General features: G+C 66.4%; 114 protein-coding genes and 2 tRNA genes (2 of these 116 cut by a window edge). 53 read left to right on the forward strand and 63 right to left on the reverse strand.

The genetic code is table 11. The annotated features are described in order from the left end of the window. Together IEV64_RS04685 and IEV64_RS04690 are read right to left on the reverse strand one after the other, a co-directional pair. Window positions 1-184 carry the beginning of an A24 family peptidase gene (locus IEV64_RS04685; protein ID WP_007274677.1) on the reverse strand. The gene continues 869 nt to the left of window position 1, outside the view, so 184 of the gene's 1053 nt are visible here — the first part of the coding sequence; its start codon is at window positions 182-184; its stop codon lies beyond the left edge, outside the window. A 72-nt stretch (window positions 185-256) separates the two neighbouring features. Further along, window positions 257-1198: a hypothetical protein gene (locus IEV64_RS04690; protein WP_188423296.1), complete on the reverse strand. Its 942-nt coding sequence runs from the start codon at window positions 1196-1198 to the stop codon at window positions 257-259. Between the two features lie 192 nt (window positions 1199-1390). Here IEV64_RS04690 and IEV64_RS04695 point away from each other — a divergent pair, with 192 nt between their 5' ends. From IEV64_RS04695 to IEV64_RS04730, 8 genes are read left to right on the forward strand one after another with little or no spacing between them, the layout of a single operon-like run. Then, window positions 1391-1945, forward strand: a complete 555-nt coding sequence (locus IEV64_RS04695; protein ID WP_188423297.1) for a hypothetical protein — start codon at window positions 1391-1393, stop codon at window positions 1943-1945. Between the two features lie 41 nt (window positions 1946-1986). Further along, window positions 1987-3045 carry a tyrosine-type recombinase/integrase gene (locus IEV64_RS04700; protein WP_229722504.1) on the forward strand — a complete coding sequence of 353 codons (1059 nt, stop codon included), beginning with the start codon at window positions 1987-1989 and terminating at the stop codon, window positions 3043-3045. A gap of 54 nt (window positions 3046-3099) precedes the next feature. Next, on the forward strand, window positions 3100-3324 hold the full coding sequence (locus IEV64_RS04705) for a hypothetical protein (protein ID WP_188423299.1): 225 nt from the start codon (window positions 3100-3102) through the stop codon (window positions 3322-3324). Next, window positions 3324-3638: a hypothetical protein gene (locus tag IEV64_RS04710; RefSeq protein WP_188423300.1), complete on the forward strand. Its 315-nt coding sequence runs from the start codon at window positions 3324-3326 to the stop codon at window positions 3636-3638. The genes IEV64_RS04705 and IEV64_RS04710 overlap by 1 nt, the downstream gene beginning before the upstream one ends. Beyond that, entirely contained in the window at window positions 3638-3832 is a 195-nt protein-coding gene (locus tag IEV64_RS04715; RefSeq protein ID WP_188423301.1) for a hypothetical protein, read from the forward strand. The genes IEV64_RS04710 and IEV64_RS04715 overlap by 1 nt, the downstream gene beginning before the upstream one ends. Beyond that, window positions 3829-4398 (forward strand): hypothetical protein, encoded by a 570-nt coding sequence (locus tag IEV64_RS04720; RefSeq protein ID WP_188423302.1) that lies wholly within the window; start codon window positions 3829-3831, stop codon window positions 4396-4398. Before IEV64_RS04715 ends, IEV64_RS04720 begins: the two co-directional genes overlap by 4 nt. Next, on the forward strand, window positions 4395-4763 hold the full coding sequence (locus tag IEV64_RS04725; RefSeq protein WP_188423303.1) for a hypothetical protein: 369 nt from the start codon (window positions 4395-4397) through the stop codon (window positions 4761-4763). Before IEV64_RS04720 ends, IEV64_RS04725 begins: the two co-directional genes overlap by 4 nt. Next, on the forward strand, window positions 4756-5073 hold the full coding sequence (locus IEV64_RS04730) for a hypothetical protein (RefSeq protein WP_188423304.1): 318 nt from the start codon (window positions 4756-4758) through the stop codon (window positions 5071-5073). The genes IEV64_RS04725 and IEV64_RS04730 overlap by 8 nt, the downstream gene beginning before the upstream one ends. 83 nt (window positions 5074-5156) lie before the next feature. Here IEV64_RS04730 and IEV64_RS04735 read toward each other — a convergent pair whose 3' ends face one another. Next, entirely contained in the window at window positions 5157-5591 is a 435-nt protein-coding gene (locus IEV64_RS04735; protein WP_188423305.1) for a hypothetical protein, read from the reverse strand. A 125-nt stretch (window positions 5592-5716) separates the two neighbouring features. Here IEV64_RS04735 and IEV64_RS04740 point away from each other — a divergent pair, with 125 nt between their 5' ends. The 7 genes from IEV64_RS04740 to IEV64_RS04770 all read left to right on the forward strand — a co-directional run bounded on the left by IEV64_RS04740 (window position 5717) and on the right by IEV64_RS04770 (window position 12949). Next, the gene (locus tag IEV64_RS04740; protein WP_188423306.1) at window positions 5717-6157 is read left to right on the forward strand and encodes a hypothetical protein; all 441 of its coding nucleotides are present in this window, start codon (window positions 5717-5719) and stop codon (window positions 6155-6157) included. Between the two features lie 32 nt (window positions 6158-6189). Further along, window positions 6190-6708 (forward strand): hypothetical protein, encoded by a 519-nt coding sequence (locus tag IEV64_RS04745; RefSeq protein ID WP_188423307.1) that lies wholly within the window; start codon window positions 6190-6192, stop codon window positions 6706-6708. Then, a complete protein-coding gene (locus tag IEV64_RS04750; RefSeq protein WP_188423308.1) occupies window positions 6708-8960 on the forward strand; it encodes a right-handed parallel beta-helix repeat-containing protein in 2253 nt (750 codons plus the stop codon). The genes IEV64_RS04745 and IEV64_RS04750 overlap by 1 nt, the downstream gene beginning before the upstream one ends. Window positions 8961-9028: 68 nt before the next feature. Further along, complete coding sequence (locus IEV64_RS04755) at window positions 9029-9841, forward strand: DUF8063 family protein (RefSeq protein WP_188423309.1); 813 nt, start codon at window positions 9029-9031, stop codon at window positions 9839-9841. After that, window positions 9838-10593 carry a hypothetical protein gene (locus IEV64_RS04760; RefSeq protein WP_188423310.1) on the forward strand — a complete coding sequence of 252 codons (756 nt, stop codon included), beginning with the start codon at window positions 9838-9840 and terminating at the stop codon, window positions 10591-10593. The genes IEV64_RS04755 and IEV64_RS04760 overlap by 4 nt, the downstream gene beginning before the upstream one ends. Continuing rightward, window positions 10586-11692: a hypothetical protein gene (locus tag IEV64_RS04765; protein ID WP_188423311.1), complete on the forward strand. Its 1107-nt coding sequence runs from the start codon at window positions 10586-10588 to the stop codon at window positions 11690-11692. Before IEV64_RS04760 ends, IEV64_RS04765 begins: the two co-directional genes overlap by 8 nt. A gap of 264 nt (window positions 11693-11956) precedes the next feature. After that, window positions 11957-12949 (forward strand): BsuBI/PstI family type II restriction endonuclease, encoded by a 993-nt coding sequence (locus tag IEV64_RS04770; protein WP_188423312.1) that lies wholly within the window; start codon window positions 11957-11959, stop codon window positions 12947-12949. On the opposite strand, the gene IEV64_RS04775 is transcribed toward IEV64_RS04770, so the two are convergent. Then, window positions 12946-14628: an HsdM family class I SAM-dependent methyltransferase gene (locus IEV64_RS04775; RefSeq protein WP_188423313.1), complete on the reverse strand. Its 1683-nt coding sequence runs from the start codon at window positions 14626-14628 to the stop codon at window positions 12946-12948. The genes IEV64_RS04770 and IEV64_RS04775 overlap by 4 nt on opposite strands. Window positions 14629-14997: 369 nt before the next feature. Between IEV64_RS04775 and IEV64_RS04780 the strand changes: the two genes are divergently transcribed. Next, window positions 14998-15240, forward strand: a complete 243-nt coding sequence (locus IEV64_RS04780; protein ID WP_188423314.1) for a hypothetical protein — start codon at window positions 14998-15000, stop codon at window positions 15238-15240. A gap of 59 nt (window positions 15241-15299) precedes the next feature. On the opposite strand, the gene IEV64_RS04785 is transcribed toward IEV64_RS04780, so the two are convergent. Then, entirely contained in the window at window positions 15300-16019 is a 720-nt protein-coding gene (locus IEV64_RS04785) for a hypothetical protein (RefSeq protein WP_188423315.1), read from the reverse strand. 295 nt (window positions 16020-16314) lie between these two features. Here IEV64_RS04785 and IEV64_RS04790 point away from each other — a divergent pair, with 295 nt between their 5' ends. From IEV64_RS04790 to IEV64_RS04800, 3 genes are all read left to right on the forward strand, one after another. Next, complete coding sequence (locus tag IEV64_RS04790) at window positions 16315-16578, forward strand: hypothetical protein (RefSeq protein ID WP_188423316.1); 264 nt, start codon at window positions 16315-16317, stop codon at window positions 16576-16578. A 66-nt stretch (window positions 16579-16644) separates the two neighbouring features. Beyond that, a complete protein-coding gene (locus IEV64_RS04795; RefSeq protein WP_188423317.1) occupies window positions 16645-16983 on the forward strand; it encodes a hypothetical protein in 339 nt (112 codons plus the stop codon). Between the two features lie 196 nt (window positions 16984-17179). Beyond that, the gene (locus tag IEV64_RS04800) at window positions 17180-17437 is read left to right on the forward strand and encodes a hypothetical protein (protein ID WP_188423318.1); all 258 of its coding nucleotides are present in this window, start codon (window positions 17180-17182) and stop codon (window positions 17435-17437) included. Between the two features lie 22 nt (window positions 17438-17459). Here IEV64_RS04800 and IEV64_RS04805 read toward each other — a convergent pair whose 3' ends face one another. Then, on the reverse strand, window positions 17460-17846 hold the full coding sequence (locus tag IEV64_RS04805) for a hypothetical protein (RefSeq protein WP_188423319.1): 387 nt from the start codon (window positions 17844-17846) through the stop codon (window positions 17460-17462). 269 nt (window positions 17847-18115) lie between these two features. Here IEV64_RS04805 and IEV64_RS04810 point away from each other — a divergent pair. From IEV64_RS04810 to IEV64_RS04835, 6 genes are all read left to right on the forward strand, one after another. After that, a tRNA-Val gene (locus tag IEV64_RS04810) sits at window positions 18116-18250 on the forward strand. Between the two features lie 141 nt (window positions 18251-18391). Then, window positions 18392-18544: a hypothetical protein gene (locus IEV64_RS04815; RefSeq protein WP_188423320.1), complete on the forward strand. Its 153-nt coding sequence runs from the start codon at window positions 18392-18394 to the stop codon at window positions 18542-18544. Further along, entirely contained in the window at window positions 18544-19158 is a 615-nt protein-coding gene (locus IEV64_RS04820) for a site-specific integrase (protein WP_188423321.1), read from the forward strand. Before IEV64_RS04815 ends, IEV64_RS04820 begins: the two co-directional genes overlap by 1 nt. Before the next feature lie 57 nt (window positions 19159-19215). Further along, window positions 19216-19578, forward strand: a complete 363-nt coding sequence (locus tag IEV64_RS04825; RefSeq protein WP_188423322.1) for a hypothetical protein — start codon at window positions 19216-19218, stop codon at window positions 19576-19578. 311 nt (window positions 19579-19889) lie between these two features. Then, complete coding sequence (locus IEV64_RS04830) at window positions 19890-20027, forward strand: hypothetical protein (RefSeq protein WP_188423323.1); 138 nt, start codon at window positions 19890-19892, stop codon at window positions 20025-20027. 470 nt (window positions 20028-20497) lie between these two features. Further along, entirely contained in the window at window positions 20498-21601 is a 1104-nt protein-coding gene (locus IEV64_RS04835) for a hypothetical protein (RefSeq protein WP_188423324.1), read from the forward strand. A 47-nt stretch (window positions 21602-21648) separates the two neighbouring features. On the opposite strand, the gene IEV64_RS04840 is transcribed toward IEV64_RS04835, so the two are convergent. The 7 genes from IEV64_RS04840 to IEV64_RS04870 all read right to left on the reverse strand — a co-directional run bounded on the left by IEV64_RS04840 (window position 21649) and on the right by IEV64_RS04870 (window position 28711). Next, window positions 21649-21855 (reverse strand): hypothetical protein, encoded by a 207-nt coding sequence (locus IEV64_RS04840; protein ID WP_188423325.1) that lies wholly within the window; start codon window positions 21853-21855, stop codon window positions 21649-21651. 40 nt (window positions 21856-21895) lie between these two features. Next, the gene (locus tag IEV64_RS04845; protein ID WP_188423326.1) at window positions 21896-22450 is read right to left on the reverse strand and encodes a helix-turn-helix domain-containing protein; all 555 of its coding nucleotides are present in this window, start codon (window positions 22448-22450) and stop codon (window positions 21896-21898) included. A gap of 440 nt (window positions 22451-22890) precedes the next feature. Next, entirely contained in the window at window positions 22891-23280 is a 390-nt protein-coding gene (fer, locus tag IEV64_RS04850) for a ferredoxin Fer (protein ID WP_004968720.1), read from the reverse strand. A gap of 140 nt (window positions 23281-23420) precedes the next feature. Next, window positions 23421-24542, reverse strand: coding sequence for an inorganic phosphate transporter (locus IEV64_RS04855; protein ID WP_188423619.1), 1122 nt, complete (start codon window positions 24540-24542; stop codon window positions 23421-23423). Window positions 24543-24731: 189 nt separating this feature from the next. Further along, window positions 24732-26027 carry an O-acetylhomoserine aminocarboxypropyltransferase/cysteine synthase family protein gene (locus IEV64_RS04860; protein ID WP_089777103.1) on the reverse strand — a complete coding sequence of 432 codons (1296 nt, stop codon included), beginning with the start codon at window positions 26025-26027 and terminating at the stop codon, window positions 24732-24734. A 126-nt stretch (window positions 26028-26153) separates the two neighbouring features. After that, entirely contained in the window at window positions 26154-27401 is a 1248-nt protein-coding gene (gene metX, locus IEV64_RS04865) for a homoserine O-acetyltransferase MetX (protein ID WP_188423327.1), read from the reverse strand. Next, window positions 27398-28711 carry an O-acetylhomoserine aminocarboxypropyltransferase/cysteine synthase family protein gene (locus IEV64_RS04870; protein ID WP_188423328.1) on the reverse strand — a complete coding sequence of 438 codons (1314 nt, stop codon included), beginning with the start codon at window positions 28709-28711 and terminating at the stop codon, window positions 27398-27400. The genes metX and IEV64_RS04870 overlap by 4 nt, the downstream gene beginning before the upstream one ends. A 193-nt stretch (window positions 28712-28904) precedes the next feature. Here IEV64_RS04870 and IEV64_RS04875 point away from each other — a divergent pair, with 193 nt between their 5' ends. The 4 genes from IEV64_RS04875 (at window position 28905) to ligA (ending at window position 33507) form a co-directional block, all read left to right on the forward strand. Continuing rightward, on the forward strand, window positions 28905-29552 hold the full coding sequence (locus IEV64_RS04875) for a helix-turn-helix domain-containing protein (RefSeq protein WP_188423329.1): 648 nt from the start codon (window positions 28905-28907) through the stop codon (window positions 29550-29552). 96 nt (window positions 29553-29648) lie between these two features. Continuing rightward, window positions 29649-31001, forward strand: a complete 1353-nt coding sequence (locus IEV64_RS04880; RefSeq protein WP_188423330.1) for a cytochrome P450 — start codon at window positions 29649-29651, stop codon at window positions 30999-31001. Window positions 31002-31095: 94 nt separating this feature from the next. Then, on the forward strand, window positions 31096-31314 hold the full coding sequence (locus IEV64_RS04885) for a DUF6199 family natural product biosynthesis protein (protein ID WP_007274669.1): 219 nt from the start codon (window positions 31096-31098) through the stop codon (window positions 31312-31314). Between the two features lie 93 nt (window positions 31315-31407). Continuing rightward, on the forward strand, window positions 31408-33507 hold the full coding sequence (gene ligA, locus IEV64_RS04890; RefSeq protein ID WP_188423331.1) for an NAD-dependent DNA ligase LigA: 2100 nt from the start codon (window positions 31408-31410) through the stop codon (window positions 33505-33507). Window positions 33508-33574: 67 nt separating this feature from the next. Here ligA and IEV64_RS04895 read toward each other — a convergent pair whose 3' ends face one another. From IEV64_RS04895 to IEV64_RS04905, 3 genes are all read right to left on the reverse strand, one after another. Continuing rightward, window positions 33575-34498 (reverse strand): ABC transporter permease, encoded by a 924-nt coding sequence (locus IEV64_RS04895; protein WP_007274667.1) that lies wholly within the window; start codon window positions 34496-34498, stop codon window positions 33575-33577. Next, window positions 34495-35475, reverse strand: coding sequence for an ABC transporter ATP-binding protein (locus tag IEV64_RS04900; RefSeq protein WP_188423332.1), 981 nt, complete (start codon window positions 35473-35475; stop codon window positions 34495-34497). Before IEV64_RS04900 ends, IEV64_RS04895 begins: the two co-directional genes overlap by 4 nt. Before the next feature lie 132 nt (window positions 35476-35607). Then, window positions 35608-35883 carry a DUF7967 family protein gene (locus IEV64_RS04905; RefSeq protein ID WP_007274665.1) on the reverse strand — a complete coding sequence of 92 codons (276 nt, stop codon included), beginning with the start codon at window positions 35881-35883 and terminating at the stop codon, window positions 35608-35610. Between the two features lie 105 nt (window positions 35884-35988). On the opposite strand from IEV64_RS04905, the gene IEV64_RS04910 reads away from it, so the two are divergent. After that, window positions 35989-36525, forward strand: a complete 537-nt coding sequence (locus tag IEV64_RS04910) for a VIT1/CCC1 transporter family protein (protein WP_007274664.1) — start codon at window positions 35989-35991, stop codon at window positions 36523-36525. A gap of 17 nt (window positions 36526-36542) precedes the next feature. Here the strand turns inward: IEV64_RS04910 and IEV64_RS04915 are convergent, their stop codons facing one another. Then, window positions 36543-38066, reverse strand: coding sequence for a methyl-accepting chemotaxis protein (locus IEV64_RS04915; RefSeq protein ID WP_188423333.1), 1524 nt, complete (start codon window positions 38064-38066; stop codon window positions 36543-36545). A gap of 132 nt (window positions 38067-38198) precedes the next feature. On the opposite strand from IEV64_RS04915, the gene IEV64_RS04920 reads away from it, so the two are divergent. Continuing rightward, complete coding sequence (locus IEV64_RS04920) at window positions 38199-39938, forward strand: excinuclease ABC subunit C (RefSeq protein WP_188423334.1); 1740 nt, start codon at window positions 38199-38201, stop codon at window positions 39936-39938. Window positions 39939-39958: 20 nt separating this feature from the next. On the opposite strand, the gene IEV64_RS04925 is transcribed toward IEV64_RS04920, so the two are convergent. Both IEV64_RS04925 and mdh read right to left on the reverse strand, forming a co-directional pair. Further along, window positions 39959-40885: a CPBP family intramembrane glutamic endopeptidase gene (locus tag IEV64_RS04925; RefSeq protein WP_007274661.1), complete on the reverse strand. Its 927-nt coding sequence runs from the start codon at window positions 40883-40885 to the stop codon at window positions 39959-39961. Between the two features lie 130 nt (window positions 40886-41015). Continuing rightward, window positions 41016-41930, reverse strand: a complete 915-nt coding sequence (gene mdh, locus IEV64_RS04930) for a malate dehydrogenase (protein WP_049917861.1) — start codon at window positions 41928-41930, stop codon at window positions 41016-41018. Between the two features lie 206 nt (window positions 41931-42136). On the opposite strand from mdh, the gene IEV64_RS04935 reads away from it, so the two are divergent. Both IEV64_RS04935 and IEV64_RS04940 read left to right on the forward strand, forming a co-directional pair. Next, window positions 42137-42826 (forward strand): Sjogren's syndrome/scleroderma autoantigen 1 family protein, encoded by a 690-nt coding sequence (locus IEV64_RS04935; RefSeq protein WP_188423335.1) that lies wholly within the window; start codon window positions 42137-42139, stop codon window positions 42824-42826. An 82-nt stretch (window positions 42827-42908) separates the two neighbouring features. Next, entirely contained in the window at window positions 42909-43298 is a 390-nt protein-coding gene (locus tag IEV64_RS04940; RefSeq protein WP_004968735.1) for a universal stress protein, read from the forward strand. A gap of 24 nt (window positions 43299-43322) precedes the next feature. Here the strand turns inward: IEV64_RS04940 and IEV64_RS04945 are convergent, their stop codons facing one another. The 4 genes from IEV64_RS04945 to IEV64_RS04960 form a co-directional block, all read right to left on the reverse strand. Beyond that, complete coding sequence (locus IEV64_RS04945) at window positions 43323-45887, reverse strand: DEAD/DEAH box helicase (RefSeq protein WP_188423336.1); 2565 nt, start codon at window positions 45885-45887, stop codon at window positions 43323-43325. 346 nt (window positions 45888-46233) lie between these two features. Continuing rightward, window positions 46234-47247, reverse strand: coding sequence for an OapC/ArvC family zinc-ribbon domain-containing protein (locus IEV64_RS04950; protein WP_188423337.1), 1014 nt, complete (start codon window positions 47245-47247; stop codon window positions 46234-46236). A 48-nt stretch (window positions 47248-47295) separates the two neighbouring features. Next, window positions 47296-47688 (reverse strand): DUF2073 domain-containing protein, encoded by a 393-nt coding sequence (locus IEV64_RS04955; RefSeq protein WP_049917862.1) that lies wholly within the window; start codon window positions 47686-47688, stop codon window positions 47296-47298. A 6-nt stretch (window positions 47689-47694) separates the two neighbouring features. Continuing rightward, window positions 47695-48336 carry an Era-like GTP-binding protein gene (locus IEV64_RS04960; protein WP_004968740.1) on the reverse strand — a complete coding sequence of 214 codons (642 nt, stop codon included), beginning with the start codon at window positions 48334-48336 and terminating at the stop codon, window positions 47695-47697. 1481 nt (window positions 48337-49817) lie between these two features. Here IEV64_RS04960 and IEV64_RS04965 point away from each other — a divergent pair. Next, window positions 49818-51524: a Cdc6/Cdc18 family protein gene (locus tag IEV64_RS04965; protein WP_188423338.1), complete on the forward strand. Its 1707-nt coding sequence runs from the start codon at window positions 49818-49820 to the stop codon at window positions 51522-51524. Window positions 51525-51578: 54 nt separating this feature from the next. On the opposite strand, the gene IEV64_RS04970 is transcribed toward IEV64_RS04965, so the two are convergent. Next, window positions 51579-52379, reverse strand: a complete 801-nt coding sequence (locus tag IEV64_RS04970) for a S26 family signal peptidase (RefSeq protein ID WP_188423620.1) — start codon at window positions 52377-52379, stop codon at window positions 51579-51581. A 144-nt stretch (window positions 52380-52523) separates the two neighbouring features. Between IEV64_RS04970 and IEV64_RS04975 the strand changes: the two genes are divergently transcribed. Together IEV64_RS04975 and IEV64_RS04980 are read left to right on the forward strand one after the other, a co-directional pair. Continuing rightward, window positions 52524-54122: a DNA-directed DNA polymerase II small subunit gene (locus IEV64_RS04975; RefSeq protein WP_007274654.1), complete on the forward strand. Its 1599-nt coding sequence runs from the start codon at window positions 52524-52526 to the stop codon at window positions 54120-54122. 108 nt (window positions 54123-54230) lie between these two features. Then, window positions 54231-55358 carry an oxidoreductase gene (locus tag IEV64_RS04980; protein WP_188423339.1) on the forward strand — a complete coding sequence of 376 codons (1128 nt, stop codon included), beginning with the start codon at window positions 54231-54233 and terminating at the stop codon, window positions 55356-55358. A gap of 121 nt (window positions 55359-55479) precedes the next feature. Here IEV64_RS04980 and IEV64_RS04985 read toward each other — a convergent pair whose 3' ends face one another. Both IEV64_RS04985 and IEV64_RS04990 read right to left on the reverse strand, forming a co-directional pair. After that, window positions 55480-56289: a ZIP family metal transporter gene (locus IEV64_RS04985; protein WP_007275788.1), complete on the reverse strand. Its 810-nt coding sequence runs from the start codon at window positions 56287-56289 to the stop codon at window positions 55480-55482. A gap of 108 nt (window positions 56290-56397) precedes the next feature. Next, window positions 56398-56826, reverse strand: coding sequence for a hypothetical protein (locus tag IEV64_RS04990; RefSeq protein WP_004968746.1), 429 nt, complete (start codon window positions 56824-56826; stop codon window positions 56398-56400). 187 nt (window positions 56827-57013) lie between these two features. On the opposite strand from IEV64_RS04990, the gene IEV64_RS04995 reads away from it, so the two are divergent. Then, on the forward strand, window positions 57014-58192 hold the full coding sequence (locus IEV64_RS04995) for an aspartate kinase (RefSeq protein WP_004968747.1): 1179 nt from the start codon (window positions 57014-57016) through the stop codon (window positions 58190-58192). A 235-nt stretch (window positions 58193-58427) separates the two neighbouring features. After that, on the forward strand, window positions 58428-59774 hold the full coding sequence (locus tag IEV64_RS05000) for a tryptophanase (RefSeq protein WP_188423340.1): 1347 nt from the start codon (window positions 58428-58430) through the stop codon (window positions 59772-59774). Window positions 59775-59804: 30 nt separating this feature from the next. On the opposite strand, the gene IEV64_RS05005 is transcribed toward IEV64_RS05000, so the two are convergent. Beyond that, on the reverse strand, window positions 59805-60464 hold the full coding sequence (locus IEV64_RS05005; RefSeq protein ID WP_007275791.1) for a metallophosphoesterase family protein: 660 nt from the start codon (window positions 60462-60464) through the stop codon (window positions 59805-59807). Window positions 60465-60512: 48 nt separating this feature from the next. Next, complete coding sequence (locus tag IEV64_RS05010; protein WP_188423341.1) at window positions 60513-61085, reverse strand: IMP cyclohydrolase; 573 nt, start codon at window positions 61083-61085, stop codon at window positions 60513-60515. Window positions 61086-61217: 132 nt separating this feature from the next. Here IEV64_RS05010 and IEV64_RS05015 point away from each other — a divergent pair. Then, window positions 61218-61290, forward strand: a tRNA-Gln gene (locus IEV64_RS05015). 161 nt (window positions 61291-61451) lie between these two features. Here the strand turns inward: IEV64_RS05015 and cgi121 are convergent. Both cgi121 and IEV64_RS05025 read right to left on the reverse strand, forming a co-directional pair. After that, window positions 61452-61946: a KEOPS complex subunit Cgi121 gene (gene cgi121, locus IEV64_RS05020; protein WP_188423342.1), complete on the reverse strand. Its 495-nt coding sequence runs from the start codon at window positions 61944-61946 to the stop codon at window positions 61452-61454. Beyond that, window positions 61943-64432 (reverse strand): ATP-dependent DNA helicase, encoded by a 2490-nt coding sequence (locus tag IEV64_RS05025; protein WP_188423343.1) that lies wholly within the window; start codon window positions 64430-64432, stop codon window positions 61943-61945. The genes cgi121 and IEV64_RS05025 overlap by 4 nt, the downstream gene beginning before the upstream one ends. 167 nt (window positions 64433-64599) lie before the next feature. Here IEV64_RS05025 and IEV64_RS05030 point away from each other — a divergent pair, with 167 nt between their 5' ends. From IEV64_RS05030 to IEV64_RS05035, 3 genes are all read left to right on the forward strand, one after another. After that, window positions 64600-64845 (forward strand): ferredoxin, encoded by a 246-nt coding sequence (locus IEV64_RS05030; protein ID WP_004968753.1) that lies wholly within the window; start codon window positions 64600-64602, stop codon window positions 64843-64845. A gap of 160 nt (window positions 64846-65005) precedes the next feature. Further along, window positions 65006-65092, forward strand: a complete 87-nt coding sequence (locus IEV64_RS20095) for a hypothetical protein (RefSeq protein ID WP_424008935.1) — start codon at window positions 65006-65008, stop codon at window positions 65090-65092. A 4-nt stretch (window positions 65093-65096) separates the two neighbouring features. Next, window positions 65097-65945 carry a DUF7089 family protein gene (locus tag IEV64_RS05035; protein ID WP_188423344.1) on the forward strand — a complete coding sequence of 283 codons (849 nt, stop codon included), beginning with the start codon at window positions 65097-65099 and terminating at the stop codon, window positions 65943-65945. Between the two features lie 21 nt (window positions 65946-65966). Here the strand turns inward: IEV64_RS05035 and IEV64_RS05040 are convergent, their stop codons facing one another. Together IEV64_RS05040 and IEV64_RS05045 are read right to left on the reverse strand one after the other, a co-directional pair. Beyond that, the gene (locus IEV64_RS05040; RefSeq protein ID WP_188423345.1) at window positions 65967-66545 is read right to left on the reverse strand and encodes a DUF7090 family protein; all 579 of its coding nucleotides are present in this window, start codon (window positions 66543-66545) and stop codon (window positions 65967-65969) included. A 93-nt stretch (window positions 66546-66638) separates the two neighbouring features. Further along, window positions 66639-67097 carry a DUF2391 family protein gene (locus IEV64_RS05045; protein WP_007275797.1) on the reverse strand — a complete coding sequence of 153 codons (459 nt, stop codon included), beginning with the start codon at window positions 67095-67097 and terminating at the stop codon, window positions 66639-66641. A 126-nt stretch (window positions 67098-67223) separates the two neighbouring features. On the opposite strand from IEV64_RS05045, the gene IEV64_RS05050 reads away from it, so the two are divergent. Then, window positions 67224-67904, forward strand: coding sequence for a class I SAM-dependent methyltransferase (locus IEV64_RS05050; RefSeq protein WP_188423346.1), 681 nt, complete (start codon window positions 67224-67226; stop codon window positions 67902-67904). Between the two features lie 30 nt (window positions 67905-67934). Here IEV64_RS05050 and IEV64_RS05055 read toward each other — a convergent pair whose 3' ends face one another. The 3 genes from IEV64_RS05055 to IEV64_RS05065 all read right to left on the reverse strand — a co-directional run bounded on the left by IEV64_RS05055 (window position 67935) and on the right by IEV64_RS05065 (window position 72060). After that, complete coding sequence (locus IEV64_RS05055; protein WP_188423347.1) at window positions 67935-69071, reverse strand: ABC transporter ATP-binding protein; 1137 nt, start codon at window positions 69069-69071, stop codon at window positions 67935-67937. Between the two features lie 115 nt (window positions 69072-69186). Next, window positions 69187-70908 carry an ABC transporter permease gene (locus tag IEV64_RS05060; protein WP_188423348.1) on the reverse strand — a complete coding sequence of 574 codons (1722 nt, stop codon included), beginning with the start codon at window positions 70906-70908 and terminating at the stop codon, window positions 69187-69189. Between the two features lie 9 nt (window positions 70909-70917). Further along, on the reverse strand, window positions 70918-72060 hold the full coding sequence (locus IEV64_RS05065; protein ID WP_188423349.1) for a thiamine ABC transporter substrate-binding protein: 1143 nt from the start codon (window positions 72058-72060) through the stop codon (window positions 70918-70920). Window positions 72061-72188: 128 nt separating this feature from the next. Between IEV64_RS05065 and IEV64_RS05070 the strand changes: the two genes are divergently transcribed. Further along, entirely contained in the window at window positions 72189-73271 is a 1083-nt protein-coding gene (locus tag IEV64_RS05070; RefSeq protein ID WP_229722506.1) for an AI-2E family transporter, read from the forward strand. A 9-nt stretch (window positions 73272-73280) separates the two neighbouring features. On the opposite strand, the gene IEV64_RS05075 is transcribed toward IEV64_RS05070, so the two are convergent. Next, a complete protein-coding gene (locus IEV64_RS05075; protein WP_188423350.1) occupies window positions 73281-74057 on the reverse strand; it encodes a sulfurtransferase in 777 nt (258 codons plus the stop codon). Window positions 74058-74308: 251 nt separating this feature from the next. On the opposite strand from IEV64_RS05075, the gene IEV64_RS05080 reads away from it, so the two are divergent. Then, entirely contained in the window at window positions 74309-75169 is an 861-nt protein-coding gene (locus tag IEV64_RS05080; RefSeq protein ID WP_004968763.1) for a sulfurtransferase, read from the forward strand. A 50-nt stretch (window positions 75170-75219) separates the two neighbouring features. On the opposite strand, the gene IEV64_RS05085 is transcribed toward IEV64_RS05080, so the two are convergent. Then, window positions 75220-76662, reverse strand: a complete 1443-nt coding sequence (locus IEV64_RS05085; protein ID WP_007275804.1) for a short-chain fatty acid transporter — start codon at window positions 76660-76662, stop codon at window positions 75220-75222. 186 nt (window positions 76663-76848) lie between these two features. On the opposite strand from IEV64_RS05085, the gene IEV64_RS05090 reads away from it, so the two are divergent. Further along, entirely contained in the window at window positions 76849-77448 is a 600-nt protein-coding gene (locus tag IEV64_RS05090) for a transcription antitermination protein (protein WP_188423351.1), read from the forward strand. 137 nt (window positions 77449-77585) lie between these two features. On the opposite strand, the gene IEV64_RS05095 is transcribed toward IEV64_RS05090, so the two are convergent. Beyond that, window positions 77586-77855: a DUF7553 family protein gene (locus IEV64_RS05095; protein WP_007275806.1), complete on the reverse strand. Its 270-nt coding sequence runs from the start codon at window positions 77853-77855 to the stop codon at window positions 77586-77588. An 88-nt stretch (window positions 77856-77943) separates the two neighbouring features. Between IEV64_RS05095 and uvrB the strand changes: the two genes are divergently transcribed. The 4 genes from uvrB to IEV64_RS05115 all read left to right on the forward strand — a co-directional run bounded on the left by uvrB (window position 77944) and on the right by IEV64_RS05115 (window position 82472). Beyond that, window positions 77944-80046, forward strand: a complete 2103-nt coding sequence (uvrB, locus tag IEV64_RS05100) for an excinuclease ABC subunit UvrB (protein WP_007275807.1) — start codon at window positions 77944-77946, stop codon at window positions 80044-80046. 6 nt (window positions 80047-80052) lie between these two features. Further along, window positions 80053-80472, forward strand: coding sequence for an NUDIX hydrolase (locus tag IEV64_RS05105; protein WP_188423352.1), 420 nt, complete (start codon window positions 80053-80055; stop codon window positions 80470-80472). 408 nt (window positions 80473-80880) lie between these two features. After that, on the forward strand, window positions 80881-81963 hold the full coding sequence (locus IEV64_RS05110; protein ID WP_188423353.1) for a sulfite exporter TauE/SafE family protein: 1083 nt from the start codon (window positions 80881-80883) through the stop codon (window positions 81961-81963). Window positions 81964-82031: 68 nt separating this feature from the next. Next, window positions 82032-82472, forward strand: coding sequence for a universal stress protein (locus tag IEV64_RS05115; RefSeq protein ID WP_188423354.1), 441 nt, complete (start codon window positions 82032-82034; stop codon window positions 82470-82472). Between the two features lie 19 nt (window positions 82473-82491). Here the strand turns inward: IEV64_RS05115 and IEV64_RS05120 are convergent, their stop codons facing one another. Beyond that, window positions 82492-82986 carry an acyl-CoA thioesterase gene (locus tag IEV64_RS05120; RefSeq protein WP_004968772.1) on the reverse strand — a complete coding sequence of 165 codons (495 nt, stop codon included), beginning with the start codon at window positions 82984-82986 and terminating at the stop codon, window positions 82492-82494. A gap of 446 nt (window positions 82987-83432) precedes the next feature. Then, the gene (locus tag IEV64_RS05125) at window positions 83433-84635 is read right to left on the reverse strand and encodes an SPFH domain-containing protein (protein WP_007275812.1); all 1203 of its coding nucleotides are present in this window, start codon (window positions 84633-84635) and stop codon (window positions 83433-83435) included. Between the two features lie 92 nt (window positions 84636-84727). On the opposite strand from IEV64_RS05125, the gene IEV64_RS05130 reads away from it, so the two are divergent. Then, window positions 84728-84922: a DUF7554 family protein gene (locus IEV64_RS05130; RefSeq protein ID WP_004045037.1), complete on the forward strand. Its 195-nt coding sequence runs from the start codon at window positions 84728-84730 to the stop codon at window positions 84920-84922. A gap of 55 nt (window positions 84923-84977) precedes the next feature. After that, complete coding sequence (locus IEV64_RS05135) at window positions 84978-85475, forward strand: 2'-5' RNA ligase family protein (protein ID WP_188423355.1); 498 nt, start codon at window positions 84978-84980, stop codon at window positions 85473-85475. 51 nt (window positions 85476-85526) lie between these two features. Here IEV64_RS05135 and IEV64_RS05140 read toward each other — a convergent pair whose 3' ends face one another. Continuing rightward, complete coding sequence (locus IEV64_RS05140) at window positions 85527-86903, reverse strand: cytochrome P450 (RefSeq protein WP_188423356.1); 1377 nt, start codon at window positions 86901-86903, stop codon at window positions 85527-85529. 78 nt (window positions 86904-86981) lie between these two features. Continuing rightward, complete coding sequence (locus IEV64_RS05145) at window positions 86982-89186, reverse strand: ATP-dependent DNA helicase (protein WP_188423357.1); 2205 nt, start codon at window positions 89184-89186, stop codon at window positions 86982-86984. A 150-nt stretch (window positions 89187-89336) separates the two neighbouring features. On the opposite strand from IEV64_RS05145, the gene IEV64_RS05150 reads away from it, so the two are divergent. Beyond that, window positions 89337-89801, forward strand: a complete 465-nt coding sequence (locus IEV64_RS05150; protein WP_049920623.1) for an ester cyclase — start codon at window positions 89337-89339, stop codon at window positions 89799-89801. Window positions 89802-89814: 13 nt separating this feature from the next. Here the strand turns inward: IEV64_RS05150 and argF are convergent, their stop codons facing one another. From argF to IEV64_RS05255, 21 genes are all read right to left on the reverse strand, one after another. Then, complete coding sequence (argF, locus tag IEV64_RS05155; protein WP_188423358.1) at window positions 89815-90714, reverse strand: ornithine carbamoyltransferase; 900 nt, start codon at window positions 90712-90714, stop codon at window positions 89815-89817. Window positions 90715-90807: 93 nt separating this feature from the next. Next, complete coding sequence (locus IEV64_RS05160; protein ID WP_188423359.1) at window positions 90808-91950, reverse strand: [LysW]-lysine hydrolase; 1143 nt, start codon at window positions 91948-91950, stop codon at window positions 90808-90810. Continuing rightward, the gene (locus IEV64_RS05165) at window positions 91947-93083 is read right to left on the reverse strand and encodes an aspartate aminotransferase family protein (protein WP_188423360.1); all 1137 of its coding nucleotides are present in this window, start codon (window positions 93081-93083) and stop codon (window positions 91947-91949) included. Before IEV64_RS05165 ends, IEV64_RS05160 begins: the two co-directional genes overlap by 4 nt. Then, the gene (locus tag IEV64_RS05170; RefSeq protein ID WP_188423361.1) at window positions 93080-94012 is read right to left on the reverse strand and encodes an acetylglutamate/acetylaminoadipate kinase; all 933 of its coding nucleotides are present in this window, start codon (window positions 94010-94012) and stop codon (window positions 93080-93082) included. The genes IEV64_RS05165 and IEV64_RS05170 overlap by 4 nt, the downstream gene beginning before the upstream one ends. Before the next feature lie 57 nt (window positions 94013-94069). Beyond that, window positions 94070-95113 carry an N-acetyl-gamma-glutamyl-phosphate reductase gene (gene argC, locus IEV64_RS05175; protein ID WP_007275820.1) on the reverse strand — a complete coding sequence of 348 codons (1044 nt, stop codon included), beginning with the start codon at window positions 95111-95113 and terminating at the stop codon, window positions 94070-94072. Continuing rightward, entirely contained in the window at window positions 95110-96033 is a 924-nt protein-coding gene (gene lysX, locus IEV64_RS05180; protein WP_188423362.1) for a lysine biosynthesis protein LysX, read from the reverse strand. The genes argC and lysX overlap by 4 nt, the downstream gene beginning before the upstream one ends. Window position 96034: 1 nt before the next feature. Further along, window positions 96035-96214 (reverse strand): lysine biosynthesis protein LysW, encoded by a 180-nt coding sequence (gene lysW, locus IEV64_RS05185; RefSeq protein ID WP_004968787.1) that lies wholly within the window; start codon window positions 96212-96214, stop codon window positions 96035-96037. Window positions 96215-96495: 281 nt separating this feature from the next. Next, window positions 96496-97962, reverse strand: coding sequence for an argininosuccinate lyase (gene argH / locus IEV64_RS05190; RefSeq protein WP_007275822.1), 1467 nt, complete (start codon window positions 97960-97962; stop codon window positions 96496-96498). A 1-nt stretch (window position 97963) separates the two neighbouring features. After that, window positions 97964-99181 (reverse strand): argininosuccinate synthase, encoded by a 1218-nt coding sequence (locus IEV64_RS05195; RefSeq protein ID WP_188423363.1) that lies wholly within the window; start codon window positions 99179-99181, stop codon window positions 97964-97966. A 522-nt stretch (window positions 99182-99703) separates the two neighbouring features. Further along, window positions 99704-100918: a cation:proton antiporter gene (locus IEV64_RS05200; RefSeq protein ID WP_188423364.1), complete on the reverse strand. Its 1215-nt coding sequence runs from the start codon at window positions 100916-100918 to the stop codon at window positions 99704-99706. Continuing rightward, window positions 100918-101403: a cation:proton antiporter regulatory subunit gene (locus IEV64_RS05205; protein ID WP_007275825.1), complete on the reverse strand. Its 486-nt coding sequence runs from the start codon at window positions 101401-101403 to the stop codon at window positions 100918-100920. The genes IEV64_RS05200 and IEV64_RS05205 overlap by 1 nt, the downstream gene beginning before the upstream one ends. A gap of 43 nt (window positions 101404-101446) precedes the next feature. Continuing rightward, window positions 101447-102049, reverse strand: a complete 603-nt coding sequence (locus IEV64_RS05210; RefSeq protein WP_188423365.1) for a diacylglycerol/polyprenol kinase family protein — start codon at window positions 102047-102049, stop codon at window positions 101447-101449. Window positions 102050-102055: 6 nt separating this feature from the next. Continuing rightward, window positions 102056-103840, reverse strand: a complete 1785-nt coding sequence (gene glyS / locus IEV64_RS05215) for a glycine--tRNA ligase (RefSeq protein WP_188423366.1) — start codon at window positions 103838-103840, stop codon at window positions 102056-102058. Next, complete coding sequence (locus IEV64_RS05220; RefSeq protein ID WP_188423367.1) at window positions 103833-104687, reverse strand: CBS domain-containing protein; 855 nt, start codon at window positions 104685-104687, stop codon at window positions 103833-103835. Before IEV64_RS05220 ends, glyS begins: the two co-directional genes overlap by 8 nt. 132 nt (window positions 104688-104819) lie before the next feature. Next, window positions 104820-105410 carry a DUF7529 family protein gene (locus IEV64_RS05225; protein ID WP_188423368.1) on the reverse strand — a complete coding sequence of 197 codons (591 nt, stop codon included), beginning with the start codon at window positions 105408-105410 and terminating at the stop codon, window positions 104820-104822. A 60-nt stretch (window positions 105411-105470) separates the two neighbouring features. Then, window positions 105471-105917 (reverse strand): DUF7555 family protein, encoded by a 447-nt coding sequence (locus tag IEV64_RS05230; protein WP_007275830.1) that lies wholly within the window; start codon window positions 105915-105917, stop codon window positions 105471-105473. 2 nt (window positions 105918-105919) lie between these two features. Then, window positions 105920-107254, reverse strand: coding sequence for an ABC transporter ATP-binding protein (locus IEV64_RS05235; protein ID WP_007275831.1), 1335 nt, complete (start codon window positions 107252-107254; stop codon window positions 105920-105922). Beyond that, complete coding sequence (locus tag IEV64_RS05240) at window positions 107251-108330, reverse strand: ABC transporter ATP-binding protein (RefSeq protein ID WP_007275832.1); 1080 nt, start codon at window positions 108328-108330, stop codon at window positions 107251-107253. Before IEV64_RS05240 ends, IEV64_RS05235 begins: the two co-directional genes overlap by 4 nt. Beyond that, window positions 108327-109766, reverse strand: a complete 1440-nt coding sequence (locus IEV64_RS05245) for an ABC transporter permease (RefSeq protein WP_007275833.1) — start codon at window positions 109764-109766, stop codon at window positions 108327-108329. Before IEV64_RS05245 ends, IEV64_RS05240 begins: the two co-directional genes overlap by 4 nt. 6 nt (window positions 109767-109772) lie before the next feature. Beyond that, entirely contained in the window at window positions 109773-110822 is a 1050-nt protein-coding gene (locus IEV64_RS05250; RefSeq protein ID WP_004968800.1) for an ABC transporter permease, read from the reverse strand. Between the two features lie 211 nt (window positions 110823-111033). Continuing rightward, window positions 111034-112739, reverse strand: partial view of an ABC transporter substrate-binding protein gene (locus IEV64_RS05255; protein ID WP_007275834.1) — the 3' portion only. 121 nt of this gene lie beyond the right edge of the window; the window shows 1706 of its 1827 coding nt (coding positions 122-1827); its start codon lies beyond the right edge, outside the window — the gene reads right to left on this strand; its stop codon occupies window positions 111034-111036.

Here is a 112739-nt window from a genome sequence, read left to right on the forward strand (position 1 = left end):
AGACGGTCTCGGGCGGGAGGTGGCCGACCAGTTCCCACGCGAGCAGGACGAGGCCCAGCGCGGCCAGCGGATACCAGACGACGTTGGGGACGCGGCGCGTGCGAACGTCGCGTACCGCGGTCCACGCGAGGACGGGGAGCACCGCCAACCGCAGGAGGTCGGGGAGCGTGCCGATACCGAACATACCCGCAGACTGGGGGCAGGGGAGTTAGGTGTTCGGGACGGGTATCAATCCTGAAACCGACCCCGACGACGGTCAGAACGCCGCGAGTTCGACGAACGCGACGAGTCGAATCGAAAGCGAGAACAGCGCCATCGCGGCCGCGGGAACCCACACCGACGCCGAGCGGTGGTAGCCGAGGGCGGCGATCCCGAACGCGAGCGCCCGCAAGGCGTGTTCGACGCCGCCGGGAACGTCGGCGAAGGCGGTTCCGAGCGCGACCACGCCGAGCAGTCCGAAGGCGAACACGGGAGCGAGCGCCGGCCGCGAGAGCGGGCGAAGCGACCGCTCGACCGCGCTTCGGTACGTCACGCCGGCGGCGACGCAACCGCAGACGGCGGCGACGAGGAGGAGGGAAACGATGGTGACCCGCCACGGCTTCGGGAAGACGACGAGCGTGAAGGCGGCGTCGCGAAGCACCGAGCGAAAGAGCGTCGCGAGCGCGGCCGTCGCGGCGACCGCGCGAGCGGGCGAGAGGCCGACCCGCGACGAGACGAGGTCGAACACGACCGCGACGAGGAGTCCGAACCCGAGCCCCGCGAGCGCCACGTCTTCGGCGGCCTGAACTGCCGCCGTTACGACCGACGCCTCGGGGTGGTACGTCCACCCGACGAGCGCGGCGAACGAGGCGTCGAAGCCGACCGCGAAGAGGGCGCTCGCCGCGACGACGGCGAGTCCCGGCGCGAGGGCCGTCGCCAGCGCGTCGGCGATTCGGGAGCGCTCGGGAAGACCGAACGGGAGCGAAACGCCGCGATAGTGCGCGTAGACGAGCGTCGGAACCGCGAGTCCGGCGACGTTCGGCGACGAGAGCGTGCCGGCCACCGGGACGCCGAGGAGCCTGAGTGCCACCCAGTAGCTGACCGCGCTCGCCACCGTGAGACAGGCGAGAAACAGTCCGATTCGGCCGAGTTCAGTCGCTTCGGTCGGGAGGGGTAGGTCGGCGCGGAGCTCGCGGGCGGCGGTCGTGAACCTCGACACGAGAAAAGCGACTGCATCGCGGGACAAATCGCTGTCGGCCTCGCGGTTCGCGGGGCGGACAAACGGCGTACCCGCGGGTCACGGGTCGGCGCGTCGAAAGAAATGTGCGGGTGGGCGCCTCAGATGACGCGGTTCTGACCCGTAAGGTTATACGAACGTTTAACACTATGTGCCTCATCTGAGCCGGTATCGATGGCAAGGGACGACATGATAGGCGTCAGGGTGTCTGAGGCTGAGAAAAAGAAGTTCGAGAAGCATATCGAGGACACGAGCGAGTACGACTCGGTGCCGCGCATGATGCGGTCCTTGACGCGGGACCACATCAACGGGTATGGGGAGGAGGCGACGACTGCGGTTGACGCCGAGGAACTGGTGAATGCCGTTGAGATTGGGCTATCCTCCGTACACGAGCGTCTCGAAGAGCTTGAGGATATGGTGGCAGAGGTGAACGCGGCCACCGTTTCTTCGGACGAACACTCTGCTCTTGCTCACGACATCGTAGCCGAACTGCCAGTCTACCCGGACGGCCCCGAGTTCCCCCATCCTGCCGACCTTGACAGCGGCTCGCCGGACAACATCCAGACGGCCCGCGCGCTCTCGACGGCGGGAGCGTGGGCGAACTACTTCGAGGTCGATGACGATGACGCGCGGTCCGCTCTTGCCCGGGCACTACGGTTCCCTGACGTGAAGTTCGTCGAGGGGGAGTCCGGTTACCGGCGCTACTACAAGACCACGGAGGACATCTGATGCCGCCTCGGTACAAGGGTGTAGAAGAGTGTAGGCCAGAGGTGCAGGACTACATCGATGAACTCGATGTCGGTACAGATGACGACGACGAGGATATGCGGGACAGTGTGAGCACGAGGCGATACAAGCAAGACCTCCGGTGGTTCGACCACTGGTTGGATGACAACGACATCGAGTCGGTTCACGACGTTAGCGTAAAACACACGAACCGTCTGGGACGAGACCTCTCTAACCTGTTCAACGGAACGACAAGCCTCTACCGCTGGGACCGTATCCACGCGTTCTACGAGTACCTCGTAGCCATCGAAGACATCGAGTCGAACCCGCTGGCCCGCTGGAACGACAATAAGGACAAGAAATGGGGGATGACGAAGCGGTCTCAGCAGTCCAAGGAGTTGGGAGAAGACGAGGCGTATGCGGTAATGCTGAAAGACGTGCGGGCGATGGAGGAGAACGTGGGTCGGAACCGAATTCGTGACCAAGCGTGCATCCGCGCCTTATGGCAGACCGGGATGCGCAGAGGGGAGTTGTCAGGGCTTCTTACCACTGACATCAACCGTGACGCTCGTGAGATACACATCCGAAAGGAGAACGCTAAGAACGACGAGGGGCGGTACGTGGCGTATCAGGAGTCGCTGGAGGTGTTGCTGGAGCGATGGATAGACGGAGGCCTCCGGCGTGAGATGCTGGGTATCACGAAGGAAGAGCAGGAAGAGGGGAAGGAGCCGCACAAACACCTCCTCGTTGGGGAACGCGGTGCGCCACTCTCGGCGGAACGAATCAACGAAATTGTCATCGACGCCGCCGACCGTGCCGGGATAAATCGCAAGATGTACGCGGATGCCAACGCCCCGGTGGACCCCGAGACGAAGAAGCCGAAGAAGAACCGATGGAAAATCACGGCACACAACGTCCGACACGGTTACGGAAACTATATGATAAACATCGCACCAAAGCAGGATGGCGAGGACGGGCAAGCGCGCTTGTGGGAGGTTTCTAAGCAGATGGGGCACTCCGACCCGTCGATTACAGATGACATTTACTCGGAAGATGACCCTCGGGCGGGAATCGGCTACGCCCACAACTACGGCCCAGAGTAACCCTCACCACCCCTTGGGGATACACCTTTGTGCGATATGTGCGTCATCTGATATATGTCACAAGAACGATGTGACTCAATCGGTGGTGTACCGACCGACGAAACCCCTGAGGAGCGTATCGTCCGCCTCGAAGCGATGCTCTTGGAGATGTACGAACACCAGCAAGTAACGCTGGCGCTCGGCCTCTACGAAGAAGCCGAGGAGACCCGCTGGAACATCGACGACACGATGTTCGCCCTTGCCCGGGCGAAAACGGAGGTGACCTCCGGTGGTCGCTGATGGCAGACGTACACGCTCTGGCCCACCGAGACTGCGGCGGGAACCTCGTCTACCGTGAAGAGGAGTTCATCCCGTTCTCTCCGGGTAGCACCTTCGGTCACGTCCGAAAAGCGCGTTCCGTGTGCGCTGAGTGCGGTGAGGAGTTCCTCGTCCTTGAGGACTACTTCGACGCCGCGTACACGGACGCAGACGATATGGAGTGGCTGGTCGTCCGACTGTACCGGGGCGACGAGACCCTCACTCTCGTCAACGAAGACCCCGACGTGTGGGCGCGCAAGACGGACGAGAACCAGATTCGTCTGGGTGATTTCTGATGCCCGCGCTCGACCTCTCGACGTGGGACAAGGCCGACCGTCTCGACTCGATTCGGGCCGCCGCCCGACGCGCGGACGTTGACTGCACGTCGTTCGTTGACGGCGGCGCTCTGAAGCTGATTATCGGTGACGAGTCGCTCCCGAACTCGTGGCTTGCGTCGGACACGTGGGTTGACGCCCGTGATTCCCGATGACCGGCGTTCGCTGGACTCCATCGGTCGAGTCGCTCGTTATCGCCCACGACCACGCGGTTGGCGGCGATTACCCCGACCACTTCGACGGTGGGCGCTCGACCCGGGCGAAGCAGAGGCGAGACAACTTCGCCGGGAAGCTGGGCGAGGCCGTCGTCTCGGAGTGGCTGGACTCGATGTGCGTGCCGCACGACTGGGACGCGTTCGAGGATGCTCCGTGGGCCGCCGACATCTCGCTTTACGGCCTCACCATCGACGTGAAGGCGCGTTACCCGTGGACGGCCCCGAACGGTCTGCCCGACCTTCCGATTACGTCGTCCCGATGTGCGCCCGACCTCTACGTCCTCGTGGAGACCTCGCCGGGCGCGGACGGCTGGACGACGACCATCGTCGGCTGGATTAGCTACGACGAGGCGCGCCGCGTCTGGCGGGACGTAGACTACTACCACACCGCCAACAAGGAGGTGCGCCGGAGTGCCCTCCACACTCCCTCGTCACTCCTCGACGGGCTCGTATCGCTCTCGAACACCGCGCAGGACGGTCAGACTGCACCCCGCGCAGAAGCATGAGTACCACGACTCCCTCCAATACCGACGAATCGCTCGATGTTCTCCCCCAGCCCATCCGCCACCGGCTATCGGAGCTACCCGACGACGTGTGGGCGGGCGAGCTTGCCGACGTGGTATGCGTCCACTGCGGTCACAACTCGTGGGCTGAGACCGATGATGAACTCGGCTACGAACGCCACTGGGCGCACCACGTGGACGCCTACGAGTGCCTCTATTGCGGGGCGACTGGTGGCCGCGTCGTCGATGGCCGCAACGATACGCCGGTCACGTCCCGCCACGTCGGGTGTATGGAGTCCACCCGGGCACCGAGCATCCCTGAAATCGACCCCGAGAACCCGCCGTGGGCGGATGATTCCGATGAGTAACGGCCTCGCCCAGTGGCTCCCGTACAAGCAGAACTGGGAGCGCGTGTTGGGCAAGCTCCCCGCCGCCGGACAGACGTGGCGAGTGCGGCAGACCAACCTCGACCGGCACGTTCCGACCATCCTCGAAGGATACGGCGTCATCGAAATCGTCGAACGGGATACTCGGAACGGCCACGTGTGGCGGACGACGCACTCCGGGGCCGAGCAGGTCGAGGCGTCCCTCCGCAAGCACACGGACGCCGACGAGATACTCGTCACGGTCCAGACGGACGAGGAGGGCGAGAATTACCAGTTACAGGCGTTCGCCTGAACAACGCGTATCAGACACCCTGTTTTTCGACTTCGCTTCAGAAAGGGCAATTACGGACGTATTTGGAGAACCGACGCCGAGGTTTACAAGTCGAGCTTGAACTTCTCGGGAACCGGCTCTGGGGACGATTTGAACGCGGTGTTGTCGCTCCACTCCTTGATGTCCTGTATCACGAAGTCCGACAGGGTTCGGATGTCCACCGCGCCCTCGGCCCGCCGCTCGTCGATTTCCTCGTTGGGCACCCGAATCGTGTCGGAGTGTTCGACCATCCTGCCACCGGGCGCGTCCATCAGGATGTCGCCCATAGCGAACATCCCGCCGTTGCAGTTGTCGATGGCAGTTATCTCTATGACGACATCGCCATCGTCGTCAGTATCGACGATGTTGGCGCGGACGTACCGGCTGAACGTGAACTGGCCTTGACCGTGGTCTTCACCCCGGTCCATGTAGCTCATCACGATGTCTGCCTCGTCGGTGTGCTTGTTCGCAATCGGGTCGTCAGCGAAGTAGTAATCCATACGTGCTGATGACTTTCGTCCCTCTTGGTTCCTTGGGGTAGCGTGCTTCTCTGCGGTAGTGCTTCGGTGAGTTATGTCAATATTGTGACTTCACTTAAGGGGTCTGTTATCATCGGATATATTATATGGCAAGTAACAAGCATATGCTGGCCAAGAAGACCGAATCGTACTCAGACTACCTCCTGTTCCTCATCGGGGCTCTCGGCTTCTCCGGGCTCGTCGGGGCTATCGTCGTCACGATTTTCCCCGCTTACTCCGCTAACGGACTCATCGACCTCCAGTCGGTGCTGTTCTCGGCGTTTGGGAAGGATGTCCTCCTCGGTGCTGGACTCGCCTCCGGCGCGGGCGCTCTCGCATACGGCTCGAACCAGACCGTGGACGCCATCACCAACGTGCAGGATAGCTGGAAGGAGACCGAGGGTGCGGCGGCTCTCGTCGCTACCGGCTTCCCGCTCGCCTACACGTTCCTGCAGGGTCTGCAGGATGCGGCGGCTGGAAGCTTCGAGATGCAGGCTCTGTTCGTCGCTATCTACGTCGTGGCGTTCACCCACCTCGTAGACCTGTAAAGTGCGGTAACCACCCTCTCAACCCTCCAATCATGGAACGCAACATCCAGAAGATGACGAGCGCCCTCCTCGTGGCCACCCTGCTCGTGGCCGCGCTCACCGGAGTGGTCGGTCTGGTCGCCGCGCAGGAGACCACGACTACGACCACCACCGAGTCCACGGACACGACGGACTCGTACACGGTGAACGCCACGGCCAACACGACCGGGAACGCCAGTGCGCTGAACGTGCTGGTCAACGGCACGGACCAGAACCACGACCTCATCGCCAACGGCTCGTTCGGTACCACGCTGGCGAACGGGACTACAGTCACGTTCGAGTACGTGGACTCCGGCGGGAACGTCACGGCGACCGCCGACTACACCGTCGGCTCTGGCCTCACGACGCTCGACATCAACGACGCAAGTATCGACATCAGCGAGTCGCTCGCTGACACCAGCGGTAGCGGTTCGGTCACCCTCGACGAGAACAAGATAGCGAACTCTGTCGTCGCCGGGCTCATCCTCGCCGCCATCCTCGTCCTCTTCGGCTGGAGAGGTGGTAAGCGATGATGCGGCGTGACCAAGTGCTGTCACTCGTTCTCACCGCGCTCGTCCTCTCGGGGACGGTCGTCGGCTCAGTGGCTCTCTTCACGGAGAACGCCCGGGCCGACATCGACCTCGACGGCTTCCACGAGTGTGCGGACGACATAGCTGTCGGCGGCGGATTCCTCATCCCGTACACCATCTACGATAACGTCGTCAACGAAGCCTGCTGGGACAAGGACACCTCCCTCTCCAGCGACGAACTGCAGGACCTGACGGACAACGGAACGTACGAGACTGTCGTCACCCTCGTGGACACCCGCTCCAACGAGGACCGCCTCATCGACTCGCTCCTCAACACCGAGGAGTTCTCGAAGCGCCCCGTCTGGCACGAATCCGAGCTTCAGGCCGCCGACGTGTACCTGAACAACGGCACGGAGTCCGACTTCGTGAACGCCGGTACGACGACCATCGATGACGCGTACGACCAGCGAAAGGCAAGCCTCGCCGGGAAGTACAACCGGGACGTTCGCAACGCGGAGAACACCTACAACAAGCTCGTTGAGGTCAACCAGTCGTCTCTCGTCCACTTCTACGTGAACGGGAGCGAGGTGGACACCAGCGGCGGCATCACGTTCTCGGTCCCGACCGGAGCGAACGACACAGCCAACGGTACGGCCTACTCCATCGGGGAGACGAGCGTCCAAATCGCCACCGTCACCGTGAACGGCACGACCTACGACTTCCGTGACAACGTTGCGATTACGATGGAAGACCCGGCAGGCGAGTTCCAAGAGGTGCCCATTCTCGGACGCACCATCTACAACGAGGCGGAGCAGGTCACCAACTGGGGCACCTTCAACGAGTCCACGGCCACTCGCATCGTTGATGATGACGGCACGACTGGATTCGCTAACCTATCCGCCGGGCTCAACGGCACCGGCACAGGCGATGTGGTCTACGTGAAGGGTGGTGACTACACCGTCTCTGGTTCAGTCACCGTCCCGGCAGGTGTGACTCTCATCACCGATGAACAGGCAGTCATCAACGACGATGGTGGTGCTGTCTTCCAGATGTACGACAACTCCGTCCTCAAGGGATTCGTCGTCATAGGGAACGGCACCGACTCCGGCTACGTCGGGGCGAACATGATGGGTAACGGTGTTGTGGTCACCAACAACGAGTTCAGGAACCTCCACGCCCCCCTCACGGCGATGGGTGACACGGGCATCACGTTCGACGACAACTACGTCCACAACGTGCAATACGGGATGCAGTTCAACGACTATGCGTCCTTCACCACCATCGATGGGAACTACTTCGTGGACTACACGGAGCTTCACTACGACAACAACAATCCGGGTGCAGATACGTCCAGCTACGTGACCAGTGCCTCTGGCACGAACCACTACAGCAAGTTCTACTCCTTCACCAAGCGAATGGTTTCCGAGCAGGAGGCTGACCGGCAGGAACTCCTCAACGAGTGGGGCGACATTAACTCCGGCTACGCTCACGAGGTCTGGAATCAGCTTCAGGTGGATGCCATTAGCATCACGGACATCGTGACGTTCGAGCAGATGTTCACTCAGTCGTTCGACGCTGAGGACACCGGCTCGATTGCGTTCTTCGACGCGCAGTACCTCCAAGCGGGGATGACGGGCCACGAACTGCGCTCGACGGCGGTCGTCGAGGTGCAGACGGGCTCCAGCGTCCTTGCGAACGCACAGACCTCCAACGAGGTTGTCCTCCCGCAGGACAAGACCTACAGCGGCCACATCTGGACGATGAACCCGCCCGCTGGTGGTGAGTGGCAGACGAACACCACGTACAACACGACCGAACTGGGCGGCCCGGTGTACGTCGTGTACTACCAGCAGGTCGAGAAGATGACCTCCGACGGCATCGTCGTTGAGACCGAGCCCGCCACCATCGCCGTGAAGGGTGAATTCCGGTTCAACGACATCATCGACGGGAACGGCACATCCGTAGACCGCATCGGCCACGGTGGGACGCCGCGCGTTGACCCGTACAACGCCTCTACGTACACCGAAACTGTGGAGCGCGTGAACGAGCGCAACGTCGAGATTGTCAAGACATTCGAGTCTGACAACGGTGGCGGCGGTGCGGGGTCGTCCTGCACGGACGGCTACCCCATCATCGGGTGTGTTGACGGCGTGTTCGCTTCGTTCGCCGGTCTCCTCGTCGTCCTCGTATTCGCCTACGCGTTCGCCTCCCGGGGCATCGGCTCTGTCATCGACGCCCTCCTCGGCGGGCGATAGGCAGTCAATCACCCTCTGGCGGTCGTGAGACCGCTTAAAGGGTCCCGAAGCATCTTATTATTTACACTATGACGACAGTAGTACGAGCCGTTGCAGTCGCTCTGCTCCTGTCGCTCGTGGTCTCCGCGTCCGTCCCGGTCGGCGCGCAGGAGGGGACGACCACTCCTACGACGCCGCCGAACGAGACGACGACCTCCACCCCGACGGCGACTCCCACGGAGACGCCGACACCGGACAACGGAGGTGAGACGCAGACCCCGGGCGGCGGGCAGGCCGACGGATTGAACGTGACCGCCGAAGACCTGTGGAAGGTCTTCAAAGAGAGCGAGGACGCCGAGAAGCCGTCCGAGAACAGGATTCTCAAGCAAATCGGACCGAACCTCTACGTCACCGACGCCGAGTGGGACAACGACGCCGGACTCGTCGAGGTCACTATTCGTGCCCGGGTGACGACGCGCGTCACCATCACGGACGCCACAGGGGTATTTAACGGAGACAACGTTGGAGACAAACAGTCTGTGACCGTCCCGCGCGGGACCTACACGCTCGTCCTTCCAGCCACGCCATCTGACCAAGACCCTACCTATCAGGCAATCTCATTCGACCCGGGCGATGGCCACGTCTATGGATTGGAAAGCAAGGATTCGCCCGATGGTGGTCAGACGTTCTTCGACAGTAATCGCCCTATGTGGGTCTGGTTCCTGTACTTCGCTGGTGGGTTCCTCGCCCTCGGCGCACTCTCGTTCGTCTACCGTCTCCGCAAAATGGACACGGGGACGCCGTACACGAGCGACGGCATCAAGCTCCCGAAGAGATTCCGATTCGGCATCGAGGCGGTCGAGGATGACGATGAGCACGAGAAGGACGGTGAGAGTGCATGACGCCACAGAACAACGTCAAGGGCATCGTAGACGGGCGTCGGAGTCGGCTGGAGGTCATCCTCCGGTTCATCACCGATTGGCGTTACATCCTCGTCCTCGGCGGTCTCGTAGCGTGGGCTGGGGCCGCGTTCGGGTACTGGACGCTTCCCGAGTTCACCGACGTACACAAAATCACCCTGCTCGGGGGCGTCGGCGGTTGGTTCGGTATCAAGTACGGCATCTGGCCCATCGCCAAGGGCCGTATCCGCTCGACGGACGTGGAGGTCGAGCTAATCGGGCTCGACAACAACGTCCTTGACACCATCTTCATCCCCGAAGACGAGTGGATTGAGTACACCATCGTCGGCGGGTCGATGCGGGACAAGCACAAGCTCTCCGGGCGCACGAAGTTCGCCGCTCGTGGCATCGACACCGAGGAGAAGCTCATCGTGCCGGACGGGGACCGTCCCGAAGACCCGGACATCCCCGACCACCTCCAAATTCTGGGTGCCGGTGCGAAGGAACTGTACAACAAGCTCAAGGGTCCTGCTCTGGACGAGTTCCGTCAGAAGAGGCGGCAGGTTCGAGAGCGCACCGTCATCAAGGAGGAGGCGAAGTTCGAGGAGCAAATCGAGCAGGCCGAGACGATGGAGAACATCGGACGCGGCGACATCGAGGTTACCGATACAACCGAGGTGGACGCCGACCGCAAGGCTGGTGAAATCGTCCTTGATGCCGTGAAGCGGGGCAACCCGGGTGACGACGATGAGTAGTGACGCGGCGGACTGGGCCGTCCAAGAACTCCGGCGCGCGCTCCGCAAGAAGGCCGCCGAGGACGAACCCGGGGCAATCCCCGAGACACTCAGCGCACCCACGAAGGAGACGCTGGCGTTCCTCGTGGACTTCCTCACGGCGTACCGGCTGTACGGCAAGCAGTCCAACGTGCTCCCCGACGACTACCGAGAGTCAGTCAAGTACCGCTGGCTGATGGACCGCCTCGAATCGCAACTCGCACACGATGCGAACATGCACGGGAAGTCATCTGTGATGCGCGGCATCTCCGGGCGGCAGGACGAGCGCATCGACGCGTCGTCGTTCCCGTTCCTGAAGACGGTCGAGGAGTTGTTCAAGCCCGACGACAGAGACCATATGCTCAATCTGGTCATCTACGCTCCGCCGCCTCCGGTCGGACCGACGGGTGTTGGCAAAACCGACTTCGGCTACTCGGTCATCGACGCGGCGCGGATGATTCACCCGGGAGGCCTGACGGTGGCCTCGAACAACACGTCCGACCCGTTCGAGGATGTCGAGTCGTGGACGGAGCTAGAAGCGTGGCTGGAGGCCACGGACGGAACGAAGCTGTTCCTCTGGGACGAGGCCGCCCAAGTCCTCCAGTTCGACGACATCGACTCGGGTCGAGAACTCTCCCGACTCATCAAGCTCCTCCGCAAGTACGACTGCCATCTCATCGTCATCGGGCACACCGGGAAGGACATCCCCAAGGACATCCGCCGGATGGTGCTGTTCGCACTCAAGGAGTCCAAGAAGAAGGCTGTCATCGGCGCGGGCCTCAAGGAAGACAACGTGGGCTGGATGCAGATTAAGAACGTCCTCTACCGCCTCAACAACATCCGCGCAACCACCATCGAGTACGATAGCATCGGGGACAAGGGCCGATTCGTGTTCGACCGAGAGGACGCGGTGGACGCGCGGGCCGACCCGGGTGACGACGTGGACGACACGTACCACCAGTGCCAAGCGACCACGAAGAAGGGTGACCAGTGCGGGAAGGAAGCTCGGTATCCCCGAGGAGAGCCCATCTACTGTGGAACCCATCGGAGCAAGCTCAACGACGACGAAAACGACGATTGAGCCGAATCCGCACGCACGCGTGGGCGCGTAGGGCAGTTCGGACATACACACACCTGTCCCCTGCACCGGGGGCACTCGTCGTCGTTGAACACGCGTTGAACTACTACATTCGCTCACACAGGCATGGATAACCAAATCTGACGCGCTGAATCAGGGGTAATTGCGTGCAGAGGATACTCAAAACCACGTTTGTTCGTCAGATGTGGCCACATCGAACATGAATAGTCCGGCAGGTTCATGCACTGCCACTGAAATGTGGTCCGTATGTCTGGCGAGTCTGCGGACGGCATCGACTACGACCTATCTGAGGCCCAAATTCGGCGGGCTCTACGAGAGTACGGCGTCCAGAAGAGCGAGATGAACAGTATGATGCTGGCGGTAATGCGTCTCATCACCTCTCGGGAGTTCTACGAAGACTACGATACTCGATACAATCTCCCCGATTATGCGTTCCAGCCGACGACCATCATCGAGGCAGGTGGCTACAGGGAAAACACGCGGGAGAGCGTACGGAAAGACGCGCTGAAGCCTCTCCGAGAGAAGGGTGTCCTCGGATACGACGAGCCGGTTCCGAACAGTCCGAAGACGCACTACTTCCTCGCACAAGAGTTCCGTGAGTACCTGAACAACGCGGAACTGGAGGAGGTCATCAGCGAACCCGACCCCGTGGAAGACGGCGGTCGAACGGTCTCGCTCCCGTACCACGACGAAGAACTACACCGCGCGGCGGGCGAACACGCCGAACTGATTGCCGACGGCCTGCGAGACCTCGTTCCGCGACTGGCCGAGTCGCCGGTCCTCGTTCACGAGGGGCTGGACAAGTCCGAGCGAGAGGACATCGAGGCAAAGGAACTACCCATCAGCTTCGATGGGCTCTCGTTCCGGCTCTCGGTGTACCCGGACGCTATCGCCTACGACGAGGCGAATCAAGTTCTGTACCTGTTGGAGTCGGTAACGAGCCGTGGGCCGTTCACCGACCGCCGCATCCAAACGCTCCTTGACGACCTGAACGAGCGGAGACAGGGAATCGATGGTTGGAGCGACGGGTCGGACGGCCCCGCCAGCTTCCGCGTGGTGTTCATCACGATGTTCCCCGACGTGGGACGCTTCCGAACCCACTTGATGAAGATTGGCGGCGGCTCGTACATCTGGCTCTCTGACCACCCGGGAGACCTCCGAGCGTTCGGGAAACACGATACCAGCGGTGACGAGCCCGCCGGAGACGAACTCGTGTACCAACACGAGGTCGAACTCTAACTGCCCTTACTCAGCGATTCGTCGATGGCGAGGTCGAGCGCCTCCCGAATCTCCTCTCGCTCCACGTCGCTGAACCCAAGGACGGAGTACACGGCCTCGTCGAGGACACTCCGGTCTTCGGACTCGACGAACTCGTCGAACGCATCGACCAGCGTCTCCAACTCGTCGTCGGTGCGGGCGGCGAGGTCGAGCGTCTGGATGGTCTTCGATGACGAGACGTTCAGGTCACACACGCCGCCACCGTACACCTGCCCGGCGAGGCGGAGACAGAGTTCCCCGAGGTGGGAATTCAGGTAGGCGAGAAGTGGCTTGAGATACCGCTCATCCTTGACTGTCGTGGCGAGGAAGTTCTCGTTCGGCACCACGGCGTCGGCGTTCCAGACGGCGGTGTAGTTCTGGTACACGCGCCGAGGGAGTAGAATTTCCGAGGGGAGCCGACTCACGGCCTCATCGGTGAGGTCGTACCACGGGTCACGACTGGCGTTGCGGATGCGAGTCTTGTTGTGGAGGCCGTCGTACGTCTCGTCGCTATACCGCTTCTCCACCGTCCGGTTCTCCGCCGCCTCGATGTACTCCAGCGCGGCGGTCCCCGCCAGTTCCTCCTTCGAGGTTGGGCACCAGAAGACGCGGTACGAGCAATCTTCCGCTCGAACGACGGGCGACTGGTGGTCACGGGACGAGTACGCAATCGGACGGAGGTACTCATCCTCGATGTCGTCCCGCGCGGCGTCGTTTTCTTCGATGATGTAGAAGTCCTTTGCAAGCGTCTGAACGCCAATCATCGGGGTTGCGAACTCCGAGAGCGGAACGAAATCTTCGCTCCCCTTGATGGCCTCAAACACGTCCGGCGCGCGGAGCCAGATGTCCCAGTAGTCCTCCGGTCCGAGCGCGCGCTGGGGAACCCGGGCGGCCTGCACCGCCGTATCGGTCAGGTCGTCGAGCGACTTCGACCCGCTTCCGTCGAAGATGTCGGTACTGTCGGCCTGCACGAACCGAACGTCGTTCGTAGCGGGCATCCGAATCGTGTTCTCCCGCTTCTCTGCGAGGATGCAGACGGCGTTCGCAAGGTCATCAAAAACGCGCTCTTGGAACCCGATGAGGCCGTGGACGTAGAATTCGTTCAGGAGGAACCGCTTGAACTCCTCGCCGTACTTCCGCTTCATCCACGAGTTCGACACAATCATCGCCATCTTCCCACCGGGAGCGAGGAACTCCGTCGCCTGAAGTAGGAAGTAGACGTAGAGGTCGCTCTGGTCAGAGAAATTGTACTCGTTGGAGAACTGTTCGATGACGTTCTCAGCGTTCTCGAAGCGATGGCGGATGACGTACGGCGGGTTCCCGACGAGGGCATCCACCTCGGGAAAGTCCGCTTCGAATATGTTCTCAACGCCGACGTGCGGGAACTCCGCGCCGGTCTGTTCCCGCGCCGATTCTTGGAGCGTCTCAACGGCCTCCTCGTCGATGTCCGCCCCGTAAATCTGCCCTCGGGCGGCGTCCTCGGACGCACCGAGGTCGAGGAGGCGGTCGTACGCATCGAACACGAAGCGTCCCTCCCCGACGGAGGGCTCCAATACCGTATCACTCGAATCACGGACAGCCCACTCCACGAGGAAAGATGAGACGGATTCGGGAGTGTAGGTCTGTCCGCGCTGTTTCTGTTCCGAGGCCACGTTACTCATACCGAGAATCTGGTCCTACAAATACCCGGGGCATCGGACGCGGTACTGGATGTCGGTATCCTAGAGATTATTATTCGTGTCGCTTCCACACCGTCTATGCCGAACTGTCCGTGGTGTGCGGCACACTTCCCAAAAGGAGGGACCATTTCAACTCATATCCGTGGTTGTCAGGAAAAACCCGATTTCGATAACCTATTCGAGAGGGTAGCACGGATAGAAGACAGACTGACGCGGATTGAAGAAGAGTTGGATATGGACCACGAGTGACGGTAAATCCGGGCCCGTACGTAGTTATTGCCACCGAAAATCGTCTACGAGGAACTGACTGCGCGCGGAACAGTTTTATCGCCTAACACACTCGGTTCGAGTATGAGTGGCGACCGTCTTTTCCAGTACGTCGTCGGCGCGGTCGGGACGACCATCATGGTGCTGGTCGTCATCGTCTTCTTCGATACGCTCCTCGCCTCGCCCGCCGCCCTCCAACCGGGCGACCCGTTCTATCCTGTCCAGCAGAACCTCGTTGAGACTGTGGCCACAATCCTCCCTTGGCTCGTGCCCGGTGCAATTGGGGCCGCCATCGTGGTCGTCGCTACTCTCCGTGACGGGTTCTGACCACGATGGGGCTTTCTCTTACTGATACGTATCCGACGTGCAGGGATGACCGAACCCAGTCAGATTCCGAGGAAACGCTTGACAACGCGTCTGAAAATGTGTGCTTCTGGTGCGTCCTCCCCGATGTGGTCGTACACGAGTTCGTCGAAAGCCTCTTCTAATTCCATCTCACCTGTCAATACCTTCTCGATGAGTTCCTCTCCGAGTTCGTATCCGAACACGAACTCGCCTTTGAGGTAGCTCACGAGTATGATTTTGTGGATGACGGCTTCGTTCGTTAGTAGCATCCGGTTCCACCCCTGCTGAAACCCCAGCGTGGCGGTGGGCCAGTTGTACAAATACAAGATTTCCTCCTCATCCTCGTCTACCAATTCGCCGGAGTAGGCAAGCGTATCGACGACGACCGAGCGTAGGAACATCGAAATCGGGAACACCAGCAGATATACAGATAATAGGATGGCGAGCCCACCGAGGATGGTAAACGAGCCAACGAAGAGAGCGAGTGCGCTACCGCTGACACCAATCAGAATCTCCCCGATGGTATGTCTCCGTCGGATTTCGGTCCTCGTGCGCTTAATATCCGAGAGCAACTCCGCCTTCTTCGGTGCCTCTTCAGACACTTCGATTCCACGAACGTACTTCAAACGCATGTCTCGCCTGAATCCCACCATCTCGTCACCGACACTACTGTGGAAGACCCTTCGAATACGGGAGAGGCCGAAGCCGCGTGTGAGTACATAATCTCCAACACGCGGGGCAAAGGTTGAGATGACAATCATACCAGAAACGAGCTTGCTCTGCATATCGATTTTCAACAGGGCAAATACCGGCTTTAGAAGCCGTCCGGCGAACAGCAGTACTCCGAGTACGGACCCTACAACGAGGACTAACGCCTGTTCATACAACCGATACCGAGGGGCAGGGAGACAGCTTAGAAAAACCACGAACAACAAAATGCCTAGTATGTGGTCAATCACTATCGTTAATAGATGCGATGAGCCTACATGAAGTCTACTCCGCGTGCTAGACTTTTAGCGACGGTGCTCTCTTACTGACCTCTCTCGAACACGTAGTATGGCCATCATCCGACGCGGCGAGAAGCGCACTTGGGCGTCCCCCGGCGAGAGCGCGGCCTACGTCTTCGTAGGAGTTGACGGAGATACCCACTTCGGGGACGAGGACTCTGAGGACGAAACGGAGATGGTCGCCATCTCGCCGGACGACACGACCGAGGTGGTCTGCCTCCTGCTCGACCGCGCGGGGTTCGATGATGTTGCAGGTGCCCGTGATGCGCTCGTCGAGTGGCAGGCGGAGTTCGAGCGCCCGGGGTCGGATTAGTTCCACATATCGGACATCGTTTCGACCCGTGACGCCACTTATAATCCTATCAGATAGTGTATATGTATGGATTCACAGGACGAGAAGCGACTGGAGCAGGTTCGAGAGTTGGAGGAGGCGGTCCTCCGTGTGAACCCGGGCTGGGTCCCGAACGAAGACCCGCTCGTTGAGGTCGTCGAAGACCCCGACTACGAAGGGCGGGTAGTGGCCGCCTGCCACGCCTACCGAATGGTCGGTACCGGGGAGAACCGAGACGACGCACTGGTCGAGCTACACAAGAAGCTGGGGCAACTGCAGGTCGTGGCAGGTGGATTTCCGTGCCCTGAACCGCTCAACTCGGCCATCGTAGCGACGAACCGCCTCGTATGTGACGACAACCTCGACAGCGTGGACTACGAACGATGATGGGGAAATCGAACATCAAGCGAGTGCATATCGAGGGACTATCCGAGGCTGACGAGGTTCGAATTATCGTAGACGACGAGATTGAGCCGAAAAGCATAGAATGGGAGATATTGGACCCTCCAGAAGCTCGTCAAGATGAAGAAGAACCATTCTCAGTAATCACCCTGTCTCTGATTCCGTGGTCGGGGGAATCTCGATGAAGCACGCGTTCTACATCGTCGTCGAATCCGTTCGGATGGTGCTGGTGACGATTACGCTGGCTATCGTCATCCTGCTCCACATCCTCGACATCGGTGACGAAGTTGAACCGACGTGGGAGCCGACGCCGCCAAAGCACGCGTTCGTCGGGCCGACGTGGACGGACGCAGACGGGTTCACGTACTACTTCATCTCTGAACCAGTTGAGGGCTCGTGGTCTGGTCGCCCTCGGGTCGTCGTTCGCCCGTGCGGGTAGCCCGGGTTGCGTGGCTTGCCGGTTAGTCCAGAGCGCCCTCGTTCAATCGGTAGTATATCCTATCATCAAAAACGGCTTCGTCACCCATCTTTTCGGCCACTTGCTCATATTCCGCTTCGTTTCGGGTTATCTCGGCAATTGTGTCTACCCTAAATCTGCGCTTATCAAGTATCCCTTCCTCAACCAGTGACTCCATAACGGATGTGATTAGCGCAGTTTTCTGATTAATTATCTGGGCGTGCATAATATATTCCACATCTATCGAGCTACCCGTAGGGAATTCCAACTCGGGAAACAGTTCTCCCCTCATCTCTGCCGGTGTCCAGATAGCACCCTCGTTTTCCTCCAACACCTGAATAACCCTCTCTCTCAGCGAAGGTACGGGTTCACCACGGGACCAATCTACCATACCAGATGATTTTCCCCGGCGAATGAAAAGATATTCGCACTGTGCCGTGCCGTTCCACTTGTTCTACATCGACATCGGTTCGAAGAAGAACCTAAGCACTCCAACAGCTTACACTATGTTGACGTACTCCGACCGCGCGCGTATCTGACCTGCGGCGTCACAGCCAGAAAATGCGCTGTAGTGCGGTTGGAGACTGTGGCGGCGGTGAACGACAAGGTGACGTGGCACTCCTAAATGCGCGTCAGGTAATCCTCAGTGCCGTTGCCGCACGAGCAGAAGTTGAATTCGGAGCAACCCCGGGCGAACGTGTACACTGCGCCCACGGCTCGGTTGGACTCTCGAACGGGACTGTAGGCCGAACCACGGCAACACCGGGAACGCGGGTTCGAATCCCGCCTGCTCGATACGTCTGATTATGACCCATTTTCCGACGCTGACCGTTCACACAGCCCCGTTTTTCGCTCGTTGACGCACCAAACCCCTACTCTCACGAACTCGTGGGAGCACCTATAGTCCCATTTCCCGAATATTCTGGTAGATACGACATGGCTGAACCAAGCTACGATTGGGACGAGAATGGTGGTGAAATCAAACTGGAGTACGATGACCTCCGAGACCTGTTTACCGACGGAGGAGTGCAAGTGGTCCTCGTTGGAGAGCACCGGAACTACTACCCGACCATCACGGTGAAGCGATAATGCAGATTGAACCGATGCCCAACAGCGAGGGCGAGTACCGTTGCTGGCTCAGCGAGAGCGAACAGAGCCGCCTCGCCTCGTACTACGCGGAAGACCTCCAGCGAGAGGTGGCCGTCCGACTCATGCTCTCCGGGCTCCGCTCCGACGAGGTGACGCGCGTGGCGAAGCAGGACGTGCGGAAACTCGACGCTGACGACGAAGCGTACAAACTCCGCATCTGGGCGTCGAAGACCGGCTACCGAGAGTGCCCCATCAGCGAGCGCCTGAAGACACTCGTCTACGCGCTGTCGTCCGCGCAGGGAACGCGCGGCGGTCGGGCCGACAAGCCCGTGTGCGACGTGACCACGAAGACCCTCTCCCGATGGGTGGACGAGGCAGTCGAAGCGATTGCCGACGAGACTGGCAACGACGACTGGCGCAAGGTGTCGTGCCATGACCTCAGACGTAGCTGGGCAACATCGACGTACTACAAGCTCTTCGCCAGCCCTGTTGCCCTCGACCTCGTGCGACGCTGGGGCGGATGGTCCGACGCCGAGACGTTCCGAGCGAATTATTTGGGCCGTGAGCCCGACGACCTCGCCGCCCGGTTGATGACCGACGCCGGACTCGCATGAAAATCGAACGACCATATAGACAAATTGATATATCGGGGCCGTCCGTTGGTGGGGTCGATGTCCGACGATACAGAAGACGAGCGGCCCGATTTCATCCGAACAAATCACGAAGACCAGTACCCTGACGATGCCCGGGACGCGCTCGACGACGAGGACGAACCGGACGAACCCGGCAACGAACTCGGTACTGAAGGTGACGAAGGATGGGAGGAAGATATGGACACCAGCTACGACGTTCCCGACCGTTCAACAATCAGTCCCGAGGAGTTAATCGAGGCGAGACCGGGAACTCTCGTCTGTCACGAGTGCGAGGAAGAAATGCACATCAAGACAGGTTCGTCATCACACGACTGCGAGTGCGGCCACTCATGGAGGGTTATCTGCGTCCCGGCGGGAGTGATGGACGAGACCAGACCGTGACGCCACTTAAGAGGTCAACGAGACTACATTAGAACGCGGCGAGAGCCGCCTTGACAGCACCGTCTAACGACCAAATCTGTCGAAGAACATCACCGAGCGCGGTCACATCGTTCACCTCTTCCCGCAGACGCGCGCTCGACCTCGCCCGGGCTCCCTCCGGCCCGGGCACCATTCATGTGCTACCACCGCGTCCGCTGTGCGGAAGCACCGGGGGACTCGCTTTCTACCGCAGTACCACACCAATTCACAGATTTACTGAGTTGGTGACTCAGACAAGCAATATTTAAGCACTCATAAAATAATTGATATGTATGAACGTACCAGAGAACGTCCGACTGGCCGTCCGAGCAGAGAGCGTGGAGAGCATCACGACGTGGGAGACCGGCGAGGATGACGATGACGAGCCGGACCACCCCGACGACCAGCGTAACGACGAGTGGGGTTGGTAGGGACGCCCCCTGCAACTCGGATTTTCTTTTTCTCGCCCTGTTCTGACGAAGCCGTCCGAACCCCATCCGTGCCGATTCCCCCAAACCACCGTTTTCAGCCGTCCCAGCGGTTCGGGGCGTGGCTGTTACATTCCTTGTCTACTCCAGCTACTACTACTACAATATCTAATTAACACTTAACTAACTACTTACTACTACTAACTCACATTCTTACTGTGAGTGGTGTTCTGGCGAGTATCGACCGGCTGACTCTGCCAGTCCTGTGCGACCCTCCCTCGGATTCGGCGGCTCACCCCGAGAAAAAGAAAATCGGGTTGACCTGCTCCAACCCCTCCATGAATTGAGTTACAACCACCAAAACCCTCGAATCTGGGCGTTTTAGGCGTGTGAGTTATCGCTCCAAGATTGTCCTAACTCACTTTCCAAACGGGAGAACACCTATATGGTATCTTTCCTGATATGTATGTACTATGATAGACTCAACCATCTATCTGAACGAGGAATCGGAGCGTAAGCAGGTCTCTATGCCCGTCTGGGCGTATGAGGCTCTGAAGCGAGCGGCGAACGGCACGGCGATGACCAAGGGTCTCGTTGCGTATGAGGCTCTCCTCCTTGAGAACGACAAGTACGAGGACGCTTTCACTGCGATTGAGTCCGAGGTCGATGACCAGTTCGTCGATGTGGTCGGCACGGATTCGCTGGCGTTCCTCCAAAAAAAGAAATTCGCCGCGCGGTCTGAGGGCATCGACGAACTCGTCCGGCGCGTCGCTGATGGCGACCCTCACGAGACTGCCGAGCGAGTCAACTTGCATCTGCCCGTGAGTTTGACCGCTCAGATGGAGGGACGCGGACTCGGCTCGGAGATAGCTCACGCTCTGGCGGGAGTCCAAATCGCCCCGTGGTCGTCTCGCATCGAACGGTGCGACATCAAGCGGCAACTCATCACCCACGCCCGGGGCGACCACGTTGCCGACCCGCACCCGTTCGTGGAGGCCGTGATGGCCGAGGACCCGTCGCACTGGGACATCGACCCGATGCTCCCCGACTTTGAGTTCGACAACTGGTGGGAGTCCCCCAACGTCACATTCGACCTCATCCACCAGCGCGGCACGGAAATCCCGAACACGCACACGTGGCGAGTCCCTGCACTCCAAGCGGCTGTCAACAACGCAGAGGGAGCGGTCACTCGGTCTGATGTTGTCGATGCCGCTATGGACGGGATGCATGTCTCCACGCCTGAGACTGCGCGCAAGTACGCCGACCGGATTGACTTCAGCGAGTCCGGCGGCGTCGAAGTGGACTTCGTGGCTGACGGCCTCACTCAGCTTGCGGAGATGGCCCGTGACAAGATGCCGGACGGTCATCCGAAGGAGAACCTCCCCGCACACGAGCTTCTCCTAATTGACGAGGAAGTCTATGACGTGGATGGTGCATATCCATCGGAAGAGGATGCCCGGGATGCGCTGGAGTCCGTTCGTTATATGACTGATGCGGGGTCTGCGTCTGCACCGTTCCAGACGAAGGCGAACGCGGCGTTCTTCCAGTGGCTGGACCGTGAAATCGAAGCCCTCTAACGCACTTCTCGGATTTCGTAATTGGGTTTTGTGCCAGTAAAAATCAGCTACTCCTCCTTCTCGCCCTCTGCAAACTCGATGTAGTCCCGCATCGCTCCTGCTGGCCACAGATAATCGTGACCATCCCGCCGGAGCCAACCCTGCTCGACCAGTTCGTCGATGGTGTCGTCGTCGGGAGCTTCGCCCGGGATGAGATAGCCTCGGGTCAGAAGTGTTTGCCATGCAACGTCCCAGCGGTCTGTGTTCGGGAACATACTGAAAACAACGCGTAGCGACCTCAAAGGGGGTCTCTCGCTACTCGGCGTCCACGTCCTCGAAGTGGTCGGCCAGACTGTCCACACCGGGGACGTACCGTTCGATGACGGAGCGAATCCCTCGCAGGTACGTCTCCGCCGCCTCGTGCCACTCGTACACGTACGAGCGGAAGTCCTCGAATTCGTCTCGCTCCACCACATCCTTCCCCCGGGCGTCGTAGGCGGCGGCCTTCTGGGACTCCCGAAGCCGCCGGAGTTCCTCCTGCATCTCTCTGAACTCCTGTGCGCTCACCTCGTGGGAGTCCGGTTCCTCGTGGATGATGAACTTTGCCGCCGCGCCGAGCCCGCGTTCGAGTTCCCGACGCGCACCCCCGGTGAGAGACCACTCGTACTGCTCCCCAAGGTGGGTGTCTCGCTTCACGAGGTCCACGAGCCCGAGGTCGTTGAGCTTGTTCCGGCGATACTGCACCTCTGACGGGTTGAGGCCAGTCCGTTGGCGAATCTCGTTCGTGGATGCTTCTCCGAGTTCTTGGATAGCGAGCAGGATTTCCGCGCTCTTGGGGTCTACTTGCCCCCGGATGTCTCGACGATTCATATGTGAGTTGATATGATTCCGAACCCCAAAGGTGCTTACATAATCACCAATAGAACGCCAATAATCGCTGGGTAGGTAGTATGGTGGATTATACGTGTGACCGAGCACTCACGACCCCTCTCTATGAGCCTCCCCCGTTAGCGACCTATCAGGCGAGCGTTCTGAATGAGGGGGGCGGTCTGAATGAGGTGTGTCCCTCCGACCTCGAACGACTTGTCAGGCGAGCGTTCTGAATGAGGGGTGGGTGGCCGCGCCCGGCGAGGGGCAATCCGGGGTTCCCCGTTGGGCCCGGCGCGTCGCCAGTGCGCTGGATGTATCTGGAGGTCAGTTGTTCTACAGGAACTCGGATTTCAGCTTCAGAGCGCCGTTCTCCCCCAAATAGTGTCGAAACGCGGGTGGGAGCGTACCGCGCCTGTTAAACGATTGTTTAACGTTCTGGGTTAGATGACGCGGTTCTGGAGGTAGTCGAGGTGCTTCGCGTTGTAGACGATCTTGACCTCGTCCTCGATGGGCGAACCGATGCAGGTGAGACGGACGTTCTTGTCGTTGACCTCCTCGTCGGAGAGGATCTGCTGCATGTCCATGTCGATTTCGCCCTCTTTCAGAATGGCCGCGCAGTTCGCACAGGCACCTGCGCGACAGCTGAAGGGCCAGTCGTAGCCCTGAGCCTCGGCGGCTTCCAGGATGTACTCGCCCTGGTTGACTTCCATCTCACCGTAGTCTTCAGCGTCGAGACCGGCGTCGGCCGCCTCTTCGAAGAGGTCGTCGTCGTCGAGGTCCCAGCCGTTGTCGTCGAGAACTTCGTAGTTGAGGTAGGTTACCGTGGGCATCGACAGAGGATTCGAAGGCCACCCCATTAGACTTTGCTGTTCCGTGCGCCGAATTCGATTCGCACCGCGGCGATGGCCGCCCGTTTGTTTCATTGTTGACCGTGATAGTTTCGAATCGGCCGACGCGGCGGGCGAGCGCGTCAGATAATGTCAGCCGAGAACAACGCGTACGACGCGATGGCCGAAAGCGAGGGCGTGAGCATCCAAAAGAAGATGACGCGACCGGTCGTGCCGGGGTCGAACAGGTCCTGTGCGGAGAGTTCGTCCGGCGCTTCCTCGCCCATCTTCGGGACCTCGTCCTCTCGCTCGGCGGCGAGCGCGTTGACAGACACTTTCGGGGCCTCGCCGCCGCTCAGGGCCTCGCCGATGGTGACGGTGCGGGTCGCCCGGCCCCAGCCGAGGCCGACGATGCACATCGTCGCGCTCACGGCGAGGCTGGCGGGGATGCCGATGGCCGACAGGAAGGAGATGAGCGACGCGCTCACCGTCTCGACGATGAGCGCCGCGAGGATGGGCAGTTGCGTGAGGTCGTTGCCGACGGTGTCGAGCGTCCGGCGGGCGATGGTGAACGCGCCGAGGCCGATTGCGCCGCCGGCGATGAGGATGCCCGTGTTCATTTCGAGCGCCCCGTTGCCGACGAGCGGGGCGACCGCGTTGGCGACGTTCGACGCGCCCGCCGAAAACGCCATGTAACAGGCCACGACGACGACGAGGACGGTGCTCCCGAACTCGCGGTAGGTCGTGTTCGGCCCGAGTCGCGGCCGCGGAACGCCGCCGTTTCGGTCGAGCGCGACCAGCGCGCCGGGACTCCGGTCGAGTTTGAGCCACGCGTCGAGATAGGGGTAGACGTACCGCCCGATGACCGCGCAGACCCAGAAGGCGATGACGGGCGCGACGATCCACCACGAGATGATTTCGAGCATCACGCCGGCGTCGAGCGACCCGTGGGCGAGGCCGAGACCCGCGATGGCCCCGACCGCCGTCATCGACGTGGAGGCGGGGACGCCGAAGGTGTTGGAGACCAACAGCGCGAGGCCGACGAAAAAGAGGACGGCGACGCTCGCCGCGAGCGTGAACTCGTTTTGCGGGACGATTTCGCCGCCCATCTTGGCGACGACCTCCCTCCCGAGGGTCCACCCGCCGAGGAGCGCGAACCCGGTCATCAGGGCCGCGGCGGCGAGTTTCCCGAGCACGTCGCTCCCGACCGCGGGGCCGAAGGCGACCCCCGTGGACGAGCCGCCGATGTTGAACCCGACGAACACTGCCACCAGGAGACCGACGAAGAGGAGTGCTTCTACCACGCAGTCACCTACTGGCGCGGGAATAAAAGGAACGGCGGTCGGTCGCCGGTCAGTTCGCCGCCACCGCCGACGCCGCCGCCGATGCCAATGTCGATGCCGACGACGACGCCGATGCGGCGACCGGGAACGACTCGCCCGCGTCGGGCGCGCTCAGTTCGACGCGGCGCGAATCGCCTGGTCGAGGTCGTCGATGATGTCGTCGACGTCCTCGATACCGACCGACAGGCGGACCATGTCGGGCGTGACGCCCGCGGCGGCCTGCTCGTCTTCGGTGAGTTGCTGGTGGGTCGTCGACGACGGGTGGATGACGAGCGTCTTCGCGTCGCCGACGTTGGCGAGGAGCGACGCGAGTTCGACGTTGTTGACGGTGCCCTTGGCGGCCTCGTAGCCGTCGGTGAGGCCGAAGGTAATCATGCCGCCGTAGCCCCCGTCGAGGTACTTCGAGGCCTCCTCGTGGGTCTCGTGGGATTCGAGGCCCGGGTAGTTCACCCACGACACCTTCTCGTGGTCGTCTAAGAACTCCGCGACGGCCTGGGCGTTCTCGCAGTGCGCGCGCATCCGAAGCGGGAGCGATTCGAGCTTTTCGAGCGTCTGCCACGCGTCGAACGGCGACTGGGCGTTGCCGAGGTCGCGCAGGCCGCGGGCGATGGCGGCGTAGGTGAAGCCGGCGGGACCGAACGTCTCGTCGAAGTTGACGCCGTGGTACGCCGGGTTCGGCTTGGCGATTTCGGGGTAGTCGTCGGCGTACTCGTCCCACGGGAAGGTGCCGCCGTCGACGAGGATGCCGCCGATGGTCGTGCCGGCCCCGTGAATCCACTTCGTCGTGGACTGCCAGACGAGGTCCGCGCCGTGTTCGATGGGGTTGCAGAGGTAGGGCGTCGCGAACGTGTTGTCCACGAAAAGCGGGGTTCCGTGGTCGTGGGCGACCTCGGCGATGGCCTCGATGTCGGGCGTCACGAGCGCCGGATTGCCGATGGTTTCGAGGTGGACGAACGCGGTGTCGTCGTCGATGGCCTCCTCGTAGGCGTCCACGTCGAGGGTGTCGACGAACCGGGTCGTGACGCCGCGGCGCTCGACGGTGTGGGTGAGGTAGGTGTAGGTCCCGCCGTACAGCGACGACGCGGAGACGATGTTGTCGCCGGCCGAGGCGAGCAGGAAGGTGGCGAGGTCGAACGCGGCCATCCCGGACGACGTGGCGACCGCGCCCACGCCGCCTTCGAGCGAGGCGAGGCGCTCCTGCAACATCCCGACGGTCGGGTTCATCAGCCGCGAGTAGATGTGGCCCGGCTTTTCGAGGGCGAACTGCGCGGCCGCGTCGGCGGCGTCCTCGAAGACGTACGAGGTGGTCTGGTACAGCGGCGGGGCGCGCGCGCCCGTCGCGTCGTCGGGGCTCTGTCCGGCGTGGAGGCTCCGCGTGTGGAAGCCCGGGCTGTCGTCGTCGCTCATACCTCGACCGTCGAATCGAACGGGGGTAAAGCGGGGTGTCGGTCGCAATTCCCGCCGGCTTCTGCGACGCGGGACCGACGCGCAAGCCGAAGAGCGCCGGGCAGAAGCCGGGACGACACCCGCGCCTCAGCGCGAAAACAGCGAGGAGTGGACCGGCGCGAAGTCCTTCTCGTCGTCGGGTTCGCCGCCGTCGGGTGCGGTGTCGGTCACCGCGCGGCCCGCGACGCCCTCGTCGACGAAGTCGCCGAGCGGCGGCCCGACTTTCTCGGGTTCGACGAGGAAGGCGTCGTGGCCGTGGTCGGACTCGACGACGTGGTGGGCGACCGGCGCGTCGACGCGGCGGAACGCGCCCGCGAGCGACTCCGACTGCTCGGTCGTGAAGTGCCAGTCGCCGGTGAAAGAGATGAGAAGCGCCTCGCCCTCGAAGGCGGCGAGCGCGGCCGCGTCGGACTCGTAGCCCTCCGAGAGGTCGAAGTCGTCCATGGCGCGCGTGAGGTACAGGTACGCGTTGGCGTCGAAGCGCTCGGCGAACTTCTCGGCCTGATAGTCGAGGTAGGACTCGACCTCGCGGTACGGGAAAAACGAGGCCGCGGGGTCCGAGGGGAAGGCGTCGCCGCGGTCGCCGCGGCCCGCGGAGCGCCGGCCGAACTTGCGCTCCATCGAGTCCTTCGAGAGATACATCAGGTGGCCGAGTTGGCGGGCGAGGCCGAGGCCCGCGTCGGGCGAGGGGCGCTCTTCGCCGTAGTAGTCGCCGCCGTTCCAGTTCGGGTCCGAGGTGATGGCGCGGCGGGCGACGGCGTCGATGCCGAGACACTGCGAGTCGAGGCGGGCCGCCGAGGCGACGACCGCGAGGCGCTCCACGTCGTCGGGGAACTGCACGGCCCAGTCGAGGGCGTTCATGCCGCCGACGGAGCCGCCGACGACGGCGTGTAAGCGACCGACGCCGAGGTGGTCGAGCAGGCGGCGCTGGGCGCGGGTCCAGTCGTGGACCGTGACCGGCGGGAAGTCGGTTCCCCACGGCTCGCCGTCCGGGCCCTCGCTCGCCGGGCCGCTCGTGCCGTAACACGACCCCGGGACGTTCACGCAGATGACGTAGTAGTCGTTCGTGTCGAGCGCCTTGCCCGGCCCGACGATGTCGCCCCACCACGCGCGGGCCTGTCCGGAGACGCCCGAGTCGGTGCCGTGGCCGGCGACGTGCTGGCTCCCGGTGAGGCCGTGACAGACGAGGACCGCGTTCTGCCCGTCGAACTCGCCGTAGGCCTCGTAGGCGACTTTCAGGTCCGGCAGTATCTCGCCCGACTCGAACTCGTGTTCGCCGATGTCGACGACGTCGGATTCAACCCGGCGACCGGGCGTGGTTCGCGTTCGGCTCATTTCTCCTCCGAGTCCCCGTTGGCCTGCTGACCCAAGGCGCGTTCGATTGCCTGGTCGAGGTCGGCGATGATGTCGTCGGCGTCCTCGATGCCGACAGACAGCCGGAGCATGTCGGGTGCGACGCCCGCGGCGCGCTGTTCGTCCATCGAGAGCTGGGCGTGCGTGGTCGACGCGGGGTGGATGAGAAGCGACTTCGCGTCGCCGATGTTGGCGAGGAAGCTCACGAGGTCGACCGACTCGCAGACGGTTTTTGCGGCCCCGTAGGCCGCCTCGTCGTCCTCGCCGTCGAGGCCGAAGGTGACCATGCCGGCGTAGCCGCCCTGCAGGTACTCCGAGGCGAGGTCGTGGGTCTCGTGGTCCTCGAAGCCGGGGTAGGTGACCCACGCGACGCCGTCGCGGTCGCGGAGGAACTCGGCGACTCGGCGGGCGTTGTCGCAGTGGGCGCGCATCCGGAGCGCGAGCGTCTCGACGCCCTGAAGCGTCTGCCACGCGTCGAACGGCGACTGGCAACTACCGGTGCTCCTGACGGCGCGCTGGCGGACGGCCTCCGCGAAGGCGCGCTCGCCGAACCGCTCGACGAAGTCGACGCCGAACGCGGGGTTCTCGCCGGAGAGTTCGTCGTAGTCGGCCGCGTCCCACGGGAAGGTGCCGCCGTCGACGACGACGCCGCCGACGGTCGTGCCGGAGCCGTGGAGCCACTTCGTCGTCGACTCCCAGACGATGTCCGCGCCGTGTTCGATGGGCCGACAGAGCGCGGGCGTGGCGAACGTGTTGTCGACGACGAGCGGGACGCGGTGCTCGTGAGCGACCTCCGCGATGGCCTCGAAGTCGGGCGTCTTCAGCGAGGGGTTCGCCACCGTCTCGACGTGGACGAAGGCGGTGTCCTCGTCGATGGCCGCCTCGTAGGCGTCGACGTCGAGGGTGTCGACGGTCCGGGATTCGATGCCGCGCCTGACGGCAGTCTTCGAGAAGTACGAGGCTGTGCCGCCGTACATGTCCTCCGAGAGCACGACGTTGTCGCCGACGGACGCGAGGACGGTCGTGAGCGCGTCGAGCGCGCCCATGCCCGAGGCGGTGGCGACCGCGTCGACGCCCGCTTCGAGGGCGGCGAGGCGGCGTTCGAGGATGCGAGTCGTCGGGTTGGAGATGCGGGAGTAGACGTCGCCGTCGGCTTCGAGGGCGTACAGGTCCGCGGCGTGGTCCGCGTCGTCGAAGACGTACGACGTGGTCTGATAGAGCGGCGGGGCCCCTGTCGCCGGGTCCGGGTCCTGTCCGGCGTGGAGGCCGAGCGTGCGGAAGCCTCGATTCATGTATCAGGTGCATAATCTTCGACGAACGAATAACCGTCAGTTACGGCAAGCGTTGCCCGTGGTTGGCGGCGGGGAGCGGTGCGGAGCGGCAGGGACCGACAGCCAACGACCGACGACCGACGGAGAGGGACAAACGGGGACCGCGTCGGAGAGTAACTTGCATACCTCGGCGGCGCGAGAGGGGAACTAACGCATGAAGTGTCTCCGGGCCCACTTCGACGCCGAGGAAAACCCGTTCGGGAGCCCGTACGACGTGTTCGCGGTCGACGGCCGCCACCCGTGCGGAGAGCTTCGTGACCTCCGGCTCCGGCCCGACGGAACCGTGGTCGAACTCTGCGTCCTCGAAGACGCGCCGCCGGACATCGAGGCCCGGCTGGCCGACCACCCCGATATCGTCGACTTCGACGCCGACGAGACGGCCGACGGCGGCGTCGTCTGTCACGTCCACCTCGTCCCCGACGACGCCGTGCGACGGTTGCTCGAACTCGTCGACGAACACGACCTGCTTTTGGACATGCCGATTCGGCTCACCCGCGAGGGCGTCGTCGTCAACGTCCTCGGGAGCCACGCGCAACTCACGGGCGCGGTCACATCGCTCCCCGATTCGCTCACAGACGCGTTCTGCGTGGGCGGCCTCTCGGACTACGAGCCGGTCCGCGGCGGCGTCCGTCTCACCGCCCGCCAGCGCGAAGTGCTCGACACAGCCGTCGAGCGCGGCTACTACGACATCCCGCGTCGGGTGTCGGTCGAGGAACTCGCCGCGGAACTCGACTGCTCGCAGAGCACCGCCTCCGAACACCTTCGGAAGGTCGAATCGCGCGTGATGAACCGCCTCGGGTGACCACCGCCGTCTCGTCGCCGACTTGGTGGGCCACTATATAAAGGACCGGTCGGCATCGGCAGTAGCACCATCTCGGTGCCGGTCGTCTCTCTATCCATGTCAGAAGCGACGCAAGGCAGTCGAGAACGGCCGCCGAGTCCGCCGTCGAAGCCCGTGGTTCACCACACCCTCCGGTACGCGGACGACCCGCTGACGTTCGTCACCGAGGTCGCCCGCGAGTACGGCCCGGTCGCGGAGTACGACATCGGGGGCATCTCGTTTTACCAGCTGAGCGACCCCGAACTCGTCGAGCACGTCCTCGTGCAGGAGAACCAGCGGTACGTCAAGGGCGAGCTGTTTCAGGAATCGCTCGGGACGGTCCTCGGCGACGGCCTGCTCACGAGCGAAGGCGAGTTCTGGCGACAGCAACGCCACCTGATGCAACCGGCGTTCCTCCCGCAGATGCTCCGGCGATACAGCGAGGTGATGGTCGAGTACACGGAGCGCATGCTGTCGTCGTGGGAGGACGGCGAGACGCGCGACATCCACGCGGACATGATGAGCCTCACCGTCGAAATCGCCGCGAAGACGCTGTTCGACGTGGACATCCGCGAGGAGGAGTCCGCCGTCGGCGACGCTCTCGAAACCGTCATGGACTACTCGTCCACCTCGATGAAGCGCCCGGTTGACGTGCCGCGGTGGCTCCCCACCCCGCGTAACCGCCGGTATCAGCGGGCGCTGGACGACCTCACCGAGGTCGTCGGCCGCATCGTGACGGAACACCGCGACGGGGACCCCGACCCCGAGGCCAACGACGTCGTCTCGCTCCTGTTGACGTTCCGCGACGACGACGGCGAGCCCCTGTCGGACGAGGAGATACGCGACGAACTCGTGACCGTCCTCCTCGCCGGCCACGAGACGACCGCGCTGGCGCTCACCTACACGCTCCACCTCCTCGGGACGAACTCCGAACAGGCGGCGACGCTCCGCGGGGAACTCGACGCCGCCCTCGACGGCGAGCGCCCCGGCTTCGGCGACCTCGACGACCTGAGCTACACCGAGCAGGTCGTCAAGGAGGGGATGCGCGTCTACCCGCCGGTGTGGGAACTCATCCGCGAGGCCGCCGAACCCGACACGGTCGGCGGCTACCGCGTCGAACCCGGACAGACCGTCGCGGTCCAGCAGTGGGTCCTCCACCGTGACCCGCGGTTCTACGACGACCCCCTCGACTTCCGGCCGAGTCGGTGGACGAAGGACTTCGAACGCGACCTCCCGAAGTACGCCTACTTCCCGTTCGGCGGCGGCCCGCGGCGGTGTATCGGCGACCGCTTCGCCATGCTGGAAGCGCGCCTCGCGTTGGCGACGATTGCTCAGTCGTGGACGGTCGATCCGACCCACGACCTCTCGTTCGACCCCTCGATTACCCTCCGGCCCGAGGGGTCGGTCGAGATGGTCGTGAACCGGCGGTAAGCGTCGGCGGGGCCGCGTCGGTCTGTTCCCCGCAGTCTCAACGCGCTTCGACCGTCGCCAACACCCTTATTCTCCGAGGCCGTGGACCGGTTCCATGGCCGGAGACTTCCTCCTCGTCGCCGCCCTCTTCCTCGCCGTCGGCCTCCCCGCGGCGGCGTTCCCCTACCGCGTGTCGAAACTCGGCGAGCGGGTCGATGCCATCGGGAGCAAGACCCCGAAAGACGAGGTCGAACCCGCCGAGTGGAACGTGACGCTCACGCGGTTCGTCGGCGTCTTCATGTCCGCGCTCGGGGTCGCCTACCTGTTCGCGTGACGCGGGTCGGCACGAGCCGTCGCCGCCGGCCGCACCGGCCGACCCGCCACCACCCCAGAGCGTTTACCCGCCGTCCGGCCGACACCCGAACCAATGAGCGACGCCGATGTCGACGCCGAGTCGAACCCCTATCTCCGCGACCCGCCGACCGAGTTCGAGCCCGCCGAGTCGCTCTCGCGCGAGGCGGCCGAGGAGCAGGCCGCGCTCCTCCGCGAGGCCGTCAGCGAGCACGACCACCGCTACTACGTCGCGGCCGACCCGCTCGTCTCCGACGCGGCCTACGACGCGCTGTTCTCCCGGCTGGTCGCGCTCGAAGGCGCGTTCGACCTCGACACGACCAACAGCCCGACGAACCGCGTCGGCGGCGAACCCATCGACGCGCTGGAGACGGTCGAGCACGTCGCGCCCATGCTCTCTATCGACCAGAGCACCGAGGCCGCCGACCTCCGGGAGTTCGACGAGCGCGTCCGCCGCGAGGTCGGCGACGTCGACTACGTCTGCGAACCCAAGTTCGACGGCCTCTCGGTCGAAGTCGTCTACGAGGACGGCGAGTTCGTCCGCGCGGCCACCCGCGGTGACGGCCGACGCGGCGACGACGTGAGCGCGCAGGTGAAGACGATTCCGACCGTGCCGCTGTCGCTCCGCGGCGACCACCCCGACCGACTCGCCGTCCGCGGCGAGGTGTACATGCCGAAGTCCGACTTCAGCGACCTCAACGCCCGGCGCGTCGAGGCCGGCGAGGACGCCTTCGCCAACCCCCGGAACGCGGCCGCCGGGACGCTCCGCAACCTCGACCCCTCGGTCGTCGCCGACCGCCCGCTCGCGGTGTTCTTCTACGACATCCTCGACGCGAGCGCGCGCCCCGACAGCCAGTGGGCGGCGCTCGACCGCCTGCGCGAGTGGGGCCTCCGCGTCGCCGACCGGGTCGAGCGCGCCGCGGACGTAGAGGGAGCCATCGACTACCGAAACCGGATGCAGGCCGCCCGCGACGACCTCGACTACGAAATCGACGGGACGGTCATCAAGGTGGACTCGCGGGAGGCCCGCGAGCAGTTGGGCGAAAAGAGCCGCTCGGTCCGCTGGGCGTTCGCCTACAAGTTCCCCGCGCGCCACGAGGTGACGACCGTCCGCGACATCGTCGTGCAGGTCGGACGAACGGGCCGACTCACGCCGGTCGCCATCCTCGACCCCGTCGACGTGGGCGGCGTGACGGTCTCGCGGGCGACGCTCCACAACCCCGACGAGATAGCCGCCCTCGGCGTCGCGGTCGGCGACCGCGTCCGCGTCAAGCGCGCCGGCGACGTGATTCCGCAGGTGGTCGAGGTCACCGAAGACGGCGGCGGGAGCTACGAGTTCCCCGACGAGTGTCCCGTCTGCGGGAGCGCGGTCGACCGCGACGGCCCGCTGGCGTTCTGCTCGGGCGGGCTGTCGTGTCCGGCCCAACGGGAGGCCTCCATCGGCCACTTCGCGGTCAAGGGCGCGATGGACATCGACGGCCTCGGCGAGGAGCGCGTCGCCCAACTCGTCGACGCGGGCCTCGTCGAGACGGTCGCCGACCTCTACGACCTGACGGCCGACGACCTCGCCGAGTTGGAGGGGTGGGGCGAGACGAGCGCCGAGAACCTCGTGGCCGCCGTCGAGAACGCCAAGCATCCCTCTCTCGACGCGTTTCTCGTCGGCCTGAGCATCCCCGAAGTGGGCGAGGCGACCGCCCGCGGCCTCGCCCGCGAGTTCGGGGCAATCGAGGCGTTCCCCATCGATGCCGACGCCGAGGACGGCGAGTTCGACGCGTTCGAAGAACGCCTGACGACGGTCCCCGACGTGGGCGAGACGGTGGCGCGTCGCGTCCGCGACTTCTTCGAGAACGAGGACAACCGCGCCGTGATTCGCGCGCTCCTCGACCGCGGGGTCGACCCCGAACCCGTCGAGTCCGGCGGCGACGAACTCGACGGCCTGACGTTCGTCGTGACCGGAACGCTCGCCGCCAGCAGAGGTGACGTGAAGGAACTCGTCGAATCGCACGGCGGCAACGTCACCGGCTCGGTCTCGGGCAACACCGACTACCTCGTCGTCGGCGACAAGCCCGGCCAGTCGAAGCGCGACGACGCCGAGGCGAACGACGTGCCGACGCTCGCGGAAGCCGAGTTCGAAGAACTGCTCGCGGAGCGCGGCGTGGCGTATCCGCCGGAATAGAACAGTCGGAAGTCGGCGTCACCGAGACGGGCGCTGGCGCGACCGCCTCGGGGGCAGTACGTCGGCCTCAGAGGTCAGCCTTCTCGAACGCCCAGTAGCCGAGGAGCGGCGGGACGACGACCCACGCGAGGAGGATGGCGAGGATGAACGGCCCGGTGAAGTAGAACGGAAGCGACTCCGAGAACGCCGACTGAACGGTGAGTCGCTCGGCGAGACCGGCCTTGAACAGGCGGGCGGCGACCGCAGGGCCGTACAGTTCCGCGACCAGCGTCTCGTAGGCCCGAAGCGGGTTCAGATACTTGATGAACAGTCTCATCTGGACGATTTGCGGCGCGGTCAGCGCGGTGAGACCGAGCTGTTCGACGACCCAGTTGACGAGCCGCGGGACGCCCGTGGCGACCGTCGACCAGAGGACGGCGAAGATGAAGTACAGCCCGACGGTGCCGAACAGCGCCTGCCGCTGGGAGGCCGAGGTCGCCGAGAGCCAGACGCCGATGGAGACGAACGCCGTGGCGAGGAGTCCCGAGAGGGCCACCTGTCCCGCGTAGGAGACGAACATGACCTGCCCGCCGGTGAACAGCATCGCAAAGAGGGCGACGACGAAGCCGACGAGCATCGAGATGATGACGACGAGCGTGCGGCCGACGAGCTTTCCGAACACCACGTCGCGCCGGGAGTTCGGAAGCGACAGCAGGAGCTTGATGGTGCCCGACTCGCGCTCGTCGATGAGCGATCCGTGGGCCGTCACGAGCGCGATGAGCGCGAGGACGAACCCGAGCATACCCGCGTACGAGAAGTTGAACAGCCCGCCCGGCGCGGTGGTGAGGCCGAACAGCGTCTCGGAGTTCGCGCCCGCGCCGGAGAGCAGGACGCCGTAGAACAGCGCCGTCGACCCGCCGATGAGGAGGGCGAAAAACAGCGTCAGGCCGAGGAGCCACCGCGACCGGAGGGCGTCGCGGAAGTCCTTGCGCGCGACGGATTCGAGCGTCACGCCGCCACCTCCGGTTCGTCGGCCGAGTCGTCGCCCTCGGTGTACGCGAGGAAGATGTCTTCGAGCGACGCCGAGTCGGTCTCGAAGTCGGTGACGGTCGCGCCGCCGGCCTCGACGGCCTCGATGACGCGGGTCTTGGCGTCGTCGGTACAGCCGACGACGAGGCGGTCGCCGTCGGTCTCGACCGACGAGACGCCGTCGAGCGCGCGGACCGCGTCGAGGTCGGCGTCGCCGTCGACGTCGATGCGGAGAATCGCCTCGGCGTCGACGCGGTCGCGGAGGCCCTCGATGGTGTCCTCGGCGATGAGTTCGCCGTCGCGCATGATGCCGACGCGGTCGCAGACGGCTTCGACCTGTCCGAGCACGTGGCTGGAGAAGAACACCGTCGCGCCGCGGTCGGCCTCGGCGCGGACGATGTCGCGCATCTCGCGCGCGCCGGCGGGGTCGAGCCCGGAGGAGGGCTCGTCGAGGACGAGGAGGTCGGGACTGCCGGCGAGCGCCATCGCGAGCGCGAGGCGCTGGGACATCCCCTTGGAGTAGCCGCCGGCGCGGCGGTCCGCCTCGTCGGCGTCTAAGCCGACGCGGGAGAGCAGTTCGTCGGGGTCGTCGTCGGCTTCCTTGGACTCGATGGCGAACTCGACGTGTTCGCGCCCGGTGAGTCGGTCGTACACCTCGTAGCCCTCGGGGAGCACGCCGGTCCGACGCCGGACGGCCACGCTCTCGGCCTGCGCGTCGTGTCCGAGCACGCGGACGGACCCGCTCGTCGGGCGGGCGAAGTCGAGAAGCATGTTGATCGTCGTCGATTTTCCGGCACCGTTGGGACCGAGGAACCCGAAGACCTCCCCCTCAGCGACGGAAAACGAGAGGTCGTCGACGGCGGTGACGGCGTCGGTATCGGACGACGGGAGGAGGGAATCGAACAGTCCCTCGTCGTCTTCGAACCGTTTCGTCACCCCGTTCAGTTCGATGGCGGCCATGGGCGGGCCTGCGTCGCACTGCCTTAAAGTGTTTTAGGTGCGAAAATCACGGGCGATAACATTCCGGGTCGAAATCGGCGGTCGCCGGACGCTCACCTCGCCGCCGTCGGGCGGCTCGGACCCCTCGTCGGCTCAGACCTCGTCGTCGGGCTCGTGGGAGTCGGCCATCTTCGTCGCCTCCGTCGCGTACCGCTCGCGCAGGTCGTCGTCGGCCACGGGTTCGAGGTTCTCGGTCGGCGCGTCGATGGCGGCGGTCACGGTCATCCGGCGCTGGTGCATCACGGCCGCGGCGAGCTCCTTCCGGAGTTCGTACTCGCCGTCGGGCGTCGCGTAGATGAGGATGATGAGGTCCCGGTCGTCGTAGGACCGCTCGACCAACCAGAGCCGCGTCGTGTCGTCGTCGCTCATGGGCCGTGGTTCGGCCGGGGTTCCCTTACGCGTGCCGGCATCGAACCACGGAGCGTGCCGCGACGCCCCCGCCGTTTATTCACTCCGCAAGCGTAGGGTTCCGCCATGTTGGAGACGTTGCTCGGCGACGACGTGGAGTCGTCGGGCCGATACTTGCCCGAACTCATCTACGGCGCGAACGACGGCATCGTCACGACGTTCGCCGTCGTCGCCGGCGTCGCGGGCGCGTCTTTGAGCCCGGGCATCGTCATCGTCCTCGGGTTCGCCAACCTGTTCGCCGACGGCTTCTCGATGGGGATGAGCAACTACCTCGCCGAGCGCTCGGAGGAGGACTACCACGACGCTCGCGGCGACGGCCACGCCCGGACCGACGGGAAGACGCCCGTCAGGACCGCCGCCACGACGTTCGCCGCCTTCATCGTCGCCGGGTGGGCGCCGCTTTTTCCGTACGTGTTCCGGGTCGAGCCGCTGTTTCCCGTCTCTATCGCCGTCACCGCCGCGGCGTTCTTCGCCGTCGGCGCGAGTCGGAGCCTCGTGACGAACCGCTCGTGGCTCGCTAACGGCGTCGAGATGTTCGTCGTCGGAATGGCGGCCGCCACGGTCGCCTACGTGGTCGGGAACCTCCTCGCCGGCGTCGCCTGAGCGGACCCCCGTCCACGTCAGGCAGACCGGCTCCCGGTCAGTTCCTCGACCTCGGTTGCGAGCGACGACAGCGCCCGCGTGCTCTCGTCGGTCGCGGTGACGATGCTGTCGACCGCGCCCTCGGTCTCGACGGTCCGGTCGCGCACGTCCTCGATGGTCGCGGTCAGTTCCTCGACGGCCTCGGCCTGCTCGTCGGTCGCGCGGGAGACCTCCGCGACGCCGTCCGCGGCGGTGTCGATGGAGGAGGCGATCTCCTCGAAGGCCGCCAACATCTCGGAGATGCGGTCGTCCGCGTGCTCGATGCGGTCGTTGGACTCCGTCGCCGCGTGGACCGCCTCGTCGGTCTGCGACTGGATGTCCTCTATCTGCGTGGTGATGTCCTCGGTGTGCTGGCGCGTCTCGTCGGCGAGCGACTTGACCTCCTCCGCGACGACGGCGAACCCGTCGCCGTCCTCGCCGGCGCGGGCGGCCTCGATGTTCGCGTTGAGCGCGAGCAGGTTCGTCTGTTCGGCCACCTCGGAGATGACCTCCACGACCGCCTCGATGTCGTCCATGCGGCCGCCGAGTTCGGTCACGCGCTCGACGAGTTCGTCGCCCATCGTGACGACGCTCTCGGTCGCCTCTCGCGCCTCGCTGTTGGCCTCGCGGCCCGCGGCGGTCGCTTCCCGCGCCTCCGAGGCCGCCGTGTCGACCTCGTCTGCGGTCGCGGCGACTTCCTCCATCGTCGCGCTGAACTGTTGCATCTGGGTCGCGCCCTCGTCGAGGAGGTCGCGCTGTTCCTCGACGTTCTCGACGATGGCGTCGGCCGCCGACGCCGCCCGCGTGACCGCCGCGGTCGCCGTCTCCGTCTCGTCTTCGACGTTCGACGCCAGCGTCGAGAGGTTCCGCGCCGTCTCGTTGACCGCGTCGACGACGAGATACAGTTGGTCGTCGACCGTGCCGCGCTCCGCTATCGTCGCCCGCGCGTCGAGGTTGCCCCGGCTCAGTTGGGTCAGCGTCGACTCGACCTCGGAGACGAGCGCGGCGACCTCGCGGTGGCGCTCGACCTCCGCCGTCCGGTTGCGGACGGTCTGGAGGACGCCGACGAGCTCGTCGCCCTCGTAGAGCGGCATCGCGGTGTGCCGGGCGTGACAGTCGTCGCCGCTCGCGTCCGTGAACGTCTCTTCTGCGGCGTAGAGCAGGCGGTCCGGGTCGTCGAGTTCCACGCCGTCGAGCGACGCGGCGTCGCGGGGGCTGTCGAGGACCTGCCCCGCGAGCACGCGGGCCGCGGCGTTGCCGTAGAAGGTCTCACCGAGGTCGCGGCGGCCGAGCGCGGCGTCCGCGGACGTGCCGGTCAGCGACTCGACGCCCGAGTTCCACGCCGCGATGCGGCCCTGTTCGTCGAGGACGAACGCCGGAAGCCCGACGCCGTCGAGGAGCACGTCGTCGTCGACGTTCAGGTCGGGCGCGTCGGCGGCGGAGCCGGCGACGATTCCGCCGTCCGGTACCGGAGCCTGCCCGCCGAACCACGAGCGGACGCGAGAGAGTATACCAAGTGACATTAGAGGCCACGTTTCAGAGCATCACAGGAGTATCTTTCGAGCATTTTATCAAAACAGATAATCAGAAGACACCAAGGCGGCGACGCGCCCGACGCGTCAGCCTCAAGCCTCTCGCGCGGTAAGCCACCCCAGATGGACCCTGCCGCGGTCAGCGAACGAGCCAGCGCACTTCCGGCAGACCCCGGCGTGTACCAGTTCGTCGCCGGCGACGCGGTGCTCTACGTCGGGAAGGCGGTCGACATCCGCGCGCGGGTTCGCTCGTACGCGGACCCCCGCTCGGAACGCATCTCCCGGATGGTCGCCCGCGCGGAGCACATCGACTTCGCCGTTACCGACACTGAGACGCAGGCGCTCCTCCTCGAAGCCAACCTCATCAAGCGCCACCAGCCGCGCTACAACGTCCGCCTGAAAGACGACAAGTCCTACCCGCTGGTCCAGCTGACGGCCCACGCGGTCCCGCGCATCGAGGTCACGCGCGACCCCGAGGACTCGGCGACCGTCTTCGGGCCGTACACCGACAAGGGCCGCGTCGAGACGGTCGTGAAGGCGGTTCGAGAGACCTACGGTCTCCGCGGCTGTTCGGACCACAAGTACGCGAACCGCTCGCGGCCGTGTCTCGACTACGAGATGGACCTGTGTACGGCCCCCTGTACCGGCGAAATCGCGGAGCGCGACTACCGCGGGGACGTCGAGTCGGCGGTCCGCTTCTTCGAGGGCGAGACGGGCGTCCTCGCCGACCCGCTCCGCCGGGAGATGGAAGCCGCCGCGCAGGACGCGGAGTTCGAGCGCGCCGCCAATCTCCGCGACCGACTGGAGGCCGTCGAGTCGTTCCACGGCGCGGGCGAAGACGCCGTCTCGTCGCAGTCCGACGAGCGCGCCATCGACGTGCTCGGCGTCTCGCTCCGCGGCGACTCGGCGACCGTCGCCCGACTCCACGCCGAACGCGGCCAGTTAGTCGACCGGACCCGTCACCACCTCGACGCGCCCGAGGGCGAAGACCGCACGGCGGCCGTCCTCTCGGCGTTCCTCGCGCAGTTCTACGCCGAGCGCGACCTCCCCGACGCGGTCGTCCTCTCGGAGCGCCCCGACGACGAGGACGTGGTGGCGTGGCTCGAAGCCGAGGGCGTGGGCGTCCGCGTCCCCGGCGCGGGCCGCGAGGCGAAACTGGTCGAACTCGCGCTGAAGAACGCCCGCCGGCGCGCCGGCCGCGACGACGGCCTCGCCACGCTCGCCCACGAACTCGACCTCGACGTGCGCCGCGTCGCCCGCATCGAGGGCTTCGACGTGAGCCACGCGCAGGGCAAGGCCGTCGTCGGAAGCGACGTCTGCTTCGTCGAGGGGAGCGCCGAGACCGCGGACTACCGCCGGCGGCGACTCCCCGAGCGCAACGACGACTACGCGAACATGCGCGAACTCGTCCGCTGGCGGGCGACCCGCGCGCTGGAGGGCCGCGACGACCGCCCGGACCCCGATTTGCTCCTCATCGACGGCGGCAAAGGGCAGTTGAACGCCGCGCTCGACGCCCTCGAGGAGACCGGCTGGGACGTGCCCGCCGTCGGCATCGCCAAGGACCGCGAACTGGTCGTCACGCCCGACCGGACGTTCGACTGGCCGGACGACGCGCCGCACCTGCACGTCCTCCAGCGCGTCCGCGACGAGGCCCACCGCTTCGCCGTCCAGTACCACCAGACGCTCCGCGACGAGGTGAAGACCGTCCTCGACGACGTGCCCGGGGTAGGTCCGAAGACGCGACGGGCGCTCCTCACGCGGTTCGGGAGCGTCGAGGGGGTGCGCGAGGCGTCGGTCGAGGACCTGACGGACGTGCCCGGCGTCGGCGAGAAGACGGCCGCGGAGTTGAAACGGCGGCTCTGAAGCGGCGGCTGTGACGGGGCTTACGCCTCGAACGCCGGCGAGCGAACCACGAGCACCGCGGCGACGACCGCCCACGGAACGACGGCGACTGCGCCGACGGCAGTCGGGCCGAGTAACGACGGCGCGCCGGCCGTCGCAAAGAGAGTTCCGAGGCCCGCGAAGGCGTTGAACATCCCGTGACCGAGCGCCGCGGGCCACACCGAGTCGGCGCGGAGCGCGACCCACGCGAGGAAGACACCGACCGCCGTCGTCATCCAGACCATCGCCAGAAATCCCGTCCACGGCGCGCCGGGGTAGCCGAAGCCGTAGTTGTAGCCGAGCGCGATGAGCGGCCAGTGCCACGCGCCCCAGACGACGCCCAAGAGGAGGACCGCCCGGCGGGGACCGAGCGGCAGGAGCTTCTGCAGGAGGTACGCCCGCCAGCCGAACTCCTCGCCGAAGGCGAAGGCGGTGTTCACCGTCGCACCGAGGACGAGCCCCTGTGCGACCTGTGCGACCAAGACGAGTTCGAGCGACGCGCCCGGCGGGAGCACCCCGCGGAGCGCCGTCGCGTCGGGGTCGAAATACGCCGGAAAGAGCGCGAAAAACAGCGCCGCGCCGACGGCGATGAACAGACCGGGGACGAGCCACGCGAGGAGGTGGGTGCCGAGGTTCGACCGGAGCGCGGGGCGAATCCGTAGGTCGGTCCATCCCTCGCCGGTGACGAGCCGGGTGACGACGTTCGCGACCGACGGCGAGAACATGTAGCACGTGCTGACGAGCACGAGCCACAGCGGGAGTCCGAACGCGACCGGCGGTGAGTTCGTCAGGCCGCCGGTGAGAGACACGGCGAGCGCGGTCGCGCCCGCGAGTCCGAAGGCGACGAGGAGGAAGACGAAGACGCGGCGAGACTCGAACGACTCGGCGCCCGCGTCCGGGTCCGTCCGGCCGTCCCCAACTGTAGACATACGAGAACTATCGACCGGCGACGAGATAACGGTTGACGCCGGGGAGACACGGATGTCAGCGGGAGGAGACGCGGAACCGCAAAAAGTCGGTGTGTCGAGAGCCGGACGGTATGTCGAGAACCGGACCGAGTTACGCGATTTTGTTGTACTGGTCGCGGAGCTTCTCGGCCGCGTCGTCCATGAGGTCGGCCTCGTAGTCGTCGAGGTCCCACTCGACGACCTCCTCGATGCCGTTCGAGCCGAGCTTGACGGGGACGCCGAAGGCGGTGTCCTCGTAGCCGAACTCGCCGTCGAGGACGAGCGAGCCGGGGAGCACTTCGCCGGTGTCGTGCAGGACGGCCTCGACCATGTGGGCGACGCCGGTCGCCGGGCCCCACTGGGTCGCGCCCTTGCGCTCGATGACGTCCATGGCGGACTCCTGGAGGTCGCCGAGAATCTCCTCTTTCTCGTCGGCGGAGAAGGCGGGGTCGTTGCCGTCGACGCGGACCTTCGAGAAGACCGGCACCTGCGCGTCGCCGTGCTCGCCGAGGATGGTCGCGTCGACGTTCTTGACGGGCACGTCGAAGCGCTGGCTCAGCACGTAGCGGAAGCGGGCGGAGTCGAGGCGGCCGCCGAAGCCGATGACTTTGTGGCGGTCGCGGTCGCCCGTCTCGTAGAGGTGGCGGTTGAGCAGGTCGACGGGGTTCGACGTGGTGATGGAGACGAAGTCGTCGTTGTGCTCCGCGAGCGAGGAGCCGATGTCGTCCATGATGGGGGCGTTGTCGCCCGCGAGGTCGATACGGGTCTGTCCCGGCTGGCGCGGGATGCCCGCCGTGATGACGACCACGTCGGAGCCGGCGGTGTCCTCGTAGCCGCCCTGCGTCACGACCGTGTTGGAGTCGTAGGCGATGCCGTGGTTCGTGTCCGCCGCCTGTCCGACCGTCTTGTCTTCCATCTTCGGGATGTCAACGAACACGAGTTCGTCGCAGACATCGCGAAGCGCGAGGTTGTACCCAGCCGCGGCACCGACCGTGCCGGCCGCACCAATCACGCTAACTTTCGTCATGCCACATTAACGACGCTGTGGATTCCGAGTAAACGTTTCGGAACGGGCACCGTCGCGCGGTCTGTCGATTCTGCGTACGTCAGTCGTCGAACTTCGGGCGACTGCGGCGGGGTACCGTCGGTGGCGAGAGCCGGTGAGACCGTCGGTGACGAAACCGACCGAGCGACGCCGTGGGGTTTTTCGACGCACGTCGCGTCCACACCCACATGAGCGACTTCGACAAGGAAGCAGAGCGCCAGCGACTTCGCGAGAAGTACGAGCGAGACGAGACGAAGCGCCGGTCGACCCAGCGGATGAGCGAGTTGCTCCTCAAGGGCGCGACGATGACGAACAAGCACTGCGACAACTGCGGCGACCCGCTGTTCCGCTACGAGGGGCAGGTGTTCTGTCCGACCTGTCAGGCCGAGGGACAGGCCGCGGCGAACGCCGACCAAGACGCGGAGCGGGCCGCCGAGGCGGCCGTCGAAGCCGACGCCAACGAGGGCGAGGCCGCGTCCGGCGGGGCGACCGCGTCCACAGAGAGCGTCGATGCGGCGGCCGGTTCTGCGACCCCCAATGCCGAAACAGCGGGAACTGAGCGACCGCAGGCCGGGACACGCCAGTCTGCGCCGGCCCGTGGGAACCGCGTCGCCGACGAGGCGCGCCGCGACACTGCCGGCTCGAACGGGCGGGTCCCGTCGGCGACACAGTCCCGAACCGCGGGCGAGCAGGGGACGACCGAGCGACGCGCGCCCCGCGAGGTCGCCGGCGACGTGACCGCCGCGCGCGAGTCGCTCGTGCGGACGCTGACGTGGGCCGCCGAGCGCGCCGAGGCGACCGACGACCCCCGGCGGGCGACGGAGTTCCTGACCGCCGCGCGCGAGGCCGCCGAGGCCATCTCGGCGCTCGACCGATAACCGACCGACGCGTCGTCGCGTCCTCGCGTCGGCCGTCGCTCCCGGCGGTAGAACTTACCGCCCCGCGGACCCTCTGTTTCGTATGGACGTACTCATCCCCATCGACGGTACCGACGCCAGCAAACGCGCGCTCGACTTCGCCATCGAGATGGTCGTCGGGATGGGCGGGAGCCTCCACGTCGTCCACTACACGAACAACCAGACCGACGCGACGGAGGCCATCCTCGACGACGCGCGCGGCAGGCTCGAAGCGAGCGATGTCGGCGGCGAGCCGGAACTCTCGACCCTCACGGTCGACGTGTGGACCGCCGACCGCGTCGGCGAGGAGATTCTCGACACCGTCGAGCGCGGCGGCTTCGACCACGTCGTCATGGGCCACCACGAGGACGGCATCGTCGAGCGAACCGTCTTCGGGAGCGCCGCCGAGACGGTGCTTCGGGCCGAGGCCGTTCCGGTGACCATCGTTCCCTGACGCGCTCCGGGCGGTGACCGCGGCTCAGCGGTACTCCGAGCCGACGACCTCGCGGATTCGCTCGGCGGTGACCTGGCCGACGCCGCGGACCTCTCTGAGGTCGTCCTCGTTTGCGGTCATGACCGCCTCGACGCTCCCGAACGCTTCGAGCAGGGTCCGCGCCGTCACCGGGCCGATGTCGGCGATGGCGGAGACGACGTACTCCTGTTGCTCGTCGAGCGTCTTCGCGCTCTTGCCGCCGTGGACGCTCACGGTGCGCTCGCGGTCCGTCTGCTCGCGGGTGGCGATGGTCGCCAGCATCTCCGCGGTGTCGTCTTCGTCCTCGGTGAAAAGCACGCTCACGTTGAAGTCGACCGCGACCGACGACAGCGCCCCGCGAATCGCGCCGGGGTGGATGTTGCGCTCCTCGTAGAGGCCGCGCCCCTCGATGACGAGAAGCGGCCGGGCGTAGTGGCGCGTGAGGTCTGCGACCTGCTCGAATATCGAGCGGTCGCCGCCCGTGAGCGTGTCGAGGAAGTCCGAGACGCTCTTTCGCTCGACCGCGACGCGGTCCGAGAGGACGTAGTCGCCGACCGCGAGCGTCTCCAGTCGGGTCGTCAGGTCCTCGCGCTTCGAGAGGGTGCGGGCGATGTTGGAGTCGAGTTCGCGCTGGTCGACGACGATTTCGACGGTCTCCTCGTCGTCGGTTCCCGCCGCGGCGACGGTGGCCGGGTCGTCCGCCTCGTCGCGCTCGGGGGAATCGCCGTCGCTGTCGTCGCGGTCGTTGCCCTCATCGCCCCCGTCGCCGTCGTCCGCCCGCGCCAACTCCTCGTCCGAGGGACCGAAGTCGGCGAGGCCGGACTGCCCGTCGGGGTCGGTCGCGGCGGCGGCCGCGGTCTCTCCGTTCGAGGCGGACGACCCGGCGGCCGACGCCTCGTTCGCACCGCCCTCGCTCGCGGCGTCAACCCCCTCGTTTCCGGTGGAACTCCCCGCGTTACCGGCGGAACCGCCGTCGTCTCCGGCGAACGCCGAGAGGTCGCGCTGTGAGGGGTCGAGTTCCGCTTCGAGGTCGTCGGCCGCGCCCTTGAGGTCTCGAAGCTCGTTTTGCATCGTCTTCTCGCGGCGGCGCGATATCCAGAAGTACGCCTCGTCGCGGGTGTCCTCGGCGAGGAGGACGACCACGCGGCCGTCGGCCTGCCGGCCGGTCCGGCCCTTCCGCTGGATGGACCGGATGGCCGTCGGCACGGGTTCGAAAAAGAGCACGAGGTCGACCTCGGGCACGTCGAGGCCCTCCTCCGCGACGGAGGTCGAGACGAGCACCTCGAACTCGCCGCTTCGGAACTTGTCGAGGGTCTCCTGCTGTTCGTTCTGCGTCATCCCGTCGGAGCCCTCGCGGTCGCCCTGTCCGACGAACCGCCGGACCGAGAAGCTCTCCGAGAGGAACTCCGTGAGAGCCTCGGCCGTGTCGCGGGACTCGGTGAAGACGATGACGCGCTCGCCGTCCTGGATGCCGAGCGTCTCCGCGAGGAGGATGCGCGTCTTCCTGAACTTCGGGTGGAGGCCGTCGAACGACTCGGCTTTCCGCATCGCCTCGCGGACCTTCGGCTCGGCGACGAGTCGCTGGCTCGCCTTCGACGCGCCCGACGACCGGGCGGCGTTGCGCTGGCGCTCGAAGTACCGCCGGACCGACTCGACCGACTGGGTCTCGACGAGTTCGACCGCCCGGCGGAGCTTCATCACCTCCGCGTGCGTGGACATCCCCTTGTAGCCCTCCGACTTGTCGGCGTTCATCAGCCGCTGGAGCTCCGCGCGCATCCGGTTGAGCTTCTTCTGGGAGATATCGGGCTTCGTCGACTTGGTGACGCCCAACTGCTTGAGCTTCTCCAGCCGGTCGGTGATGACCTCGTTGAGGGCGTCGCGTATCTCCAGGATCTCGTCGGGGAGCTGGATGCGGTTCCACTCCACGTCGGTGTCGTGGGTGTACTCCGACACGTCGGCGTCCTCCTCGGTCATCACCTCCACGTCGACGATACCGAGGTTCTCACAGACTTCGAGGATGGCTTCCTCGTCGCCGCCGGGCGAGGCGCTCATCCCCGTGACGAGCGGGTTCTCGGCGTCGGCGTGGTAGCGCTCGGCGATGTAGACGTAGGCGTAGTCGCCGCTCGCGCGGTGGCACTCGTCGAAGGTGAGGTGCGTCACGTCCCGAAGCGAGATGCGGTTGCCGATGAGGTCGTTTTCGATGACCTGCGGCGTGGCGATGACGATTTGGGCGTCCTGCCAGAGGGCGGCCCGGTCGTCGGGCCGCACGTCGCCGGTGAAGACGACGATTTCGTCGTCCGGAACGGTCAGCGCCTCGCGGTAGAAGTCGGCGTGCTGTTGGACGAGCGGCTTCGTCGGCGCGAGAAACAGCGACTTCCCGCCCACGTCGTAGAGCCGCTGGGCCGTGACGAGCAGGCTGACGGTCGTCTTCCCGAGGCCGGTGGGGAGACAGACCAGCGTGTGGCCGTTGCGCGCGGTACCGGCGAGGCGAATCTGATAGAGCCGCCGCTCGATGAACGACGGCGCGAGTAGCGGGTGGTCCACGTACGCAACGTCCTCAGAGGCCGACATCGGTGACGATTGCTCGCCCTCGCCGATAAGGGTTCGCAGAGCAGGGTGAAACTAAAGGAGTCCGCCGGAAGCGACCGCGGCGGTCGTTACCCAGCGCTGTCGGCGGTATCGAGGTCGGGGTCGTCTGGTCGCGCGGTCGGGAGCGACGCTCCGAGGAGCGACGCCCACTCGGCGACCTTCTCGTTGTGCGGATTGGACATAGCGCTTCCCCAAGGAGATATACTCTCAACTATCGTATATAACGGTTGTGCCGATTCGACGGATGGACCCGTACGAACGAGACCGGGAGACCGTCGCTCCACCGGAAACACTGGGGTCGAGCGCCGGTCCGCCGCGGGAGCCGCGGTCAGTCCTCGCTGTTGCCGGGACCCCACGAGTCCGGGACTTCGATGACGTACCGGCCGTCCTCGCGGAGCGAGATGATGTACTCGCTTCGGTCGTACAGCTCCATGAGGTTGAGCTCGTACTGACCCGGATTGACGATTTTGATGCTCTCGAACTGGTCGTTGAGCTCCTCGCGAAGCTGGTCAAGGTCGGGTCGCTCGTCGGACGACGGCTCGATGACCGTGCCGTCGGCGTCCGTGGGCGCGGCGCCCGCGGGCTGGCCGGCCGCCGCGTCGGGGGCAGGAGACACGTCGGGGTCGGAAGGCGCTTCCGACGGCGTCTCCGCCGCCGAACCGCGCCGGTTCGCATCGGCCGCGGCGAGTTCTTCCGGCGTGACGATGTCGCTCCGGGCGCTCTTCTGGGAGTTGTCCTCGTCCGTCTCGCGCGCGTTGATTGTACCGGGGTCTCGATTCGGGGGCGATGCCGAACTCGGCGAACCATCGGACTGACCCGCCGCGGGCTCTCCTCGGGGTTCGTTCCGCGACGCCGGTGGTGGCTCTTGGGGGTCTGCCCCCGGCGACTCGCCGGGCGCTGACGGCCACTCACCCCACCCGCGGGGGTCGGGTTCGGGTCCGCTCCCCGTGTCGGCCGCGCCACCCGCGTCGCTCGACCCGGTCGCCTCGGTCGGCGACGGCTCGCTTCGGGTCGAACCCGCGGCGTCGCCGGTCTCGGTTCGCTGTGGGGCGTCGGCGTTCGCGTTCGCCCAGTCGCTGACGGTCATCGACTCCTCGTCGGTCGAGTCGGGATGGGACTGTTGCTGTGCGCGGTCTCGGACGGCGTCGGCCGCCGAGGAGGTCAGGTCCCGCGTTCCGGCGCCGCCCGCCGACGGCGTGTCACCGCTTGCGCTCGCGGGAGCGCTCCCGCTCGACGCGGGCTTGAACTGAAACTTGTTGCCGCCGCAGTTCGGGCACCCCGAAAGCATCTCCTTCGAGCCGTCGGGGAACACCTTACCGCACGTGGTGCATTGATGTGGCATTGGTGGATGGTAGCGCCGGATGGCGCGTGAGGGCGTTCGTGGGACCCCCTATTTTCGGGAGACGAGCGCGCTGATGAGGTTCTCGTCCTTGTGGAGCGTCTGAATCTGGTTCGCCGGACCGATGACCGTGAGCTTCTGGGTCGACTGTCGGCCCATGAGCCGGTCGAGGAAGCTCTGGTCTGCGGTCTGCGAGCGCGGATACGTCTCGATTTCGATACCGTTGAACTCGTCGGGGCTTATCTCGGCCATCGTGACCTCGATGAGCTTCGACTCCTCGTCGGGCGAGAGGCCCTCTTCGAGGATGACGATGTTGCCGTCGCGGACGCCGTCGAGGATGAGCCGAATCTTCTCCATGCTCGTGAGGTTTGCCATCCGATTCCCGCTGAAGAGGTCTATCTGGACCCCGTCGGTGCCGTTGTCGGAGGCGGTTGCTTCAGGCATGGTGAATCACGCGAAGTACTCCGCGATTTTGGCGTACACTTCGTCCATGTTCTCCCCTTCGAGCGCTGACAACTCGACTGTTTCGTGCTGGGGGTACGCGTTCGCGATGCGCTCGACGTTCGCCTCTTCGAGGTCGATCTTGTTCGCGAAGATGAGCACGGGCAGGTCCTGGCTCTCGATGATGCCGATGAGCATCGTGTTGACCTGCGAAATCGGGTCTTTCGTACTGTCGAGCACGTAGATGACGCCGTCGACGTCCTCGCGGAGCCAGTGCATGGCCTCGGCGACGCCCTCGGTCGCCTCGCGGGACCGGCGGACGGCGTCGTCCTTCTCCATGTCGTGTTCGAGGAACTCCTTGTAATCGACTTTCGTCGTGACACCCGGCGTGTCGACGATATCGATGGTGACTTTCTTGCCGTTCCGCTCGATTTCGACGTTCTCCTTCCGCCTGGCGCGGCGAGTCTCGTGAGGGATGTGGCTCTCGGGACCGATGGCGTCACCGGTCCAGTCACGGGCGATACGGTTTGCGAGAGTCGTCTTCCCGGCGTTGGGCGGGCCATATATACCGATCCGCTTCGGCTCGCTCTCCGAAAAGAGCCGGTCGACGACTCGTGAGATGCTGTCTCTTAAATCTGTGAGCAGTCCCATCCTGGGCCTCCCGCACCTCCCGAACGCGTCGTGGAGGGCGTATGGAGGTATCACCCAACCGGACTCACTTAAGCACTACGTCAGACACCAGTCACGTGGGAGACAAGACGACAGAAAGGGCCGGCAAAGTCGGTGGCCGACTCGGTGAGCCGGCGTCGAGCGAGAATATTCGGCCTGTCAACGACCGGTCATGGCGTATCGAACGGACGAGACGAGACGAAACCGAGTTGGGCCGACTCCGCGGTCGTCGCTCGAATAACTGTTACTTCGAGCGTACGCGTGCGAATCTCGAACGCCTGCCGAGCGGTGGCTCTCACGCAGTGCCGGTCGGTGCTCGTGAAACTCGGAGAACGGTCCGATACCACTGAACCGGGTTCGACACGGCCCGACATCACGTCAGCAGTCGCGTCGAGACGGAGTGGGTTGTTCCCACGGACGCGAAACGGTCGGGGCGCAAAACAGTCGGGTTCGAAACAGTCGTCGGGTGACACCCCCACCCCTTCGTTTCGGGTGGAACGGGCCGAAGGGGTGGGTGGGGGGAGACCGCTAGACGGCGGTCGAGTGTTAATTGAATATAGAGAGGATGTAATAATATCTACTTTTCCTTTACTACGGATTTGGTTGGCGAATATACGTAATAAAACCACCGCTATACAAAGACCAACGAGACCCCCCACCCACCTGTTCACGGCTCCACCCGAAACGAAGGGGTGTGGGGCAATCGACACCCAGGCGTTTCCCGTCGAACTGGAGAACCACCACTTAATTGCACAGGAAATCGAGGGGTTAGACAGCGACGAGAACCGTTCTATCTCCCGATTTTTCGAAAAGCGTGTTTTCGCCGTCTCCACTCGAAACAGGGGGGTTCGGCCCACCGATTTTTCTCGTCGGACGCCACCCACACGCTGAGTTCCACTCTAACTGCCTCCGATTGTCGGTTCGCGTGAACCGCAGACTCGACTCGGAACCGTCGGTCGTCAGAGCCGAGTACAACTCTGACGGCCCGACCCGTCTCGACTTGGTGCGACTCGGCGCGTCTTCGTCCGACTCGCCGTGGTTCGTTCGACCTAGTGCGTCTTTCGTTCGTCTCGTTCGACTCGCCGTGGTTCGAGAAGGTTCTCGATTCGATGACCAACCTCGCCCACATGTCTTCTTCGTCCGGTCGCTCGGCGACTCCGCAACTGAGCGTTCGTCTATTCGCTTCTCGGTCGACCGACGAGCGCCCACTTACTACAGCCGTCGCCTCCGACGATATCGCGACTGTTCGTGTTGAAACGGTCCCGACCCCCCGAGTTCTGGTCGAACGACGGCAGACGAGTCGGAGAAGTAAGATTTTTGTACCGACTGTTCGTTTGGTTCCTTTGCATCATCTGGAATCGCCTTCTTCGGCGTGGTGTGAAAATGCCGACTATCTCCGGCTTCACACACCCTATGCGCCGATTTGGGGCGACAATTCCACTTGAAACAAAGGGGTATTCACGATGGACGAGGAAGAGAATCCGAGAGGCGGCACACGAGAGGGAGCCGGGGACAGCAGGTCGGACGACATCGTCGCGGACGCCGACCCCGGCGCACCGAGTACCGACGCGTCCGACGGCGACGCGCCTGCCGACGGCTCTTCCGCCGCGGACGACGTATCCTCCGAAGAGAGCGTCTCCCCCGAGGACGACGAGGACGTGTCCCCCGAAGACATCGACATTCAGGCGAGCATCGGCCCCGACGCCGACGCGCCCGACGGGGACCTCGACCAGCACAAAGACCCCGACGTCGGCCTCGACAAGGTCGTGCTCAACGACGACGAGGGGTCGAAAGGGCTGTTCGACGACCTCCTCGCCGGCGAGCCGATTTTCGAGAACAAGGAGGTCCTCCGCCCGTCGTACACCCCGCACGAACTCCCCCACCGGACCGACCAGATAAACCAGATGGCGACGATTCTCGTCTCCGCCCTGCGCGGGGAGACGCCGTCGAACATCCTCATCTACGGGAAGACCGGGACCGGCAAGACCGCGAGCGCGAAGTTCGTCAGTCAGGAGCTCGAATCAACCTCCCAGAAGTACGACGTGCCCTGCGAGGTCGAGTACATCAACTGCGAGGTGACCGACACGCAGTACCGCGTGCTCGCCCAGCTCGCCAACAAGTTCATCGAGAAGAACGTCGAGCGCATCGAGGCCGAACAGGAGCGCCTCGACGAGATGCGCACGCGGGCGACCGAAGACCCCAACGCTCTCGCGGACACGCCGTACGACTCCATCGCCGAAATCGACGAGCGCGCGGCGGAACTCGACGACGACGCCGACGAGATGGAGACGGTGCCGATGACCGGGTGGCCGACCGACCGCGTCTACACGACGTTCTTCGACGCCGTCGACTACAAGGAGCGGGTGGTCGTCATCATGCTCGACGAAATCGACAAACTGGTCGAGAAGTCGGGCGACGACACGCTCTACAACCTCTCGCGGATGAACTCCGAACTCGACAACTCCCGCATCTCCATCATGGGCATCTCGAACGACCTGAAGTTCACCGACTTCCTCGACCCCCGGGTCAAGTCGAGCCTCGGCGAGGAGGAAATCGTCTTCCCGCCGTACGACGCCAACCAGCTCCGCGACATCCTCCAGCACCGCGCCGACGTGGCGTTCAAGTCCGGCGCGCTCACCGACGACGTGATTCCGCTGTGCGCCGCGTTCGCCGCGCAGGAACACGGCGACGCCCGGCGCGCGCTCGACCTGCTCCGCACGGCCGGCGAACTCGCGGAGCGCGGGCAGGCCGATACCGTCGAGGAGGCCCACGTCCGACAGGCGCAGGACAAAATCGAACTCGACCGCGTTGTCGAGGTCGTCCGCACCCTGCCCACGCAGTCGAAAATCGTCCTCTTCGCCATCATCCTCCTGGAGAAAAACGGCGTTCGCAACATCAACACCGGCGAGGTGTTCAACATCTACAAGCGCCTCTGCGAGGAGATCGACGCCGACGTGCTGACCCAGCGCCGCGTCACCGACCTCATCTCGGAACTCGACATGCTCGGCATCGTCAACGCCGTCGTCGTCTCGAAGGGTCGCTACGGCCGAACTAAGGAAATCAGCCTTTCTGTCCCCATCGACGAGACCGAGGCCGTTTTGCTGACGGACTCCCGTCTCGGCGACATCGAGAGCGCACAGCCGTTCGTGCAGGCGCGGTTCGACAACTGAGACTGAAAAACGAAGTCCGCGAAGTCCGACGCCGACTCTGTTACTTTTCCCGCGTCACGCCGCGAGCGCGTCGGCTCGCGCCGATGTCGCCGATGGTTCCGATAGCTCCGGCGGCTCGACCTGAAGCGGTGCCGTCGTCGCCGGCGCGTCGCCTCCCGCCGCGTTCGTCGTCGACACGTCGGGAGCCGCCGTCTCCATCGTCGTCACGTCGACGAGTTCGACAGGGGCCGGCGCGACCGGCGTCGTCGTCGCCATCGAGTTGGCGAGCGTCAGTCGAACCCACCCGAGAAGCGGGATGCGGATTCGCGCGACGCCTTGGACCCACTCGGGGCGGACCGGGTCGGCGATGCCGCTCACCTGGTCGTACCGTGGGTTGTTGTCGCCTTTCGTGATGAAGCCGCTGTACTCGGCGGGGCAGTTGGCGAGTTCCCGGCAGTTGTCGGCGGCCATGTACTCGGGGTTCGCCCTGTCGTACCAGTTCTCGCCGTCCTCGACCCAGAGCATCGCCCGGTGGATAATCGGGGGGCCGCGGGCGCCGGGGTCGTCGTAGACGATGACGCTTCCGGGCCCGCCGAACTTCCGGTAGTCGACTTCGGCACCTGTCTTGGCCGTGACGACGGCGGTCCCCTCGACCGCCGAGTCGGGGGCGTATCGCTCCGGCCCCGTGATGAACACGAGGTCGCCTTTGTACATGTGCGGTTCCATGCTCCCGCTTTCGACGGCGACCATCGGCGGCCACACGCCGCTCACCGCGAACAGGAGCAACCCGACGGCCAACACGGCGAGCGCGCTCGTCAGGATTTCGCGGACGAACAGAAGCGGCCCCTCCTCTGCCGTCCGAAGCCGAGTTAGCACGCCTTCGTCGGAGGCGGGACCGCGCCGCGGGTCGGGGGAGGGGGGGCGGCCGTCGTCGTCACTCATCACTCCCAGTTTACCCGGACCGGGTTTCAACGTTCTGGGTTTCGGCATCCTTTTTGCCGCGTGTCGCACACTCCGGGTGTGCCACTGGAGACGCCGGCGCGCATCGTCCGAGCGCTCGTCGGTCGCGGCTACAACGCCGAACGCGAGGCCGTGACACTCATCGCCGGCTCCGACGACCCCGGCCGAACCCTCGCCCGCGTCGTCGAAGCCGCCCCGGACGACGCGCTTCGCATCACCGCCGACCACGTCCGCGAGGTGCTCGCCTCCGCCCCCGCCGCGGACCCGCCGGGAACCGAACCGACGGTTCCGACCGCCGCGGACGCCGCCGCATCCGACGCCGCCGCGTCCCACACCGCCGCGTCAGACCCCTCTGTTTCTGATGCAACATCGCACGACAACGCGGCTCACACCTCTCAATCGACTCCAGCCGAAGCGAAGGTGAGCTCGGGCGGTCGGAACGTCGACCCGGCGCTTCGCTCCCTCGAAATCGCCAACGACATGACCGGGCAGTCGACGGGGACCGGCGAGTACGACGACTTCGTGAAGGTGTTCCGCGACCGCTACGAGAAGCTCTCAAAGATGCTCCGCGGGCGCGTCAACCACCGTCCCGCGAAGGCCATCTCGAACATGTCCGGCGGCGAGGACGCGGAACTCATCGGCCTCGTCGACGACGTTCGGTCCACGAAGAGCGGTCACTGGATTATCGACCTCGAAGACACGACGGGGACGTTCCCCTGTCTCGTGATGAAGGACAAGGACATCGCGGGCTACGTCGACGAACTCCTCATGGACGAGTGCATCGCGGTGCAGGGGACGCTGTCGGGCGACGCGGGCATCCTCTTCGTGGACTCGATGCACTTCCCCGACGTGCCGCGGAGCCACCGCCCCAACACCGCCGACAGGGACGTGCAGGCGGCGCTCATCTCGGACGTACACGTCGGCAGTCAGGAGTTCATGGCCGGCGCGTGGAACCGCTTCGCCGACTGGCTCCACACCGAGGAGGCAGAGCGCATCGAGTACCTCCTCATCGCCGGCGACATGGTCGAGGGCGTCGGCGTCTACCCGAATCAGGACGAGGAACTCGACGTCATCGACATCTACGAGCAGTACGAGGCGTTCTCCGAGCACCTCAAATCGGTGCCCGGCGACCTCGACATCGTGATGATTCCGGGCAACCACGACGCGGTCCGACTCGCGGAGCCCCAACCCGGCTTCGACGACGAACTCCGCGACATCATGTCGGCCCACGACGCCCGCATCACGAGCAACCCCTCGATGGTCACGCTCGAAGGCGTCAACGTGCTCATGTACCACGGCGTCTCGCTCGACGAGGTCATCGCCGAACTGCCGGCGGACAAGGCGAGCTACGACGAGCCGCACAAGGCGATGTACCAACTCCTGAAAAAGCGCCACGTCGCGCCGCAGTTCGGGGGTCACACCCGCCTCGCGCCGGAGGAACTCGACTATCTCGTCATGGAGGACGTCCCCGATATCTTCCACACCGGCCACGTCCACAAGCTCGGCTGGGGCAAGTACCACAACGTCCTCGCGGTCAACTCCGGTTGCTGGCAGGCCCAGACCGACTTCCAGAAGTCCGTCAACATCGACCCCGACGCCGGCTACGCGCCCATCGTCGACCTCGACACGCTGAACATGACGGTTCGGAAGTTCTCCTGAGGCGGCGGCCCGTCTCAGACTCGAATGCGCCCCGTTAGCACGCCGGATGTGCGGCGACCGGGACCATTCCGCCGTCGCTTTTTATGGGCGACGCGCACAGAGTCGGTGATGACCGACGACGCGCTGTTCGACGCGACGAGCCTGAACGACCTGTCGCTTTCCAACCGAGTCGGGTTGGCTCCGATGACGCGCATCAGCGCCACCGACGAGGGGCTGGCGACCAACGAGATGGCCCACTACTACCGGAAGTTCGCCGACGGCGGCTTCGGCTTTCTCGTCACCGAGGGCGTCTACACGGACGACGCGTACAGTCAGGGTTACCTGAACCAGCCGGGGCTCGTCACCGGCGACCACGTCGAGGCGTGGACGAACGTCACGGACGCCGTCCACGAGGTCGACACGCCGATTTTCGCGCAGTTGATGCACGCCGGGGCGCAGTCGCAGGGGAACACCCACCTCGATGGCGACCGGACGCTCGCGCCCTCCGCGGTCCAGCCCGACGGCCAGAAGGCCGAAGCCTACGGCGGGAGCGGGGAGTTCGCGGTCCCGAAGGCGGCCGACGAGACCGACCTCGAAACCGTCCGCGAAGGATTCGTTCGGGCGGCGCGGAACGCGGTCGAAGCCGGCTTCGACGGCGTGGAACTCCACGGCGCGAACGGCTACCTGCTCAACGAGTTCCTCGCGGCCGACGCGAACCGGCGCGACGACGAGTACGGTGGCGGTCCCGAGTCCCGAGTCAAATTCCCGGCCGAGGTCCTTTCGGCGGTCGCCGACGCGGTCCCCGAGGAGTTCGTCGTCGGCGTCCGCGTCTCGCAGGAGAAAGTGACCGACGGCGACTACGAGTGGCCCGAGGGCGAAGAGGCGGCCGCGGTCTTCTTCGAGGCGCTGTCGGCCGCCGGAGCCGACTACGTCCACGCGACCGAGACCGACGCGACGAGTCCGACCTTCGGGGCGGGCGGCCCGTCGCTCGCGGAGGCCGCCGCCGAGTACGTCGCGGACGACACGGTCGTCGTCGCCAACGGCGGCCTCGGCGACCCGGACGCGGCGCGGGCCGCCCTCGACGCCGGCGCGGACCTGCTCACACTGGGGACGAGCGCGCTCGCCAACCCGGACTGGCCGGCGCGCGTGGCCGCCGGCGACGACCTCGACGCGTTCGACCCGGCGAAGTACCTCGCGCCGACCGCCGGGCTCTCGGACCACGAAGTGCCGTCGGAGCCGCCGCTCGCGGACGACTGACGCGCGCTCGACGCCGAACTCTCTGACGCTGAACCGACCACCGAACCCCTTCGCTTCCACTCGAACTCTCGTTTCACAACTCCTCGACGCCGCCGTATTCGGCCGCGCTGACTCGATTCGACTACCCGAGCGTCACGTCGAGGTAGAGCATCACGACGACGCCGAGCATCGTCCCGAACGTCGCCACGCGCTCGTGACCGTTCGAGTGCGTCTCGGGGACGATTTCGTCGGAGATGACGAACAGCATCGCGCCGGCGGCGAAGCCCATCGCGTAGGGGAGCAACGCCGCGGCGTACTGGACGGCCCACGCGCCGAAGACGGCGAGCGGAATCTCCACGAGGCCGGCGCGGATGCCCGCGAACGTCGCGTAGGTCGTGTTCCGAAGCCCGGCGTTGACGGCGGCGATGGAGACGGCCAGCCCCTCGGGGATGTTCTGGATGCCGATGGCGAGCATCAGCGGGATGGCGGTCCCGAGGTCGCCGGAGCCGAAGCCGACGCCGACGGCGAGGCCCTCGGGCATGTTGTGGATGGTGATGGCGACGATGAACAGGATGACCGATGCCATCTTTTTGTCCGTCTCCGGGGCGTCAGCCCGGGTCTTGCCGGTCACGAGGATGTGGACGTGCGGAATCCACAGGTCGGCTTGGTCGAGGACGACGACGCCGATGACGAAGCCGGCGAGGACGGGAATCGGATTCCCGCCCGCCGCCTCGATGCCGGGGAGAATGAGGCTCGTGAAGCTCGCGGCGAGCATGACGCCGGCGGCGAAGCCGAGGAGCGTGTCGAGCGAGCGCTTCGAGGGGTCGCGCCAGACGAGGATGAGGAGCGCGCCCAGCATGTTCATGCCGGCGATGACGACGCCGCCGAGGAGGCCCTGCATCACCGGGTCCGAGCCGGCGAGCGAGACGAACAGCTCTTCGGCCGCGGTCACAGTCGTCTCACTTCCGGTCGTCGGCTCCCGCGTCGTTCGGTCATGGGCCACCTGACGGGCGGGAGGTATGTATGCCCTCGGTCGGTTCTCGCCGCCCGCGACGACCGACTACCCCGTCTCGTCGAGGACGTACCGGACCGTCGGCGACCCCTCGAACCGCGGACCGTGGCCGACGCGGTCGAAGCCGGCGTGCTCGACCGCGTCGCAAAGCGGCGTCTCGGATTCGAGGACGAGCACCTCGACCGGCAGGTCCTCGGCGCTGGCGAAGCGGAGCGGCTCTTCGAGCAGTCGCCGCACCGCCGTCTCGGTCCCGCCGAGCCGGGTGACGTGGAGGACGCCGTCGCGGACGTCGAAGCCGACGAACCCGAGCACCGGTTCGTCGTCCGCCGGCGCGTCGGCGTGGGGGTCCGACCCCGTCTCGGCGGTGGCGAGGCGGACCGTCCGGTCGCGTATCAGCCGACGCATCGCTCGTATCGGCGCGTCGGCGACGGCGGCGAGCGCCTCGGCGTCGGTGTCGACGGCGTCTCTGACATCCATGTCCGAACCTTCCGCGGCGTCGGTGATAAATCTCCGCCCGCGAGGCGTCGGTACGGGCCGTCTCAGCGCCGGATTCGCGGGTGACGGCAACGGTTGAATCGGAGGACATAGTTATACGTCCCCCCGCGTTAGCCCCTCGCATGTTTACCAACGAAGCCCCGAAGCGACGCGACGCACCGGAGGGACGATGCGCGTAGTCGCGAAGTTCGGCGGCACCTCGCTCGGTAGCGGCGACCGAATCAACCGCGCCGCCGACTCCATCGCCGCGGCCGTCGAACACGGCCACGAAATCGCCGTCGTCGCCTCCGCGATGGGCTCGACGACCGACGACCTCCTCGACGAGATCAAGTTCGAGGCCGACGACCGCGACCGCGCGGAAATCGTCTCGATGGGCGAGCGGACCAGCGTGCGCATGCTCAAGGCGGCGCTGGCCGCCCGCGGCGTCAACGCTCTGTTCGTCGAACCCGGCACGGACGAGTGGCCGGTCATCACCAACGACCTCGGCGAGGTCGACGTCGAGGCCACGAGAGAGCGGGCCGCGAAGCTCGCGGCCGAACTCGACGGCGTCGTCCCGGTCATCACCGGCTTCCTCGCGCAGAACCACGACGGCGAAATCACGACGCTCGGCCGCGGCGGCTCCGACACCTCCGCCGTGATGCTCGGCAACTACATGGACGCCGACGAGGTCGTCATCGTGACCGACGTGGAGGGCGTCATGACCGGCGACCCGCGGGTGGTCGAAGGCGCGCGCAACGTCGGCCGCATCACCGTCGACGAGCTTCGGAACCTCTCGTTCCGCGGGGCCGAGGTCGTCGCGCCGTCGGCGCTGTCGTACAAGGACGCGGCGCTCGACGTTCGGGTCGTCCACTACCAGCACGGCGACCTGCTCACCGGCGGGACGCTCATCGAAGGCGAGTTCCACAACCTCATCGACATGCAGGAAGAGCCCCTCGCGTGTCTCACCGTCGCCGGGCGGGCGATTCGCAACCGACCGGGCATCCTCGCGGACCTCTCGGCCGCCCTCCGAGAGGAGGACATCAACGTCGACTCGGTCGCCTCCGGGATGGACTCCATCACGTTCTACGTCCTCGAAGACGACTCCGACCGGGCCGAGGCCGTCCTCCACGACCGCGTCATCGCCGACGACGCGCTGTCCTCGGTCACCGTCGAAGACGACATCGCCGTCGTCCGCGTCACCGGCGGCGAACTCCCGAACCGCCCCGGCGTCATCCTCGACATCGTCCAGCCGCTGTCCGACGCCGGCATCAACATCCACGACGCCATCACCTCCGCGACCTCCGTCGCCATCTTCGTGGCGTGGGACGACCGCGAGGAGACGCTTGGCATCATCCAAGACGAGTTCTAACCCGACCCCGCCCCGTTACCTCTCGACGCTGTTTTCGCGCGACTGCGTCCACGCCAGCGACGCCAACGGCCGGTGAGCCACGACGGCCGCCGAGGTCGGTTCGTGGCGGTTCGTGGCGAGAGCGGAACAGCCGGCGACACCGATGCACACACCCGTCCACGAGCGCCGGAAACCGGTCGTCGTCCCTCGATTTTCCGCCTGCCGATTACTTCACATTCGCGGGCCTATTGCGGGCATGAAATCGTACAAGGCGAAGATGGTCGAGCCCATCGAACTCCCCTCGCGCGAGGAGCGCGAGGCCGCCCTCGAACGGGCCGGCTACAACGCGTTCAACCTCGACGCCCGCGACGTGTACATCGACCTCCTGACCGACTCGGGGACGGGCACGATGTCCGCCGAGCAGTGGGCGGCGATGATTCGCGGCGACGAGGCCTACGCCGGAAGCGAGTCGTTCGCCCGCCTCGCGGAGTCGGTCTGCGACGTGATGGGCTTCGAGCACGTCGTGCCGACCCATCAGGGCCGCGGCGCGGAGAACGTCCTCTACGGCGTCCTCTTGGAGGACGGCGACGTGGTGCCGAACAACTCCCATTTCGATACGACCCGCGCCCACGTCGTCAATCAGGGCGCGGAACCCGTCGACTGCCCGTCGCCCGCCTCACGGGACCCCAACTCCACGGAGACGTTCAAGGGGAACTTCGACATCGACGCGGGCTACGCGCTCGTCGAGGAGGTCGGTGCCGACGCGATTCCCGTCGTCGTCCTCACCATCACGAACAACTCCGTCGCCGGCCAGCCCGTCTCGATGGCGAACATCCGCGCCACCGCGGAGTTCGCCCGCGACATCGACGCCATGTTCGTCATCGACGCCTGTCGGTTCGCCGAGAACGCCCACTTCATCAAGACCAACGAGGCGGGCTACGAGAACCACTCGGTCGCCGAAATCGCCCGCGCGCAGTTCGAACACGCCGACGCGATTACGATGTCCGGCAAGAAAGACGCCCTCGTCAACATCGGCGGCTTCGCCGCGATGCGCGACGAGACGGTGTTCGAGCACGCGAAACAGCGCGCCATCCTCTACGAGGGCTTTCCCACCTACGGCGGCCTCTCGGGGCGCGACATCGAGGCGATGGCCGTCGGCCTCCGCGAGGCCGTCACGCCGCCGTACGTGACCGACCGGGTCGAGCAGGTGGCCGAACTCGGTGACCTGCTGGTCGAGGCCGGAGTTCCCGTCTACCAGCCGACGGGTGGGCACGCGGTCTACCTCGACGCCGGCGAGGTGTTCCCGCACGTCCCGAAAGACGAGTACCCCGGACAGCAACTCGTCTGCGCGCTCTACCTCGAAGGCGGCGTCCGCGGCGTCGAACTCGGCGGATTCGCGTTCCCCGGCACGGACCGCCCGGACCTCGTGCGCCTCGCGCTCCCGCGGCGCACCTACAGCCGCGAGCACCTCGAACACGTCGCCGAGACGGCCGCGAAAGTGATGGCCTCTGCCGGCGAGTACGGCGGCCTCGAAATCGTCGAGGAGCCGCCGATGAAGGAGCTTCGGCACTTCTCGGCGCGGCTCGAACCGGTGTCGAACTGACGATTTCGGGACGGCTACTCGCTTTTTTCCCTACTTTCCCTCGTACAGCCGACTCGCCAACCGCTCCGGCAGGCCGACCTCGCGCACGCGCTCCGCGACGCGGTCGATGTCGTAGTTGACGCGTTCGGCTTCGATTTCCATCGCGTCGAGGTCGGCGACCGCGTAGGCCGCCCGCGGGTCGCCGTCGCGGGGTTGGCCGACGCTTCCGGGGTTCAGCACGATTCCGTCGTCGTAGATTCGGTGGCCCTGTACGTGGGTGTGGCCCAACACCAGCAGATCCTCGTCGTCGAGGAGCGACGGCGAGAAGTCGTCGGGGTAGGTGTAGCGGTCGGGGTCGCTCGGGTGGCCGTGGGCGAGTTTGACCCGCTCGTCGGCGACGTGCCGCGTGTTCGGGAGCGCGGAGAGCCACTCCATCGACGCCGGCGACAGCGCGTCGCGGGCGTAGTCGACGCCCGCGGCCGCCATGCTGTTGAAGCGGAAGCCGGTCCCCGACGTGACCGCGCGGTCGTGATTCCCCGAGACGGTCGGCACGTCCCGCTCGGCGAGTTCGGACACGCACTCCTCGGGCCACGGGTTGTAGCCGACCACGTCGCCGGCGCAGACCAATCGGTCGACCGGCGGCATCGATTCGAGCACCGCTTCGAGTGCCGGGAGGTTCCCGTGCACGTCCGAGATAACGCCCAGACGCATGGCTCGGTGTACGGCGTCGCGGCTGAAAAATCTCGGGCCGGGGCGGCGTTACTCGCCGTTGTAGAAGGCGGTCTCGACCGCGTCGCCGACGGTCGCGGCGGCGGCGCAGACGGCGTGTTCGAACTCGTGGTCGTACAGTTCGCGGGCCGCGTCGGCGGCGGTCTCCGCGTCGAGGTCGAACGCCCGCGGGTCGTCTTCCTCGTAGGTCGCCACGAGCGTGGGCTCGGCGACGGCTTCGACGACGAGCGCGTCCTTGCGGACGATGCCGATGAAGGCCTCGTCGTCGCCGACGACGCCCGCGATGCGGGGCGTGTCGTAGTCGTCCTTCTCGTAGTCGAGCGCGAGCAGAATCTCCGCGAGGGCGTCCCGCGGCGGGTAGCCGAGGTCGAGTTTCTCCGCGATGGGGTCGACCTGCGAGCCGTTGCCGACGACGACGTAGTCGCCGCCCTCGCGGACGCAGTTGTAGGCGATGTAGGGGTTGTCGGTCTCGGGGGCGTCGGGCGTCGGCCCGACGGTCAGGGCGTCGTCCCGGTCGACGACCTGTCGGTTCGGGAAGGACCGAGAGGAGACGCGATACGCACCGATTCCGGGGCCAACGACGACGAAACGTCCGACGTACATACACGACAGTGGATAGAATAAGGGCAAATAGTTGGCGGTTTATGCACACCTGTCCGTCGCCGTGCGACGAAATCCCACGGCGGAATCGACACGCAACGTTTACAAATACCCGCGAAGTACGAACTGATGCGAAGTCCCATGGGGTAGTGGCCAATCCTGTTGCCTTCTGGGGGCAACGACCCAGGTTCGAATCCTGGTGGGACTACTTCTCAGCGTTCTACTCCCGATGAGGCTACGCCGTCCCCTTGTTCTCCAGTTGAAACGAAGGGGTAGGTTTCAGAAACCAAAGGGGTCCGTTTCGAGTGGAGTTTTCCATTACAGACTCTCAAACTCTCGAATACGGACGGTACAGGCCGCGAAAATCGTTTAGCGGTCGACCGCGAGGAGCGCGACTCGCTCTCTGACCAGCGCGGGGAGGTCGCCGTCGGCGACGCGCAACTCCGCCTCGCCCACGTCGAACACGTCGCGGACGAGCGCTTCGTCGTAGTCGCCGAGGGTTTCTGCGGGTTCGAGGTCGAGTCGGTCGAACAGCGCGGCCTCGGCTTCGGCCTCGTCGCCGCCGTCGACGAGAATCACGACGGGGAGCGCCCCCTCCGAGACGCCGATTTCGAACGCGCGGTTGATCTGCCGGCGGCCGCTGGCGTAGAGGAGGATTTCGACGGCGCGGTCGCGGGCGATTTCGTTGCCGCGGGCGATGGCCCGGTCGGCGAGTTCGGTCGCCCGTTCGAGGTGCTCGCGGTCCACGACGTACCGGGCGTCGAACGCCTGCACCGTCGCGCCCGTCTCGTCAGCTATCTCGCCGACCGCCGCGATGAACGAATCGAGGTTCGCGACGGTCGCCTCGGCCTCGACGAGCCTCATTCGAAATCACCCAGACTGGCCTGCTGGTCGGCGCGCTCTTTGGCCGTCTCGAAGCCGGCGTCCTCGGGCACGGCGTCGTCCGGCGCGTCGTCTTCGTCCACCTCGTCCATCGACGGGTTCTTTCGACCCGCGGCTTCGAGGATGTTCTGTGCCGTCTTCCTGCGGCCCCGGAGGGCGGCGAGGATGCGCGATTTCTCGGCCTCGCGGAGGTCGGCGCGGCTCTCCACACCGGCTTCGAACAGTCGGCGGGCGCGCTTTCGGCCGACGCCGCGGACGCCGGCGAGGTCGAGCAGTTCCTCGCGGACGCCGTACTCGACGCGCTTTTTCGCCTCGCGGACCGCGTACACCGAATCGAGGTCGAGTTCGGAGGCGAGCCGCTCGGCCGCGCCGAGGAGCCACTCGGCCGTCTCGACCTTCCCGCGGATGTCGCCGGGGCCGACGCCGTAGCGCTCGGTGATGCGGTCTTCGTCCACCTCGCCGACCCAGTCTTCGAGGAGCTTCGCGGTCTTCAGCGCCGACAGCCAGTCCTCGAACGCCACGTCCTCGTACTCGGAGGGGACGCGCCCGAGGAACTCCGGTTCGCGCTCGTAGCACAGCTCGGTGTACGTCTCGCGGTCGCCGGACTTCAGGTAGAGCCGGTACATGTCCGGCGTCCGGCAGACGAGGTGATAGAGGCCGAGCGGCGTCGGATACGTCCGGTCCGTCTCGAACGCGTCGGCGTCCCCGCCGCCGCCGTCTGTGTCGTCCGCGCCGTCCCCGTCGTCGCCGCCTCCACCGCCGCCGTCGTCGGCGACCATCTCGCTGGCCCGCTGGAAGCCGCCGGGCTCGTCGTCCGAGTCGCTCCGGTCTCGCTCCGGCTTCTCGGGCGTCTCGCCCGCGAGCGCCCGGAGCTTCTCGGTTCGGTGGTCCGCCGCCCATTCGAGGCCGTCGATGATTTCGGCGGCGCTCATCGGGTCGAGATAGAGCCGCGAGACGGTGTGGCCGACGGGCGTCGCCCGAATCGTCTCTCCTTCGAACTCGACGAACCCGTTTACTTCGAGGTAGTCGAGCACGCGGTCTGTCACCTGCCCGAGTCGCTCGGGGTCGTCGGTCTGGGTCGCATACAGCGTCTGGTCGAGGAATTCGAGCAGTCCCTCGCGGGTGTGGGCGAAGCCGGAGGCGACCGTGGCGAGCAGGTGCGTCCGCAGGGCGGGCTCGGCCGCGAGCTTCGACCGCACGTCCTCGGCGTCGGCCCAGATGTACCGCTCGAACAGCTCGTCGCGGGCGTCCGCGTCCTTCGCCAACAGCACCGCCTCGCCGTAGGGGTCGAGGCCGGGCCGACCGGCGCGGCCCATCATCTGGTGGACTTCGAGCACGTCCAGCGGTTTCATCCCGCCGTAGTCGCCGTCGTAGCGTTGCCAGTCGCGGACGACGACCCGTCGGCTCGGGGTGTTGACGCCGGCGGCGAGCGTCGGCGTCGCGCAGATACATTTGATGAGTCGGTCGCGGAAGGCGTCTTCCACGAGGGTGCGGTGCTCCGCGGCCAGCCCCGCGTGGTGGAACGCCGCGCCCTTGGCGACCGCCTTGGCGAGGTCCTCGGAGGTCTCGGTGTCGGACACGTCGCGTATCTCGGCGGCGAGTTCCGCGAGGTCGCTCCGCTCGTCGCCGGTGAGGTAGCGCTCCGTCACGCCGGCCATGCGGCGGGCCGCGGACTCCGCGTTGCGCCGCGAGTTCACGAAGACGAGCGAGGAGCCTTGGTCGCCCTCACCGTCGCCCTCTAACGCGTCGGCGACGAGCGCGGGCGTCTGTCGTTCCCCGCGGCCGACCGGCACCTCGCGTTGGCTCCCGTCGGCGAAGGAGACGGCGTTGCCGTAGTGGACGCCCATCTTGAGGTCGATGGGCCGCCAGTCGGACTTGACGAGCTTCGCGTCGAGCCAGTCGGCGACGACGCCCGCGTTGCCGACGGTCGCCGACAGCGCGACGACCTGCAGGTTCGGGTTGAGCCGGCGGAGCTTCGCCAGCGTGACCTCCAGCGTCGGCCCCCGATGGCGGTCGTCGACGAGGTGGACCTCGTCGGCGACGACGCAGGTGAGTTGGTCCATCCACGCCGCGTTGTTCCGGACGAGCGAGTCGACCTTCTCGCTCGTGGCGACGATGATGTCGCGCGAGGAGAGCCACTCGCCGTCGGACTCGTAGTTGCCGGTCGAGACGCCCACGTCGATGCCGTACTCCTCCCAGCGCTCGAACTCGGCTTTCTTCTCGGAGGCGAGCGCCCGAAGCGGGACGATGTACAGCGCCTTCCCGCCGCGCGCGACGCTCGACAGCATCGCCAGTTCGGCGACGAGCGTCTTCCCGCTCGCGGTCGGGACGGCGGCCACGAGGCTCTCGCCGTCCGTCAGGCCGGCCTCGACGGCCTCGGCCTGCGGCGGGTACAGCTCCTCGATGCCCTCGTCGCGGAGGGCCTCGGGAATCCTCGTCGGCAGGCCCGTCAGGTCCGCAGTTCGCATTGCATCCCCCTTGGACCGTCCCCCGGTTTAAGCCATCGGGTCGGGTCGGTCGCGGGGGCGGCGCTGTCGGCGGTGTCGGCCGCGCCGTCACGACGCTCGTCGCCGCCGCCGCCGAATCGGCGTCCCGCGTCGGCAGGGCTTTGTACGGCCCGGCGGTACGATTGCCCATGAAAGTCGAGTACGACCGCGACACCTGCATCGGCATGTTCCAGTGTGTCGACGAGTGGGAGGGCTTCGAGAAGAACGTCGACGACGGCAAGGCCGACCTCGTCGACGCCGAGGAGACCGACGACGGCGTCTTCGTCCGCGAGGTTCCCGAGGACGCCGAGTTCGACGCGAAGTTCGCCGCCCGCGTCTGCCCCGTCGAGGCCATCCGCATCCTCGACGACGACGGCGAACAGCTCGTCCCCTGACCGCGACGGCGACGAGCCTGTGTGCTCTCTCGCGTCCGCGACGCGACCGGACCGTGTGACCGCCGCCCGTGGGGCGCGTCCCCGAACCCCTCCGTTTCGACTGGAGATTCGCCGACGACAGAGTGTAAAAGTTAAGCGGCGGCCCCCTAATCGTGCCACTATGAGCCAAGCGACGAAAATCGTGCTCGGTACCGTCGGCGTGTCGGCCCTGCTGGCCGTCGTGTTCATCGGGATGAGCATCGCCTGAGCGGATGTTCGAGACGCGCACCCTGCCGTCGGACCTCGAATCGGTCCGCGACGAGTACGCCCCCGGCGCGCTCGTCTTGGACGTGGCCGGCGACTTCGACACCGTCCCCCCGGAGGCCGCGGAGAACCTCGGGCTGGTGGTCGAGTCGCTCTCCCCGGCGGCGTACCCCGCCGAGTGGCTACCAGACGACGCGCCCCAACAGCTCCGGCGCTACGCGTCGTCCGACTTCACCATCGGGATGCCCGGCGACGGCACAGTGACGTGGTCTCGGCAGACCACGCCGCCGGTCGTGCTGGTGAAGTACCGCGCGAAGGGGACGCCCGACGACTTTCTTGATTTCCTCGTCGCCGAGGCGTTCGTGCAGGCCGGCACCGACGAGATTCCCGAACAGTTCCTGCCCTTCTTCGGCGAGCGCTACCGCGACCTCGCCGCGGCGACGCCGCTCGGCCCGAGCGAGACGTATCAGGTCGCCGCCGCGCTCTACGAGGGATGGGTCGGCCTCCACACCCGCGAGGCGTTCGCGTCGTGGGAGGGCCGATACGACCGCCTCCACGAGGCGTGGGTCGACGCGGGCGGCCGGCTCGACGACCGACTCGAAAACCTCCCGCGGCTCGTCGCGCTCGGCAGGCTCTCGTTCGCCGAGGCGACCGAGTTCGCGTGTTCGGCGGTCAAACACGAGCGCGACCTGCCCGCGCCGTTTTCGGCGCTGGACACCGCGGCGTACCGCGACCACGGGCCGAGCTACGCGGTCAAGTGGGCCGAAAAGACGTTCGAGCAACTCGCGGCGGACGATGACACGGCGTCGGGCGGCGACGCCGACCCGACCGCCGCCGACGACGCGGACCCGGCGTAGCCGGTCGCCTCGCGTTCCGCCTCAGAACTCGGTCGTGACGGTGCCGTCCTCGTTGAGGTCGACGACGCCGTCGAACAGTTCGCGGAAGCGGTCGAGCGTCTCCTGGTCGTGGACCTCCTTCGAGAGGTGGAACAGCCCCACCGCGTCGAACTCGTCGAGGAGTTCGAGAATCTGCTTCGTCGCCTCGAATGCGCCGTCCTCGTCGGCGTAGTAGGCCATCTCCGTGACGGAATCCACGCTGAGCCGGAGCTTTCCGTCGTGACCTTCGAGGAACTGCCGGGTCTTCTCGACGATGGCGTCGAGGTCGTCGGGGGACGCGACGTAGTGGATGTTGTCCGAACTGCGTCGGGAGTAGCCGCGCTCGATAGACAGCGTGTCGAGGATAGTGGCGCTGGACTCGTCGACCTCGTAGTGTTCCAGCTTCTGTTCGACCTCGCGCGCGGTGGTCCGCGTCGAGACGACGAGGAAGTGGTCGGTGTCGACCTTGAAGAAGTCCGTGTCGATGCGGTCGGTCTCGCCGATGCTCGGATGAAGGAGCAAGATACCTGTGCCGCCCGGAATCGTCTCGGGCGCGTCTTCGATGGCGAGCTCGTAATCCATACCCCAAGCAGTTACCCTGCCGACTTAATCCTTCATGCCGTGTGACCGGCGTCGTCCCGGAATCGTAACGTATGTTCACGCCTCTCGGCGAGGTCAGAACAGCGAGTCGGCGGTGGCCGCGCCGATGACGCTGAACACCGCGCCGACGCTCGTCGCCTTGAGCGTGATGCGGAGCACCGCGAGGTCGACTTCGTATCCGAGGACGGTGACGAGGCTCTGTCCCGACACGTCCGAGAGGAACGTCCCCGGCGCGTCGAACGCGAGCGCGAGGATGAACACGGAGAGATACGAGACGGAGATGAGCGAGATGAACCGGACGGGAATCCCGCCGACCTCGCGCTCTCTGTCGGGGTCGCGGTCGTCGGCCTTGTAGAGCGCGCCGTAGCCGACCGCGAGCACGATACAGAGCGTGAGGAGCGCCTGCGCGAACGACATGCTCCGCGCGAGCACCCACACCTCCTCGGTGACGACGAACGGCCCCGCGAGGAGGAAGCCGCCGACGACCTGCTGGGCGGTGTCGGCGAGCGCGAACCGGCGGCGGACTCCGACCATACACCGGTCGTCGTGACGGCGGTAATTAAAAGGCGCGACGGGGGGACGCGACCGAGTCGTCGCCGGACTCGCCGCCCGTGCGGTCCGGTCCGAACGCATTTTCACTCCGGCGCGCGAGGCTCCGGTATGAGCGTCCGCGACGAGTTCGACGCCTGGGCGGCCGACGGCCGCGACAAGGGCATGGAGGACCGACACTGGCACACCGCGAAGCACGCGCTCGCGCGGATGCCCGTCGAGGAAGGCGACACCGTCGTCGACCTCGGAACCGGAAGCGGCTACGCCCTCCGCGCGCTCCGCGACACGAAGGGCATCGGCCGCGGGTTCGGCCTCGACGGCTCGCCCGAGATGGTCCAGAACGCCCGCGAGTACACCGACACCGACGACCTCTCGTTTCTCGTCGGCGACTTCGACGACCTCCCGTTCGAGGACGACAGCGTCGACCACGTCTGGTCGATGGAGGCGTTCTACTACGCCGCCGACCCGCACCACACCCTCGAAGAGGTCGCCCGCGTCCTCAGGCCGGGCGGCACGTTCTACTGCGCGGTGAACTACTACGAGGAGAACGTCCACTCCCACGAGTGGCAAGAGCTCATCTCCATCGACATGACCCGCTGGTCCCACGCGGAGTACCGCGAGGCGTTCCGCGACGCCGGCCTCCACGTCGCCGAACAGGACTCCATCGCCGACCTCGACATCGACATCCCGGCGGCCGCCGAGTTCCCGACCGACGACTGGGAGACCCGCGAGGCGATGGTCGAGCGCTACCGGACGTTCGGCACGCTCCTGACCGTCGGCGTCGCGCCCTGACTGAACGGCGCGAAAAAACGACTCCCCTCGCTACTCGACGATGTGAGCCGCCGCCGGGTCGAATCCGACCTCCATCGTCGTCCCGATCTCGAACCCCGCGTCCGACTGTTCGCCGCCGTCGTCGACCGCCACGACGAGTTCCGTCCCGCCCCAGTCGAGTCTGACCCGCGTCGTCGCCCCCTGAAACTCGGTGTCGACGACGGTTCCTCGTATCTGGTTCGTCCCCGCGCCGACCCGGAGCTGTTCGGGTCGGACGCAGAAGGTGAGTTCGTCGCCCGGTTCGGGACGCGCGGGCCGGCTTCCGTCTTTCGCATCGTTTTCAGCGCGTTCGCCGGAGACCGCTCCCGCCCGCCCGAGCACGCGCCGGCCCTCGGCCAGCGTGAACACCGCGTCGCCGACGCCGACGCGAATCCCCCCCGTTTCCGGTCGAGACTCGACGACCGCGTCGAGGACGTTGTTCTCGCCGAGGAACTCCGCGACGAACCGCGTCCGGGGTCGGTGGTAGAGTTCGCGGGGGTCGCCGACCTGTTCGACGCGGCCGCGGTTGAGGACGGCCACCCGGTCTGAGACCGCCAGCGCCTCCGACTGGTCGTGGGTGACGTAGACGGTCGTCACGCCGAGTTCCGACTGGATGTGCTTTACCTGTCGGCGGAGTCGGTCGCGGAGTCGGGCGTCCAGCGCCGACATCGGCTCGTCGAGGAGGAGCAGGTCCGGGCCGGGAGCGAGCGCGCGGGCGAGCGCGACGCGCTGTTGTTGCCCGCCGGAAAGCGAGTCGGGGTCGCGGTCTTCGAACCCCGCGAGGTCGACGAGGTCCAACAGTTCGGCGACGCGGTCGTCGCGGGAGCCGCCGCCCGGCGGGTCGGTAAACCGGAGGCCGTAGGCGACGTTCTCGCCGACGCTGAGATGCGGGAACAGCGCGTAGTTCTGGAACACGACGCCGACGCCCCGCGACTCGGGCGCGACGCCGGCCATCGACTCGCCGTCGAAGCGGACGGTCCCCTCGGTCGGGGCCTCGAACCCCGCGATACAGCGGAGCGTGGTCGTCTTCCCACAGCCGGACGGCCCGACGAGCGTGAAGAACTCGCCGTCGTCGACCGACAGCGAGACGGAATCGAGCGCCGTCGCCGACCCGTAGCGCTTGGACACCGCGTCGAGTTCGAGTCTCACGGGTTCGCCTCCGAAGTCACGTGCTCCCCTCGCCGGCGGACGGTCATAATTCTCACTTCCGGCGCTCCCCCGCGTTTCGCTCTCTGCGTCCGCCCCGGTTCGCCCTCCGGCCCCCTCACAGCTCGCCCCACCGGCCGCCGAAGCGGTCCACGACGAGGAAGCTGGCGGACGTGACGAGAAGCAGGAGACAGCCCATCGCCGTCGCGGGGCCGAGCCGCCGGCCGAGGAACCGCTCGACGGCGACGGGCATCGTGTAGCTCCCCGCCCCCTCCGCGAGGATGATGGTCGAGTCGAACTCGCCGATGCTGATGGCGACGGCGAACGCCGCGCCCGCGACGACGCCGGTCCAGACGAGCGGCAGTTCGATGTCGACGAGCGCGCGGGTTCTGGTCGCGCCGAGCGACCGCGCGGACTCCACGAGCCGGCCGTCGAGCCGGGCGAAAAGCGGCGCGACGTTCCGGGTGACGAAGGGGTACGCGCCGACGGCGTGGGCGGCGACGATGGCGAGCGCGCCGGTGACGCGGATTCGCGTCCCCAGCACGTCGACGCCGAAGACGAGGCCGCGAAGCAGGCCGAGGCCGACGACGATGCCCGAGACGGCGAAGGGGGCCATCGAAAGCACGTCGATGAGGCCGCGCCCGCGGTACCGGCGGGTCGTGAGGACGGCCATCGTCACGCCCATCGGGACGGCCACGACGAGCGTCCCCGCGGCGAAGCCCAGCGAGTTCAGGATGGCCGGGAGGGGCTTGACCTGAAAGCTCGCGCCGGTCGCCTGCCGCTCGGCGAGGAAGGCGTAGTTGGCGAGGGTGAAGCCGCCGTCGCCGCCGGTGACGCTCGCCAGCACCATGCTGGCGATGGGGACGACGAACACCAGTCCGACGACGAGGGCGTAGCCGGCGATGCCGACCGTCCGAAGCGCCGATTTCGGCGTCCAGTCGGACGGGAGGACCGAGCGCCGGGGAAGCGGGTTCGCCGCGCCGCCGGCGGACCGCTGGCTCGCCTCGTATCGGAGGTAGACGGCGGTCAGCGTGATGGAGACGGCCGTCTCGACGACCGCGAGGCTGGCGGCCTCGGCGTACGCGAGGTCTCGCACCCGCGAGTAGACGAACACCTCGATGGTCGCCAGCTGGAAGCCGCCGAGCGCGAGGACGATGGGGAACGACGCGAAGGTGAAGATGAACGTCAGCGTCGCGCCGACGCCGATAGACGGCAGGAGTTGCGGGAGGACCACGTCGCGGAAGGCCCGCCGCGGGCTCGCGCCGAGCGACCGGGCGGTCTCGACGGTTCGGGCGTCCACGCTCTCCCACGCCGCGGTGACGACGCGGGCGACGAGCGGGGCGTTGTAGAACGCGTGGGCGACGACGATGGCTTCGAGCGTGAACAGCAGTTCGACCGGCGGGAGGCCGACGAGCGAGAGCGCGCGGTTCAGCGTCCCGTTGCGGCCGAACGTCGCCACGAAGCCGATGGCGACCATGATGGAGGGCATGACGAACGGGAGGATGGTGAGAGAGCGGAGCGTCTCGCGGCCGCGGAACTCGAAGCGGGCGAACAGCCACGCGGCGGGGAGGCCGAGCGCGAGGCTGGCGAGCGTCGAGTAGAACGCCTGCTTCGCCGTGAACCAGATGATGTCGACGAGGTAGAACTCGCTCGTCAGCACCGCCGCGATGGGTTCGACAGTGAGTCGGCCGTCGGCGAGGACGGCGTCGGCGAAGACGGTGGCGACGGGGTAGTAAAACAGGACCAGAAGGACGACGGCGGTGAGCGCCGCGACGAGGGTGAGCAGTCGCTGTTCGAGGGCGCGGGCGGCCCGTCGAACCGAGGCCGAGACGCGGCTCACCGGCTCACCTCACTTGCTGGCGAACTCGCGGGCCCACGCGTCGGTCCAGTCACTCAGGTTGTTCTGAAGCCGGTCGTAGGAGAACGTGACGGCTTCCGGCGGCTCTTGGGCGTACTGCGCGAACTCCTCGGGGAGTTCCGCGGTGGTCGTCGCCGGGAACTGGACGTTGCGGACGGCGATTTCGGCCTGCACCTCGGGCCGGAGCACGAAGTCCATGAATTCGGCGGCGAGGTCGGGGTTCGACGCGTCGGCGAAGGGGGCCATCCCCTCGGGGTTGGCGTAGCCCTCGTCGTTCAGGAAGCGAATCTGGTGTCTCGCCATGTCCTCGCCGGACTCGGCGGCGTACACCTGATCGGTCGAGTACGAGACGACCATCGGGGCCTCCCCGTTCGAGTAGGCGTTGTAGGAGTCCTCCCAGTTGCCGAGGACGCGCACGTCGTTTTCCTTCAGGCTCGCCCAGTAGTCGAGGTAGCCGTCTTCGCCCTTGGCGTCGATGGTGTGGAGCAAGAACGCCTGTCCCGTCGCCGACGACGTGGGGTTCTGCGCGAGGAGCGCGCCCGCGTAGTCGGACTCCAGCAGGCCGTCGAACGTCTCGGGGGCGACGAAGTCGCCGTCGCCGTCGCCGTAGGTCTCGTCGTAGACGAGCGAGATGTAGCCCGTGTCGTAGGGGACCGCGCGGCCCTGCGGGTCGAAGTTCAACTGCTCGTTCACGTCGCCGAGTCGGGACAGCCCCTCGGCGGGCGAAAACAGCGCGTCGTCGAGGTTCTCGTCGATGCGGACGAGCATCTGCGCGTCGAGGCCGACGTAGAGGTCCGCGCCGGACTCGACGCCCCGGAGGGCGCGCTCGATGTAGTAGTTCACGCCCGAGTCGGGCGTCTGCCACTCAAGGGTCGCGTCGAACTCGGACTCGAACGCCTCTTTCAGCCACGGCCCGGGACTCGAACTCGGCGCGTCGACGAACGAGCCGTAGGTGCCGACGGTGAGCGTCGGCGACTCGCCGCCCGTGGTCGTCCCTTGGGTCGTCGTTGTCGTCTCGGTCGCGTCGCCCGAGGCCTCGGTCGTCGCCTCGTCGCCGCCGGTCCCGGCACAGCCGGCGAGGAGCGCGGAGACGCCTCCCGCCCCCGCGGCCTTCAGGAAGCTACGTCGTCTCATTACTCGGTTGTTGTACTCTGTGGTACTTAACGGGAGTGATGTTCCCGGGGCGGTACCCGGCCGAAACCGTCGGTTTCGAGCCTCGTCGCGGGAGAACGACTTTACCCTCTGCCGGAGTATCATCGGAGGTGACTGCTTCTCGTCCGTACGTCTTCGGCGGCGTGCTCGCCCTCTTTGCGCTCCTCGCGGCGGTCATGCTCGCGAACGTGCTGGCGACGGTGTTTTTCGCCATCACCGTCGCCTACCTGCTCGTCCCGCTCAGGCGAGGCCTCGAAGCGCGCGGGGCCTCCCGGTGGGTCGCCAGCCTCGCCGCCACCGTCGTCGCGGCGGTCGGCGTCGTCGTCGTGCTCGCGCCGCTCTTCGTCATCCTCTTTCTCCGGCTGAGCGACATCCTCGAACTCGCGGCGCTCCTCCCCGACGTGGTGACCGTCGAGTTCCTCGGGATGGTCGAGACGGTGACGCTGGACGACGTGGTCGCGGTCGGCCTCGGCCTGCTCCAGTCGGTCGGCCGCGCCGCCGCCACCGCCGCGCCCGTGGTGCTCATCAAGCTCACGCTGTTCGGCTTCCTCGTGTTCGCGCTCCTCCTCAGCGGCGACGCCGTCGGCCGAACGCTCCTCGCGCTGGTCCCGGCCGACTACCGGGACGCGGCGACGGCGCTCAACGAGCGGGCCCGCGAGACGCTGTTCGCCATCTACGTCCTGCAGGCGGCGACCGCCGTCGGCACGTTCGCCATCGGCCTCGTCGTCTTCTGGGCGCTCGGCTACGACTACGTCGTCACGCTCGCGACGGTCGCGGCCGTCCTCCAGTTCATCCCCATCGTCGGCCCGAGCGTCCTGCTCGCGGCGATGGCGGCCTACCACGTCGCCGTCGGCGACCTCGTCGCCGCCGCGCTCGTCGTCGCCGTCGGCGGCTTCGCGGTCGCGTGGCTCCCGGACATCCTGATTCGCCCGCGGCTCGCCAAGGAGACCGCCGACCTGCCGGGGAGCCTCTACTTCGTCGGCTTCGTCGGCGGCCTGCTCAGCCTCGGCCCGGTCGGCATCATCGCCGGCCCGCTCGTCGTCGCGCTCCTCGTCGAGTCCGTGGACCTGCTCGGCGCGGAGTTACGCGTCGATGGGGGTGGCGGCGTCGGTGGGGGCGGCGACGATGGCGGCGAGAGCGACGGAACCGCCGGGACCGAGGGCGGTGACGCCGCCGACTCGCTCCAGTCGTGACCCTGCTCGTCAGTCCTCGACGACCGCGCCGTCGCGGGCCTCCCACTCGGTGAGACTGCCCTCGTAGAACGCCACGTCGTCGTAGCCGAGATGCGAGAGCACGACGTAGGTGTGGCTGATGCGCCGGGCGGTGTTGCAGTAGAGGACGACCCGCCGGTCCGGGGTGACGCCCGCGGCCTCCAGAATCGAGTCGAGTTCGTCCCGCGGCTTCAGCCCGCGCGTCTCGTCGTCGACGAGCTCGCGCCAGTCGACGTTGACCGCGCCGGGGAGGTGCCCCTCCTCGTACTCCGCGGGGTCGCGGGTGTCCACGGTGACTGTCTCGGGGTCGTCGAGCGCGGCCTCGACCGCCTCGAAGTCCACGAGCGGCGTCTCGGCCGGTTCGGTTATCTCGTAGACCGTCTCCGCGACCTCGGTCGCCTCCGTCGTCGTCTCGCGCTCGCGGTTCCACGCGCTGAAGTCGCCGTCGAGGAGGTGGAGCCTGTCGGGGTCGTGCCCGTAGAGGAGCGCGGTCACGAGAAAGCGGGCCGCGAACACGCCGTGGGTGTCGTCGTAGGCGACCACGTCGTCGTCGGCCGCGATACCCGCGCCCGACAGGAGGTCGGTCCACGCGTCGCGGCCGGGGAGCATCCCCACGTCGCCGTCGGCGCTCCGGAAGCTGTCGAACGGTATCGAGACCGCGTCGGGGAGGTGCCCGATGCCGTCGAACTCCCAGCCGTCGCGCACGTCCACGACGCGCACGTCGCCGAGCCGGTCCGCGAGCCAATCCGAAGAGACCACGTCTACCATGACCCCACGTTTCCGGGCCGCGGATTTAGGTCCGCCCCTCCTCACACCCCTCGCCACGTGTCCGGGGTAGCGGACGTTGTTGCTGGTTCCGTCGGATACCGGACTCAGATAGCGCGTGACGGTTGTTCTCCGAGTCGCTTTCGCCGTCTCCCCCGCCATATGTAGGTCAATATTGCCGCATCACCCGAGGTCAGGCCGTACATGCCGTCGCTGTGAGAGTTATGGGTCTTCCTGTTGTACGGGGAAACGCGATGTCAAACTCCGATTACGCGAAGGACGTACTCGTCTCTGCGGACTGGGTGGAAAGCCACCTCGACGAGTTCCAGAGCGACGACGCGGCGTACCGACTCGTCGAAGTGGACGTGGACACCGAGGCGTACGACGAGAGTCACGCCCCCGGTGCCATCGGGTTCAACTGGGAGTCCCAACTGCAGGACCAGACGACCCGCGACGTGCTGACCAAGGAGGACTTCGAGGACCTCCTCGGCTCGCACGGCATCTCCGAGGACTCCACGGTCGTCCTCTACGGCGACAACTCCAACTGGTTTGCCGCCTACACCTACTGGCAGTTCAAGTACTACGGCCACGAGGACGTTCACCTGATGAACGGCGGCCGCGACTACTGGGTCGACAACGACTATCCGACGACCGACGAAGTCCCGTCCTTCCCGGAGCGAGACTACACCGCCAAGGGTCCCTTCGAGGACATCCGCGCGTACCGCGACGACGTCGAGAAGGCGGTCGACAAGGGCCTTCCCCTCGTCGACGTTCGCTCGCCCGAGGAGTTCTCCGGCGAGATTCTCGCGCCCCCGGGACTGCAGGAGACCGCCCAGCGCGGCGGCCACATCCCCGGCGCGAGCAACATCTCGTGGGCCGCGACCGTCAACGACGACGGCACCTTCAAGTCCGCCGACGAACTCCGCGACCTCTACGCGGACCAGGGCATCGAAGGCGACGAGTCCACCATCGCCTACTGCCGCATCGGCGAGCGGTCGTCCATCGCGTGGTTCGCCCTTCACGAACTCCTCGGCTACGAGAACGTCACCAACTACGACGGCTCGTGGACGGAGTGGGGCAACCTCGTCGGCGCGCCCGTCGAAAAGGGTAACTGAGACGCCTCGTTTCGGTTCGATTCGACCAACCGTACGGTTCTTTTTGCGGCTTACATCGGGAGGACGCTGATGCCGACGGCGACGAGCACGCCCGCGCCGAGAAGCACCATCACGCAGTAGCCCATGATGTCGCGGACCGACAGGCCGCTGATGGAGAGAAGCGGGATGGCCCAGAAGGGCTGAATCATGTTCGTCCACGCGTCGCCCCACGAGGCGGCGACGGCGACCCGCGGGATGGACTCGCCGGACGCCTTCGCGGCCGTGACGAGCGTCTCGCCGATGACGGCCCACTCGCCACCGCCGGAGGGGACGAAGAAGTTCACGAGCCCGGCGGTGAAGAAGGCGAACGCCGGGAGCGTCCCGTCGGGCGCGACGGCGACCATGCCCTGTGCGATCTGCGTGGCGAGGCTGACCGACCCCTCGGGCGCGTAGGCCATAATGCCCATGATGCCCGCGTAGAACGGGAACTGGAGGATGATGCCCCAGACGTTCTCGACGGCCTCGACGATGGCCTCGATGTACGCCTTGGGCGTCCCGTGGAACAGCAGGCCGAGAAAGAGGAAGCCGAAGTTGACGATGTTCAGGTTGAGGTTGTTCCACGGCATCGTCCCGTTCTGCACGCCCTCGAAGAAGTACAGCGCGACCGCGAGCAGGCCGACGAGGCCGATTGCCACGCCGATGCCGAGCGAGTGCTCGATGCGCGTCGCGAGCGAGGCGTCCTCGGGGACGGCCGTGGAGGCCCATCCGCTCGTCGTCTGCTCGCCGCCGTCGGTCGCCGCCTCGAACTCCGCGGGGTCGATCGGCGTCTTCTTCGTCTCGTCGGTCGGGTACATGAGCGCGAACAGCGCCGGCAGGAAGAGGAAGCCGACCGCGACGACCAACGCGAGGTTGGCGACCGTGAAGATGGTCCCACCGGTGCCGAACGTCGTGTCGAGGATGCCCGCTTCGATGAGGAAGTTATCCTCGGTGTTCAACAGGAGCGGAATCGACCCCGCGAGGCCGCCGTGCCAGACGACGAACCCGGAGTACGCGCCGGCGACGACGATGGGGAAGTCGATGCCGCGCATCTCGGTCGCTATCTTCCGGGCGAAAAGCGCCCCGACGACGAGGCCCAGCCCCCAGTGGACGAACGACGCCGCGGCGGCGACGACCGGAACCATCGCGGCCGCGCCGCGCTCCGTGTTCGGGACGCGCGCGAGCCGCGTCAGGAGCCAGTCCACGGGCTTCGTCTGCGCGAGCGCGTAGCCCGTCATCAGGATGAGCGTCATCTGCATCCCGAACGAAAGCAGGTTCCAGAAGCCGCCGTACCAGCCGTCGAGAAGCAGGTTTCCGGCGTGTCCGACGACGCCGGTCCCCTCGCCCGGCGCGACCGATACCAGCGCCAGCACGAACGCCACGCCCGTCAGAATGATGGCGAACAGAAACGCGTCGGGGAGGTACTGTTCGACCAGTTTCGAACTGCGCTCCGCCGCCTGCCTGATAGCGTTTGTCATAGCCCGAGTTATTTCATGATAATACAATACATAATGTTTAATATTCGAACGGGTTCGGCTCGGTTGGATGTCATGAACCGGCCGACTCGGCGGGCGACTTGCCAGTCACCCCCTCGCCCGTCGCAGACTCGAGCCGGACTCGCCGCCGCCGATGGGTACAAACCCGAGACGACCATACGGGGCCGTATGACCGAACTCCTCGACACCCTCCGCGACGACCACGAGACGCCGCTTTCCCGACTCGGCTCCTCGAAGGCGCTGTACGCCGTCACCGGCGGCGAGATGGACGGCGACGCGGTCCGCGCGGCCGCCGCCGCCGAGGCCGCCGCCGCCGCCGACCTGTTCGACTGGTGGGCCGACGACGAACCGAACGACGAGGCCGCCGCGCTCTTTTCGGACCTCGCCGACACCGCCCGCGAGCACGCCGACACCGTCGACGCGGAGCCGGACGGGTCGAAGCCGAACGTCTACGACGTGCTCGCCGAGTTCGAGACGACCGACGGCCGCCTCGGCGGCGCGCTCGCCCGCGCGCTCGTGTCGCTGAAGACCGTCGAGCAGATGGTCGGCTTCTTCGTCGGCGACGCGGACCCGATGGCCGCAAACGACTTCCGCACGCTCAAGTCCGACCTCAACGACCAACTCGACGCGCTCGGAGCCGCCGTCTCCGACCTCGTCGAAGACGACGCCGTCGCCCGCGAGGCCGCCGACGCGGTGGTCGAAGCCGCCTACGACGAGTACGTCGAGACGCTGGAAGGCATGGGCGTCAAGCCGAAGAACGTCTGCTGACTCGCTTTTTCATATCCGGGGTCGCGGGGCGACCCACTCGGCGCGAAATCCGTCTTCGCTCACCGAGTGCCGACAGCGCCGACTGGCGGCGTAACGGGTGAGTTCCAGTAGAAACGAAGGGGTTTGTCAGCCGGTCGTCAGACGCCGGGGACGCCCTTGCGGTATTCGAGGACCTCGCTTCGGGCCTCGCGGACCGTCTCGGCGACGTCGCCGTCGAGGTCCTCGGCGAGGTCGTGGAGGACCGTCATGTGCCGGGCGAGTCGCCCGTGGTCCGGTCCCTGCTCGCGCGTCGCCAGCTTCGCCAGCTGGTCGGACTGTTCGTAGAGTCGCTCCTGTACGTCGCCGTCGGTCGCCTCGGCGGCTTCCTTGAGCAGGTTGCTCGCGCGTTCGAGTTCGGCTCGGGTCATACCGGATTGTTCGACAGCCCGCCCCAAAACCGTTCCTCCGGCGACAAGCACCGCCTCGCTCAAGTACGCCGCGACCCAAGGACGGGCAATGAGCGAGTCCGGTCCCCTGTCCGCCGACAGACCCGACGCAGACCGCGAATTCCGCGTCGACGCCCCCTTCGACCCCGCGGGCGACCAGCCCGAGGCAATCGAGGCGCTTGCCCGCGGCTTCCGCGAGGGCGCCGACGTACAGACCCTGCTCGGTGTCACCGGCTCCGGCAAGACCAACACCGTCTCGTGGGTCGTCGAGGAGATTCAGAAGCCGACGCTCGTCCTCGCGCACAACAAGACCCTCGCCGCCCAACTGTACGAGGAGTTCAAGGGGCTGTTCCCCGACAACGCGGTCGAATATTTCGTATCGTACTATGACTATTATCAACCCGAAGCTTACATCGAACAAACCGACACCTACATCGACAAGGACATGTCGATAAACGAGGAAATCGACCGGCTCCGCCACTCCGCGACCCGGTCGCTTCTCACCCGCGACGACGTCATCGTCGTCGCCTCGGTGTCGGCCATCTACGGCCTCGGCGACCCGAAGAACTACACCGACCTGTCGCTCCGGCTGGAGGTCGGCCAGGGGATGGACCGCGACGAACTGCTCGGCGCGCTCGTCGACCTCAACTACGAGCGCAACGACGTGGACTTCCGGCAGGGGACGTTCCGCGTCCGCGGCGACACCGTCGAGGTGTTCCCGATGTACGGCCGCTACGCCGTCCGCATCGAGTTCTGGGGCGACGAAATCGACCGGATGCTGAAGCTCGACCCGCTTGCGGGCGAGGTGAAGTCGTCGGAGCCGGCGGTGCTCGTCCACCCGGCGGAACACTACTCAATCCCCGAAGCACAGCTCGAAGGCGCAATCTCCGAAATCGAGGAGCTGATGGAACAGCGGGTGAAGCACTTCCAGCGACAGGGCGACCTCGTGGCCGCCCAGCGCATCGAAGAGCGCACCACCTTCGACATCGAGATGCTCCGCGAGACGGGCCACTGCTCCGGCATCGAGAACTACTCGGTCCACCTCTCGGACCGCGAGCCGGGCGACGCGCCCTACACCCTCCTCGACTACTTCCCCGACGACTTCCTCACCGTCATCGACGAGTCGCACGTCACGCTCCCGCAGATAAAGGGCCAGTACGCCGGCGACAAGTCCCGAAAGGACTCGCTTGTCGAAAACGGCTTCCGCCTGCCGACGGCCTACGACAACCGCCCGCTGACCTTCGAGGAGTTCGAAGAGACCGTCGGACAGGCGCTTTTCGTCTCCGCGACGCCCGGCGACTACGAGCGCGAGCACTCCGACCAAATCGTCGAGCAAATCGTTCGGCCGACCCACCTCGTGGACCCGAGAGTCGAGGTGACGGAGGCGACCGGGCAGGTCGACGACCTGATGGCCCGCATCGACGAGCGCGTCGACCGCGACGAGCGCGTGCTCGTCACGACGCTCACGAAGCGGATGGCCGAGGACCTCACTGAGTACCTCGAAGAGGCCGGCGTCGACGTGGCCTACATGCACGACGAGACCGACACGCTCGAACGCCACGAACTCATCCGGTCGCTCCGCCTCGGCGACATCGACGTGCTCGTCGGCATCAACCTCCTCCGGGAGGGCCTCGACATCCCCGAGGTGTCGCTCGTCGCCATCCTCGACGCCGACCAGCAGGGCTTCCTGCGCTCGGAGACCACGCTCGTCCAGACGATGGGCCGCGCCGCCCGCAACGTCAACGGCGAGGTCGTGCTCTACGCCGACGAGATGACCGACGCGATGGAGGCCGCCATCTCCGAGACACAGCGCCGCCGGCGCATCCAACAGGCGTTCAACGAGGAACACGGCTACACCCCGACGACCATCGAAAAGGAGGTCGGCGAGACGAACCTGCCGGGGAGCAAGACCGACACCCGCGGCGTCTCCGGCGACGAACCCGCCGACGCCGACGAGGCGGTCGAACAGATAGCCTTCCTCGAAGACCGGATGCAGGAGGCCGCCGACAACCTCGAGTTCGAACTCGCCGCCGACATCCGCGACCGCATCCAGACGCTCCGCCGCGAGTTCGACGTGGACGCGCTCGAAGACGGTGTCGCGCCCGAGTACCCCGACGAACACGACGGCGACGGCGACGGCGACGGCGGCCTCGCACCGCCCGACGAGTTCTGACCGGCCGTGTCTCGACCCCCAACGCTGACGTTCGCGGCCGGCGGGCTTCTCCACCGCGACGACGGCCGACTCTGTCTGGTCCACCGGCCGCGCTACGGCGACTGGTCGCTCCCGAAGGGAAAGCTCGAACCCGGCGAGACGCTGGTCGAGACCGCCGTCAGAGAGGTCCGCGAGGAGACGCGCTGTGCGGTCGACTGCGGCGGCTTCGCCGGGCGCTACGAGTACCGCGTCCCCGACGACGCCGGGACACGGAGCGGCCCGAAGGGCGTGTTCCTCTGGCACATGCGCGTCGCCGACGAGCGCCCGTTCGAACCTGACGGCGAGGTCGACGCGCGCCGGTGGGTCACCCCCGCCGAAGCCCTCGACCGGCTGACGTACGAGACCGAACGGGCGCTGGTCAGACGGGCGTTCGAACTCAACGACTGAGCGCAGATTTTGGATAGAAACACATGTTACTGGTTTTTCGACGCGCGTCGGTGTGTGGACCGTACCCAAAATGCCGGGGAGACACCAAGACTTATTAGCCCATCCTCGCTATGCCCGTTCCACCGTGATCCGCACCTCGGCGGACGAGCCTGCAACCCACACCGTTCACCACGCCTACCCCAACGGAGGCATTACCTGAATGGTCCGCGGATTCGAGCACTCCGTGCTCGACAGTTCGGGCGACCACCGCACGCCGGTCCATCCGGTGTGCGACGCGGTCGCATCCTCGGGAGATGGTGAACACGCGCGGGTCGGTGCCGCTGGTGACTCGGCAAACGGGCTGTTTTCGACGCGTCACTCCACGCGAGTGCACGCGGACGCTACTGCGTACTGACAACAACGAGAACCATGAGCTCTCAGTCTCTCAGTCACGTCCAGAAGTCGTTCCTGAAGTACCAACACATCCTCGTGTTCATCGCTCCCCTGTTGTTCCTCGCCTCGGTGTTGACCATGGCACCGACGCCGTCGGGTGCAGGCATGGAGTACTGGCTCCAGTACTGGTGGCTGTTCCCGGTGTTCCTCACCGGCGCGACCATCGTGAACACGGTCGGCATCAGCGGGTCGGCGCTCTTCGTCCCGTTCTTGATCTTCATCTTCCCCATCTTCGCGCACCCGCTCGACTCGTCGACGCTGGTGAAGGTGGGCCTCATCAGCGAGGCGTTCGGCCTCTCCAGTTCGGCCGTCGCCTTCATCCAGTACGGCCTCGTCGACCGTCGACTGGCGCTGACGCTCGTCGGCGGGTCGATTCCGTTCGTCATCGGCGGCGCGCTCCTGTCGTTCGTCATCCCCGACGTGGTGTTCCACGCACTGCTCGGCATCGCACTGCTCGCCGCGTCGTACCTGCTTTTCACCGCCGACCTCGGTCACGAGGACCACGGTTCGTCGGGCTCCGACCACGCCGCGGCCACCGACGGCGGCGTCTCCGCGAGCCTCCCCAACGACCCCGGTAAGCTCGGTCCCGCGGGCGTCAACACGGCCGACGACGGGACCGTCACCCGCGTCGACCGCGAGGGCGACGACTACACCTACACCCGCGGCGGCTACCTGCGCCGCTTCGCCAACTACAGCGTCGGCGGGATGTTCCAGGGTCTCGCCGGCTTCGGTATCGGCGAACTCGGCATCATCTCGATGCTCGGTACGAAAGTCCCCGTCCGCGTCGCCATCGGGACGAACCACATCGTGGTCGCGCTGACCGCCATCCTGGCGTCGCTCGTCCACGTCTTCGGCGGCGGCCTCGTCGGCGGCCACTCGCTGAGCCTCGCGACGACGCCGTGGAACATGGTCGTGTTCACCGTCCCCGCGACGGTCCTCGGCGGCCAAATCGCTCCCTACGTGTCGAACGCGCTGGAGACCAGCGTCATCAAGAACTTCGTCGGCGTCCTCTTCGCCGTCATCTCGGTCGCGCTGTTCCTGATGGCGCTGGGTATCTAACGACTCGGACCCGTCCGAACCACCTCGCTGGCACCACTTTCACAGTCCCCGATTCTGAACGTCCACCCATGTACGACCACATCCTGCTTCCGACCGACGGCAGTGACGCGACCGACGCGACCATCGAGCACGCGGCGACCCTCGCGGAGACCTACGGCGCGACGGTCCACGTGCTGTCGGTGGCCGACTCGCGCAACCGCTTCGAATCGCCCTCGGCCGGCATCGCGCCGGACGTGTGGGAGAAGTCAGAACTCGAACGCGCCGAGTCAGCGGCCGACGCCGCAATCGAGGCGCTTCCCGACGGCATCGAGACCGAACGAACCGTCGTGGAGGGCGTCCCGCACTCGACTATCGTCGACTACGCCGCCGACACCGAGGTCGACCTCGTCGTGATGGCGACCCACGGCCGCACCGGCCTCGACCACTACCTCGTCGGCTCCGTCACGGAGCGCGTCGTCCGGCAGTCGGACGCGCCGGTGTTGACCGTCCGCGCGGCGGACGAAGAATAAGACCCGCGAGCGGGCCGCCCTACTCGAACTCTTCCGCCAGCGCGGCGCGGTGCTCGCGGCGCTTCTGGAGCGCCGAGTCGCGCAGTTCGCGCTCTTCTTGGGAGTCGCAGACGAGGTCCGGGACCGGAACCGGCTTCTCGTCGTCGTCGAGCGCGACGAAGGTGAAAAAGGAGGTGAGCGTCTCGCGGCGGTCGCCCTCGCTCGGGCGCTCGGCCGTCACGTCGACCTTGATGTCCATGCTGGTGCGACCGGTGTCGAAGACGTACGCCTCGACGGTCACCACGTCGCCCACGTCGATGGGCGCGAGGAAGTCCACGTGGTCCATCGACGCCGTGACCACCTGCCGCTCGGCGAAGCGCCGGCCGGCGATGGCCCCGCAGACGTCCATCCACTCCAAAATCCGTCCCCCGAGGGCGCGCCCGAGGTTGTTCGTGTCGTTGGGCATCAGAATCTCGCTCATCTCGGCGCGAGACGCCGACAGCGACCGCGTCCCGACCGACGACTGCTGTTGCATACCACACGGTCCGTGACGAGCGGGGTTAAATTATTCTACGTCGTAAAAAATAGAAATAAAGGCGATTAATCGCTCGGGTTGGGGGTTTAGCGGGTCGCTCGACGTTTCAACGACCTAGATGATTAATAGTGTTTATCCCGTTTAGTACGGTGTCTGCGCGAACCGCAGACCGGTGGTGGGACGCCGACACCCGTCTCTCGTCCGCGTTCGGGGGGACGTTCCCGAAGGTTCCGACTCTCGTTCGACCGGACGGGTGGGGAATCAGCCGCGACCCGAACTCGACGCACCGAGCGGTCTCCCGTCTCACGTCCGCCTCGCGCCTCGCCGAACCGCGACGGCCGGACGACGGGACCCACGTCGGTCGCCCCCGCAGACCGGCCACGACGCTGTACCGGCCCCGGTGCGCCGAACGGGTCACCGACTGATTCGCGTATCGGATTTTTCGCTCATTCGACGCGTTCAGTTTCGACGCCGCCGTCTTCGATTTCGATGTCGACCGCGTCCGCGGAGATATCGGCCGTCTCGATGCCGTCCAGCTCACCGAGTATCTCGCTGATGTCGTCGAGACCGAGGAGTTCGCGGGTCTCCTCGTCGAACGCCTTGCTTTCGAGGCCTGCGGCCTGCTGTATATCGGAACCGCTCAGCCCCTTCCCGTAGCGACCGAGAAGCGACGTGAGTTCCTGCGGCAGGACGTACGTCGTCGACGGTGAGGTGCCGATGTTCGCCAGCGTCTCCATGCCCTTGTCGATGATGGCGCGCTCGCCCATCGACTCCGCCGCGCGGGCCCGAAGCACCGTCGAGATGGCGTCACCCTGCGCTTCGAGAATCTGGGACTGCTTTTCGCCCTGCGCGCGGATGATGTTCGACTGCTTGTCACCCTGAGCTTTCTCGACGGCGGAGCGACGCTTGCCCTGTGCTTCGAGAATCATGGCGCGGCGGCGGCGCTCGGCGGAGGTCTGCTGTTCCATCGCGTTCTCGACGTCCTTCGAGGGCTTCACCTCGCGGACCTCGACGGACTCCACGCGGACGCCCCACTCGTCGGTCGGCTCGTCGAGTTCCCGGCGGATGCGCGCGTTGATGTGGTCGCGTCGCGCCAGTGTGTCGTCGAGTTCCATGTCGCCGAGGGCGGCCCGGAGCGTCGTCTGTGCGAGCAACGAGACGGCCCGGCGGTAGTTGTCGACCTGCAGGAAGGCGCGTTCGGGGTCCATCACGCGGATGTAGACGACGGCGTCGGCCGTGACCGGCGAGTTGTCTTCCGTGATGGCCTCTTGGGAGGGCACGTCCAGCGTCTGGGTCCGCATGTCGAAGCGGTAGGTCTTCGAGACGAACGGCGGGACGACGTTCAGCCCCGGTTCGAGGATGCCCTTGTAGTCGCCGAACACCGTCAGCGTCCGCTTTTCGTACGCCTGCACGATTTCGACCGCGTCGTACACCGCGGCGACGGCGAGCGCGAGGGCGACGTAGCCCGCGAGCGTCAGCGGCGTGACGGGGAAGACGACGACGGCGAGGCCGAAGACGACCACCGCGACCGCGAGGGGACCGAGCCACCGCGGGATTCGGCCGGGCTCGCTGTCGACCCGCGCCGCGCCCGACGAGGACGACGACGAGGACGCCGAGAGCTTCCCGAGTTGGTAGAACAGGCTGTCCATGGTGGAGAGTGACACCGAGGCGGAATAAAGCTACCCGGCTGTTCCCCCACCCGGCCACCAGCTATTTGTCCGCGAACGCCCCACGGCCCCGTATGCGAACGAACCGCGGCCGAATCGACGTGGAGGACCTGCTGAAAATCATCCTCCTGCTCGTCCTCGTCTGGCTCGTCCTCGAAATCATCGGCGAGGTGCTCGGGCTGTTCGGTGCGTTGCTCGGCCCGCTCCAGCCGCTTTTGGGCCTCGTCGTCGCGGCGCTCATCGTCCTCTGGCTCCTCGACCGAATCTAACCGCCCTCCGCGGCGACGACGATACGCCTTTGTGTCTCTCGCGTGAGACACGGGCGTGTACAGTCTGAACGTCCCGGTTCCGGGGCGGGTCGCCCGCCTCGCGTCCGACCTGTTTCCGTACCTCGCCTCGTTCGACCGGGTTCGCGACCGGCACACGCTCGTCTGTAAGCGGTTCGAAGACGCCGAGTTCGACCGCCTGCGCGAACAGTTGCGGCACGCGCTCGCCGGCCAGCCGGCGTTCGAGGCCCGCGTGACCGACATCCGGTTCTTCGAGGACCCGCCGCGCGGGGCCGCGCCGGTCGTCTACCTCGCGGTCGAGAGCCCCGGCCTCCTCGACCTGCACCGCGCGCTCGCCGACGAGTTCGGCGCTATCGAGGGTATCGAGGGCGACGACTACGTCCCGCACGTCACGCTCGCCCGCGGCGGGAGCGTCGCCGACGCCCGCGCGGTCGCAAGCCAGCCGCTCGACCCCATCGAGTGGACCGTCTCACAGCTCGACGTCTACGACTCGTCGTTCCGCGAGACCGCCGCCTCGATTTCGCTCCCTGCCTGACCGCGAGCCCCCGACTCCCAGCGACGGCGCGTCGAGCCGCCGGTCCGCGCGTCAGTCGCGCGCCCGGAGCCGCATCCCCATCGGCTCTTCGGGGTGCATCGTCAGCGACCCGCGGAGCGAAAACGGCTCGTCGCGCACGTAGTCGAGTTCGTACCGCTGGGCGACGGTGCCGAGGATGAGCCGCCCTTCGAGGAGCGAGAGGTGTTTGCCGATGCAGTGGCGCGGTCCCCCGCCGAACGGGAAGTACGCGAAGCGCGGGCGGTCGCCGGTCCGCTCGGGCGCCCAGCGGTCCGGGTCGAACGAAAGCGGGTCGTCCCACCACCGCTCCGAGCGGTGGACGACCCACTGCGGGAGCATGATGGCCGACCCCGCGGGGACGCGGTAACCGCCGAGGCGAACGTCCACCTTCGGCTCGCGGAACATCACGTACACCGGCGGGTACAGCCGCATCGCCTCGTTCAGCACGCGCTCGGTGTACTCCAGTTCTCGCACGTCCTCGAACGTCGGCGTCCGCCCGTCGAGCACCTCGTCCAGTTCGCGGTGGAGTTTCGCCTCCGCCTCGGGGTGTTGCGAGAGCAGATACCACGCGTACGTCAGCGTCAGCGCCGTCGTGTCGTGGCCCGCGAGGAGCATCGTCATCAGCTCGTCGCGGAGGTTCTTCTCCGTCTGTTCGCCCTCGTCGTAGGCGCGGAGCAGAATCGAAAGCAGGTCCATCGGCCCCTCCTCGCCCGTCGTGCCGCCCGACACCGACGACGCCGGCGTCTCGCCGTACTCGGTCCCGCGGCGCTCCTCGACGATGTCCCAGACGAGCGATTCGAGTTCCGACAGCGCCTCCTTGTACTGGCGGTTCTCCCGCGTCGGCGCCCAGTCGGGCGTCAGGAACCGAAGCGGGTCGGGTTCGAACCGCGCGCCGAGCGGTTCGAGGTTCTCCTGTACCCGCCGGACGCGCTCGTCGTCGAGGTCGGTGCCGAACATGGCGTCGACGATTATCTCGACGGTCAGCCGCGCCATCTCCAACTGCACGTCGACCACGTCGCCGTCGCCCCACGACGACAGCATCGACGCCGTCCGGTCGGTCATCATACCGGCCATCGTCGAGATTCGCCGCACGTCGAACGCCGGCTGGGCGAGGCGGCGCTGTTTCTTCCACGTCGCCCCCTCGCTCATCAGCAGGCCGTCGCCCAGCAGGTCGCCGATGGCTCTGTCTTGGAACTGCGGCTTTCTGAACTTCGACGCCTCGCTCACGAGCACCGTCTCGACGTCCGCCGGGTTCGTGAGCATGTACGTGTCGAGCGGGCCGAGGTCGAAGTGGACCACGTCGCCGTAGGCGTCCGCGACGGCCGTCAGGAACGTGAACGGGTCGCGGGCGTACTGTCTGCTCGCGCCGAACAGCGGGAGGCCCTTCGGTCCGGGAGGGGTCGAACTCATCACCCTGTGTTGGTTCGAACAGGTAAGAATCGCACGGCGGTCGCCGTCGCTGTCGCTCCGACTGCGAGCGCGACGCGCTCAGGGCCGCGGCGGGTCGCCGTCGTAGGCGTCGCGGTCGGCGTAGAAGTTCAGCATCGCGAACTTGAGTTTGTTCGGCGCGATGTCGACCATCTCGGCGCGCTCCTCGACCGGGAACGACCCGCGGACGCCGTACTTCCCCATGGAAGAACTCTCGCGGGTGTAGCGCTTGTCGGCCAGCACGCGGACGCCGAAGTCGTCGGGCGCGCGGATGACCCGCCCGAGCGCCTGTCTGGTCTTCCGAATCGTCGGAATCTCGACGGCGTAGCGCCAGCCGGCGTCCCTCTTGCCGCGGTAGGCGCGGTCGTAGGCGGCCTGTACCGCCTCCAGCCGCTCGGAGAGATGCGGGTAGGGCACGCCGACGACCACGACGGTTCGGGCGTCGTCGCCGTCGAAGCTCACGCCCTCGGCGAGCGTCCCCCACAGCGAGGTGAGAAGCACCGCGCCGTCCTTGCCGACGAACTCGCGGCGCAACTCCTCGGCGCGGACGCCCGGCTCGTCCAAAAACAGCTCCGCGTCGACGTCCGGATTCGTCCGCAGGCGCTCGTGGTGGCGCTCCGCCTCGGCGTACGACGGGAAGAACACGAGCGTGTTGCCCGGCGTGAAGGCGGCCGCGTCAGCGAGCATCTCCTCGATGGTCTCCTGCGTGCCGGGGTCGTCGCGTTCGGAGGAGAACAGCGCGGGCAGTGAGACCGAGAACGTCCGGCGGTTCTCCTCGGGGTATTCGAGGCCGTAGGCCATCGTCACCGGGTTTTCGAGGCCGAGCGTGCCCTCCGTCACGTCGAACGGGCGGAGCGTCGCCGACATCAGGACGCTCGCGTGGACCTCCTCGAACAGCTCTCTGGTGACCTCTCGCGGGATGCAGGTGTACAGCTCGGCGCGGCCGTAAATCTCGTCGGTGCCGCCGTCGCGGCGGACCGACAGCATCGGATGGCGACCGAGTTCCCCGCCCATCTCCGTCCAGTCGGCGATGAAGTTCGCCGCCTGAAGCGTCTGGCACTCCTTGCGCGTCGTCGCCTCGCCGTTCTTGTACGCGTCTTCGTACTGCTCGTCCAACTGCTTGCCCAACTGGAGGGCGAGTTCGACCTCCACGTCGATGCCGCGGCCCTCGTAGGACTGCAGGAACTCCATCGTCAGGTCGTCGCGGCGGCCCTGATTGGCGATAGAGAGGTCGTACCAGTTCTCGCCGACCTGCTCGCGCTCGCCGAAGCCGAACGCCTCCTCGTAGCTGTCGCGAAGCGCGTCGAGGAACGTCCCGATGACGTTGCGGGCGCTCTCGGCCCGCGAGTCGTCTTCGTCTTTCAGCTCGTTCATCGCGCTTTCGAGCGTGTTCTCGGTGAGCGCGCGACTCGCGTGGTCGCGGGCGGCGCTCTCGATGTTGTGCGCCTCGTCGAACACCGTAATCACGTCGTCGGGGTCGCGGTCCAACCACCGGAAGAACTGCTCGCGTATCATCGGGTCGAGCAGGTGGTGGTAGTTGCAGACGACGAGGTCGATGCCCTCCATGCCCTCCTTGAGCAGTTCGTAGCCGCAGAGGTTCTGCTTTCCCGCGTACTCGAAAATCTCGTCGGGCGTCCGCACGTCGTCGAACAGCCACTGGAAGAACTCGTCCGTGTTCCGCGTGAGGTTGTTGTAGTAGTGCTCGCAGTAGTTGCCCTCTTTCAACTCCTCCAGTTCGTCGTCGAGGGCGTCGAGTTCGTCCGTGACGGCGCTCCGCGCGTCGGCCGCTCCGGACTCGCCCTCGCGCATCCCGTCGAGGAGCGACTGCGCCTGCTCGGAGAGTTCGGCCTTGTCGGACTCCTTTTCGACGATGCTCCGGGTCGTATCTCGGAGGGTCTGGCACTCCTGAAAGCCCACGTCGATGTGGCACATCGAGGACTTCCCGCGGAACACCACCGCGCGGATGGCCTCCTCTCTGGTGATGGCGCGGGCGTCCTCGACGAACTGGCGCATCTGCTGGTGGACGTTGGTCGTGATGACGACCGTCTTGTCGTGCTCGCGGGCGTACGAGAGCGCGGGCACGAGCGCGGAGATGGTCTTCCCGGTCCCGGTCGCCCCTTCGAGGAGGACGTTCCGCTCGTCGTCGAGCGCGTCGGCGATGCCGGCCATCGCCGCCTCCTGATTTGGGTACGGCTCGTCGTACGGGAAGAACCGCCACGCGCCGTCCGCGTCGCCGTCGTCGGGTGCGCCGTTGGCGTGGGCCACGAGAGAATCTCGGCCGCCATCCGATTAAAAGGCTCGGAGCACCCACCCCGCCTTTTTCTCGGCGGCGACCGGCCGACAGACAAGACTCACAGAAACAACTAACAAATGTTCTATGCTTCGTCCGGACGTACTCACACCGGGTGAACCGAGATGGACCCGATACCGACAGCCGAGATGAAAGCGACGGTTCGGCACGTCGAAGAGGCGGTGTGGAACGGCCGTGACCCGGCGGCCTTCGACGAACTGGCGACCGACGACTTCGTCATGCACGACCCGATGGGCGACCGCGGCGTCGACGGCGCGCGCGAGATGGTTCAGGCGGTCCTCGACGGGACGCCGGACCTCGAATTCACCGTCGACGACCTGTTCGCCGCCGGCGACCGGGTCGCCGTCCGCTACACGCTCGAAGGGACGAACGAAGCGCCGTCGTACCTCACCGCGGAACCGACCGGGAACCACTGGCAGTCGAGCGGTATCACTATCTACCGCTTCGAGGGCGACAGAATCGCGGAACAGTGGGACGCCTTCGACTACTTCGGGACGATGCGGCAACTCGGGCTGATTCCGTCCGAGGCGGAGACGGACGCCGAAGGCAGTGCGGGCGCGCCGGCGTAAGCGGCGGACTCGCTTATTCTTCGAGCAGTTCGACGATGAGGCCCTTCTGGGCGTGCAGGCGGTTCTCCGCCTGGTCCCAGACGAGCGAGCGCTCGCCTTCGAGCACGTCGCCGGTAATCTCCTCGCCGCGGTGGGCCGGCAGGCAGTGCATGACCTTCGCGTCGGTCCCCGAGAGCAACTCCTCGTTGAGCTGGAACCCCTCGAACGCCTGCAGTTTCTCGTGGCGCTGGTCCTCTTGACCCATCGAAATCCACACGTCGGTGTAGACCACGTCCGCGTCCGAAACGGCTTCTTCGGGGTCGGTCGTAATCGTCGGTGCCGAGCCGAGTTCGTCCGCCTTTTCGAGCACGTCGTCGTCGACGCCGTACGCCGGCGGCGTCGCCACGGTGAGGTCGATGCCGGCCATCGCACAGCCGAGGACGAACGACTGGCCGACGTTGTTGCCGTCGCCGACCCACGCCGCGGACACCTCGTCGAAGTCGCCGACGTGCTCGCGGATGGTGAGCAGGTCGGCGAGCGTCTGACAGGGGTGGGCGTCGTCGGTCAGGCCGTTGATGACCGGCGCGTCGGAGTGCTCGGCGATTTCGAGCAGGTCCTCGTGTTCGAACAGACGGGCCATGATGGCGTCGCCGTAGCGACCCAGCACGCGCGCGGTGTCCGAAAGCGGCTCGCCGTGGCCGAGCTGGATGTCCTCCGGGCCGAGGAACAGCGCGTGGCCGCCCAGCTCGGTCATCCCCGTCTCGAAGGAGACACGCGTCCGGGTACTCGGCTTCTCGAAGAGCATCGCCAGCGTCGCTCGGGTGAGTTGCGTCTCGTCGTCGCCGGATTTGATGTCGGCGGCGCGGGTGAGAACGCGGTCTAACTCAGATGCGCTGATGTCGTCGATGTCGGTGAAGTGGGTGGTTTCGAGCATTGTGTCGTGTGTCGTGTCTCCGTGTCGCTTCGTCGGCTCGGGTGCGTGGTCGTCGTCTCCGGTTCGGTTCGTCTTCGGTCGTCGCCGCTCGCCTCAGTCGTCCGCCAGCCGCTCGCACACGTCGACGAGCACGTCGATGGCGCTGTCGAACTCGGCGAGGTCGAGGTGTTCGTTCGGGGCGTGGTCGAGGTCCGAGTCGCCGGGGCCGTAGGTCGCCATCGGGCAGTCCCACGTCCCGGCGAAGATGTTCATGTCGCTGGTCCCGGTCTTGCGGAGGAGCCGGGGCTTCACGCCGCCGACGTTGCGGATGGCGACGCGGAACGCCCGCGCCACGTCGGTGCGGGGGCTCATCATGACCGGCGGGATGGGTTTGTTCCAGTGGACGCCGCCGCGGGTGAGTTCGCTCTCCGCGACCTCGCGCACGTCGTCGATGGTGTACCGCGGCGGGACGCGGAACTGCACGTCCACCGTCGCCTCGACCGCGAGGCCGTCGTCGCTCGGGCCGCCGTCGAAGCGCACCGGCTTGGTCGTCACCGTGTCGAAGACGCCGTCGCGCTCCTCGTCGAAGAAGTCGGCCACGCGGGACCACCACGCGACCGCGGACTGGATGGCGTTCTCCTCGGGGCGCGAGGAGTGGCCCAGTTCGCTCGTCGAGATGTACGTCCCGGAGAGGAAGCCGCGGTAGCCGAGGGTGACGCCGTCCCAGCCCGAGGGTTCGCCGTTGACGACCGCGTCGGGCTCCTCGCGGTCCTCCACGAGGTGCCACGCGCCGCGCGAGGAGGTCTCCTCGCCGACGACGCCGACGAACGAGACGCCCGTCTCGACGGCCGCCGCGGCCATCGAGCAGAGCGGTCCGGTCGCGTCGACGCTCCCGCGACCCCAGAGGACGCCGTCTTCTATCTTCACCGGCACGCCGCCGGGGACGGTGTCGATGTGGGAGGTGAGAAGCACCGCGTCGTCGGCCGGCGCGCGGACGTTGCCGATCTCGTCTATCCACACCTCGCGGTCGTGCGCCTCGAAGAACGCCTTCAGCACCTCGGCGGCCGCCTCCTCCTCGCCCGACACCGAGGGCGTCGAGACCATGTCGTAGAGGAGGTGGCGCGCCTCGGCCCACTCGCCTTCGTCGAGGGCGTCGGTCCCGTCGTCGGAGACGGCGCTCGCGTCGGTCTCGGCGTCGGCCGCTCCCGCGTTCTCCACGTCTGCCTCGTCGTCTTCGCGTTCGATTTCGGCGTTCATGATAACACGTTCGTCATGGCGTCGACCGCGCGGTCGGCGTGTTCCTCCTCGATGACGAGCGGCGGCAGGAAGCGGACGACCGTCCGGCCCGCCGGGAGCGCGAGCAACTGCTCGGACAGCGCGAGGTGCTTCAGCGTGCGGTTCGCGCCGCGTTTGACCTCGACGCCGACCATGAGGCCGTCGCCGCGGACCTCGCGGACCGGCAGGTCGTGCTCCTCGACGGCGGCTTCGAGTTCCGTCGTGAGGTAGTCGCCCACCGCGGCCGCGTGGCCCGGCAGGTCTTCCTCGACGATTGTGTCGAGGGTGGCGTTCGCCGCCGCACAGACCACGGGACCGCCGGAGAACGTCGAGCCGTGGGAGGCCGCGCCGTCGGCAATCCAGTCGGCACACAGCGTCGCGCCGAGCGGGAGACCGTTGGCGATGCCCTTCGCGCTCGTGAGGATGTCGGGGACGACGCCGGCGTTCTCGCAGGCCCACAGCGACCCGGTGCGACCGATGCCGGTCTGAATCTCGTCGAAGACGAGCGCGGCACCCGCGTCCTCGGTCAGGTCGCGGGCGGTCTGGAGATACTCCGCCGTCGCGGGGTTGATGCCGCCTTCGCCCTGAATCGGCTCTAAGAACACGGCGGCCGTCTCGTCGTCGACGGCCTCGACGAGTTCCGCTTCGTCGCCGTAGCTGACGAACTCGACGCCGCCGGCGACCGGCTCGTAGGGCTTTTTGTACTTCTGTTTCCACGTCAGCGCGAGGCTCCCGAGGGTGCGGCCGTGGAAGGCGCGCTTCGTGGCGACGATTTTCTCGCGGCCGGTCGCCGAGCGGGCGAACTTCATCGCCGCCTCGTTGGCTTCGGTGCCGGAGTTACAGAGCCAGACGTTCGAGATGTCGCCGGGCGCGAGCGTCGCCAGCTTCTCGTACAGTTCGGTGCGGACCTCGACGGGGTACGACGCCTGCACGTAGGTCAGCTTCGCGGCCTGTTCCTGAATCGCCGAGGTGACCGCGGGGTGGGAGTGGCCGAGCGCCGCGACGGCGTAGCTCGCGCCGAAGTCGAGGTACTCGGTGCCGTCGTCCGAGTAGAGATACGGCCCCTCGCCGGACTCGATGGCGATGGGCTTCTCGTTGAAGACGAAGCCGCTCATTGTTCGGCCCCCTCGGTTTCGACCAGCGCGCCGGGCGTCACGTGCGTGCCGCCGTCGTTGAGCGCGGTCACGATGGGGTCGTTGAGGTTCGCGTCGGAGACGACGACCTCGGCGGCCCCGCCGTCGAGCGCCTCCTTCGCGGCCATGACCTTCTTGGTCATGAACCCTTCAGCGGCCGATTCGAGCGCCGAGAACCCCTCGGGCGTGTCGGCCGTCTCGATGAGCGTGGACTCGTCGTCGGGGTCGGCGTAGACGCCTTTCACGTCGGTGAGGACGACGAGTTTCGCGCCGAGCGCGCCCGCGACCGCGGCGGCGGCGCGGTCGGCGTCGGCGTTGACCGGCACGCCGTCGTCGGCGAGCATCGGAACGGTCACGATGGGCGTGTAGCCGCCGTCGAGGAGCGCTTCGAGGAGCGTCGCGTTCACCGAGGTAATCTTCCCGGAGTGGTCGCCGCGCTTGATCTTCTTCTTGCCGTCTTCGACGACGCGGACGGCCGACTTGCGCGGGCCGGTCAGGAGGCCGCCGTCGACGCCCGAGAGGCCGAGCGCGTCGACGCCCGCCTCGCGGAACAGCGCGGTCAGGTCCGTGTTGAGCTTTCCGGGCATCACCATCGAGAAGACCTCCATGGTGCGCTCGTCGGTGAAGCGGCCGGAGACGCCCGAGGGCGACTCGACGTAGGTCGGCTCCTCGCCGAGTTCTTCGAGCGTCTCGTCGACGGCGGTCGAGCCGCCGTGGACGACGACCACGTCGGTGCCGTTGGCGACGAGGTGGGCCACGTCGGAGACGGCTCCCTTCGGGTCGACGGCCTTCGCGCCGCCGATTTTGACGACGACCGGCGGCTCCTTGCCGCCATCGGTGAGTAGATTCGCTTCGTTGTCGACGAGCTGTTCGTGTGCCGCGAGCAGTTCCTCGCGTGTGTATCCTGTCATAGTCGAAATGGTGCGTAAATCGTGTGTCGGGGGCGAGTCCGTTCGGGGGCGGTGCGGTCAGGGCGAGCCGATGGGGTGGAAGCCGGTGAAGTCGAGTCCGGCAGTCTCCTCCAGCCCGAGCGCGATGTTGGCGGCGTGGACCGCCTGCCCCGCGGAGCCTTTCATCATGTTGTCGATGGCCGAGAAGACGACGAGTCGTCGGTTTCCGGGGTCGATTTCGAAGCCGACCTCGCCGAAGTTCGTCCCGGCGACCGACTTCGGTTCCGGGTAGCGGTAGACGCCGCCGCCGCCGGCGACGGTGCGCATGAACGGTTCGTCGCCGTAGGAGCCGCGGAACGCTTTCCACATGTCGCCCTTCGAGACGGGGCCGTCGGGGAAGACGTGACAGGTCGCCGCCGCGCCGCGAACCATGTCGACCGCGTGGACGGTAAACGAGACCGAGAGGCCGAGGTACTCCTCGATTTCGGCCTCGTGGCGGTGGCCGGTCGGCGCGTAGGGCCGGACGATGCCCGAGCGCTCGGCGTGCGACGACGCCTTGCTCGCGCCCGCGCCACCCTCCGACGAGCCGACTTTCACGTCCACGACGACCTGCTCGTCGCCGGAGAGGATGCCGGCGTCGAAAAGCGGCTTGAGGCCGAGAATCGTCGCGGTCGCGTTACAGCCGCCCGCGGCGATGAGGTCCGCGCCGGGGAGGTTCTCGCGGTTAAGTTCGGGGAGCGCGTACTCCGACTGTTCGAGGTATTCGGGGCAGACGTGGCCGTCGTACCACTCGTCGTACTGCGCCGCCTCCGAGAGGCGGAAGTCAGCGGAGAGGTCGACGACGGTGTCCGCCGCGTCCTGAAAGGCGTCGATGTGCTCCATCGAGACGCCGTGGGGCGTCGCCGTGAACAGCACGTCGACCGATTCGAGGTCCTCCGGCGAGGTGAAACGGAGGTCGAGGTGACGAAGGTTCGGGTGGACGTGACCGACGGTCTTGCGCTCGTAAGAGCGGCTCGTGGCCTGTTCGACGTCGAAGTTCGGGTGGCCGTCGAGCAGGCGGAGCAGTTCGCCGCCGGTGAAGCCGGAGCCGCCGACGACGCCCGCGGTGAGCCGGTCGCTCACGCCGAGACCTCCGCCAGCGACTGCTCGCCGTCGACCTTGGCTTCGAGCCAGTCGACGACCGTCGCGGGAACGTCCGTCTCGACGGCGTCGTTGAGCGCCTTGAACTCGACGGTGTGGTTGACCTCGTGGACGGTGTAATCAACGTCAGACTGCGTCTGACGGGCCTCCGAATCACCGGATTCGGAGACGACTCCCGTCTCCATGAGGTCGACGCCGAGTAAGCCGCCGCCGACCGCGTCGGACGCCTGCTTGACGAGTTCCTTCGCGCGGTCGTCGAGTTCGAACTCGTCGACGCTCGCGCCCTTCGCGGCGTTCGTGAGCCAGTGGTCCGACGAGCGGACCATCGCGGCCACGGGTTCGCCGTCGACGGCGAGCACGCGGATGTCGCGGCCCGGTTTCTCGACGAACTCCTGGATGTAGAACACCTTGTGCTCGTAGTTACCGAGCGTCGACTTGTGTTCGAGGATGGCCTCGGCGGCCGACTCGGAGTCGATTTTCGCCATCAGGCGACCCCACGAGCCGACGACCGGCTTGAGGACGCAGGGGTAGCCGAACTCCTCGACGATTTCCATCGCCGATTCGACCGTAAACGCCACTTTCGTGTTCGGCGTGGGCACGCCCGCGTCCGCGAGCGCGAGGCTGTTTTTCGCCTTGTCGGCGCAGATGTCGGCGGTCTCGTGGGAGTTGACGACCGGGATTCCGTACGACTGCAGGAAGCGCGTGATGTAGATGCTCCTGCTCGTCGCCAGACAGCGGTCGACCACCACGTCGAGTCCGTCGAACGATTCCGGCGGCTCCGTGAGGTCGAACTGCTCTTTCCGAACGTCTATCTTCGTCACCTCGTGGCCGCGGTCGCGAAGCTCGTTGAGAAGCAGCTTCTCGTCGCGGCGAATCCGGGAATAGAGCAGTCCAACGTGCAATTTACTCTCCCCAGTCCTCTTCGAGCTCGGGCGCTTCTTCGAGTGTCACGGGGTCGAGGGAGACGACTTCCAGCTCTGCGCCCGTGGCGGGGCTGTCGATGATTTCGCCGACTTCGACGTCGGACGGCAGTTCGATTTCCTCTCCGCTCAGCGGGTCTTCCGCGGTGATGGTGTCGCTCATTACATCCGTGGCTGGTCGACGGACGGTATTAAAGGCGTCGAAAATTACGCGGAGAAAATTAACGCAAAGAAGTCTCTAACGGGTGTTATCTGTCGAATCGGCCGAACGTACGGGCCGGCCGAACGACGCGTCGAGCTTGGGTGCCACGCTCACTCGACGCCGGAGACGGGACCGGTCGTCGGACCGGTCGACCCGTCTCCCGCGTCGGGCGTGGTGGTCGTCGTCGCGGCGCGGTCGCTCGCGGTCGTCGAAGCAGGCCCGCGGGCGTCGCGCGTCCGGACTCAGACATAGCTCGAAACCTCCTCGTCGAGGCCCTCGGCGGCCGCCGCGAGCGAGTCGCGGGCGTCGGCGACGGCGGCGGCGTCGTCCGAGAGCTCGTCGCGGGCCGTCGAGAGCGTCGCCTCCACGGCGGCGGGCGCGGGCCCGCCGACCGAATCGCGACTCGCCACGCTCTCGGTCGGGTCGAGCGCGGCTTCGACGGCCTCGGCTGTCACGTGCGTAAAGAGTGACTCACCTAATACGTCCGTAGCGACGGCGTCAAGTGTTGCCACGTCGGGCGTTCCCTCCGAGCGGGCGGCCGCCTCCGCGACGACCTCGTGGGCCGTGCGGAACGGGAGGCCGGCCATCGCCAGCAGGTCCGCCACGCCGGTCGCGGTCGAGAAACCGTCGCCGGCGGCCGCGGCGAGTTCGCCTTCGGGCCACGTCGCCGACCCGACCGCGCCGGCGGCCACCGCGGCCGCCTCGGCCACGTCGTCGACGGTGCGGAACGCGTGTTTGTGGGCGCGCTGGAGGTCGCGGTTGTACGCGCGCGGCAGTCCCTTCAGCGTCGTCAGGAGGCCGGTGAGTTCCCCGACCGCGTCGCCCGCGACGGCGCGGACGAGCTCCATCGTGTCGGGGTTCTTCTTCTGCGGCATGATGGAGGAGGTCGACGAGTAGTCGTCCGACAGCTCGACGAGGCCCTTGTTCGAGAATATCACGAGGTCCTCGGCGAGACCGGAGAGCGTGACCGCGTGGGTCGTGAGCGCCGACAGCGTCTCCGCGAGGAAGTCGCGGGTCGCCGAGGCGTCCATCGAGTTCTCCATCACGCGGTCGAAGCCGAGCAGGTCGGCCACGAGTTCGCGGTTCACGTCGAAGGGCGTGCCCGCGAACGCCGCCGACCCGAGCGGCGACTGGTTGATGCGCTCGTACGCGCACATGAGGCGGGCGCAGTCGCGGGCGACCGCCCGCTCGTACGAACACAGGAAGTGCGCGACCGTCGTCGGTTGCGCGGGCTGGAGGTGCGTGTAGCCGGGCATCACCGTCTCGGTGTGTTCGGCGGCCGTCTCGAGTAACGACTCGCGCAGGGCGAGCGCGGCGTCGAGGGCCGAAAGCACGTCCTCGCGCAGGCGGTAGCGGATACAGGTCGCCACCTCGTCGTTGCGCGAGCGGGCGGTGTGCATCTTCCCGCCGTCGGGGCCGACGATGTCGATGACGGCGGCCTCGATGGCCTCGTGGACGTCTTCGCCGCCCGAAAGCGCGTCGTGGCCCGCGGCCTCGACCTCGTCCAGCGCGGCGAGAATCTCGCTCGCGACCTCTGCCTCGATGATGTCTTGGGCCGCGAGCATCACGACGTGCGCCCGGTCGACGGCGAGGTCGGCCTCGAAGATGCGTTCGTCGGCCGCGAGGCTCGACATGAACCCGCGGGCGGGGCCGCCGCTGAAGCGGTCCCGACGGATGACGCCCTCGGAGTCGCCGTCCTCGCCTGCCATCTTACTCGTCGCTACCGCCGTCTGCGGCGAGTTCGGGCTTCTGCTTCTTCGCGCTCTGGTTTGCGAGACGCGCCTGGAAGCCGTGGTACTTGGCGACGCCGGTGGCGTCGGCCTGCTCGATGCCGTCGACCGTCTCCGTGTTGAAGGAGGCGGCGGACTCGGAGTAGGCGGCGTACTCGGACTCGCGGCCGACCGGGCGGGCCTGTCCGCCCTCGAACTTGATGGTCACGGTGCCCGTGACGCGCTCTTGGGTCTTCTCGAGGAAGGCGTTCAGCGCGCCCACGAGCGGCGCATCGATGAGGCCCTCGTAGGCCTTCTGGGACCACTCGTTGTCGACGGTGGCCTTGAAGTCACGCTCTTCTTTCGTGAGGACGAGACCTTCGAGCGCCTCGTGGGCGTTCAGGAGCGTCGTCGCGGCCGGGTGCTCGTAGTTCTCGCGCACCTTGAGGCCGAGCATGCGGTCTTCCATCATGTCCGTGCGGCCGACGCCGTGCTTGCCGGCCTTCTCGTTGAGAAGCGAGATGAGTTCGAGGGGTTCGAGCTCCTCGTCGTCGACGGCGACCGGGTAGCCGTCTTCGAACGCGATTTCGATGAGCTCCGTCTCGTCCGAGGGCTGGTCGGTCCACTCGTAGATGTCCTCCGGCGGGACGTAGCCGGGGTCTTCGAGGTTGCCGCCCTCGATGGAACGGCTCCAGAGGTTCGTGTCGATGGACCAGACGCCCTCGTTGCCGCCCTGCACCGGGAGGTCCTTCTCGGCGGCGTACTCGATTTCCCACTCGCGGGTCATGCCCATCTCGCGGACGGGCGCGATGACTTCGAGGTCGGAGGCGCGCCAGACCGCCTCGAAACGGAGCTGGTCGTTACCCTTGCCCGTACAGCCGTGGGCGATGCCGTCACAGCCCTGCTCCTCGGCGAGTTCGAGGATGGCCTTGGCGATGACCGGGCGCGCGAGCGCGGTGCCGAGCGGGTAGCCCTGATAGTCCGCGTTGGCGCAGACCGAGTCGAGACAGAGCTGTGCGAACTCCTGTTTCGCGTCGACGACGTGGTGTTCCAGTCCGAGGGCCTCGGCCGTCTCGTAGGCCTCCTCGAACTCCTCTTCGGGCTGGCCGACGTCGACCGTGACGCCGACGACCTCGTCGTATCCGTACTCCTCTTCGAGAATCGGGACGCAGACTGTCGTGTCGAGTCCGCCCGAGAACGCGAGTGCGACTTTCTTCATGTACTCGTCTGTGGCGGGGACATACAGATAAATTCTTTGCATTCAATCTGTGAAATTAAGAGGTAGAGATGCCTATAGGCACGAAAACTGGAGATTAGCGATTTCGACGTGTCCCGAAGGAGATGATGATTGTGGCCCTAAAGGGCCCGTCGTCGGGGTCGGACAGCCGCGGCTCGCAGTGGGGCAAAAGTGGCGCAAGTACTGCGAGTCGCCATTGTTGTGAAACGCTACGACGTCGTCCCTATTAAACGCTTCCGGCGACGCAAACGTTTCCTCAGTCGAGCAACTCCCCGGCGAGTTCGACCAGCAGTTCGTTGTCGACGAGCGCGAGGACGAGCGCGACGAGCGCGACCACGACGACTGCGATGACGAGCCACTCGATAAGGGTCATAGCACCCGCAACGTGACGGCTCCTCGGGTAAGTGTTCTGTGGCCGGCCGAGTCAGTCGAGTCGGCCTCGGCGTTCGAGTCGGTCGCGTTCGTCGCGGCCGCAACCGACGGGCAGAAACCGCGCCGGGCGACTCAGGCGCTCTCCGTCGAGGCGTCGCCGTCCGCCGCGCCGCCGCGGAAGACGAGTCGCTCCACGAGGTCCGACCGTTGCATCAGCACCGTTCCGAGCGCGCTCATGACGAAGACGTAGCCGACGGCGAACGCCGGGATGATTTCGCGCATCACCGGCGTCGTGCCCGCCGCGGCCAGCGCCGCGATGACGAGCGAGAACTCGCCGCGGGGGACCATCCCGACGCCGACCCGGAGCGACCGGTGCGCCGAGAGGTCGTACGCCCGACCGCCGAGATAGCCCGAGAGAACCTTCGACGGCGTGGACACGACGACCGCGATGGCGAGCGGGACGGCCGCCGCCGCCAACAGCGTCGGGTCGGTGCCGAGGCCGATCCAGAAGAAGAACACCGCGGCGAACACGTCGCGCACGGAGACGAGCAAGTGTTCGAGCCGCTCTCTGTGGCCGCTCGTCGAAAAGCCCATGCCGACGAAGAACGCCGCGACGGCCTCGCTCACCCCGAGCGCGAGCGCCGCGCCCGAGATGGGGACGACGACCGCGAGCGCCCGCAGGACGAACGCCTCCTGGTTCTCCACGTCGAGGACGCGGGCGAAAAGCGCCGTTCCGTACTGGACGGCCACGAACAGGAGGCCGAGGAAGCCGAAGGCGATGGCGAGCGACCGGCCGATGGCCGCGACGCCGCCGTCGCCGCCGAGCACGAGCGAGGTGACGACCGCGAGGTAGACCGCGATGGCGAGGTCCTCGAAGACGAGCGTGCCCAAAATCGGCTCCGACTCGGGGTCCGCAATCCACCCGAGGTCGATGAGCGTCTTCGTCACGATGGCCGACGACGAGATGTAGACGATGCCGCCGAGCAGGAGCGCCTCGACCGGCGACCACCCGAGGACGAGGCCGATGGCGACGCCGATGGGGAGGTTCACCGCGAGGTCGATGACGCCCGCGCGGCCGATTTTCGACCCGGACGCCCGGAGCCGGTCGAGGCTGAACTCCAAGCCGAGGAAAAACAGGAGGAGGACGATACCGAGTTCCGCCAGAATCGTCACGACCTCGCCGTTCGGGACGTACGGGAGGCCGAACCGCCCGGCGACGTACGGCCCGGCGACGACGCCGCCGACGACGTAGAGGGGAATCACCGACAGGCCGAGGCGGAGCGCGACCGCTCCGACGACCGCGAGGACGGCGAACAGGTAGCCGAATTCGAGGAGCGCCGCCGCCATCAGGTCCCTTTGACGAGCGCGACGAAGTCGCGGCAGGCCGTCTTGGGACCGATGACGACGAGCGTGTCGCCGGCTTCGACCATCGCGTCGCCGCCGGGCGAGGTGATGACCTCGTCGCCGCGCTCGATGGCGATGACGGACGCGCCGGTCGCCTGCCGGAGGTCGGACTCGCCGAGGGTCTTCCCCGCGATGTCGGAGTCCGCGCCGACTTCGACCCACTCGATGAGCGTGTTGTCGCCCAGAAGCGTCTCGATGGTCTCGGTCTGGACCGGCTGGAAGTACGCGCCTTCGAGGAGCGTCCCCACCTGCCGGGCGAGCTTGTCGGTGAGTTCGAACAGCTTCTCCGAGTCGCTGTCGGCGCTCGCGCGCCGGAACACCTCTCGTTTCCCCGTGTTGTGCGTCACGATGACGAGCCGGGAGCCGTCGCCGAGCTCAACCTCGTGTTTCTTCCCGACGCCCGGAAGGTCGCTCTCGTAGACAGTCATGACTCGACGATTAGCGAGCGGACGAAATAAAGCCGCCTTCCGCTCAGGCGAGAAGCCAGAGCGTCACCGCGATGACGGTACAGGCGACCGGCGGAATCGAGAGGTTGTCGTCGATGACGTAGCCGGCGACGACCGGCTTCGCGCCGTCGGCCAGCGTCGCGCCGGCGGCTCCGGCGGCCGCGGCGAGCCCGCCCGCGGCGACTCCCGAGACGGGAATCACGAACGGCGCGGCGAGGATGAAACAGACCGCGAACATCGCCGCGAGCGTCCGCGCCGACTTCAGCTCGCCCACCGGCGCGGAGCCCATGAGGCCGCTTATCGGGTCGCCGATGGTGAGCATGAGCATCCCCGGCACCGCGATGTGGGGGCCGAACACCAGCGCGACGGCGGTCTGGCTGTAGACGTACAGCGCGTAGCCGGCGACGTTGTCCTGTTCGTACTCGCGGGTGAGTTCGTCGTAGACGGCCCACTGGAGACCGCCGAACAGCCGGAGCAGTTCGAGGACGCTGACGACCGCCGCGAGGAAGACGAACAGATACCCGAGGGTACGCCACTCGACCAGCCCGAGGAGGTACAAAAGCGGCATCCCCGAGCCGCTCGCGTGGACCAGTCGCCGCTTCACCTCGGCGGTGCTCGGTCGCCCCACGGCGGGTTACGCCTCGACGACCTCGTTGTCGTCGAGCACGTCGTCGAACGAGGCGGTGCCGGCGCGCAGGCCGACGAGCGTTCCGACGAGGTCGTCGACGGGCAGTCGGACCTGCTTGCCGCTGTCGCGCTCGCGGATGGTGACGGTGTTCGCGCCGTCGCCTTCGAGCCCGTCGCGGTCGATGGTGATACAGAACGGCGTGCCGACCTCGTCCTGCCGGCGGTAGCGCCGACCGATGCTCCCCGAGTCGTCGTAGACGACCGCGAAGCCGGCCGCGCGGAGTTCTTCGGCCACGTCGTCCGCGAGGTCGACCAGTTGGTCGACGTTGCTCACGAGCGGGAAGACGCCGACGTTCGTCGGCGCGACAGACGGCGAAAGCGAGAGGTAGCTCCGCGCCTCGCCGTCGACCTCGTCGGTCTCGTACGCGTGCGCGAGGAGCGTGTACACCGTGCGGTCGATACCGAACGAGGGCTCGACCACGTGCGGCGTGATGTGCTCGCCCGCCTCGGTCTGCGTCTCGACCGAGAAGTTGGCCACGTCGGTGTCGACGGTGACTTCCTCGCCGTCGACGTCGAGGGTGACCTCGTCGGCGTCGAAGGCGTCGGGGTCGCGCTCGGCGAGCGTCTCCAGCGCCTCGGCCACGTCGGCGGCCCGCGCGCCGAACTCGGGGCCGAGCGTCGCCATGTCGGGGTCGACGACGGCGCGCTCGACCGTCTTCGGCTCGTCGTACTGCTGGAAGACGGTGAAGTCGTCGTCGCCGTACTCGCCGTGTTTCGAGAGGTCGTAGTCGCTCCGGTAGGAGAAGCCCGCGATCTCTATCCAGTCGCCGTCGACCTCGCTTTCTGCGTCCCAGCAGTCCGAGGAGTAGTGGGCGCGCTCGCCCGCGAGGTGCTGGCGGAAGCGGAAGCGGTCCATGTCGACGCCGACCGTCTCGTACCACTCCTGGGCGATGCCGAGGAAGTAACCGAGCCACGCGTTGCCGATGACGCCGTCCTCGACGGCGTCGCCGATGGTCGTCTCGACGTAGTCGCCGTCGTCGGCTTCCTGTTCGGTCGCGGGGTACAGAAGCACCTCGACGTCCTCGACCGCCGAAAGGTCGGCCTCGTCGCGCTCGGGGTCGATGAAGTGCTCCAGTTCGGCCTGCGTGAACTCGCGGGTGCGGACGATGCTCTTCCGCGGCGAAATCTCGTTGCGGTAGGCGCGACCGACCTGCGTCACGCCGAACGGGAGGCTGTTGCGCGCGTACTCCTTGATGCGCGGGAACTCCACGAAGATGCCCTGTGCCGTCTCGGGCCGGAGGTAGCCCGGCGTCGACGAGCCGGGGCCGATGTTCGTCTCGAACATGAGGTTGAAGTCCTCGACCGACTGGCCGGCGAGGTCCGCGCCGCAGGTCGGACAGACGAGGCCGAGGTCGGCGATTTTCTCCGCCGCTTCCTCGGGCGACAGCGTCTCGGCGTCTTCCAGTTCCGAGTTGTCCTCGATGAGGTGGTCCGCGCGGTGGGACTCGCCGCACTCGGCGCACTCGACGAGCATGTCGTCGAAGCCGTCGAGGTGGCCCGACGCCTCGAAGACCGGCTCGGGCATGATGGTCGGCGCTTCGATTTCGAGGTTGCCCTCCTGGACGGCGAAGCGCTCGCGCCACGCCTCCTCGACGTTGGACTTCAGCGCCGCGCCCTGCGGGCCGTAGGTGTAGAACCCGCCGACGCCGCCGTAGGCCTCCGAGGAGCCGAAGAAAAAGCCCCGGCGCTTGGCGAGTTCGGTGAGCGCGGCGGACTCGTCGCCCTCACTCATACAGCGCCTCCAGCAGGTTCACGTCGCGGACGACGCCGATGAGCTCGTCGCCGGAGACGAGCGGGATCTGCTCGATATCCTCGCGGATCATCGTCTGGGCGGCGTCCTTGGCGGTGACGCGCGTCGCGACGCTCACGAGGTCGTCGGTCATGAACTTCGAGACCGGCTCGGCCGGAATCTCGACGTTCCGGGTCGGGATGTAGCGGTTGCCGACCGCCTTGATGCCCTCCCACATCCACTCGTCGTCCTGATTGGCGACCGAGTCGCCGGTGCCGGCCTCGCCTTCGACGACGCGGGCGACCTCGATGATGTCGACTTCGGTCACGATGCCGGCCAGCGAGGCCTCGTCGTCGAGGACGACCGCGTAGGGGACGTTCGCGTAGAATATCTCGCGTTCGACGATGTGGAGGGGAACGTCGACGTACGTCGTGTTCACGTCGCGGGTGGCGAGGTCGCCGACCTCGGTCTCGCCGTCGATGTCGCCGCGGGCGATGGCCCGGACCACGTCGGTGACGGTGAGGATGCCCTCGATGGCGTCGCCGTCGACGACGGGGATTCGGCGCGCGCCCTCCGAGACCATCGTCGCGGCCACGGCTTCGAGGTCGTCGTCGGCGCTCGCGGTCGGCACCTCGCGGACGAGCACCGCCAGCTGGTCCTCGTCGGGGTGTTCGATGAGGTCCTCCCGAGAGATGAGCCCTCGGTACTTCGTCCCCTCGTCGGTCTCTTTCACCACGGGAACGGAAGAGAACCCACGCTCTTGGAGGTATTCCAGAACGTCGTCGCGGGTGCCCGGCAGGGACACCGTCACGACCTCCTCGCCGCGGGTCATCGCGTCGGCTACTTTCATACACCCGCTTTCTTCCCCCCGCCTAATGTACTCTGCGAACGCTTTCGCCTCGCTGACAGGCGTCCGCCGCGGCTCGCGGGGGTCGGGGGACAGGGGATGCGAACACGGCGCAGAAGCAGAACGGCTCTCGGCTCAGTTGCCGTCGTCGGTCTCGCCGTCGCCGTCGCCATCGCCGCCGTTCGGCGCGTACCGCCGAATCGCGTCGAGGTTGGGGAAGAACTTCTCGGGGTCGTCGTGTTCGACGACGCCAACGATGGTGCCGTCGAGCTTCTGGAGATAGGAGTACATCCGACCCTCTTCGACGGCGACGGTCGCACACTCAAGCGCCTCGCGGAGGTCCCACGCGCCCGCGATGAATATCGCGGTCTCGGTCTCCGGCGAGAACAGCGCCGTCACGATGTACACGCGGCCGTCGTTCTCCGCGCGGTAGACTTCGTACTCGGGGAACGTGGTCGCCTCGAACAGCTCGGCGACCGTCTCGGCCTTGTCGCCGGGGATGACGTACGCGAGGCCGAACGCCCCCTCGTCGCCCTTCCCGCTGGAGGGACCGAACGGGCCGCTGTCGCCCGCGGCGATGCGGACCGTCGTCCACCCCTCGTCCTCGAAGTCGTCGGCCATCGCGGCCATGTCGTCGAGCGTCGCGCCCCACGCCTCGCGGCGACGGTCCGCCTCGCCGGCGGTGCGTTCGACCTCGGGCGTCTCGTCGTCTCCGAGTTCGGCCATACCCGTTCTGGACGACGTATATGGTAAAAGGCATCGAAGGTCGCGGGCGCCCCCGACCGGTCAGTAGTTGATCTCGAAGACGACCTCCATCGCGTAGGAGGCCGCGAGGATACAGACCGACGCGAGGAGCAGTTTCACCCCGCTCGACGGCCGCTCGTCGCCGGTCGCCGGTCGCAGTCGCGGCGGCAGTATCGCGTCGAGGGCGTCCCCGACGAGCTTCTCGACGCCGACGGGCTCGTCGCTCCCCGAGAACAGGCCGCCGTCGGTGCCGCCGGTGCCGCCGCTTCCGTCTCCGCGCTTCCACGCCGCCTTCGGGCGAACCTTCAGCGACGAGTAGCCGAACATGGCGAATCCGAGAAAGAACATGAGCCACTTCGCGCCGGGCAGTCCGTTGCCGGCGAGCGTGCTCACGACGGCGGTCACGACGAACACCACGCCGGTGAGGGCGACGGCGTAGGCCACGGCGTCGATGGCCTTGACGCCGAATCGGCGTGGGTCGAACTCCATGGCTATCGGACGAGCGTCTCGAAGACGGTCGCCGGCTCCTCGTACTCGGCGTCGTGGCGGTGACAGAGGCTCAGCCGCCCTCGGTCGCCCACCGAGAGCTGTTCGGGCCGCTCGTGGTCACAGACGCTTCCGAACTCCTCGCGGAGGTAGGTCCGCGCGGCGTCTTCGTCGTCGTTTTCGGCGTAGTCGGCGGCCTCGCGGACGTGGGTCATCACGTCCGAAGGCACGTCGAGGTCGCCGAACAGCTCGGGGATGATCTCGTCCATGCCGGCGCGGTGGCTCTCCCGGCCGAGCAGTTTCCGGACGCGGTCGCTCAGCGAGGGGTCCGCGCGCGAGCGCTCCCGAAGCACCTCGCGGAAGATTTCGATGCGCTCCCAGACGTCGGGGTCCATGTCCCTGTACGCCGCCGGGCGAATCTTCACCGGACAGCGCGTCGAGAACGGACAGCCCGCCGGCGGGTCCCGCGGGCTCGGCGGCGTCCCGCGAAGGGTGATGCGGTCGCGCTCGACCGTCGGGTCAGGCTCCGGAATCGACGACAACAGCGCGTGGGTGTACGGGTTCGCCGGCTCGTCGAACAGCTCGTCGGCCGGGCCGATTTCCATCATGTTGCCGAGGTACATCACGGCGACGCGGTCGCAGATGTGGCGGACGACCGCGAGGTCGTGGGCGATAAACAGGTACGTCAGCCCGAACTCGTTTTGCAGGTCTTCGAGCAGGTTGAGAATCTTCGCCTGCACGGACACGTCGAGCGCCGACACCGGCTCGTCGAGGATGATGAACTCCGGTTCGAGCGCGAGCGCGCGGGCGATGCCGATGCGCTGGCGCTGGCCGCCGGAGAACTGGTGGGGGTAGCGGTAGTAGTGCTGTTCCTGCAGGCCGACGGTTTCGAGCAGTTCGCGGACGCGCTCGCGGCGTTCGGACGGCGTCTTCCAGTCGTGGACGTCGAGCGGCTCGCGGACGATTTCGCCGACGGTCATCCGCTCGTTGAGGCTCGAATCGGGGTCCTGGAACACCATCTGCACGTCCTTGCGGAACTGCTTGAGGTCGGAGCCGGACAGCGTGGTGATGTCCGTGCCGTTGAGTTTGACCTCGCCCGCGGTGGCCTCTTCGAGGCGCATCAGCGTGCGGCCGAGCGTGGACTTCCCACAGCCGGACTCGCCGACGAGCCCGAGCGTCTCGCCGCGCTGGATGTCGAACGAGACGCCGTCGACCGCCTTCACGGGATTGCTCCCGAGGAGGCCGCCGTCCTCGTAGTAGGTCTTGAGGTCGTTGACTTCGAGAATGGTCTCTCCGCGCGCCGTCGTGGGTCGCTCTTCTTCAGTGGGTGTGGTACTCATCGCGTGTCACCTCCGCGCTGTCCGCCCTCCCGGTGGACGGCGACCGCCTCCTCCGTGGGGAGGTCTTCGGGGTACAGCAGACACGACGCGCGGTGGTCGCCCGCGCCGTCGCCGACGTCGACGGGTTCGGGGTGGACCGTGTCGCACTCGGCGAACGCCTTCGGACACCGGGGGGCGAACCGGCAGTACGTCGGGTCCTCGTTCGGCGTCGGCACGTCGCCTTCGATGGTCGCGAGGCGCTCGTTCTCGTCGAGTCCCTGTCCGGGGATGGAGTTGAGAAGCCCCTGCGTGTAGGGGTGTTTCGGCGATTCGAACAGTTCGACGACGGGGGCGCTCTCGACGATTTCGCCCGCGTACATCACGTTGACGCGGTCGGCGATTTCGGCGATGACGCCCATGTCGTGGGTGATGAACATGATGCCGAGGTCGCGCTCTTCTTGAAGCTCTTCGAGGAGCTCCAGAATCTGCGCCTGGATGGTCACGTCGAGCGCGGTCGTCGGCTCGTCGCAGATGAGCAGTTCGGGGTCGCACGCGAGCGCCATCGCGATGACGGCGCGCTGGCGCATCCCTCCGGAGAACTGGTGGGGGTACTCGCGGACGCGACGGTGGGCGTCCGGAATCCCGACCGCTTCGAGCAGTTCGATTGCCTCCTTCGTTGCCTTCGACCCGCTCAGCCCGCGGTGGAGGCGAAGCGCCTCCTTGATCTGGTTGCCGACGGTGTAAACGGGGTTCAGGCTCGTCAGCGGGTCCTGAAACACCATGGCGATACTGCCGCCGCGGATGGAGCGCATCTGCTTCGGCGACTTGTCGAGGAGGTCCTCGCCGTCGTACATGATGCGGCCGTTCTCGATGCGGCCGGGGTTCTCGACCAGTCGCATGATAGAGCGGGCCGTGACGGACTTGCCGGAGCCGGACTCGCCGACGATGCCCACGGTCTCGCCGCGGAAAATGTCGAACGAGATGCCGTCGACCGCTCGGATGACCTCCTTGTCGGTGTAGAACGACGTCCGGAGGTTCTCGACGGAGAGCAGGGGCTCGCCCCCGGTGCGGGTCGAACGCGCCTGTTCGGTGCTCATGCGCCACCTCCCGTGGCGGCGGCCTCGTCACCGGTGTCCGCCTGCGGGTCGATGGCGTCGCGGATGCCGTCGCCGAAGGCGTTCAGCCCGGTCACGACGAGCGTGATGAGGAGGCCGGGAACCAGCGAGATGTGCCACGAGGGGCTCGCGACGTACTGCTGTCCGTTGGCGATGAGCCGCCCCCACTCGGGGGTCGGCGCGGTGATGCCGAGCCCGAGATACGAGAGCCCGGCGACGCTGATGATGATTCCACCGAGACTGAGCGAGGCGTAGATGAGCATGTAGCTGAACACGTAGGGGGCCATGTGCTTGCGCATGACCTGCGTCGGCGTCTGTCCGAACGACTTCGCGGCGTCGATCCAGTCCTCCTCGGACACCTGGAGCGCCGGGCCACGTATCGACCGCCAGATGAACGGCCAGTAGACGACGCTGAAGATGAGGATGATGAGCACCGCGCCGTCGTACAACTCCCTGACCCAGGTGTTCTGGAAGATGACGAGCATCAAGATGAGGACCATGATGACCGGCAACGCCTGTACCGAGTCGGAGACTAACACCGTCGCCAAGTCCGCCAGCCCCTTGTAGTACGCCGTTATCATGGCCAAGCCGAGTCCGATGAGCCCGGCGATGCCCATGGCGACGACGGCGATGGTCAGGGATATCCTGGCCCCGAACACCACCTGTGTGAACAGGTCCTTCCCGTTCGTCGCCGTGCCGAACGGATGGAACCGCCCGTAGTCGTCGTACGTCAGCGGCGCGACGTTCTCGTCACCCGCGCCCTGCGACCCCGAGCCGAGGTTGGCCTCGCCGACGAGGACCGTCTCGGTGCTCTGGGTGTCTTCGCTCCAGTAGGTGACCTCGTAGTCGTACGGCTGGAGGATGTTCCGCTCCATCGTGGTCGGCCCGAGCGCGGGCGCGAATACCGCCATGACCACAAACGTGATGACGATAACGAGCCCGAACTTGCCCCAGGAGTGACCCCGGAAGCGGTTGACCACGTCGTCCCGCGGCGTCCAGTCGACGCGGCGGTAGTGGCGGCGGAATCGGGTGTAGCCGTTCCACGCCCACGCCAGCACTGCGAAGGCGTACGCGTAGACGAACGCGACCCGGATGAACCACGCGACCGCGGGCGAGAGCCCGAGGAAGGTGTTCTCGTAGCCCGTTCCGTTCCAGTAGCCCTGGTTCGGAATCACGTCGCGGGAGACGAGCGTCGGAACCGCGTTGAACGCCGCCTGCAACGACTGGACGGCGGACGCGCCGGGGTCACCGGGGAGGAGGTTGACGACCACGCCGGCGACGGCGCCGACGACTTGGAGGATAGCGCCCAGCTCGACGCCGATGAGGACGGCACCGACGGCGGCCCAAATCAGCGCTGGCTGGGGGTTCTCAGCGACTCGTTGTCGGAGCGGAATCTCGGTTTCGGTTGTCGTGCTCACTGTGATTCACCCGTCGTACCCGACGCGCGGGTCGATAATCGTGTACAGGAAGTCCTGCAGGATGTTCGTGCCGACCAGGATGAGGATGAAGATGAACATCAGCGTCCCGATGAGCGGCAGGTCCCCGTTGATGGCGGCGTTGAAGAACAGCCACCCGAGGCCGTTGATGGCGAAGACCGTCTCGACGAACACCGACCCGCCGAGAAGCAGGAACGCCTCGCCCGTGATGATGGGCACGAGCGGGATGAGCGCGTTCCGGAAGATGTGCTTCCAGACGAGCGAGCGCCCGGAGACACCCTTCGCGCGGGCGGTCTCGACGTAGTTCGAGTTGATGGTTTCGAGGACGGCGGTGCGGCCGATACGCATCTCGTTACCCATCGACGCCGACCCGAGGACCAGCGCCGCCGGGGCGATCTGCTTCGTCGCCCGGATGAACGACTCGGTCCACCCGCCGGGGTCGGCGAGGAACTGCTCGACCGGCGATTGGAAGAAGCCCAGCGCCGGCGGCGTGACGACGTTCGTCCTGACGATCCACGTCTGCCACGTGAACAGGCCGTTCGTCCACGTCCCGAGCTGTGAGAGGGCCGTGACGAGCATGATTGCCAGCCAGAAGTTCGGCATCGCGCGCCAGACGATTCCGCCGAAGGAGGCGACGTAGTCGGACGGCGTGTTCGGGTTCAATCCGGCGTAGAAGCCGAGCGGAATCCCGACGAACAGCGCGATGAGCACCGACCAGAAGCCGAGCCAAATCGTCCGGGGCGCGTAGATCTCGATGAGTTCGTACGCGGTCGTCCCGGGCGCGATGACCCACGACTGGCCGAGTTGGAAGGTGAACAGCTCGTACATGAAGTCGAGGTACTGACTCCAGAGCGGCTGGTTCAATCCGAGGTTCGTTCGAATCTGTTCTGCCGCCTGCGGGTTGTATTGCGTCCCCAGAATCGCCGACACGGGGTCGAGCGGCCCCAGGCGGATGAGGGCAAACGTAATCGTCGTCCCGAAGATGACGACAGGAATCGACATCAGTACCCTGCGGAGGAAGTACTGCCATCGACTCATGGCATCACCTCGCAGACCGTTCGAGCGGACATTATTGTAAGGGTTTACTGAGTGGTATGGTTATGTCTTGCGCTTCGAAGTCCCAATACTGCTGTTTCAGCAACTCTAACGCCAGATTATGCCACATAGTAGCGACTAACTATACGCTTGTCAAAAATATCCGGGAGTTCGATTCGGACGGGACGCGAGGGCGTGCCCGTGTTCCCCGGCGTTATCGGTTGAGGGTGACGTTGTTGAGCTTCTGGCGGCTCGGACCCATGCCACCGAACGGCTCGATTTCGACGGTGTCGTACCAGAACGTCTCTTCCTTCTGGTTGTAGACCGGCAACATCGCAACGTCTTCCCAGTTGGCCGTCTCGATGTCGACGTAGGCCTCGTTGCGGACCTGCTGGGCCTCGTCGGTCGGCGCCGGGTTGTCGACGACCTGCTGGTAGGCGTCGGTCGCCTGCTGGTAGGCGTCGCCGTTCTCGGCCGTCCAGTTGACGTACGAGATGGGGCCCTGCTCGGACGTGTCCGTCTGCGGCGGGTTCAGAAGCTGGAGGAAGTTGTCCGGGGCCGGCCAGTCGGCGATCCAGCCGAGGGTGTACGCTTCGAGCTGACCGTTGCGGCCGCGCTCGAGGAGCGTCGAGAAGTCGGCCTTCTGAATCTGCATGTTGATGTGGGCGGACGCGAGCTGGTCGCGGAGGATGCTCGCCATCTCCTCCCACGCGTTGTTGTTGTACTGAGTCCACTGGATCTCGTACTGGTTGTCCGGCCCGTAGCCGGCGTCCTCCATGACCTGACGGGCGGCCTCGATGTCCGTCTCGCCCGCGCTGTACGGGTAGTCGGAGCTGACGAGGTCGCTCGCGGCCTGCGCGCCGCCGGGGAAGATGGTCGGGGGCGTGAACAGTTCCGCCGGGGAGCCGCGGCCCTTGAACACCTCGGAGACCATCTGGTCTTGGTTCAGAACGTAGGCGAACGCCTGGCGGACCGCCTTCGGGACCTTCTCCATGTTGAAGCCGACGTAGTAGATAGACAGCGTCGGGACGCCGACGTAGTTGAGCGTCTTCCCGTTGCGGACGGGGCCGTACTGACCGACTTCACGACCGTACTCGTCGGTCGACTCCACCTGAACGAGACCGGGGTCGTACTGCGCGGTGGGCAGTCCGAAGTAGTCCGCGTTCTCGTTCATCGCGTAGTTGTAGCGGGCCGTGTCGTCCTCGATGACCTGCCAGCGGACGTTGTCGACCTGCGCGACCTGCCCGTAGTAGTCGTCGTACTTGGAGACGGCCGCGGCGGTGCCCTGCTCCCAGAAGGCGAACTCGAACGGACCCGCGCCGATGGGGTTGTTCGAGGCGAACTCGGTGTACTCCATCTCGCCGTCGTACTCCTCGATGTCGCCGAGAATGCCCTCGGGGAGGGCGGCGAAGGAGGTGTAGGCGAACATCTCGAGCGTGTCGTGGAACGGCTCTGCGAGGTTGACGACGAGTTCGCTCTCGCTCTCGCCGACCTCGAGGCCGAGCGTCCCGGGCACGTAGTTGCCCTCGTCGTCTTCCTCGTGTTCGACGCCGACGGAGTCGAGGATGAAGTAGGCGCGACGGCTGTTCTCGGAGGCCGCGAGGCGCTCCCACGCGTAAATGAAGTCGGAGGCGGTGACCTGGTCACCGTTGTGGTAGGTCGCGTCCGCGAGCTCGAACGTGTAGGTCGTGAAGTCGTCGGAGACCGTGTAGTCCGCGGCGAGTTCGTTTTCGACCGTCGGGAGGGCGTTCTGGTAGGACATCAAGCAGTCGAAGACCTGCTGGATGAGGATGCCCGACGACGTGTCGGTCGCGGCGACGGGGTCCATCGTCGTGATGGTCCCGTCGAGGATGCGGTTGAACACCGAACCGGACAGCTCCGTGCCCGTGTCTTCTTGGGTGGTCTCGGTCTCCCCGCCAC

Source organism: Haloferax sulfurifontis (genome assembly GCF_014635105.1).
Classification (GTDB): domain Archaea; phylum Halobacteriota; class Halobacteria; order Halobacteriales; family Haloferacaceae; genus Haloferax; species Haloferax denitrificans.

Coding starts and splice junctions, on each gene's coding strand:
- IEV64_RS04695 (WP_188423297.1), top strand. CDS start 1,391: ATGGCAAGGGACGACATGATAGGCGTCAGGGTGTCTGAGGCTGAGAAA.
- IEV64_RS04705 (WP_188423299.1), top strand. CDS start 3,100: ATGTCACAAGAACGATGTGACTCAATCGGTGGTGTACCGACCGACGAA.
- IEV64_RS04710 (WP_188423300.1), top strand. CDS start 3,324: ATGGCAGACGTACACGCTCTGGCCCACCGAGACTGCGGCGGGAACCTC.
- IEV64_RS04715 (WP_188423301.1), top strand. CDS start 3,638: ATGCCCGCGCTCGACCTCTCGACGTGGGACAAGGCCGACCGTCTCGAC.
- IEV64_RS04720 (WP_188423302.1), top strand. CDS start 3,829: ATGACCGGCGTTCGCTGGACTCCATCGGTCGAGTCGCTCGTTATCGCC.
- IEV64_RS04725 (WP_188423303.1), top strand. CDS start 4,395: ATGAGTACCACGACTCCCTCCAATACCGACGAATCGCTCGATGTTCTC.
- IEV64_RS04730 (WP_188423304.1), top strand. CDS start 4,756: ATGAGTAACGGCCTCGCCCAGTGGCTCCCGTACAAGCAGAACTGGGAG.
- IEV64_RS04735 (WP_188423305.1), bottom strand. CDS start 5,591: ATGGATTACTACTTCGCTGACGACCCGATTGCGAACAAGCACACCGAC.
- IEV64_RS04740 (WP_188423306.1), top strand. CDS start 5,717: ATGGCAAGTAACAAGCATATGCTGGCCAAGAAGACCGAATCGTACTCA.
- IEV64_RS04745 (WP_188423307.1), top strand. CDS start 6,190: ATGGAACGCAACATCCAGAAGATGACGAGCGCCCTCCTCGTGGCCACC.
- IEV64_RS04750 (WP_188423308.1), top strand. CDS start 6,708: ATGCGGCGTGACCAAGTGCTGTCACTCGTTCTCACCGCGCTCGTCCTC.
- IEV64_RS04755 (WP_188423309.1), top strand. CDS start 9,029: ATGACGACAGTAGTACGAGCCGTTGCAGTCGCTCTGCTCCTGTCGCTC.
- IEV64_RS04760 (WP_188423310.1), top strand. CDS start 9,838: ATGACGCCACAGAACAACGTCAAGGGCATCGTAGACGGGCGTCGGAGT.
- IEV64_RS04765 (WP_188423311.1), top strand. CDS start 10,586: ATGAGTAGTGACGCGGCGGACTGGGCCGTCCAAGAACTCCGGCGCGCG.
- IEV64_RS04770 (WP_188423312.1), top strand. CDS start 11,957: ATGTCTGGCGAGTCTGCGGACGGCATCGACTACGACCTATCTGAGGCC.
- IEV64_RS04775 (WP_188423313.1), bottom strand. CDS start 14,628: ATGAGTAACGTGGCCTCGGAACAGAAACAGCGCGGACAGACCTACACT.
- IEV64_RS04780 (WP_188423314.1), top strand. CDS start 14,998: ATGAGTGGCGACCGTCTTTTCCAGTACGTCGTCGGCGCGGTCGGGACG.
- IEV64_RS04785 (WP_188423315.1), bottom strand. CDS start 16,019: ATGATTGTCATCTCAACCTTTGCCCCGCGTGTTGGAGATTATGTACTC.
- IEV64_RS04790 (WP_188423316.1), top strand. CDS start 16,315: ATGGCCATCATCCGACGCGGCGAGAAGCGCACTTGGGCGTCCCCCGGC.
- IEV64_RS04795 (WP_188423317.1), top strand. CDS start 16,645: ATGGATTCACAGGACGAGAAGCGACTGGAGCAGGTTCGAGAGTTGGAG.
- IEV64_RS04800 (WP_188423318.1), top strand. CDS start 17,180: ATGAAGCACGCGTTCTACATCGTCGTCGAATCCGTTCGGATGGTGCTG.
- IEV64_RS04805 (WP_188423319.1), bottom strand. CDS start 17,846: ATGGTAGATTGGTCCCGTGGTGAACCCGTACCTTCGCTGAGAGAGAGG.
- IEV64_RS04815 (WP_188423320.1), top strand. CDS start 18,392: ATGGCTGAACCAAGCTACGATTGGGACGAGAATGGTGGTGAAATCAAA.
- IEV64_RS04820 (WP_188423321.1), top strand. CDS start 18,544: ATGCAGATTGAACCGATGCCCAACAGCGAGGGCGAGTACCGTTGCTGG.
- IEV64_RS04825 (WP_188423322.1), top strand. CDS start 19,216: ATGTCCGACGATACAGAAGACGAGCGGCCCGATTTCATCCGAACAAAT.
- IEV64_RS04830 (WP_188423323.1), top strand. CDS start 19,890: ATGAACGTACCAGAGAACGTCCGACTGGCCGTCCGAGCAGAGAGCGTG.
- IEV64_RS04835 (WP_188423324.1), top strand. CDS start 20,498: ATGATAGACTCAACCATCTATCTGAACGAGGAATCGGAGCGTAAGCAG.
- IEV64_RS04840 (WP_188423325.1), bottom strand. CDS start 21,855: ATGTTCCCGAACACAGACCGCTGGGACGTTGCATGGCAAACACTTCTG.
- IEV64_RS04845 (WP_188423326.1), bottom strand. CDS start 22,450: ATGAATCGTCGAGACATCCGGGGGCAAGTAGACCCCAAGAGCGCGGAA.
- fer (WP_004968720.1), bottom strand. CDS start 23,280: ATGCCCACGGTAACCTACCTCAACTACGAAGTTCTCGACGACAACGGC.
- IEV64_RS04860 (WP_089777103.1), bottom strand. CDS start 26,027: ATGAGCGACGACGACAGCCCGGGCTTCCACACGCGGAGCCTCCACGCC.
- metX (WP_188423327.1), bottom strand. CDS start 27,401: ATGAGCCGAACGCGAACCACGCCCGGTCGCCGGGTTGAATCCGACGTC.
- IEV64_RS04870 (WP_188423328.1), bottom strand. CDS start 28,711: ATGAATCGAGGCTTCCGCACGCTCGGCCTCCACGCCGGACAGGACCCG.
- IEV64_RS04875 (WP_188423329.1), top strand. CDS start 28,905: ATGAAGTGTCTCCGGGCCCACTTCGACGCCGAGGAAAACCCGTTCGGG.
- IEV64_RS04880 (WP_188423330.1), top strand. CDS start 29,649: ATGTCAGAAGCGACGCAAGGCAGTCGAGAACGGCCGCCGAGTCCGCCG.
- IEV64_RS04885 (WP_007274669.1), top strand. CDS start 31,096: ATGGCCGGAGACTTCCTCCTCGTCGCCGCCCTCTTCCTCGCCGTCGGC.
- ligA (WP_188423331.1), top strand. CDS start 31,408: ATGAGCGACGCCGATGTCGACGCCGAGTCGAACCCCTATCTCCGCGAC.
- IEV64_RS04900 (WP_188423332.1), bottom strand. CDS start 35,475: ATGGCCGCCATCGAACTGAACGGGGTGACGAAACGGTTCGAAGACGAC.
- IEV64_RS04905 (WP_007274665.1), bottom strand. CDS start 35,883: ATGAGCGACGACGACACGACGCGGCTCTGGTTGGTCGAGCGGTCCTAC.
- IEV64_RS04910 (WP_007274664.1), top strand. CDS start 35,989: ATGTTGGAGACGTTGCTCGGCGACGACGTGGAGTCGTCGGGCCGATAC.
- IEV64_RS04915 (WP_188423333.1), bottom strand. CDS start 38,066: ATGTCACTTGGTATACTCTCTCGCGTCCGCTCGTGGTTCGGCGGGCAG.
- IEV64_RS04920 (WP_188423334.1), top strand. CDS start 38,199: ATGGACCCTGCCGCGGTCAGCGAACGAGCCAGCGCACTTCCGGCAGAC.
- IEV64_RS04925 (WP_007274661.1), bottom strand. CDS start 40,885: ATGTCTACAGTTGGGGACGGCCGGACGGACCCGGACGCGGGCGCCGAG.
- mdh (WP_049917861.1), bottom strand. CDS start 41,930: ATGACGAAAGTTAGCGTGATTGGTGCGGCCGGCACGGTCGGTGCCGCG.
- IEV64_RS04935 (WP_188423335.1), top strand. CDS start 42,137: ATGAGCGACTTCGACAAGGAAGCAGAGCGCCAGCGACTTCGCGAGAAG.
- IEV64_RS04940 (WP_004968735.1), top strand. CDS start 42,909: ATGGACGTACTCATCCCCATCGACGGTACCGACGCCAGCAAACGCGCG.
- IEV64_RS04945 (WP_188423336.1), bottom strand. CDS start 45,887: ATGTCGGCCTCTGAGGACGTTGCGTACGTGGACCACCCGCTACTCGCG.
- IEV64_RS04950 (WP_188423337.1), bottom strand. CDS start 47,247: ATGCCACATCAATGCACCACGTGCGGTAAGGTGTTCCCCGACGGCTCG.
- IEV64_RS04955 (WP_049917862.1), bottom strand. CDS start 47,688: ATGCCTGAAGCAACCGCCTCCGACAACGGCACCGACGGGGTCCAGATA.
- IEV64_RS04960 (WP_004968740.1), bottom strand. CDS start 48,336: ATGGGACTGCTCACAGATTTAAGAGACAGCATCTCACGAGTCGTCGAC.
- IEV64_RS04965 (WP_188423338.1), top strand. CDS start 49,818: ATGGACGAGGAAGAGAATCCGAGAGGCGGCACACGAGAGGGAGCCGGG.
- IEV64_RS04980 (WP_188423339.1), top strand. CDS start 54,231: ATGACCGACGACGCGCTGTTCGACGCGACGAGCCTGAACGACCTGTCG.
- IEV64_RS04990 (WP_004968746.1), bottom strand. CDS start 56,826: ATGGATGTCAGAGACGCCGTCGACACCGACGCCGAGGCGCTCGCCGCC.
- IEV64_RS04995 (WP_004968747.1), top strand. CDS start 57,014: ATGCGCGTAGTCGCGAAGTTCGGCGGCACCTCGCTCGGTAGCGGCGAC.
- IEV64_RS05000 (WP_188423340.1), top strand. CDS start 58,428: ATGAAATCGTACAAGGCGAAGATGGTCGAGCCCATCGAACTCCCCTCG.
- IEV64_RS05005 (WP_007275791.1), bottom strand. CDS start 60,464: ATGCGTCTGGGCGTTATCTCGGACGTGCACGGGAACCTCCCGGCACTC.
- IEV64_RS05010 (WP_188423341.1), bottom strand. CDS start 61,085: ATGTACGTCGGACGTTTCGTCGTCGTTGGCCCCGGAATCGGTGCGTAT.
- cgi121 (WP_188423342.1), bottom strand. CDS start 61,946: ATGAGGCTCGTCGAGGCCGAGGCGACCGTCGCGAACCTCGATTCGTTC.
- IEV64_RS05025 (WP_188423343.1), bottom strand. CDS start 64,432: ATGCGAACTGCGGACCTGACGGGCCTGCCGACGAGGATTCCCGAGGCC.
- IEV64_RS05030 (WP_004968753.1), top strand. CDS start 64,600: ATGAAAGTCGAGTACGACCGCGACACCTGCATCGGCATGTTCCAGTGT.
- IEV64_RS20095 (WP_424008935.1), top strand. CDS start 65,006: ATGAGCCAAGCGACGAAAATCGTGCTCGGTACCGTCGGCGTGTCGGCC.
- IEV64_RS05035 (WP_188423344.1), top strand. CDS start 65,097: ATGTTCGAGACGCGCACCCTGCCGTCGGACCTCGAATCGGTCCGCGAC.
- IEV64_RS05040 (WP_188423345.1), bottom strand. CDS start 66,545: ATGGATTACGAGCTCGCCATCGAAGACGCGCCCGAGACGATTCCGGGC.
- IEV64_RS05045 (WP_007275797.1), bottom strand. CDS start 67,097: ATGGTCGGAGTCCGCCGCCGGTTCGCGCTCGCCGACACCGCCCAGCAG.
- IEV64_RS05050 (WP_188423346.1), top strand. CDS start 67,224: ATGAGCGTCCGCGACGAGTTCGACGCCTGGGCGGCCGACGGCCGCGAC.
- IEV64_RS05065 (WP_188423349.1), bottom strand. CDS start 72,060: ATGAGACGACGTAGCTTCCTGAAGGCCGCGGGGGCGGGAGGCGTCTCC.
- IEV64_RS05075 (WP_188423350.1), bottom strand. CDS start 74,057: ATGGTAGACGTGGTCTCTTCGGATTGGCTCGCGGACCGGCTCGGCGAC.
- IEV64_RS05080 (WP_004968763.1), top strand. CDS start 74,309: ATGTCAAACTCCGATTACGCGAAGGACGTACTCGTCTCTGCGGACTGG.
- IEV64_RS05085 (WP_007275804.1), bottom strand. CDS start 76,662: ATGACAAACGCTATCAGGCAGGCGGCGGAGCGCAGTTCGAAACTGGTC.
- IEV64_RS05090 (WP_188423351.1), top strand. CDS start 76,849: ATGACCGAACTCCTCGACACCCTCCGCGACGACCACGAGACGCCGCTT.
- IEV64_RS05095 (WP_007275806.1), bottom strand. CDS start 77,855: ATGACCCGAGCCGAACTCGAACGCGCGAGCAACCTGCTCAAGGAAGCC.
- uvrB (WP_007275807.1), top strand. CDS start 77,944: ATGAGCGAGTCCGGTCCCCTGTCCGCCGACAGACCCGACGCAGACCGC.
- IEV64_RS05110 (WP_188423353.1), top strand. CDS start 80,881: ATGAGCTCTCAGTCTCTCAGTCACGTCCAGAAGTCGTTCCTGAAGTAC.
- IEV64_RS05115 (WP_188423354.1), top strand. CDS start 82,032: ATGTACGACCACATCCTGCTTCCGACCGACGGCAGTGACGCGACCGAC.
- IEV64_RS05120 (WP_004968772.1), bottom strand. CDS start 82,986: ATGCAACAGCAGTCGTCGGTCGGGACGCGGTCGCTGTCGGCGTCTCGC.
- IEV64_RS05125 (WP_007275812.1), bottom strand. CDS start 84,635: ATGGACAGCCTGTTCTACCAACTCGGGAAGCTCTCGGCGTCCTCGTCG.
- IEV64_RS05130 (WP_004045037.1), top strand. CDS start 84,728: ATGCGAACGAACCGCGGCCGAATCGACGTGGAGGACCTGCTGAAAATC.
- IEV64_RS05140 (WP_188423356.1), bottom strand. CDS start 86,903: ATGAGTTCGACCCCTCCCGGACCGAAGGGCCTCCCGCTGTTCGGCGCG.
- IEV64_RS05150 (WP_049920623.1), top strand. CDS start 89,337: ATGGACCCGATACCGACAGCCGAGATGAAAGCGACGGTTCGGCACGTC.
- argF (WP_188423358.1), bottom strand. CDS start 90,714: ATGCTCGAAACCACCCACTTCACCGACATCGACGACATCAGCGCATCT.
- IEV64_RS05160 (WP_188423359.1), bottom strand. CDS start 91,950: ATGAACGCCGAAATCGAACGCGAAGACGACGAGGCAGACGTGGAGAAC.
- IEV64_RS05165 (WP_188423360.1), bottom strand. CDS start 93,083: ATGAGCGGCTTCGTCTTCAACGAGAAGCCCATCGCCATCGAGTCCGGC.
- IEV64_RS05170 (WP_188423361.1), bottom strand. CDS start 94,012: ATGACAGGATACACACGCGAGGAACTGCTCGCGGCACACGAACAGCTC.
- lysW (WP_004968787.1), bottom strand. CDS start 96,214: ATGAGCGACACCATCACCGCGGAAGACCCGCTGAGCGGAGAGGAAATC.
- argH (WP_007275822.1), bottom strand. CDS start 97,962: ATGGCAGGCGAGGACGGCGACTCCGAGGGCGTCATCCGTCGGGACCGC.
- IEV64_RS05195 (WP_188423363.1), bottom strand. CDS start 99,181: ATGAAGAAAGTCGCACTCGCGTTCTCGGGCGGACTCGACACGACAGTC.
- IEV64_RS05200 (WP_188423364.1), bottom strand. CDS start 100,918: ATGGCGGCGGCGCTCCTCGAATTCGGCTACCTGTTCGCCGTCCTCGCG.
- IEV64_RS05205 (WP_007275825.1), bottom strand. CDS start 101,403: ATGACTGTCTACGAGAGCGACCTTCCGGGCGTCGGGAAGAAACACGAG.
- glyS (WP_188423366.1), bottom strand. CDS start 103,840: ATGAGTGAGGGCGACGAGTCCGCCGCGCTCACCGAACTCGCCAAGCGC.
- IEV64_RS05220 (WP_188423367.1), bottom strand. CDS start 104,687: ATGAAAGTAGCCGACGCGATGACCCGCGGCGAGGAGGTCGTGACGGTG.
- IEV64_RS05225 (WP_188423368.1), bottom strand. CDS start 105,410: ATGGCCGAACTCGGAGACGACGAGACGCCCGAGGTCGAACGCACCGCC.
- IEV64_RS05230 (WP_007275830.1), bottom strand. CDS start 105,917: ATGGAGTTCGACCCACGCCGATTCGGCGTCAAGGCCATCGACGCCGTG.
- IEV64_RS05235 (WP_007275831.1), bottom strand. CDS start 107,254: ATGAGTACCACACCCACTGAAGAAGAGCGACCCACGACGGCGCGCGGA.
- IEV64_RS05240 (WP_007275832.1), bottom strand. CDS start 108,330: ATGAGCACCGAACAGGCGCGTTCGACCCGCACCGGGGGCGAGCCCCTG.
- IEV64_RS05250 (WP_004968800.1), bottom strand. CDS start 110,822: ATGAGTCGATGGCAGTACTTCCTCCGCAGGGTACTGATGTCGATTCCT.